The 92,640-nt window shown below is 66.7% G+C and carries 73 protein-coding genes (1 of these 73 only partly in view); 39 read left to right on the top strand and 34 right to left on the bottom strand.

Annotated elements, in window-relative coordinates; genetic code table 11:
* On the top strand, positions 1–46 hold the 3' portion of the coding sequence (gene cueR / locus AC5P67_RS13260; protein ID WP_279938919.1) for a Cu(I)-responsive transcriptional regulator. It extends 410 nt beyond the left edge of the window; the window shows 46 of its 456 coding nt (coding positions 411–456); the start codon falls outside the window, past its left edge; it ends in the stop codon at positions 44–46.
* An 80-nt stretch (positions 47–126) separates the two neighbouring features.
* Here the strand turns inward: cueR and AC5P67_RS13265 are convergent, their stop codons facing one another.
* On the bottom strand, positions 127–321 hold the full coding sequence (locus AC5P67_RS13265) for a heavy-metal-associated domain-containing protein (RefSeq protein WP_005409441.1): 195 nt from the start codon (positions 319–321) through the stop codon (positions 127–129).
* A 203-nt stretch (positions 322–524) separates the two neighbouring features.
* On the bottom strand, positions 525–3,602 hold the full coding sequence (locus tag AC5P67_RS13270; RefSeq protein WP_099524015.1) for a TonB-dependent receptor: 3,078 nt from the start codon (positions 3,600–3,602) through the stop codon (positions 525–527).
* 1,116 nt (positions 3,603–4,718) lie between these two features.
* Here AC5P67_RS13270 and AC5P67_RS13275 point away from each other — a divergent pair.
* The 6 genes from AC5P67_RS13275 (at position 4,719) to AC5P67_RS13300 (ending at position 14,639) form a co-directional block, all read left to right on the top strand.
* Positions 4,719–7,184 (top strand): GH92 family glycosyl hydrolase, encoded by a 2,466-nt coding sequence (locus AC5P67_RS13275; RefSeq protein WP_049396130.1) that lies wholly within the window; start codon positions 4,719–4,721, stop codon positions 7,182–7,184.
* 96 nt (positions 7,185–7,280) lie between these two features.
* The gene (locus AC5P67_RS13280) at positions 7,281–8,330 is read left to right on the top strand and encodes a LacI family DNA-binding transcriptional regulator (RefSeq protein ID WP_005413180.1); all 1,050 of its coding nucleotides are present in this window, start codon (positions 7,281–7,283) and stop codon (positions 8,328–8,330) included.
* Positions 8,331–8,390: 60 nt separating this feature from the next.
* The gene (gene fucP, locus AC5P67_RS13285) at positions 8,391–9,704 is read left to right on the top strand and encodes an L-fucose:H+ symporter permease (protein ID WP_005409446.1); all 1,314 of its coding nucleotides are present in this window, start codon (positions 8,391–8,393) and stop codon (positions 9,702–9,704) included.
* 7 nt (positions 9,705–9,711) lie between these two features.
* On the top strand, positions 9,712–10,707 hold the full coding sequence (locus tag AC5P67_RS13290; RefSeq protein ID WP_005409447.1) for a carbohydrate kinase family protein: 996 nt from the start codon (positions 9,712–9,714) through the stop codon (positions 10,705–10,707).
* Positions 10,704–11,930 (top strand): AGE family epimerase/isomerase, encoded by a 1,227-nt coding sequence (locus AC5P67_RS13295; protein WP_099561859.1) that lies wholly within the window; start codon positions 10,704–10,706, stop codon positions 11,928–11,930. Before AC5P67_RS13290 ends, AC5P67_RS13295 begins: the two co-directional genes overlap by 4 nt.
* A gap of 90 nt (positions 11,931–12,020) precedes the next feature.
* Positions 12,021–14,639 (top strand): beta-mannosidase, encoded by a 2,619-nt coding sequence (locus AC5P67_RS13300; protein ID WP_495214769.1) that lies wholly within the window; start codon positions 12,021–12,023, stop codon positions 14,637–14,639.
* Positions 14,640–15,291: 652 nt separating this feature from the next.
* On the opposite strand, the gene mtnC is transcribed toward AC5P67_RS13300, so the two are convergent.
* The 3 genes from mtnC to AC5P67_RS13315 all read right to left on the bottom strand — a co-directional run bounded on the left by mtnC (position 15,292) and on the right by AC5P67_RS13315 (position 17,281).
* The gene (gene mtnC, locus AC5P67_RS13305; protein WP_115875235.1) at positions 15,292–15,987 is read right to left on the bottom strand and encodes an acireductone synthase; all 696 of its coding nucleotides are present in this window, start codon (positions 15,985–15,987) and stop codon (positions 15,292–15,294) included.
* A gap of 3 nt (positions 15,988–15,990) precedes the next feature.
* Positions 15,991–16,548, bottom strand: coding sequence for a 1,2-dihydroxy-3-keto-5-methylthiopentene dioxygenase (locus AC5P67_RS13310; protein ID WP_005409451.1), 558 nt, complete (start codon positions 16,546–16,548; stop codon positions 15,991–15,993).
* A 91-nt stretch (positions 16,549–16,639) separates the two neighbouring features.
* Complete coding sequence (locus tag AC5P67_RS13315; RefSeq protein ID WP_043035629.1) at positions 16,640–17,281, bottom strand: methylthioribulose 1-phosphate dehydratase; 642 nt, start codon at positions 17,279–17,281, stop codon at positions 16,640–16,642.
* A 252-nt stretch (positions 17,282–17,533) separates the two neighbouring features.
* On the opposite strand from AC5P67_RS13315, the gene AC5P67_RS13320 reads away from it, so the two are divergent.
* Both AC5P67_RS13320 and AC5P67_RS13325 read left to right on the top strand, forming a co-directional pair.
* Positions 17,534–17,908: a hypothetical protein gene (locus AC5P67_RS13320; protein WP_032957971.1), complete on the top strand. Its 375-nt coding sequence runs from the start codon at positions 17,534–17,536 to the stop codon at positions 17,906–17,908.
* 219 nt (positions 17,909–18,127) lie between these two features.
* Positions 18,128–18,487 carry a hypothetical protein gene (locus AC5P67_RS13325; RefSeq protein WP_495214770.1) on the top strand — a complete coding sequence of 120 codons (360 nt, stop codon included), beginning with the start codon at positions 18,128–18,130 and terminating at the stop codon, positions 18,485–18,487.
* Between the two features lie 267 nt (positions 18,488–18,754).
* Here AC5P67_RS13325 and AC5P67_RS13330 read toward each other — a convergent pair whose 3' ends face one another.
* Both AC5P67_RS13330 and AC5P67_RS13335 read right to left on the bottom strand, forming a co-directional pair.
* On the bottom strand, positions 18,755–20,182 hold the full coding sequence (locus AC5P67_RS13330) for an amino acid permease (protein ID WP_060380254.1): 1,428 nt from the start codon (positions 20,180–20,182) through the stop codon (positions 18,755–18,757).
* Between the two features lie 82 nt (positions 20,183–20,264).
* Positions 20,265–21,740, bottom strand: coding sequence for an amino acid permease (locus tag AC5P67_RS13335; protein WP_005409456.1), 1,476 nt, complete (start codon positions 21,738–21,740; stop codon positions 20,265–20,267).
* A 133-nt stretch (positions 21,741–21,873) separates the two neighbouring features.
* Here AC5P67_RS13335 and AC5P67_RS13340 point away from each other — a divergent pair, with 133 nt between their 5' ends.
* Positions 21,874–22,488, top strand: a complete 615-nt coding sequence (locus AC5P67_RS13340; RefSeq protein ID WP_012480055.1) for an NUDIX hydrolase — start codon at positions 21,874–21,876, stop codon at positions 22,486–22,488.
* Between the two features lie 79 nt (positions 22,489–22,567).
* Here the strand turns inward: AC5P67_RS13340 and serA are convergent, their stop codons facing one another.
* The gene (serA, locus tag AC5P67_RS13345; protein ID WP_005409458.1) at positions 22,568–23,809 is read right to left on the bottom strand and encodes a phosphoglycerate dehydrogenase; all 1,242 of its coding nucleotides are present in this window, start codon (positions 23,807–23,809) and stop codon (positions 22,568–22,570) included.
* Between the two features lie 169 nt (positions 23,810–23,978).
* Here serA and AC5P67_RS13350 point away from each other — a divergent pair, with 169 nt between their 5' ends.
* The 3 genes from AC5P67_RS13350 (at position 23,979) to AC5P67_RS13360 (ending at position 27,560) form a co-directional block, all read left to right on the top strand.
* Complete coding sequence (locus AC5P67_RS13350) at positions 23,979–25,367, top strand: FAD-binding oxidoreductase (RefSeq protein WP_024958330.1); 1,389 nt, start codon at positions 23,979–23,981, stop codon at positions 25,365–25,367.
* Between the two features lie 62 nt (positions 25,368–25,429).
* On the top strand, positions 25,430–25,729 hold the full coding sequence (locus tag AC5P67_RS13355; protein WP_005409460.1) for a DUF2388 domain-containing protein: 300 nt from the start codon (positions 25,430–25,432) through the stop codon (positions 25,727–25,729).
* Between the two features lie 34 nt (positions 25,730–25,763).
* Entirely contained in the window at positions 25,764–27,560 is a 1,797-nt protein-coding gene (locus tag AC5P67_RS13360) for a DUF4105 domain-containing protein (RefSeq protein ID WP_329754775.1), read from the top strand.
* Here AC5P67_RS13360 and AC5P67_RS13365 read toward each other — a convergent pair.
* Together AC5P67_RS13365 and AC5P67_RS13370 are read right to left on the bottom strand one after the other, a co-directional pair.
* Positions 27,538–28,614 (bottom strand): ATP-binding protein, encoded by a 1,077-nt coding sequence (locus tag AC5P67_RS13365; protein ID WP_005409462.1) that lies wholly within the window; start codon positions 28,612–28,614, stop codon positions 27,538–27,540. The genes AC5P67_RS13360 and AC5P67_RS13365 overlap by 23 nt on opposite strands.
* Complete coding sequence (locus tag AC5P67_RS13370) at positions 28,614–29,330, bottom strand: response regulator (RefSeq protein ID WP_005413196.1); 717 nt, start codon at positions 29,328–29,330, stop codon at positions 28,614–28,616. The genes AC5P67_RS13365 and AC5P67_RS13370 overlap by 1 nt, the downstream gene beginning before the upstream one ends.
* A gap of 129 nt (positions 29,331–29,459) precedes the next feature.
* On the opposite strand from AC5P67_RS13370, the gene AC5P67_RS13375 reads away from it, so the two are divergent.
* From AC5P67_RS13375 to AC5P67_RS13390, 4 genes are all read left to right on the top strand, one after another.
* Positions 29,460–30,608: an efflux RND transporter periplasmic adaptor subunit gene (locus AC5P67_RS13375; protein WP_099484308.1), complete on the top strand. Its 1,149-nt coding sequence runs from the start codon at positions 29,460–29,462 to the stop codon at positions 30,606–30,608.
* A gap of 36 nt (positions 30,609–30,644) precedes the next feature.
* Positions 30,645–33,794 (top strand): multidrug efflux RND transporter permease subunit, encoded by a 3,150-nt coding sequence (locus AC5P67_RS13380; RefSeq protein WP_088430883.1) that lies wholly within the window; start codon positions 30,645–30,647, stop codon positions 33,792–33,794.
* Entirely contained in the window at positions 33,775–34,167 is a 393-nt protein-coding gene (locus tag AC5P67_RS13385; protein ID WP_164225506.1) for a nuclear transport factor 2 family protein, read from the top strand. The genes AC5P67_RS13380 and AC5P67_RS13385 overlap by 20 nt, the downstream gene beginning before the upstream one ends.
* A gap of 83 nt (positions 34,168–34,250) precedes the next feature.
* Positions 34,251–34,943 carry a COG3650 family protein gene (locus tag AC5P67_RS13390; RefSeq protein ID WP_024958335.1) on the top strand — a complete coding sequence of 231 codons (693 nt, stop codon included), beginning with the start codon at positions 34,251–34,253 and terminating at the stop codon, positions 34,941–34,943.
* A gap of 154 nt (positions 34,944–35,097) precedes the next feature.
* Here the strand turns inward: AC5P67_RS13390 and yeiP are convergent, their stop codons facing one another.
* The 5 genes from yeiP to AC5P67_RS13415 form a co-directional block, all read right to left on the bottom strand.
* Entirely contained in the window at positions 35,098–35,664 is a 567-nt protein-coding gene (gene yeiP / locus AC5P67_RS13395) for an elongation factor P-like protein YeiP (RefSeq protein ID WP_005409468.1), read from the bottom strand.
* Between the two features lie 49 nt (positions 35,665–35,713).
* Positions 35,714–36,484: an SDR family oxidoreductase gene (locus tag AC5P67_RS13400; RefSeq protein ID WP_005409469.1), complete on the bottom strand. Its 771-nt coding sequence runs from the start codon at positions 36,482–36,484 to the stop codon at positions 35,714–35,716.
* A 100-nt stretch (positions 36,485–36,584) separates the two neighbouring features.
* A complete protein-coding gene (locus AC5P67_RS13405) occupies positions 36,585–37,481 on the bottom strand; it encodes a hydroxymethylglutaryl-CoA lyase (protein ID WP_088430885.1) in 897 nt (298 codons plus the stop codon).
* The gene (locus AC5P67_RS13410) at positions 37,478–37,879 is read right to left on the bottom strand and encodes a VOC family protein (protein WP_005409471.1); all 402 of its coding nucleotides are present in this window, start codon (positions 37,877–37,879) and stop codon (positions 37,478–37,480) included. The genes AC5P67_RS13405 and AC5P67_RS13410 overlap by 4 nt, the downstream gene beginning before the upstream one ends.
* A 2-nt stretch (positions 37,880–37,881) precedes the next feature.
* Entirely contained in the window at positions 37,882–38,670 is a 789-nt protein-coding gene (locus tag AC5P67_RS13415) for an enoyl-CoA hydratase/isomerase family protein (RefSeq protein WP_087803362.1), read from the bottom strand.
* Positions 38,671–38,789: 119 nt separating this feature from the next.
* Between AC5P67_RS13415 and AC5P67_RS13420 the strand changes: the two genes are divergently transcribed.
* Genes AC5P67_RS13420 through AC5P67_RS13430 form a run of 3 tightly spaced genes read left to right on the top strand, consistent with a single transcriptional unit; the run spans position 38,790 to position 41,160 of the window.
* Positions 38,790–39,044 (top strand): FeoA family protein, encoded by a 255-nt coding sequence (locus AC5P67_RS13420; protein WP_005409473.1) that lies wholly within the window; start codon positions 38,790–38,792, stop codon positions 39,042–39,044.
* Positions 39,041–40,906, top strand: a complete 1,866-nt coding sequence (gene feoB / locus AC5P67_RS13425) for a ferrous iron transport protein B (RefSeq protein WP_088430887.1) — start codon at positions 39,041–39,043, stop codon at positions 40,904–40,906. Before AC5P67_RS13420 ends, feoB begins: the two co-directional genes overlap by 4 nt.
* Positions 40,906–41,160: a DUF6587 family protein gene (locus AC5P67_RS13430; protein WP_005409475.1), complete on the top strand. Its 255-nt coding sequence runs from the start codon at positions 40,906–40,908 to the stop codon at positions 41,158–41,160. Before feoB ends, AC5P67_RS13430 begins: the two co-directional genes overlap by 1 nt.
* 54 nt (positions 41,161–41,214) lie before the next feature.
* Here AC5P67_RS13430 and AC5P67_RS13435 read toward each other — a convergent pair whose 3' ends face one another.
* From AC5P67_RS13435 to AC5P67_RS13450, 4 genes are all read right to left on the bottom strand, one after another.
* Positions 41,215–41,676 carry a DUF4304 domain-containing protein gene (locus AC5P67_RS13435; protein WP_012480065.1) on the bottom strand — a complete coding sequence of 154 codons (462 nt, stop codon included), beginning with the start codon at positions 41,674–41,676 and terminating at the stop codon, positions 41,215–41,217.
* Positions 41,677–41,823: 147 nt separating this feature from the next.
* The gene (locus tag AC5P67_RS13440) at positions 41,824–42,405 is read right to left on the bottom strand and encodes an NAD(P)H-dependent oxidoreductase (RefSeq protein WP_109337580.1); all 582 of its coding nucleotides are present in this window, start codon (positions 42,403–42,405) and stop codon (positions 41,824–41,826) included.
* Between the two features lie 55 nt (positions 42,406–42,460).
* On the bottom strand, positions 42,461–42,856 hold the full coding sequence (locus AC5P67_RS13445) for a MerR family transcriptional regulator (RefSeq protein WP_012480067.1): 396 nt from the start codon (positions 42,854–42,856) through the stop codon (positions 42,461–42,463).
* A 4-nt stretch (positions 42,857–42,860) separates the two neighbouring features.
* Entirely contained in the window at positions 42,861–43,622 is a 762-nt protein-coding gene (locus AC5P67_RS13450) for a 3-oxoacyl-ACP reductase (RefSeq protein WP_425524958.1), read from the bottom strand.
* Between the two features lie 90 nt (positions 43,623–43,712).
* On the opposite strand from AC5P67_RS13450, the gene dapB reads away from it, so the two are divergent.
* The 5 genes from dapB to AC5P67_RS13475 all read left to right on the top strand — a co-directional run bounded on the left by dapB (position 43,713) and on the right by AC5P67_RS13475 (position 50,656).
* Positions 43,713–44,432, top strand: a complete 720-nt coding sequence (gene dapB, locus AC5P67_RS13455; RefSeq protein WP_425524957.1) for a 4-hydroxy-tetrahydrodipicolinate reductase — start codon at positions 43,713–43,715, stop codon at positions 44,430–44,432.
* A 309-nt stretch (positions 44,433–44,741) separates the two neighbouring features.
* The gene (gene carA / locus AC5P67_RS13460; protein WP_329754774.1) at positions 44,742–45,869 is read left to right on the top strand and encodes a glutamine-hydrolyzing carbamoyl-phosphate synthase small subunit; all 1,128 of its coding nucleotides are present in this window, start codon (positions 44,742–44,744) and stop codon (positions 45,867–45,869) included.
* A 149-nt stretch (positions 45,870–46,018) separates the two neighbouring features.
* On the top strand, positions 46,019–49,261 hold the full coding sequence (gene carB, locus AC5P67_RS13465) for a carbamoyl-phosphate synthase large subunit (RefSeq protein WP_005409482.1): 3,243 nt from the start codon (positions 46,019–46,021) through the stop codon (positions 49,259–49,261).
* Positions 49,262–49,269: 8 nt separating this feature from the next.
* A complete protein-coding gene (greA, locus tag AC5P67_RS13470) occupies positions 49,270–49,734 on the top strand; it encodes a transcription elongation factor GreA (RefSeq protein ID WP_181453298.1) in 465 nt (154 codons plus the stop codon).
* A gap of 4 nt (positions 49,735–49,738) precedes the next feature.
* Positions 49,739–50,656 (top strand): phosphoglycerate mutase, encoded by a 918-nt coding sequence (locus AC5P67_RS13475; protein WP_197634397.1) that lies wholly within the window; start codon positions 49,739–49,741, stop codon positions 50,654–50,656.
* Between the two features lie 309 nt (positions 50,657–50,965).
* On the opposite strand, the gene AC5P67_RS13480 is transcribed toward AC5P67_RS13475, so the two are convergent.
* The gene (locus AC5P67_RS13480; RefSeq protein ID WP_329754773.1) at positions 50,966–52,006 is read right to left on the bottom strand and encodes a DUF1176 domain-containing protein; all 1,041 of its coding nucleotides are present in this window, start codon (positions 52,004–52,006) and stop codon (positions 50,966–50,968) included.
* A 144-nt stretch (positions 52,007–52,150) separates the two neighbouring features.
* On the opposite strand from AC5P67_RS13480, the gene recJ reads away from it, so the two are divergent.
* Positions 52,151–53,908 (top strand): single-stranded-DNA-specific exonuclease RecJ, encoded by a 1,758-nt coding sequence (gene recJ, locus AC5P67_RS13485; RefSeq protein WP_329754772.1) that lies wholly within the window; start codon positions 52,151–52,153, stop codon positions 53,906–53,908.
* A 144-nt stretch (positions 53,909–54,052) separates the two neighbouring features.
* Positions 54,053–56,965, top strand: coding sequence for a DUF2135 domain-containing protein (locus AC5P67_RS13490; protein ID WP_329754771.1), 2,913 nt, complete (start codon positions 54,053–54,055; stop codon positions 56,963–56,965).
* 102 nt (positions 56,966–57,067) lie between these two features.
* Here AC5P67_RS13490 and AC5P67_RS13495 read toward each other — a convergent pair whose 3' ends face one another.
* Positions 57,068–58,267 (bottom strand): acyltransferase family protein, encoded by a 1,200-nt coding sequence (locus tag AC5P67_RS13495; RefSeq protein WP_329754770.1) that lies wholly within the window; start codon positions 58,265–58,267, stop codon positions 57,068–57,070.
* Between the two features lie 175 nt (positions 58,268–58,442).
* Between AC5P67_RS13495 and AC5P67_RS13500 the strand changes: the two genes are divergently transcribed.
* From AC5P67_RS13500 to AC5P67_RS13535, 8 genes are all read left to right on the top strand, one after another.
* Entirely contained in the window at positions 58,443–59,363 is a 921-nt protein-coding gene (locus AC5P67_RS13500) for a LytTR family DNA-binding domain-containing protein (protein WP_024958345.1), read from the top strand.
* Between the two features lie 144 nt (positions 59,364–59,507).
* Positions 59,508–60,633 (top strand): peptide chain release factor 2 gene (gene prfB, locus AC5P67_RS13505; protein WP_014037064.1). Its coding sequence is split into 2 segments (ribosomal slippage): positions 59,508–59,582 and positions 59,584–60,633, totalling 1,125 coding nucleotides; the frame shifts between segments, so codons are not numbered across the junction.
* A 154-nt stretch (positions 60,634–60,787) separates the two neighbouring features.
* Positions 60,788–61,570 (top strand): helix-turn-helix transcriptional regulator, encoded by a 783-nt coding sequence (locus AC5P67_RS13510; protein WP_032966703.1) that lies wholly within the window; start codon positions 60,788–60,790, stop codon positions 61,568–61,570.
* A 701-nt stretch (positions 61,571–62,271) separates the two neighbouring features.
* Positions 62,272–63,657, top strand: coding sequence for an NAD-dependent succinate-semialdehyde dehydrogenase (locus AC5P67_RS13515; protein ID WP_279915597.1), 1,386 nt, complete (start codon positions 62,272–62,274; stop codon positions 63,655–63,657).
* 63 nt (positions 63,658–63,720) lie between these two features.
* Complete coding sequence (locus tag AC5P67_RS13520) at positions 63,721–65,361, top strand: acetolactate synthase large subunit (RefSeq protein ID WP_495214776.1); 1,641 nt, start codon at positions 63,721–63,723, stop codon at positions 65,359–65,361.
* A 218-nt stretch (positions 65,362–65,579) separates the two neighbouring features.
* On the top strand, positions 65,580–67,091 hold the full coding sequence (gene lysS, locus AC5P67_RS13525) for a lysine--tRNA ligase (protein WP_043035395.1): 1,512 nt from the start codon (positions 65,580–65,582) through the stop codon (positions 67,089–67,091).
* 205 nt (positions 67,092–67,296) lie between these two features.
* A complete protein-coding gene (gene rpfG / locus AC5P67_RS13530) occupies positions 67,297–68,436 on the top strand; it encodes a cyclic di-GMP phosphodiesterase response regulator RpfG (RefSeq protein WP_005409495.1) in 1,140 nt (379 codons plus the stop codon).
* Between the two features lies 1 nt (position 68,437).
* The gene (locus tag AC5P67_RS13535) at positions 68,438–71,161 is read left to right on the top strand and encodes a response regulator (protein WP_111198195.1); all 2,724 of its coding nucleotides are present in this window, start codon (positions 68,438–68,440) and stop codon (positions 71,159–71,161) included.
* Between the two features lie 12 nt (positions 71,162–71,173).
* Here AC5P67_RS13535 and rpfF read toward each other — a convergent pair whose 3' ends face one another.
* The 5 genes from rpfF to betI all read right to left on the bottom strand — a co-directional run bounded on the left by rpfF (position 71,174) and on the right by betI (position 78,028).
* A complete protein-coding gene (gene rpfF, locus AC5P67_RS13540) occupies positions 71,174–72,043 on the bottom strand; it encodes a diffusible signal factor synthase RpfF (RefSeq protein ID WP_012480080.1) in 870 nt (289 codons plus the stop codon).
* A 200-nt stretch (positions 72,044–72,243) separates the two neighbouring features.
* Positions 72,244–73,920: a long-chain fatty acid--CoA ligase gene (locus tag AC5P67_RS13545; protein WP_062605870.1), complete on the bottom strand. Its 1,677-nt coding sequence runs from the start codon at positions 73,918–73,920 to the stop codon at positions 72,244–72,246.
* 222 nt (positions 73,921–74,142) lie between these two features.
* On the bottom strand, positions 74,143–75,825 hold the full coding sequence (betA, locus tag AC5P67_RS13550; RefSeq protein ID WP_005409499.1) for a choline dehydrogenase: 1,683 nt from the start codon (positions 75,823–75,825) through the stop codon (positions 74,143–74,145).
* Between the two features lie 101 nt (positions 75,826–75,926).
* Positions 75,927–77,399 (bottom strand): betaine-aldehyde dehydrogenase, encoded by a 1,473-nt coding sequence (gene betB, locus AC5P67_RS13555; RefSeq protein WP_495214778.1) that lies wholly within the window; start codon positions 77,397–77,399, stop codon positions 75,927–75,929.
* A gap of 38 nt (positions 77,400–77,437) precedes the next feature.
* A complete protein-coding gene (gene betI, locus AC5P67_RS13560) occupies positions 77,438–78,028 on the bottom strand; it encodes a transcriptional regulator BetI (RefSeq protein WP_049395317.1) in 591 nt (196 codons plus the stop codon).
* A 170-nt stretch (positions 78,029–78,198) separates the two neighbouring features.
* On the opposite strand from betI, the gene AC5P67_RS13565 reads away from it, so the two are divergent.
* Positions 78,199–79,749 (top strand): BCCT family transporter, encoded by a 1,551-nt coding sequence (locus AC5P67_RS13565; protein WP_005409502.1) that lies wholly within the window; start codon positions 78,199–78,201, stop codon positions 79,747–79,749.
* Between the two features lie 151 nt (positions 79,750–79,900).
* On the opposite strand, the gene acnA is transcribed toward AC5P67_RS13565, so the two are convergent.
* Complete coding sequence (gene acnA, locus AC5P67_RS13570) at positions 79,901–82,654, bottom strand: aconitate hydratase AcnA (protein WP_043035398.1); 2,754 nt, start codon at positions 82,652–82,654, stop codon at positions 79,901–79,903.
* A gap of 260 nt (positions 82,655–82,914) precedes the next feature.
* Positions 82,915–83,286 (bottom strand): outer membrane protein assembly factor BamE domain-containing protein, encoded by a 372-nt coding sequence (gene bamE / locus AC5P67_RS13575; RefSeq protein WP_005409504.1) that lies wholly within the window; start codon positions 83,284–83,286, stop codon positions 82,915–82,917.
* Between the two features lie 190 nt (positions 83,287–83,476).
* Here bamE and AC5P67_RS13580 point away from each other — a divergent pair, with 190 nt between their 5' ends.
* Genes AC5P67_RS13580 through acnB form a run of 3 tightly spaced genes read left to right on the top strand, consistent with a single transcriptional unit; the run spans position 83,477 to position 86,741 of the window.
* Positions 83,477–83,701 carry an AbrB/MazE/SpoVT family DNA-binding domain-containing protein gene (locus tag AC5P67_RS13580; RefSeq protein ID WP_005409505.1) on the top strand — a complete coding sequence of 75 codons (225 nt, stop codon included), beginning with the start codon at positions 83,477–83,479 and terminating at the stop codon, positions 83,699–83,701.
* Positions 83,702–83,707: 6 nt separating this feature from the next.
* Positions 83,708–84,106, top strand: coding sequence for a type II toxin-antitoxin system VapC family toxin (locus AC5P67_RS13585; RefSeq protein ID WP_005409506.1), 399 nt, complete (start codon positions 83,708–83,710; stop codon positions 84,104–84,106).
* 43 nt (positions 84,107–84,149) lie between these two features.
* The gene (acnB, locus tag AC5P67_RS13590; RefSeq protein ID WP_005409507.1) at positions 84,150–86,741 is read left to right on the top strand and encodes a bifunctional aconitate hydratase 2/2-methylisocitrate dehydratase; all 2,592 of its coding nucleotides are present in this window, start codon (positions 84,150–84,152) and stop codon (positions 86,739–86,741) included.
* A 91-nt stretch (positions 86,742–86,832) separates the two neighbouring features.
* Here the strand turns inward: acnB and AC5P67_RS13595 are convergent, their stop codons facing one another.
* The 6 genes from AC5P67_RS13595 to AC5P67_RS13620 form a co-directional block, all read right to left on the bottom strand.
* Positions 86,833–87,474: a hypothetical protein gene (locus AC5P67_RS13595; protein ID WP_312463433.1), complete on the bottom strand. Its 642-nt coding sequence runs from the start codon at positions 87,472–87,474 to the stop codon at positions 86,833–86,835.
* Positions 87,371–89,242 carry a hypothetical protein gene (locus AC5P67_RS13600; protein ID WP_495214780.1) on the bottom strand — a complete coding sequence of 624 codons (1,872 nt, stop codon included), beginning with the start codon at positions 89,240–89,242 and terminating at the stop codon, positions 87,371–87,373. Before AC5P67_RS13600 ends, AC5P67_RS13595 begins: the two co-directional genes overlap by 104 nt.
* 302 nt (positions 89,243–89,544) lie before the next feature.
* Positions 89,545–90,618: a protein-glutamate methylesterase/protein-glutamine glutaminase gene (locus tag AC5P67_RS13605; protein WP_005409510.1), complete on the bottom strand. Its 1,074-nt coding sequence runs from the start codon at positions 90,616–90,618 to the stop codon at positions 89,545–89,547.
* Positions 90,615–91,211: a chemoreceptor glutamine deamidase CheD gene (gene cheD / locus AC5P67_RS13610; RefSeq protein ID WP_005409511.1), complete on the bottom strand. Its 597-nt coding sequence runs from the start codon at positions 91,209–91,211 to the stop codon at positions 90,615–90,617. The genes AC5P67_RS13605 and cheD overlap by 4 nt, the downstream gene beginning before the upstream one ends.
* On the bottom strand, positions 91,208–92,077 hold the full coding sequence (locus AC5P67_RS13615) for a CheR family methyltransferase (protein ID WP_012480090.1): 870 nt from the start codon (positions 92,075–92,077) through the stop codon (positions 91,208–91,210). Before AC5P67_RS13615 ends, cheD begins: the two co-directional genes overlap by 4 nt.
* 37 nt (positions 92,078–92,114) lie before the next feature.
* On the bottom strand, positions 92,115–92,640 hold a 526-nt coding region (locus tag AC5P67_RS13620), incomplete at its 5' end, for a methyl-accepting chemotaxis protein (protein WP_495204722.1).

Raw genomic sequence — 92,640 nt, forward strand, 5'->3', positions numbered from 1 at the left:
TACCGCCAAGACCGGTGCGGTGCGGCGCCGTACGCACAAGCATTGACTCGATATCGCATGCATGAAAAAGCCCGCCGGGTGCAGCGGCACCGGGCGGGCTTTCCTGTGTGAGACGGGGGCAGGGGATCAGGCAGTACGCGGCGGGAAGCCTGCGTCGTTCACTGCGGCGAAGACGTCTTCCTGCGATGCGGTGGTCTGCACCTTGACCAGGCCGGTCGGCGGGTCGGCGACCACGCTGGCGTTGGGATCGATCTGCTGGATCGCACGGGTCACGCTGCGCGCGCAGCCGCCGCAGGTCATGCCATCGACATGGAATTCCATCTGTAGCTCCTTCGGTGCTCTTGGGGTGGAGTCAGTGTGCACCTTCCAACGATGTCAGGGTCAAGCGCCGGGCTGAACGAAAGGCAAGGCGCCGACAAAAAAAACGGCAGCCACCTGTACCAGCGCGGCTGCCGTGGAGGAACGTCCCCGCCAGGGCGGGGCGTGGGTTGCACCGGGGCGCGCCCGGGCAACCCGGTGTTGCCTTAGAACTTCCAGGTAGCGCCGAAGTACAGCTGGCGGCCTGCATAGGTATTGGAGACCAGGCGTGCCTTGGTGTCGCTTCCCAGGTGCACGCGCTGCTCGGACTTGGTGGCATTGATCACCGAGGCGGTCAGGGTCCAGTCCGGAGTCAGGTTGTAGGCCACGTTCAGGTCCAGCTGGTCATACGGCTCGGTGTAGACGGTGAGGCCATTGTTGAGCCCACCGACCACCTGGCCGCGACGGTTGAACGAGGCGCGCGCGAGGAACTTCTCGTTCTCGTAGAAGACCGTCACGTTGGCCTGGTTCTTGGCGCTGCCGACCAGCGGCGAGGAGCCGATTTCCTGCCCGTCCAGAACAATGGAAGCCAGGTTGGTGTCGTTGTAGGTGTAGTTGGCCTGCACGCCGAAGCCGAAATCGAAGGTGTACTGGCCATACAGCTCGACGCCCTGCGACACACCATCGCGGCCATTGGCCTGGGTCTCGTAGCGCTGCACGTTCACCGCTTCACCGTTGATGACCATGGGCGTGTCGCGCACCACCGGCAGGGTGAAGTTGTCCACGTTCTTGCGGAACAGGCTGACGCCGGCGACCGCGCCAGGCTGGAAGTACCACTCCAGGCCCAGGTCGAACTGGGTGGCCTTGAACGGCTCCAGCTGCTTGTTGCTGCCCTGGCCGACCCAGCCTGCGGTCGATGCGCCACCGGCAACGCGGCGATCATTGACGTACTCCTCGCTGTAGTAGCTCAGCGCGCCCGGTGCTGCGATGTCGGTGTAGCCAGGGCGGGCGATCACCTTCGATGCGGCACCACGCAGCACCAGCGTGTCGGTGATGTCCCATGCAATGTTGAAACTCGGCAGCACGTCGGTGTAGGTGCGGTCCACGCCGATCAGGCTGTAGGTCTTGCTCTGCGCCAGGTCATGCGGCAGGCGCACGAAGCCGCTCTCACAGCTGTAGGTCGGGTAGGCCGCAGCGGCGGGGTCGGTGCACGCCATCGGCGCGCCGGACGCGTTGTCCAGGAAGTAGTCGTTGAACTTCTCGATCGAGTCGGAAGACTGCGCGAACTGCTTGGTGCGCACCACACGCACGCCGACATTGCCGCGCAGGCGCTCGGTGCGGAAGTTGGCCTGGAAGTAGCCGGAGTAGATCTTCTCGTTGACGTTGTAGACGAAGTCTTCCTCGGTACGGTTGTGCGAACCACCGTAGGTCTTGTTCAGATAGTCGATGTACGCCGGGTAGTTGATGCCCGGGAACACGTTGGCATTGAAGCCACCGGCAATGTTGCTGATCGGGTTCGACAGGAAGAAGTCGGGCTGCGCATCGCCGGCAGTCGGATCGCAGCCACTCTGGTAGCGGCTGTTGTCATAGTCGGCCGGGTCACGGCCCGGGCATACCCAGTAGGTGTTGCCGGTGTTGCGGTGGACCTTGCCATCACGGTACTTGGCACCGAACTGGATCGAATCCAGCCAACCGGACTCGAACAGCTTGGTCACGTCGGCCTGGAAGTAGTTCTGCTTGACCTCGGTGCGCTTCCACGACGAATCGGTCGAGCCGGTGTCGACTTCGGCGATGCCGTTCATCAGCTGCTGCTGCAGGTCGGGCGAGAAGGTGGCAGACGGCGTGCCGGTCAGGTCCCATGCGCTGTACTGGTTACCGGACAGGTAGTCGTTGCCGACCTTGCGGCGCGGCTTGGCCGACATGCGGAAGTTCATCGACGGACCACCTTCAGACCAGGTGCGGCCACCGGTGAACGAGGCCTTCCACAGCGGGCTGATGTCCCAGTCGATGGTCAGGTCGGCGGTCTGCGACAGCGCCTTTTCCTTGCTGTAGCCACCGGTCAGCTGCGGTGTCGGAATCGTGCAGTCGTCCGGGCCCCAGCCGCCGGGCTTGAGGCCGGCGGCCTTGGCCTGGTCTTCGCTGCAGTAGTAGGCCTTTCCGGCCAGCTTTTCGAACTGGGCACCGGTGACGGTGTTGCCGCTGGGGTCGAAATCCAGGCCGTTGAGCAGGCGGCCGCCGGCCCAGTTTCCATCGCCGTTGAAGCGGGCCATGCTCCATTCCGGAATCTTCAGCATGTTCTGGGTGTAGTCACCCTGCAGCTCGAAGCGGAAGTAGTTGGCGGTCATCGTGACGTTGTCGACCGGCTTGAACTGGAAGGTCAGCTGGCCGCCCTTGCGCTCGCGCTTTTCTTCCTTCACGGCGAAGTTGACCGAGGTCGGCATGAAGAAGTCGCTGTAGTTGCCGCCGGTCTGGTTGTTGAAGCCGGACTTGCCCCACCAGTAGTGGATGCCGTCCTGCTGCTGCACGTTGCCATAGGCGTCGCGTGCCTTGCCGGCGCCGTACCACTGGTAGTCCTCGGTGCTGGCTTCCATGGTACGGGTCGTGCGCTTCTGCTGCGTCACGCCGACCAGCACGCCGAAACGCTCATCCTTGCTGTGCCACGAATACAGGGCCGAGGCCTGCGGGTCGATATCGTGGTGGGTATCGGAGGAGGTGCCCTCGAGCGTGACGAAGCCCGAGTTGGACTCCATGTCCAGCGGACGGCGGGTGTGCAGGATGACCGTGCCGCCGATGCCGCCTTCGTCGATGCGTGCTTCCGGCGACTTGAACAGCTCGGCGCTGGACAGCATGTTCGACGGCAGCAGGGTGTAGTTGAACGAACGGGTGGCTTCGTCGTTGGTTTCCGACGTGGCCACGTAGTTGCCATTCAACTGGGTCAGGGTCAGGTCCGGCGCAAGGCCGCGCACGCTGACACTCTTGCCTTCACCACCGCTGCGGGTGATGACCACGCCGGGCACGCGCTGCAGTGCGTCGGCCACGTTCTTGTCGGGGAACTTGCCGACGTCCTCGGCGGTGATCACTTCGACAACGGCGTTGGCGTCGCGCTTCTGCTCAAGGCTCTTTTCGATGGCGTAGCGGTAGCCGGTGACCTGGACGCTGTCCAGGTTGGTGGCTTCCTGCGAGCCGCTGGTGGTTGCCTGCTGCGCGGCGGCGCCGGCCGGAACGACGGCGGCGGCCAGGGCCAGCGCGATGGCCAGCGACAGTGCGTCCTGGCCATGCGTACGTGTTGAATGCTTCATTCCCATCTCTCCCTCTCTCCTGGATTGATCCGGTGACGTGGCACGGACAACTTGAATCGATCTAATTTGAAGTGACATTGTCGCTATCGCCATGCGGTGGCAGTTGCACCGTGCGCGTGGCCTGGTACGTCCTGTTGCCGCTCCCCCAACTCCCGGCCATCGCAATGTCGTCTTGGATCGATCTAAGCGATGGGCGGGCGTTTTTTAGCATGGGTCGCCCGTGGGCGCATGCTGCTCCGCAATATGGTACTGGCGTGGCGAAGGGATGACGGTTTGCTGAAAACAGTGAAATCGTTTTCGTGCGCAGGGGAGGGTGGGTCGGCAGGGCTGCGCCCTGCACCCGCGGTGTGCCGGCCGCTGGCCGGCAACAACCCAAAGCCAAAGCGGCTCTGGTTTTCTGCTGGTTTGGTGGGGCGGTGTGGGCTGGCAGGACACGCCGTAAACCCCCCTTCCGGGGTCCGGCCCAGCCGCTGGCGGCTGTGCGTTCGGGCGCTTGCGAAGCAGTGCTTCGCAAGCAAAGCGCCCTCACCCCTGGGGGCTCGATGGCGCCATCCATGGCGCCAACGGTCCTGCCAGCCCACATCGCCCCACCTTTGACAGTTTCCCGGTGACGGTTGGACTGATCCTGGAACTACATGGGGTCCTGGGGTCAGATCCGTTTTCCTTTGGAAAACGGATCTGACCCCAATCGATTTCGATATCCGACAGAGATTCATCCACGCATGGCGTGGATCTACAGATCGCGGAAATCTGTCGAAGGCGGGGTGGGTCCGGTTGCGGGGGTGTCCGCGGCATGGATGCCGCGGCCAAGCCCCAGGGACGGGTTTACGGCGTCCCCCGCAACCGGACCCACCCCGCCATCCCACGGATAGTCGGCTTTTGCTGTTGCTTCGGCTTCGGCAGGTGCAGGGCGCAGCCCTGCCGAACACCCCCTCTCATGCTGCGCCGCAGAATGCATTCGGCTGAATCCGCATGCTCTACTTGAATCGATCTAAATCCACGGTCTGGTGGGTCGGGCGTCATTCCAGGGGGAGCTCTCTGCAGGTCAGGGCAGGGCTCAGCGGAACGGTGCCGGACGGCCCCGGCCGTCTGCCTCCGCGTCATCGACTACAGGAACCCGACATGCGTCCAGTGCCGTCCGCTCCCGCCGTCCCATTGTCCTCCCGCCCGCTGGCGCGCCTGGCCTGTCTGCTGGCGCTTTCGGCCATGCCGATGCTGCTGCAAGCCGCACCGGCGGCGCTGGAGCGCGAGGTCAACACCTTCATCGGCAGCAAGGACGACGGCAATACCTTCCCCGGCGCATCGGCACCGTTCGGCCTGATCCAGGTCAGCCCGATCGGCAGCCACTATTCGGGCTGGCGCTACGACGACGAGAAGATCCGCGGTTTCGGCCACTCCTTCATCTCCGGCGCCGGTTGCTGGGAGCAGGGCGGGCAGGTGTCGATCCTGCCGGTCACCGGCAGCATCGGTCCGGGCGGCGATTTCGATACTGCTGATGCCAAGAACTTCAACCACAAGACCTATGCCGCTTCGTACACGCATGACGGCGAGATCGGCCAGGCCGGCTATTACAAGGTGCGCCTGACCAGCTACGGCGGCATCGATGCCGAGGCCACCGCGCGTACACGTGCCGCGGCCGAGCGCTACACCTTCAGCCAGCGCCAGGGCGAGGGCCACGTGCTGGTCAACGTCGGCCAGGCCAACGAACGCCACTCGGTGATCGGCAGCGTGGTCGATGTGGTCGGCGACCGCGTGGTCGAGGGCAAGCTGGTGACCAAGAGTTTCTGCGGCGGCCATCAGTACACCACCTGGTTCCGCATCGAGTTCGACCGCCCGTTCAAGGCGCATGGCACCTGGGGCGAGGGCGGCGGCCTGCCGGGTGCGCGCCACAGCATGGAAGGCGAACAGAAGCCGAATGGTGCCTGGCTCAGCTTCGACCTCGCCAAGGGCCAGTCGGTAACGGCGATCAGCGCGATATCGCATGTGGATGCCGAAGGCGCGCGCATCAACCTGCGCGCGGAAGGCATGCAGGGCGGCGCGCTGCTCGGTTTCGATCGGATGCGGGCGCTGTCCCAGCAGTCGTGGCGCGAGCAGCTGGGCCGGGTGCGCGTGCAGGGCGGCACCGCCGACGACCGCGCTGTGTTCTACAGCGCGGTCTACCACGCGCTGCTGCAGCCGATGACCGGCAACGACGCCGACGGCCGCTACCGCGGCTATGACGATGGCATCCACCGTGCCGATGGCTGGACCTACTACGAGTACTTCTCGCTGTGGGATACCTACCGCGCGCAGAACCAGTGGCTGGCACTGACCCGCCCGGACGTGGCGCGCGACATCGGCCGTACCCTGCTGGCGATCGACGAGCAGGGCGGCTGGCTGCCGCGCTGGGGCTATGCCAACTTCGAGACCAACATCATGACCGGCGATCCGGTCACCCCGTTCATGGTCGACCTGTGGCGCTTCGGTGCGCTCAAGGGCCGTGAATCGCAGGCCTGGGATGCGCTGCGCCGCAATGCCTTCGGCACGCCGCCGCTGAACTCACGCATGGCCGGCCGTTCCGGCAACCCGACCTACCTGGACAAGGGCTATGTGGTCTACGACCGCGCGTTCCCGTCCAAGGGCATGGACGTCGATCCGCACCACGGCGGTTCGGCTACCTTGGAATACGCACTGGCCGACTGTGCGCTTTCGCAGATGGCCGATGGCCTCGGCCATGCGCAGGACGCGGCGACGCTGCGTGAGCGCGGCCGCAACTGGCGCAAGGTGTGGGACCCGCAGGTGCGCGACGCCGAGACCGGCTTTACCGGTTTCCCGCGCCCGCGCACCGAGGACGGCCAGTGGTACACCCCGGCCGATGGCCACTACAGCCCGCGCTCGCACCACGGTTTCCATGAGGGCACGGCGTGGCAGTACCAGTGGCTGGCGCAGCAGGACGTGCCGGGGCTGGTCGAAGCGATGCAGGGCCGCGAACAGGCCGGCCGCCGCCTCGACGCGTTCTTCGCCATGGACGCGCTGCAGGCCGATCCGCTCAATGCCGCCCGCAAGGAGTGGGTGGTCGGGCCGTACAGCTACTACAACCAGTTCCGCTACAACCCGAACAACGAGCCTGACCTGCACTCGCCGTGGCTGTACACGCTGATCGGCCAGCCGTGGAAGACCGCGGCCGTGGTGCGTGCCGCGCAGCAGTTGTTCACCAATGCGCCCAATGGCGTGACCGGCAACGACGACCTCGGCACGATGTCGGCCTGGTATCTCTTCAGCGCCATCGGCGTGTATCCGGCGGTGCCGGGCAGCGGCCAGTTCCTGCTGCACACCCCGCGCTTCAGCAAGGTGGAACTGGACATGGGCAATGGCCGGACGCTGCGCATCGACGCGCCGGGTGCCGATGGCCGCCGCCTGCAGTACGTTCAGGGCGTGCAGGTCGATGGCCAGGCGCATGCGCCGGTCTGGCTGGACTGGAACCAGCTGCAGCAGGGCCCGCGCCTGCAGTTCGCGCTTGACGCGAAGGCCCCGGAGCAGGGCTGGGGTACGGCGGTGAAGGACCTGCCGGTGTCCTGGTGCGCGGCACCGGGTAGCCAGCTGCGCTGAGCCGGACTGTGCCGTTCGCGGTGACCCAGCGAACGGCACGGCACGACACGGCCCTGATCCATTAGGCTTGAGCCTCCAGCGGAGTCCGGGAAGACGATGAACGACAACGGCAGCAGTCCCAGCAAGCGCGCCGGCAAGGCAGTGACGGTGACCGACATCGCGCGTGCCATTGGCGTGTCACGGGCGACCGTGTCGCTGGTGTTGCGCGGCAGCCCGCTGGTCAACGTCGATACCCGTGCCAAGGTCGAGGCCGAGCTGCGCCGGCAGCGCTATGTCTACAACCGCGCTGCCGCCAACCTGCGCCGACGTACCTCGTCGAGCATCGCGCTGGTGATCAACGATCTTTCCAACCCGTTCTTCGCCGAATTCGCGTCCGGCGTGGACGAGGCGCTGGGCGGACGCGGTTACGTGACCCTGCTCGGCAGCACTGGCGAATCGCCGGAGCGCCAGCAGGCGGTGCTGTCCACGTTGATGGAGCACACCCCGGCCGGCCTGATCCTGTCGCCGGCCGAGGGCAGCGATACCGTGCAGTTGCGACAGGCACTGGGTGCCAATGCCAACGTGCTGCTGTTCAACCGCGAACTGGAAGGGGCCGACTGGGACTTCCTGACCCTGGACAACCAGCACGGCGCCTATCTGGCCACGCGTCACCTGATCGAGCGCGGCCATCGCCAGATCGCCTTCTTCGGCGGCCACGCCGCATCCAGTTCCTGCCACCAGCGCCGCGCCGGGTTCCAGCAGGCGCTGGCCGAGGCCGGGCTGTCGCTGCCGCCGGGTTGGATGATCGAGTCGGCGCCGAACCGCCTGGAAGCGGCAGCGCGCACCGATGAGCTGTTTGCCGATGGCCATCGGCCGAGTGCGGCGGTCTGCTACAACGACACCGTCGCGCTGGGCCTGATGCTGGGCTTGAATTCACGGGGCATCCGTCCGGGCGGTGACTTTGCCGTTACCGGCTTCGACGATATTTCCGAGGCTGCGGTGGCGGTGCCGCCGTTGACCACGCTCACCGCCGATCCGCGCGAGCGGGGCCGGCAAGCTGCGGCGCTGCTGCTGCAACGACTGGACGAACCGGACGCGCCGCCACGGCGCACGGTCGCGCCGGTGCAGTTGCGCATCCGCGAAAGCAGTGCCGCACGACCGAACTGATTTATTCCATACCCCCCTTCCACGCAACAACGACCTTCCGCGCATCGAGGCGCGTACCGCATGCCGATCTCCGCAACGCCCCGTCCAACGGGATCTTCGGGCAACGCACCTGCCGTCACCAACGGCAAGGCGCTGGCCGTGGTCACCACGATCTTCTTCATGTGGGGCTTCCTGACCTGCCTCAATGACATCCTGATCCCGCACCTGAAGGCGGTGTTCGAGCTGAACTACGCCAAGGCGATGCTGGTGCAGTTCACCTTCTTCGGCACCTATTTCCTGATGTCGCTGCCGGCGGGTCGGCTGGTGGCGGCGCTGGGCTACAAGAAGGGCATCGTGGCCGGCCTGGTGATTGCCGGTATCGGTGCGCTGGGCTTCTGGCCGGCGGCCGAGCTGCGCGTGTATGGCGCCTTCCTGGGCGCACTGTTCGTTCTGGCCACCGGCATCACCGTGCTTCAGGTTGCTGCGAATCCCTACGTCGCGCTGCTGGGCCCGGAGCAGACCAGCTCCAGTCGCCTGACCCTGGCGCAGGCACTGAACTCGCTGGGCACGGCCATCGCCCCGATCTTCGGCGGCATGCTGATCCTGTCCAACACGGTGAAGAGTGCCGATGACATCGCGGCACTGCCGGCCGCCGAACAGCTGGCCTACCGTGCCGCCGAGGCGCAGGCCGTGCAGGGCCCGTACGTGGGGCTGGCCGTTGCGCTGGTGCTGCTGGCGCTGTTCGTATACCTGTTCCGCCTGCCGGCACTGAGCGACGCCACCGAGCAGGCCGACCAGGGCCACCACCACAGCTACCTGGATGCGCTGCGCAAGCGCCACCTGCTGCTGGGTGTGCTGGGCATCTTCTTCTACGTCGGTGCCGAAGTTTCGATCGGCAGCTTCCTGGTCAACTACCTGTCGATGCCCAACATCGGCGGCTTCAGCGAGCAGGAAGCCACGCATTACGTGTCGGCCTACTGGACGATGGCGATGATCGGCCGCTTCGCCGGCTCGGCGCTGCTGGCGCGCTTCTCGCCCAGCCGCCTGCTGGCGATCTTCGCGCTGGTCAACGTGGGGCTGCTGGTCACGACCATGCTGACCTCCGGCAACATCGCGCTGTACTCGGTGGTGGCGATCGGCCTGTTCAATTCGATCATGTTCCCGACCATCTTCGCGCTGAGCATCGAGCGCCTGGGCCCGCTGACCAACAAGGGTTCCAGCCTGCTGATCATGGCCATCGTCGGCGGTGCGGTGGTGCCGTACCTGCAGGGCGTGCTGGCCGACCACATCGGTGTGCAGGCCAGCTTCATCCTGCCGCTGCTGTGCTACGGCTACATCATTTTCTACGGACTGGTCGGCGCACGTACGCCGGCTTCCGCAACGCAGGGAGGCTGAGTCCGGAATGGGTTCCATCGTTTGCTTCGGCGAAATTTTGATCGATCTACTAGCGCAGCCGCCGGCCTCGGCCGATACGCCGCGGGCGTTCCTGCAGTACGCCGGCGGGGCGCCGGCCAACGTTGCCGTGGCCGCTGCGCGGCTGGGTGCGAAGACCCAGTTCGTCGGCATGCTCGGCCGTGACATGTTCGGTGACTTCCTGGCCGACAGCCTGGTCGAGCACGGCGTGGGCACGGATTACATCGTGCGTACCGATGCGGCGAAGACTGCGCTGGCCTTCGTCGCCCTCGACGCCAGTGGCGAGCGCAGCTTCAGCTTCTACCGCCCGCCAGCGGCAGACCTGCTGTTCCGTGACAGCGATTTCCAGGCCGCCTGCCTCGACAGCGCGCAGTGCTTCCACGTCTGCTCCAACAGCCTGACCGAGCCGGGCATCGCCGAGGCGACCTTTGCCGGCATGGACCGTGCACGTGCGGCCGGCGCGGTGGTCAGCCTCGATCTGAACCTGCGTCCCGCGCTGTGGCCGGCGAACGAGGATCCGACGCCGCGCCTGTGGCAGGCGCTGGAACGCGCCGATCTGGTGAAGCTGTCGCGCGAGGAACTGGACTACCTGGCCGCGCCGCTGGGCAGTGACGGCGAGGCGACGGTGCTGCGGCGCCTGCTGGCCGCGCAGGCGCGCTGGGTCATCGTCACCGACGGTGCTGCCACGCTGCACTGGTACACCCGCGACAACCACGGCACGGTCACCAGTTTCCGCGTGGCCACGGTCGACACCACGGCTGCTGGCGATGCCTTCGTCGGCGGCGTGCTGGTCGGCCTGCTGGAGCGCGGTGGGGCGGGCGCTGGTTTCGCTGCGTTCTGCCAGGACCCGGAGGCGATCACCGCCACGCTGCGTTTCGGCGCCGCCGTGGGGGCGCTGGCTGTTACCCGCAAGGGCGCGTTCGCCGCAATGCCCTCGCTCGATGAAGTGCAGCAGCTGCTGCAGGCACAGGACATTACCGCATGAGCACCTCGCCCGATTTCCGTTCGCCCGCGTTCCTGCGCGCGCACATCGCCGATACCATGGCGTTCTACCATCCGCGCTGCATCGATCCGGACGGCGGCTTCTTTCACTACTTCCGGGATGACGGCAGCGTCTACGATGCCAGCCACCGCCACCTGGTGAGCAGCACGCGCTTCGTCTTCAACTACGCGATGGCCTACCGCGAATTCGGCAATGCCGAGTACCGCGAGGCGGTCGAGCACGGCGTGCGCTACCTGCGCGAGGTGCACCGCAACCCGGCCACCGGTGGCTACGCCTGGACCCTGCGTGATGGCAAGGTCGAGGACGACATGAACCACTGCTACGGCGTGGCGTTCGTGCTGCTGGCCTACAGTTGCGCGCTGAAGGCCGGTGTCGAGCAGGCCCGCGAGTGGATGGACGAAACCTGGCAGCTGCTGGAAGCGCGCTTCTGGGAGCCACAGCACGGCCTGTACAAGGACGAGGCCGATGGCCAGTGGAACTTCACCGGCTATCGCGGCCAGAACGCCAACATGCACATGTGCGAGGCGATGCTGGCGGCGTTCGAGGCCAGTGGTGAGCAGCGCTATGTCGAGCGTGCGCTGCAGCTGGCCGACAACATGACCCGCCGCCAGGCGGCCAAGGCCGGCGGGCTGGTCTGGGAGCACTACGATGAGAACTGGGAGATCGACTGGGACTACAACCTGGACGACCCCAAGCACCTGTTCCGCCCGTGGGGCTTCCAGCCCGGCCACCAGACCGAATGGGCCAAGCTGTTGCTGATCCTCGATCGCCACGTGCAGGCCGACTGGCTGGTGCCGACCGCGCAGCATCTGTTCGATGTGGCTGTGGCGCGCAGCTGGGACGAGGCGCGCGGTGGCTTGTACTACGGTTTCGCACCGGAAACGCGCCGACAGGCGGGCATGGACGGTGCCCCGATCGGCGGCGACAGCTTCGTCTGCGACGACGACAAGTATTTCTGGGTGCAGGCCGAAACGCTGGCCACCGCCGCACTGATGGCCAAGTGCACCGGTGATGACCGCTACTGGCAGTGGTACGAGCGCATCTGGGCGTACTCGTGGGAGCACTTCGTCGACCATCAGTACGGCGCCTGGTTCCGCATCCTCGATGCCGACAACCGCAAGTACAGCGACGAGAAGAGCCCGGCCGGCAAGGTGGATTACCACACCATGGGTGCGTGCTACGAAGTGTTGAACGTGGTGCGTTGAAGATCGTTTGAATGCAGTAGTGCCAGGCCATGCCTGGCAATCCGGAATCGGTAGCGCCGGGCGACGCCCGGCGGAAAACAGGAGCTCCGCGTGCATCGTCTTTCCCTCGTTGTCCGTCTGCTCCTGCTGCTGATCGCAGTCTCCGCCTTCCCGGCAACTGCAGCCCCGCTGCAGGCGCGATGGGAATTCCGCATGCTGCCCGGCGATGCGCAGGGCGCCGCCCACCCGGGCCTGCAGCAGTGGCGTGCGGCGAAGGTGCCGGGCAGCGTGCACACCGACCTGCTCGCCCACGCGCTGATCCGCGATCCGTACGTCGGTGCGCCTGAGGCAGAGCTGCAATGGATCGGGCTGGCTGCCTGGGAGTACCGCGCCCGCTTCGACGTGGATGCGGCGACACTGGCCAAGCCCAATGCCGAGCTGCGCTTCGATGGGCTGGATACCTATGCCGAAGTCAGCCTCAACGGCAGGCCGCTGCTGCGCGCGGACAATGCGCACCGCACCTGGCGTGCGCGCGTGGAAGGGCGCCTGCGCGCGAGCGGCAATGAACTGCAGATCGTGTTCCGCTCACCGATCCGCACGCTGTTGCCGGGTGTGCAGGCGATGCCGCACAAGATCGCTGGCAATTACCCGTCGCCGTATGGCGATGAGCCGAAGGAAGCGATGGTCGGCAACTTCGCGCGCAAGCCGGCCTACCATTTCGGCTGGGACTGGGGCCCGCGCTATGTCACCGCCGGCCTGTGGCGCGGGGTCGACCTGCAGGCCTGGGATGCGCACCGCCTGACCGATCTTGCCGTGCGTACCGATGCGTTGAGCGCGGAGCAGGCGAGGCTGGCGGTATTGCTGCAGGTGGAGCAGGGTAACGCTGCCGGTTCTGCGGTGGTCCATCTCGATGTGCGCGATCCGCAGGGTCGCAGCGTGGCCCAGGTGCAGCGCACGGTGCTGCTGAAGCCCGGCCAGAACGCTGTCGAAGTACCGGTCGAACTGGCCAAGCCGCAGCGCTGGTGGCCGGTCGGCCACGGTGCACAGGACCGCTACACCGTGCAGGCCCGCCTGGACGGTGGCGCCGATGCAGCGCTGGTGCGCGAGCAGCGTATCGGCCTGCGCACGGTTGAACTGCGCCGCGAGGAAGACGGTAAGGGCGGGCAGGGCTTCGCTTTCGTCATCAACGGCGTGGAGATCTTCGCAAAGGGCGCCAACGTCATTCCGTTCGATGCCTTCCCCGCACGCGTCGATGCCGCGCGCCTGCGCCAGGTGCTGACCGCCGCACGCGACGCCAACATGAACATGCTGCGCAACTGGGGTGGCGGCTACTACGAGGACGATGCCTTCTTCGACATCGCCGACGAACTGGGCCTGCTGGTCTGGCAGGACTTCATGTTCGGTGGTGGCATGCAGCCGGGCTACGATCCGGCCTTCCGTGCCAGCGTGGTGGCCGAGGCACGCGACAATGTGCGCCGGCTGCGCCATCACCCCAGCATCGTGCTGTGGTGTGGCAACAACGAGGAAGAAACCGCCTGGAAGGACTGGGGCCACGGCCGCGACCTGAAGGCGGCCGACCCGGCGTTTGCCGAGAAGGTCTGGCAGGGCTATGTCGACCTGTTCGGCAATGATCTGCGTCAGGTAGTGAGTGAGGAGGGCCTGGGCGTGCCGTACTGGTCCAGCTCGCCCAGCAACGACCTTGACGAAAAGGCGAACGACTCGACCCGTGGCGACAAGCACTACTGGCAGGTCTGGGGCAATCCGGCGCTGCCGGTGCAGGCTTACCTGCGCGAGACGCCGCGCTTCATGTCCGAGTACGGCCTGCAGGCATGGCCGCCGTTGGCCACCGTGGACCAGATCGCCACCCGCGCCGAGCAGCGCATCGACAGCCCGGTGATCCGCGCGCACCAGAAATTCATGGCCGGCGAGGGCAACAGCCGCCTGCTGCACTACATCGAACTGGGCTACGGCACGCCGAAGGACTTCGAGGACTTCGTCTACCTCAGCCAGGTGATGCAGGCCGATGGCATCGCGCTGGCCGCGTTGCACCATCGCGCTTCGCGGCCGTACACCATGGGCTCGCTGTACTGGCAGCTCAACGACGTCTGGCCGGGTGCTTCATGGTCCAGCGTGGACTACTTCGGTCGCTGGAAGGCATTGCATTTTGCCGCGCGGCGCTTCTTCGCGCCGGTCACGCTGGCGGCATTGCGTGATGAGGGTAGTACGCGGGTGCGCCTGATCAATGATGGCGCTGCCGCAGATGCACGCTGGCGGCTGCGGGTGATGGATGTGGATGGCAAGGTGCTGCGTCGTCGCGAGGACGCGGTGACGTTGACGGCGGCGGGCGTCACCTCGATTGGTGATTTCCGCGATGCCGAGCTGCTGGCCAGTGCCGATCCGAAGCGCACGGTGGCCGTGTTCGAGCTGCTGCAGAACGGGGCGGTCAGTGCCCGCCAGATCGTCGGATTCGTCGAAGCCAAGGACCAGGTGTTGCCGCGGCAGAAGCTGAAGGCCACCTTGTCCATCGAAGGCGATCACTACCGTCTGCGCCTGGAAAGCGCGACTTACGTGCGCGCGACGTGGATCGATTTCGGCGCGCTGGATGTGCAGATCGAAGACAACCTGCTGGACCTGCTGCCGGGCGAGACCCGGGACATTGCGGTGCGCGGCCCGGTGGACCTGACTGCCCTGCGCGAAGCAATGAAGCTGAAGACCCTCAACGATCGTTGAGGGCGGCGTATCCCGCATTGGCAGGTGCCAACCTTGGTTGGCACACCCCGAACATGCCAACCAAGGCTGGCATCTACCAGAAGCGGAGACGGGTAGGTGCGGACCGTTGGTCCGCCCACCTCGATCGTTGAGGGCGGCACATCCTGTTTTGGTAGGTGCCAACCTTGGTTGGCACACCCCGAACATGCCAACCAAAGTTGGCATCTACCAGAAGCGGAGACGGGTAGGTGCGGACCGTTGGTCCGCACACCTCGATCGTTGAGGGCGGCACATCCTGTTTTGGTAGGTGCCAACCTTGGTTGGCACACACCGAACATGCCAACCAAGGTTGGCATCTACCAGAAGCGGAGACGGGCAGCTGCGGACCGTTGGTCCGCACACCTTGATCGTTGAGGGCGGCACATCCTGTTTTGGTAGGTGCCAACCTTGGTTGGCACACCCCGAACATGCCAACCAAGGTTGGCATCTACCAGACGCGGAGACGGGTAGGTGCGGACCGTTGGTCCGCACACCTCGATCGTTGAGGGCGGCGTATCCCGCATTGGCAGGTGCCAACCTTGGTTGGCACACACCGAACATGCCAACCAAGGTTGGCATCCACCAGACGCGGAGACGGGTAGGTGCGGACCGTTGGTCCGCACACATCTCTTCTTTACAGCTGGATCTGCTGGAAGTTCTCGACCCGCTCGTGGCCGTTGGCGGCCTGGCCGATGCGCGGCATCGGGTAATCATCCAGGCGATCGATCAGGCGGGTCTGCAGGCCGGCTTCGCGGGCGGCGTCCAATTCCTCCACCACATCGGACAGGAACAGGATCTCGCCGGCCGGCACGCCGATCGCCTGCACGATGCGGCGGTAGCTGTCGGCCTCGCGCTTGCCACCGATCTCGGTATCGAACCAGCCCGACACCAGCGGGCTGAGGTCACCGGCATCGCTGAAACCGAAGAACAGCTTCTGCGCCGGCACCGAGCCGGAGGAGTACACGTACAGCGGTAGGCCGGCGGCATGCCAGCCTTTCAGCACCGGCGCCACTTCCGGGTAGAAGTGCGCGGTGTAGTCGCCGCGGCGGTAGCCTTCATCCCAGATCAGGCCCTGCAGCGCCTTCAGTGCGGTGTGTTTGCGGTCCTGGTCGATCCAGCCCTGCAGGGTCTCGGCCACCAGGCTGTCCTGGCAGGCGCTGCCGATCTCGGTAGCCACCGCGTCCAGCCAGCGGCGGACCTCCGGCTGCTGGCCATGTTCGGCGACGAACGCCGGCAAGGCCTTGCGGGCATAGGGGAACAGCACGTTCTTGACGAACGAGATGCTGCTGGTGGTGCCTTCGATGTCGGTCAGGATGACGCGGGGCTGCATGGATCAGGACGCCTGGGTAGGTACGTAGCGGGGAAACTTCTGCGCGATGTCGGTGCCGGTGAAGTGGCCGACCCAGCCGTCCGGCTCGGTGAAGAAGCGGATCGCCACGAAGCTCGGTTCATCGCCCATGTCGAACCAGTGGGTGGTGCCATCGGGCACGGCGATCAGGTCGTCCTTCACGCACTCGATCTCATAGACCTTGTCACCCACGTGCAGGGTGAACAGGCCGGAGCCTGCGACGAAGAAGCGCACCTCGTCTTCCTTGTGGAAGTGCTCGTCGAGGAACTTCTTCCGCAGCTCGGCGCGGTTGGGGTTGTCCGGGGCGATCGAGGCGACGTCCACGCTCTTGAAGCCGCGCTCGGCGACCAGGCGGTCGATGTCCGCGCGGTAGGCGGCGAACACTTCCTCCTGGCTGGCGCCCGGCGCAACCGGTGCGGTGGCCTGCCAGCGCTCGAAGGTGACGCCGATCTTCTGCAGTTCGGCAGCGATGACCGCGCCGTCCTGGGTGTCCAGCAGCGGCGATTCGGGGCGGGTGTCGTCGTAGATGCGCAGTCGGCTCATGGCGGCAGCTTGAACGTCTCGGGGGGAAGACAGGGTATCAGGGTGGGGCGAGGTGCAGATTCCGGATCGGCATCTGCACCTGCGCGCGGGTTCAGCCGCGCAGCCTGCGCAGTTCCAGTTCGCAGTGGAACAGGAATTCGAAGGCTTCCAGATGACGGCGCGCCTCGGCCATGTCACGGCCCCAGGCGTACAGGCCGTGGCCGTCGATCAGGTAGCCCCACAGGTTCTGGCGGTCGAGCAGATCATCGACCTGCTTCGAAAGCACGTTCATGTCCTGGGTGTTGGCGAACACCGGTACGTCGATGGCCATCTCGTGGGTGCTGTTGCCGGCGAAGGCCTTCAGCAGTTCGTAGCCTTCCAGGTGCACATGACCCTGCGGCGCGTACAGGCGCGAGGCAATGGTCTGCACCGGCGAATGGGTGTGCAGTACGCAGCCGATTTCCGGGAAGCGGCGGTACAGCTGGGTGTGCAGCAGGGTTTCGGCGGAGGGGCGCAGCGGGCGGCCGACGGCCTTGCCATCGAAGTCCACCACCATGATGTCGTCCTCGATCAGGCGGCCCTTGTCCTTGCCCGAGACGGTGATCGCGGCGTGGCGGTCATCCAGGCGGTGGGAGAAGTTGCTGCTGGTGGCCGGGGTCCAGCCGGCCTGGGCCAGTTCGCGGACGTTGTCGATCAGCAGCTGGGCCAGTTCGCCCAGGCGGGCGGTGTCGTAGGGGAAGGTGGTGGTGTCCATGGACGGCATTTTACGTGATCCGGCCCGATGCTGGGCCCGCGCGGCGACCTCCTGCCTGTTGCGTGGGCAACGCGAAGCGGTGTGCTGGCAGGCGGCGCGCAGGGGTTGGATCGAGGCAAGCACAGCGCTGGCTGAATGGGGAGGGCAGCGCTCCCGCTGGAAGCGATTCCGGTCGTGGACAGCCCTCTTGCCGCGAAACATCATCGGATTGCCGCAGAAGTTCCGGCGGGCGCCAAGGAAAGGAGTACTTCGATGATCGCGCGCGCGATGGGGATGATGGGGGCGATTGGCATCATGCTTGCCAGCAGTGGCTGCACGATGGAATGGGTGAAGATGGATGCGGGTGCGCGGTCATTCGGCCCCGCCCATTCGAGTTGCAGGGCGCAGGCCGACGATCACTGGCCGGTCAGGAATGAAGTGGCCACGCGCACCGTCTACGAAGACCGCAAGGTGCCCTGCAGGCTTGATGAAGTCTGCGCCATTGACGGCAAGTACAACATGGTACCCATGCCGAAAGAGGAGAGTTACATCGTGGACGTCAACGCGTCCGACCGCAGCAGCGAGTTCAATGCCTGCATGGCCGGTGCCGGCTGGCAGCAGCAGCTCATCTGGTTCAATCGCCGCTAGGCGGGGCCGGCGCGGCGGACGACAGCGGCTCGATCGGTTGCTGCTCAACGGACTCGAGGCAGCAGTGGCCAGCGGAGAATGACGTGGCTCTGCGAACCGTTCAGGCGTTGAGGCTGGAGACGAGCAGGGGGCAGGACAAGAACACGTACGACGTGGACGGAAAGTACGAGCGCGTGCAGCGACCGGAAATCGAGAAGGATGATGGAGATGGCTACGTGTATGCGACTGGCCGTGGCTGCGGGGCTTGCGCTGTTGACCAGGGGTTGTGCGACCGAATGGGCCCGCTTCAGTGATCATGCTGATCCGCTGGAAGAGTCGCGGTGGCGCTGCAGGGCAGAGGCCAACGAGAAGTGGCCGGAGAAGATGGACGTTGTCGAGCGCACCGAGGAGACCGAGGTGCTGACGGTCTGCAAGGAAGGCGAGACATGCGACGTGGATGGCAAATACAAGAAGATGCTGATGCCAAAGACCGAGCGCCACACCGTGGACGTCAACGCCAGGGAGAATCACGAGCACTTCATGGGCTGCATGGGCGGCGCAGGCTGGATACAGAAGACCATCTGGTTTGGCCGCAGATGATCATCGTCGGGCGCCCTGGTCGCTGGGAATGACCATCATCCACGCATGGCGTGGATCCACCGGATGCGCCGGGAGAGTGTCGAAGGTGGGGAGGGGTGAGGTTGCGGGGGCGTGAGCCGCATGGATGCGGCGACCGAGCTTACAGGGATGTACTTGCAGCGCCCCCCGCAATCTCGCCCCTCCCCGCCAAACCCTCAGACCCGCTGTTGCCGTTGCCGTTGCTCCGGCTTCAAAGGCGGGTGCAGGGCCGCAGGCCCTGCAATCCCTTTATTTCGCGCGCAGGCGGCTGTGCCGGAACCCGTAGCAGAAATAGATCACGAAACCGACGAACGTCCACACCCCCATCAGCATCCAGTTGTGCATCGTCATCGCCGACAGCAGGGCAAGGCAACTCAGCACGCCCAGGCTGCAGATCAGCCACGCCATCGGCATGCGGAACGGGCGCGGCAGGTCCGGCTGGGTACGGCGCAGGATCAGCACGCCGGCGCAGACTGCGGCGAACGCGATCAGCGTGCCCATCGAGGTCAGCTCGCCCAGGATGTCCAGCGGGAACAGCGCCGCCAGCAGCGCGATGCCGATGCCGGTGATCACGGTGTTGATGTGCGGAGTGCGGTACTTCGGGTGGATCCTGGTGAACACCGGCGGCAGCAGGCCGTCGCGACCCATGATCATGAAGATGCGCGGCTGGCCGATGATCATCACCAGCACCACCGAGGACAGGCCGACCAGCGCGCCGACCTCGACCACCCAGCGCAGCCAGCCCAGCTGCGGATGCGCGGCCACGGCAGTCACCACCGGCTCGTCGGTGCCGAGCAGCTGGAACGGCACCAGGCCGGTCATCACCGCAGCCATCGCGATGTACAGCACGGTGCAGATCACCAGCGACAGCATCATGCCGAACGGCATGTCACGCTGCGGATTCTTCGATTCCTGCGCCGCCACCGACACCGCTTCGAAGCCGATGTAGGCGAAGAACACCATCGCCGCGCCACGCAGTACGCCTTCCATGCCGTACTTGCCAGGCCCTTCGTTGGCGGGAATGAACGGGGTCCAGTTGCTGGTGTCCACATACTTCCAGCCGACCACGATGACCAGCAGGATCAGGCCGGTCTTGAGCACGACCATCGCCATGTTCATCGCCGAGGACTTGCTGATGCCGACGTAGCACAGCCAGGTCAGCAGCAGTACCAGCGCAGCGGCCGGCAGGTTGGCGATCGCGCCGGTGGGGCGCAGCTGTGCATCGAGTGGGGCGCTGACCAGCGCCGCCGGTAGATGGATGTCGAACTGGCTGAGCAGGCTCAGGAAATAGCCGGTCCAGCTGACCGCGACCGCCGAGGCGGAGACGCCGTACTCGAGCACCAGCATCCAGCCGATGAACCAGGCCGAGAGCTCGCCGAAGGTGGCGTAGGTGTAGGTGTAGGCGCTGCCGGAGACCGGCACCATCGAGGCGAATTCGGCATAGGCCAGTGCGCAGAAGGCGCAACAGATGGCGGCCAGTACGAACGACAGCATGATGGCCGGGCCGGCGTGGTTGGCGGCGGCCTGGCCGGTGATGACGAAGATGCCGCCGCCGATCACCGCGCCGATACCGAGGGCAGTCAGGCCCCAGGGGCCGAGGTGGCGGCGCAGGCTCAGGCCGTTGGCCTCTTCATGGGCGGCATGCGGGTGCTTGGTGGCCCACAGTTGCTTGAACATGTGTGGTGGTCTTGTCGAAGCGCGCCACGGGCGGCGCGCGGGGAAAACGGACGGGCCGGCGCGAGGCCGGCCCGTAGGCGGATCAGGGCGACTTGGCAAGCTTGCTGTTGCGGATGCCGTAGCCCAGGTAGATCAGCAGGCCGAGCAGGGTCCAGCCAACGAACAGGTGCCAATGCACCACGAACGCCTGCCAGAACAGGAACAGGCAGGTGGCAGCGCCGAGCGGGCAGATGATCCAGACCATCGGCACGCGGAACGGGCGGTGCAGGTCCGGCTTGGTATAGCGCAGCACCAGCACGCCGACGCAGACGGTGGCGAAGGCCAGCAGGGTCCCCATCGAGACGAGTTCGCCGAGCACGTTCAGCGGCACCAGGCCGGCCAGCGCGGCAGCGATCACGCCGACCACGATGGTGGCGACGTACGGGGTGCGGAAGCGGGCGTGGACCTTGCCGAAGAACTTCGGCAGCAGGCCGTCGCGGGAGATGGTGTAGGCGATGCGGGTCTGGCCCATCATCATCACCAGCACCACCGAGGACAGGCCGGCGATGGCGCCGATTTCCACGAACGTCTTCAGCCAGGACAGGGTCGGGTAGGGCTCCAGCGCGGTGGCCACCGGCTTGTCGGTGCCCAGCAGGTGGTACGGCATCATGCCGGTCAGTACCGCGCAGACGATGATGTAGACGATCGTGCACACCGCCAGCGAGCCGAGCAGGCCGATCGGCATGTTGCGCTGTGGGTCCTTGGTTTCACCGGCGGCGGTGGAGACCGCGTCGAAGCCGATGTAGGCGAAGAACACGATGGTGGCGGCGCGGAAGATGCCGCTCCAGCCGAACTCACCCGGCACGCCGGTGTTTTCCGGGATGAACGGCTGCCAGTTGGCCGGGTCGATATGGGCCGCGCCGATGCCGATGAACAGGCAGATGACGGTGACCTTGATTGCCACGATGATGGCGTTGACGAAGGCCGACTGGGTCACGCCCACGTACAGCAGGCCGGACACCGCCGCCACGATCAGCACCGCCGGCAGGTTGAACAGCTTGCCGGAGGAGACGAACTCGCTGCCGGTCCAGGCGATGGGCGCGGCGCTGAGCAGGTCCGGGAACGGCATGTGCAAGGTGGTGGTGATGAAGCTGATCAGGTACGCCGACCAGCCCACCGCGACCGAGGCCGAGGCGAACAGGTACTCCAGCACCAGGCACCAGCCGATGAACCAGGCCATGCCTTCGCCCAGGGTGGCGTAGGAGTACGAGTAGGCACTGCCGGAGACCGGCATCATCGCCGCGAACTCGGCGTAGCACAGGCCCGCCAGGGCACAGGCGAAACCGGCCAGCACGAACGAAAGCATCACCGCCGGGCCGGCATGGTTGGCCGCGGCCTGGCCGGTCAGCACGAAGATACCAGCGCCGATCACCGCACCCACGCCAAGCAGGATGAGGTGTTTAGCCGTGAGGGTCCGTTTCAGCGTGGCTTCGCCGTCCAGGCTGCCTTCGATGGGTTCGCCGGCATCGACGTGCCCGGCCGGTTCAACCGGCTTGACCCTCAACAGAGCTTTCAGCATGCAGTACTTCCTAGTGATCGGATGGGGTGGGCCGCCGATACGTTGCCGGCAACCCTGGAATGGTGAAGGCCGCGCGAACGGCCCGCTGTACCTTAGCCAAAGCTGAAGCCAACGCACAAGCGCAATCGCAACAATGAACGGCGATAATGAGCAGTATTTTTCCAGACCGCCCCCATTCATGCGCCAGACCGCCGAAACCCTTGCCGTGCTTGACGATCGCTTGCGTGGCCTGCTGCGGGACTATGCCCGCCGTGAGCCTGCCCACGACGCACTGGCTGCCGAATTCGGCACATTGCTGGACGATCCGGAAGATCCGTTCCGCCGCGAGCGCCTGGCCGGCCACTTCACCGCCAGCTGCTGGCTGGTCAGTGCCGATGGCCAGCGCCTGCTGCTGACCCACCACCGCAAGCTGCAACGCTGGCTGCAGCTGGGCGGCCACGCCGACGGCGACCGTGACCTGGCCCAGGTGGCGCTGAAGGAGGCCGAAGAGGAGTCGGGCCTGAGCGGCCTGGTGCTGGAAGACCCGGCGATCTTCGATCTGGACAAGCACTGGATCCCGGAGCGCAAGGACGTGCCGGGGCACTGGCACTACGACGTGCGTTTCGTAATCCGCGCGCTGGGTGGCGAAGCCTTCGTGCTCAGCGAGGAGTCACTTGACCTGGCATGGCGGCCGGTGACCGAAGTCGTGTCCGATCCGGAATCGGACGAGTCCATGCAGCGCATGGCGCGCCGGTGGCTGGCACGTTGAGGTAAAAAGGGGACGGAGGGGATTAAGTCGTTTATAGCGCATGTGCCGCAAACGACTTAATCCCCTCCGTCCCCTTTTTTCAATACAGGATGCGCGTCCGCAGCGTGCCCGGAATCGCGGCCAGTTCGTCGCGCACGGCGGCGGCCTGTGCCTCGCTGGCGGTGATGTCGATCACCACGTAGCCCACCTTCGGGTCGGTGCGCAGGAACTGGCCGTCGATGTTGACGTTGTGTCGCGAGAAGATCTCGTTGACCTTGGACAGCACGCCCGGCACGTTCTGGTGGATGTGCAGCAGGCGCAGGCTGTCTTCGTGTTCGGGCAGGGTCACTTCCGGGAAGTTGACCGCCGACAGGGTGCTGCCGTTGTCGCTGTAGCGCACCAGCTTGGCCGCCACCTCCACGCCGATGTTGTCCTGCGCCTCCAGCGTGCTGCCGCCCACGTGCGGGGTCAGGATCACATTGTCGTGGCGGGTCAGCGGCGATTCGAAGATATCGCCATTGCCCTTCGGCTCGACCGGGAACACGTCCAGCGCGGCGCCACCGACGTGGCCGCTGGCCAGCGCCGCGTCCAGCGCATCGATGTCGACCACGGTGCCGCGCGCGGCGTTGATCAGGTGCGCGCCCTTGCGCATCTTCGCCAGCTCGGTGCTGCCGATCATCCACTGCGTGGCCGGGGTCTCCGGCACATGCAGGGTGACGATGTCGGCGCGGGCCAGCAGGTCGTCCAGGCTGGCCGCAGCACGCGCATTGCCCAGCGCCAGCTTGGTTTCCACGTCGTGGAAGATCACCTGCATGCCCAGCGATTCGGCCAGCACGCCGACCTGGGTGCCGATGTGGCCATAGCCGATGATGCCCAGGGTCTTGCCACGCACCTCATGGCTGCCGCTGGCCGACTTCGACCAGCCGCCGCGATGGCACTCGGCATTCTTCTGCGGAATGCCACGGGTCAGCATGATCGCCTCGGCAATGACCAGCTCGGCCACGCTGCGGGTGTTGGAATAGGGCGCGTTGAACACCGGGATGCCGGCCAGCTCGGCCGCGTCCAGGTCGACCTGGTTGGTGCCGATGCAGAAGCAGCCCACCGCGATCAGGCGCTTGGCCTCGGCCAGCACCTCGGCGCTGAGCTGGGTGCGCGAGCGGATGCCGACGATGTGCGCCTCGGCGATGCGCGCCTTCAGTTCGTCCTCGGGCAGCGCCTTGGTGTGCGCCTCGATCTGGCTGTAGCCGGCGGCGCTGAACACCTCCACGGCGGTCTGGCTGACCCCCTCCAGCAACAGCACGCGGATATCCTGCTTGGGGAACGAGGTCTTCTTCGGCGACATGGGGCGACACGGCCAGTGGGACAGGGGCTGACCACTATGCCAGATCGAAGCGCCCATGGTGCAGTGCGCAATTGGTTGCATCCGTAGCTATCTGCAGCGCGGCGGGGCTGGACGCTGGCGCGTGCCGCTGGCACGCTTGCCCGTTCTTCACGCCCCGCGCTGGACCGTCATGACCGATTCCCGCATTGCCTCGCTGCAGCAGGCCTGTCCCGGCCTGAAGCTGAAGACCGACCCGGCCGACCTGGAGCACTACGGGCGCGACTGGACCCGGCGCTGGACGCCGGCGCCGCTGGCGATCGCACTGCCGGCCACGGTCGAGGAAGTGCAGGCGGTGATGCGCTGGAGTGCAGGCGAGGGCGTGGCCGTGGTGCCGTCCGGCGGCCGTACCGGCCTCTCCGGTGGCGCGGTGGCTGCCAACGGCGAGCTGGTGCTCAGCCTGGAACGGATGAACAAGGCGCTGGCCTACGACGCGGTCGATCGCACCCTGGTGGTGCAGGCCGGCATGCCGCTGGAGGCCGTGCACAACGCCGCGCTGGACCACGGCCTGATCTACCCGGTGGATTTCGCCGCGCGTGGTTCCTGCACGATCGGCGGCAACATCGCTACCAATGCCGGTGGCATCCGCGTGATCCGTTACGGCAACACCCGCGAGTGGATCGCCGGGCTGAAGGTGGTCACCGCCAGTGGCGAGTTGCTGGAGCTCAACAAGGGCCTGATCAAGAACTCCAGCGGCTATGACTTCCGCCAGCTGCTGATCGGTTCGGAAGGCACGCTGGGCGTGATCGTCGAAGCGACGGTGAAGCTGACCGATCCGCCGCCGGCCAGCAACGTGATGCTGCTGGCGCTGCCCAGCTTCGAAGTGCTGATGCAGGTATTCGCCGCGTTCCGCGCACGGCTGCAGCTGCAGGCCTTCGAATTCTTCACTGATCGCGCGCTGGAGCACGTGCTGGCGCATGGTGCGCAGGCACCGTTCGACGAGGTGCACCCGTATTACGTGGTCACCGAGTTCGCCGCCAACGACGAAGCGCAGGAAGCGGCGGCGATGGCGGCCTTCGAGGACTGCATGGGCAACGGCTGGGTCAGCGACGGCGTGATCAGTGCCAGCGATGCCCAGGCCGCCCAGTTGTGGCGCCTGCGCGAAGGCATCACCGAATCGCTGGCGCGCTACAAGCCCTACAAGAACGACGTCTCGGTGCGGATCTCGGCGATGCCGGCGTTCCTGGCCGAGACCCAGGCATTGATCGGGCAGGCCTACCCGCACTTCGATGTGGTGTGGTTCGGTCATATCGGTGACGGCAACCTGCACATCAACGTGCTCAAGCCCGATGACACCAGCGACGCCGATTTCGTGGCGCAGTGCGAGCATGTGACCAAGCTGCTGGCGCAGGTGCTGGCCCGGTTCGATGGCAGCATCTCGGCTGAACACGGCATCGGCCTGGTCAAGAAGGGCTACCTGGACAGCACCCGCGGCCCGGCCGAGATCGCCCTGATGAAGGCGGTCAAACGTGCGTTCGATCCCCAAGCGCGGCTGAATCCCGGCAAGCTGTTCGACGTTTGAGCCGGGCAAATCCTTCACGCACCCGTTACGCTCCACGCATCCTCACAACCGGCTTCGAACCGATGACCCGTCCGCTTCTGCTGCTCGCCCTGCTGTCCCTGCCGCTGGCCGGCTTCGCTTCCAGCTTCGCCGGCACCTCGGCCGGTTCCGCCACCGGTGCATCGTCGGGCTCTTCGGCCAGCAGCTCGGGCGACGACAAGGTGGTGCAGGCCGCACGCGACGATGCCGCCGCGTTCATCGCCAGCGACGGCCAGATCCGTGGCGCCCGCCTGCAGGCCGCGCTGGTCCACCTGCGTGAGCAGAGCGCTGCCGCGCAGCAGCAGAGCGACCTGGAACTGGCCCGCGCGCTGCTGGCGCGTTGATCCCGGGTAGTGCCGGCCGCTGGCTGGCAACGCCATGACATCTGCACGGAACGCAGCCAGGCATGGCCTGGCTCTACTGCTGGCCGTTCCGGCCGCACATGCCAGCAGCGACCTGCGCCTGGATCCGGAAGGGCTGAGCCCTGCACAGCAGCAGGTGGCGATGCAGACCCTGGCCGACGTGCAGTCCCTGCTGCCAGATGGCCTGCTGCGCTCACTGCCAGCACACGTGCAGGTGCGCTGGAGCGACCACCTGCCGGCCGATGTGCACGGTCGCGCTTTCGCCGGCCGCATCGACCTGCGTCGCGAGCTGCTGGATGATGCCGTGCCCGGCGCACGCCGTGCACAACGCAGCGCGCTGGTGCATGAACTGACCCATGTTGCAGACCGTAGCGGCGCGAACTGGTCGCGCAGTGCGCGCTGGCGCGACCTGGCCGGATGGCAGCGCAAGCCCTGGCATCTTGGCCGTGGTGGCAACGACTTCCGTGACCGTAGTCCGGATGCCTATGAGCTGAAGGACCCGGCCGAGTACCTGGCAGTGAACGCCGAGCATTTCGTGCTCGACAGCGAGTTTGCCTGCCGGCGCCCGGCGCTGGCGCAGTGGTACCAGGCCCATTTCGGAACCCCGCCATCGCTGCCGCAGTCGCACTGCGCGGCCACGTTGCCATTGCTGCAGGCCGAATCGGAAGAGGGTGCGGCATCGCTGCTGCAGCTCGATCCTTCGCGCGTCTACGCCGTGGACTACCTATTCGCCGAAGGCAGTGCGCAGCCGATGAGCCGCTGGGGGCACAGCATGCTGCGGCTGGTGATCTGCCGGCCGGGCCGTGCGCCGGGGCCAGACTGCCGCCTGGACCTGGAGTACCACCGCGTGCTGTCGTTCCGCGCATTCGTAGGTGATGTGCAGATTTCCAACTGGCGTGGCCTGACCGGCGGCTATCCCTCGCGCCTGTTCGTGCTGCCGCTGCAGCAGGTGGTGGACGAGTACACCAAGGTGGAACTGCGTGGGTTGCAGTCGCTGCCGTTGCAGTTGTCGCCCGGCGAGATCGCCGGCCTGCTCGAGCGCACTGCACAGGTGCACTGGAGCTATGACGGGCGCTATTACTTCGTCAGCAACAACTGCGCGGTGGAAACTGCAAAGCTGCTGCAGGCGGGTGTGCCGCGCCTGGGGGCGGCCGGGCTGGCCCAGCTGAGTCCGCGCGGGTTGAAGCGTCGGCTGTCCCGGCTGCATGTGCTGGACGAGCAGGTGCTGACGGACCGCAATGCAGCGCAGGCGCAGGGCTACTACTTTGCCTCGGCGCGCGATCACTATCAGCAGTTGTTCGCGGTGGCGAGCTCACAGCTGGGGCTGCCGGTGCGCGATGTGCGCGCCTGGCTGAAGCTGCCCGCACAGCAGCGTGCGCCCTGGCTGCTGCAGGGTGACCTGCGTGCCAGCGCCGGGCTGCTGCTGCTGGAACAGGCTGCGCAACGCCGCGCTGAACTGCGCGCGCGCGATGTGCTGAAACGGCGCCTGCTGGCGGCACCGGACAGTGCCGAGACGCGCGGCCTGCGCCAGCTGCTGGAGCAGGGTGGGCAATGGCTGCGCCCGGGTACGCTGCTGGTCGACGATGGCTACGGATTGCCGCTTGCCGATGAGCAGGCGGTGCTGGCCGAAGCGGTTGCCACTGCCAGCGCAGAGGCGGTGCCGGCCTGGCAGGCGCTGCGCGTGCAGCTGCGCCAGCAGTTGCCGGCGGGCCAGCGCAACGAGATGGATGCGATCGATGCCAACCTCGCCGCGCTCGGCGCACGCCTGCGGGAACAGGCAGCCACGCCCGCTACTGGCGCGGAAGCTCGATGACGAAGCGGCTGCCGCCGGCGCTGCCGGGCGTGCAGTAGACGCGGCCGCCATGTGCATCGGCGATGGCCTTGACCACCGCCAGGCCCAGCCCGCTGCCGCCGCCCTGGCGGGAGCGCGAGCCGTCGGCGCGCATGAACGGAGTGAAGATGTCGGTGTGAAGTTCCGGGTCGATGCCCGGGCCTTCGTCCTCGATCGCCACCTGCACGTGTCCGGGCGTGTCGTGCACGGCAATCCGCACCTTGCCCGGGCTGGCGTAGCGGCGCGCATTCTCCAGCAGTGCCAGCAGGGCCTGGCGCAAGCGTGTCGGGTCACAGTGCGCGTTGTGTTCCTCGCGGCTGGTTTCCAGCTCCAGCACGAAGCCGGCGGCGCGGAACTGCGGGTCGACCAGGGTCATCACCGAATGCACTTCGGCCACCACGTCGGTGCGCGCGCGGCGTACGTCCAACCGCGCGTTGTCGGACAGGCTCAACACGCGCAGATCCTCGATCAGGCGTGAGAGGCCTTCGACCTGTGCCAGCAGGCTGCGGAACTGGGATTCGTCTGGCTGGAACACACCCTCGGCCAGCCCCTGCAGGCGACCACGCAGGATCGTCACCGGAGTCCGCAGTTCATGGGCAATGGCCGCATGCCACATCGCGCGCTCGCTCTCCATGTGCTGCAGGCGGCGCGCCATCGCATTGAAATCCTCGACCAGGGTGGCCACTTCGCCGGGTGAGTTTTCCTGGGCGCTGGCGCGCGCACCGAGGTCGCCACCGGCAAGCGCGCGCACGCTGTCAACCAGTGAATTCAACGGCGACAGGATGCGATGGGCAAGACGGAACGAGGCGGCGATGGCCAGTGCCAGGCCGGTCAGGATCACCCCGACCATCCATGCCAGCTCCGGCCCGGTCGGCAGCCAGCTTTCCGGCTCTTCGGCACTGCCGGGGAAGAACTCGACCAGCACCGCGTACAGCAGCCACGACGACAGGATCATCATCACGATGACGCCGATCACCATCAGCGACATCGAGACGATGATGTGGCGGCTGAGCCCGGAGCGGCGCAGGCGGGCCATCAGCGGTCGGCCATCAACCGGTAGCCGACACCGCGCACGCTGGCCGGAACATTGACCATGCCCACTTCATCCAGCTTGCGGCGCAGCTTGCTGACATGGCTGTCGACCGTGCGCTCCAACGCCTCGCTTTCCGGCAGGCATTCGTGCATCAGTTCGCTGCGGCTGAAGATGCGGGTCGGCGCCAGCGCCATGCAGTGCAGCAGCTTGAACTCGGTGAGGGTGAGCAGCACTTCGTGGCTGTAGCCGTCGCCTTCCACATGCACGGCATGGGTGGCCGAGTCGATCAGCAACGGGCCCGCGCGCAGTGCGGTCGGTGCGTCCACGCGCGAGCCACGCAGCGTACGCCGCAGCACGGCGCGCACGCGCGCTGCCACTTCGGCTGGATTGAACGGCTTGACCACGTAGTCGTCGGCGCCCATGCGCAGCGCAGTCAGCTTGTCCAGGTCCTGGTCCAGCGCGGTCAGCATGATCACCGGCGTTTCGCCGCGCTGGCGTAGCTGGGTCAGTACGCTCCAGCCATCCAGCCGCGGCAGTTGTACGTCGAGCAGGACCAGGTCGGGGCGGGCGCTGCGGTGCAGGTCCAGTGCACTGTGGCCATCGGCGGCACGCAGGGTGCGTAGTCCTTCGCGTTCCAGGTAGGCGGTAAGAATATCGGCGATCTCGGCCTCATCCTCGACGATCAGGACTAGGGCGGCGAGGGCAGGGGAGGCATGCATGCAGGGGCGGGGCCTTAAGGTGCTTGCCTCCATCGTATCTCCACAGTTCCTCCATCGAAACCCCATCATCGCCCCGCAGACTGCACGCTTCAGAACCTATCAGCCGCCCGCGCGGCATTGTGCACAGCAATGAGAACCTTCAGGACTCCGGTCGCGTTGATCGCGGCCCTCGCCCTGGCCATGACGGCCTGCTCCGCCCCCGAAGCCACGCCCGAAGCGGCACCGCGCGTCAGCGTGGTTACTGTCGGCCCGCAGGTCGTGCAGCGCGATGACGAACTGCCTGGCCGCGTGGCCGCCGTACGCACCGCACAGATCCGTGCCCAGGTGGGCGGCATCGTGCAGCGCCGGCTGTTTGAGCAGGGTGCGGAAGTGCGCGCCGGCCAGGCCCTGTTCCAGATCGATCCGGCGGCGTTCCGTGCCGATGTCGACTCGGCACTGGCCGCGCTGCAGCGCAGTGAGGCCGCCTTGGGCCGCAGCCGCGTGCAGTCGCAGCGCCTGCATGCGCTGGCGGCCGCGCAGGCGGTCAGCCAGCAGCACCGCGACGATGCCAGTGCCGAGTACGAACAGGCCCGTGCCGCGGTGAACGAGGCGCGCGCGATCCTGGCGCGTCGCCAGCTCGATCTGCGCTATGCCACGGTCAGCGCGCCGATTGCCGGCCGCATCGACCAGGCGCTGGTGACCGAAGGTGCACTGGTCGGCGTGGCCGATGCCGAGCCGATGGCGGTGGTGCAGCAGATCGACCAGGTCTACGTCGATGTGCGCCAGCCGGCCGCGCAGCTGGAGTCGCTGCAGCGCAGCGCTGCCGGCGGCGGCGAGCTGCCGGTAACGATCATCGGTGCGGCCGGCAAGCCGCTGTCCGAGCGTGGCCAGATGCTGTTCTCCGGTATCAATGTCGATGCGCGCACCGGTGATGTGATCCTGCGCATCCTGGTCGACAACCCGCAGCGCCAGCTGCTGCCCGGCATGTACGTGCGCGCGAAGGTGCCGCGGGGTGCGCCGGCCAGCGCACTGACCGTGCCACAGCAGGCCGTGCTGCGCAGTGCCGGTGGCCAGGCCTATGCCTGGGTGATCGGTGGCGATGGCAAGGCGGTGATCCGCACGCTGGAAGTGGACGGTAGTGTCGATCGCCAATGGCTGGTGCGCACCGGCCTGAAGGCGGGCGAAAAGGTGGTGGTCGAAGGCCAGGAACGCCTGCAGGAAGGCGTGGTGGTCGATGCGCGCGATTGGCAGATGCCGGTCGCCAGCGCCGGCGCGGTGCAGGCCGGCAGCAAGGGCTGAGCCTCTACCGGGCCGGTCCCTCCAGGAAAATCCAACATGGCACGTTTCTTCATCGATCGCCCGGTGTTCGCCTGGGTGCTGGCGATCTTCATCATCCTGGCCGGTGTGCTGGCGATCCCGCGGCTGGCGGTGGAGCGCTATCCGGCGGTTGCCCCGCCCAGCGTCAGCATCTATGCCAGTTACCCGGGTGCGAGCCCGCAGACGCTGAATGACGCGGTGGTCGGCCTGATCGAGCGCGAGCTGTCCAGCGTCAAGCACCTGCTGTACTTCGAGTCGTCGGTGGACACGTCCGGCGAAGCCTCGATCACCGCCACCTTCAAGCCGGGCACCAACCCGGAGCTGGCGCAGGTGGACGTGCAGAACCGGATCAAGGCGATCGAGCCGCGCCTGCCGCGCAGCGTGCGCCAGAACGGCCTGTTCGTGGAGGCCGCCGATTCCGGCTTCCTGATGCTGGTCGGCCTGCGTTCGCCGGATGCCAGCGTCAGCGAGGCCGCACTGGGCGACTTCATGGCGCGCAACATCATCGAGGAGCTGCGCCGCATCGATGGCGTCGGCCGCGTGCAGCTGTTCGGTGCCGAGCAGGCGATGCGCGTGTGGCTGGACCCGACCCGGCTGACCGGCTATGGGCTGACCATGGGTGACGTGGCCGCTGCCATCGAGCAGCAGAACCTGGAGATCTCGCCGGGGCGCATCGGCGATTCTCCGGGTGTTCCGGGCCAGCGCATCACCGTGCCGCTGAGTGCCGATGGCCAGCTGTCCACGCCGGAGCAGTTCGCTGCCATCGTGCTGCGCGCCGGGGCCGACGGCTCGCGGGTGGTGCTGGGCGATGTCGCCCGCGTTGAACTGGGCGCGCAGAGCTATGCCTGGGGCACCCGCGAGGATGGTCATCCGGCCACCGCCGCCGGCGTGCAGCTGCGTCCTGGCGCGAACGCGGTTCGCACCGCGTCGGCGGTGCGCGAGCGCATGGCCGAGCTGGCGCCGCTGTTGCCGCGCGGCGTGGAGGCGAGCATTCCGTTCGACACCGCACCGTTCGTCAAGATCTCGATCCAGAAGGTGGTGCAGACGCTGCTGGAGGCGATGCTGCTGGTGTTTGCAGTGATGTACCTGTTTCTGCAGAACTGGCGCTACACGCTGATTCCGGCACTGGTCGCACCGATCGCGTTGCTGGGCACCTTCGCGGTGATGCTGGCGCTGGGCTTCTCGATCAACGTGCTGACCATGTTCGGCATGGTGCTGGCGATCGGCATCATCGTCGACGACGCCATCGTGGTTGTCGAGGGCGTGGAACGGATCATGGCCGAGGAAGGCCTGCCGCCGCGCGAGGCCACCATCAAGGCGATGCGCGAACTGACCGGTGCGGTGATCGGCATCACCCTGGTGCTGACCGCGGTGTTCATTCCGATGGCGCTGGCCAGCGGCTCGGTGGGTGCGATCTACCGCCAGTTCACCGTGGCGATGGCGGTGTCGATCCTGTTCTCGGCGCTGCTGGCATTGAGCCTGACGCCGGCGCTGTGCGCGACCCTGCTGCGCCCGAACACCCATGGCCACCATGGTCGGGGCGGTCTGTTCGGCGCCTTCAATCGTGGCTTCGAACGGATGACCGGGCGTTACCAGCGTGGTGTGGCGTCGGTGCTGCAGCGTAGCGGGCGGGTGATGGGCGTGTTCGCGGCTCTGGTGGCGGCGCTGCTGCTGGGCCTGCACTGGCTGCCGGGCGCCTTCCTGCCGGAAGAGGACCAGGGCTACTTCATGACCTCGATCCAGCTGCCGGCCGAAGCCACCGCCGAACGCACGCTGGCCGTGGTCGAAGCCTACGAACGGCACGTGGCGTCACGCCCGGGCATCGGCTCCAACCAGTCGATTCTCGGCTACAGCTTCTCCGGTTCCGGCCCGAGCGCGGCGCTGACCTACACCATGCTGAAGGATTGGGGCGAGCGTGCAGGGGCTACCGCGGCCGGCGAAGTGGAGGCCGCGCAGAAGGCGATGGCGACGATTGCCGAGGGCGAGGTGATGAGCGTGATGCCGCCGGCCATCGACAGCCTGGGCCGTTCGTCCGGCTTCTCGCTGGCCCTGCAGGCGCGTACCGGGCAGAGCCAGGCCGAACTGCGTGCGGCCCTGCAGCAGCTGCTGAAGCTGGCCGAAGCCAGCCCGCTGCTGTCGGAGGTGCATGCCGATGGCCTGCCGGCAGGTACCAGCGTGCGGCTGGACATCGACCGCGCCAAGGCCGAGGCGATGGGCGTGGGGTTCGAGCAGATCAGCAGCACGCTGTCGGCGGCGATGGGCTCGCAGTACGTCAACGACTTCCCCAACAAGGGGCGGCTGCAGCAGGTGATCCTGCAGGCCGATGCACCCCACCGGATGGAGCTGGAGGATGTGCTGAGGCTGTACGTGCGCAACAGCGAAGGCGGCATGGTGGCATTGTCGGAACTGGTGACGCCGCACTGGACCGAGGCGCCGCTGCAGCTGCAGCGCTATCTCGGCTTCCCGGCGCTGAACCTGTCCGGCGCACCGGCCTCCGGCGTGTCGACCGGCCAGGCCATGGCGGAGATGGAGCGGTTGGCGGAGAAGCTGCCGTCCGGTTTTGCCCTGCAGTGGACCAGCCAGTCGCTGCAGGAGCGGGAGTCCGGTGCGCAGGCGCCGTGGTTGCTGCTGTTGTCGATGCTGGTGGTGTTCCTGGTGCTGGCGGCACTGTACGAGAGCTGGTCGATCCCGCTGGCGGTGATGCTGGTGGTGCCGCTGGGCCTGCTCGGTGCGGTTGCTGCGGTGCTGTTGCGGGGCATGCCCAACGACGTGTTCTTCAAGGTCGGCATGATCACCGTGATCGGGCTGTCGGCGAAGAACGCGATCCTCATCGTCGAGTTCGCGCGCCAGCTGCAGCAGCAGGGTCGCGGCCTGGTTGAAGCGGCGCTGGAGGCGGCGCGACTGCGCCTGCGGCCGATCGTGATGACCTCGTTGGCGTTCGCGCTGGGCGTGGTGCCGCTGATGCTGGCGCAGGGCGCGTCGAAGGAAACCCAGCAGGCGATTGGAACCGGTGTGTTCGGCGGCATGGTCAGTGCGACGGTGCTGGCGGTGTTCTTCGTGCCGGTCTTCTATGTAGTGGTGCAGGGCACGCGGCAGTGGATCGCGCAACGCCTGCGCAGGCGCCGGCCGATGCCGGAAGGATCCGTGGATGGAACGGGACATCGTTGAAGACCTGCATGAGCGGCAGTTGGCAGCGCTGGAACAGCGCATGCGGCAGGCATTGCTGGATGACGACCACGATGCGCTGACCGCGCTGGTATCGCCGGCATTGTTCATGATGGACGGGCAGGGCGGGCGCTTGCTCGACCTGCCGTGGCTGGGCGACTGGCTGGCCGGAAACCTGCACGTGCGCAGCCTGCAGTCGTACGCGGTGGAAACGCTGCTGTGCGGACGCCTGGCATTGTTGTCCAGCGACGTGCGCTTGTCGGTGCGCGGGCAGGGCCAGGAGCGCGAGCTGAAACTGCGCCTGCTGCGGGTGTGGACCTGCAGTTCCGGCGAAAGCGGCGCGCAGCTGTTGTCGATGGCGGTACTGGCCGCATGAGTGCGGTCAGGCCGCTTTCAGGCCCCGCTCACCGACAGGTGGTAGGGTCGAGCCTCTCTGTAGTGTCGACAAGGAGTCGAGCCATGCGTGTAGTTCCCAGTCTGTTGGCAGCCTCCCTCGGGTTGGTGCTGGCCGCGTGCCAGCCGGCCCAGCCGCCCGCTGCGAGCGGCAATGATGCCGCGCCTGCCGCGCCGCAGCCGAGCGCCAGCACCGAAGGTGGCAGCGAGACCACCTACCAGTGTGGTGATCTGAGCGTGCGCGCGACCTTCAATGGCGAGGATGCGGCCACGGTGGTGATCGGCGAACGCACCTTCGCCATGAGCTCCGAGCGTGCGGCGTCGGGTGCCAAGTACGGCGATGGCAAGGGCAACAGCTTCTGGACCAAGGGCAGCGATGACGGCCTGTTGAGCCTGAAGGGCGAAGCCGATCGCGAGTGCCATGCAGTCGAAGCCACTGAAGGCGATGGCAGCGCCGGCAATGCCGCGTTCCGTGCCACCGGCAATGAGCCGGGCTGGCTGGCGGTTGTCGACGGCGACACGCCGGGCCTGCAGGTGGAAGTGGATTACGGTGAGCGTCGTTTCGATGTCGCCAAGCCCACCGCAGGTGCTGACGGCTGGAGTGGCAAGGCGTCTGATGGCACCGACGTCAAGCTCAGCTTCCAGCGCACGATCTGCCAGGACGACATGAGTGGCGAGGCGTTCGAGGCCAAGGTGAACCTGACCATCGGCACCCGCCAGTACCACGGCTGCGGCAATTTCGGCGCGAAGCAGCCGTAAGCTACCTGTAGAGCCGAGCCACGCTCGGCTGCAGTCCCTGTCCAACGCACAGCAGCCGTGCGTGGGCTCGTTGCTACACGACTGCTACATCCGATGGCCTGCCTGCGGGGAATACGCCGCAGGCAGGGACAGGCAGCCGATCAGCGCGAGGCGCTTAGTCGGCACGGCCCGCGAATTCGCCGGTGGCGGTGTTCACCAGCACGCGTTCGCCGTTCACGATGTACTCCGGCACCATGATCTCGATGCCGGTGTTGAGCTTGGCCGGCTTCGGGCGCTTGGTGGCGGTGCCACCCTTCAGTTCCGGCGGCGTCTCGATCACTTCCAGCACCACCGAGGCCGGCAGCTGGATCGCCACCGGCTGCTCGTCGATGACCTGCACGTAGATGCCGGTCAGGCCGTCGGTGATGTAGCCGGCGTCGTCGCCGATCACGTCCGCATCCAGGGTGTAGGGGGTGTAGTCCTCGTCATCGAGGAACACGAAGGCGTCGCCGTCCTTGTACGAATAGGTGGACTGGCGGCGCAGCAGTTCGACCTCGACCAGGTTGTCGTCGGCATCGAAGCTGGCGTCGAGCTTGTTGCCGCCCGGCACGCTGTACATGATGAAGCGGAAGCGGACGTTGCCGCCGCGACCCTGCGGCGAGCTGCGCTCGATGTCGCGGATCTGGTACACGCCGTTGTTGTACTCGACGACGTTGCCCTTCTTGATGTCGTTGGCTTTCATGGTGATCTAGGTCGTTGGGGGAGGGCGCCGTCCCGGCGCCCGTGGGGAATCACTTCGGAGCGAGGCGGGTAGCGCCGTCCAGGCGGATGGTCTCGCCGTTGAGGTAGGTGTTGCCGAGGATGAAGCCGACCAGGCTGGCGAAGTCTTCCGGCTTGCCCAGGCGTGACGGGAACGGAATCGAGGCGGCCAGCGACTGCTGCACGGCTTCGGGCATGCCGTCGACCATCGGCGTCCAGAACACGCCGGGAGCAATCGTATTGACGCGGATGCCGAAGCGCGACAGTTCGCGCGCCATGGGCAGCGTCATCGAGACCACGCCGCCCTTGCTGGCGGCATACGCGGCCTGGCCGATCTGGCCTTCATAGGCGGCGATGCTGGCGGTGTTGATGATCACGCCGCGCTCGCCGTCGGTGCCGGCCTCGTTGTGCTGCATGCGGTTGGCAGCGGCCTTTGCAACGTTGAAGCTGCCGACCAGGTTCACCATCACCGTGCCCTGGAAGCCGGCCAGCGGCATCGGGCCTTCCTTGCCCAGCACGCGGCCGGCGCCGAGGATGCCGGCGCAGTTCATCGCCACGTTCAGGCCGCCGAGGAAATCGTGGGCCTGGTCGATGGCCGCGGTCACCGCCGCCTCATCGCTGACGTTGACGTTGAAATAGCGGGCCTTGTCGGCACCCAGCCCGGCAATGGCGGCAGCGCCCTTGTCGTCGTTGAGGTCGAACAGGGCCACCTTGCCGCCCTGGGCGACGAGGTGCTGGGCCACGGCCAGGCCGAGGCCGGAGACGCCGCCAGTGATCACGGCACGTACGGAAGACAGCTGCATTGAACGGTCCTGCAGGTTCGAGAACCGCCGATTCTAACGGAAGCCGCGACCGCCGCTGTTGTGCACTGCGCCGCCTTTGCGGGGCGGCGCAGCGCGGCGGTCAACCGGCGGCGGCCAGCGCCTGCCCGGTGCGGCTGGCGGTGGCGCGGCCGAGCAGGCCGGCCAGCCAGCGGCCGGTCTCGGCCAGTGCCGGCAGGTCCACGCCGCTGTCCAGGCCGAGGCCCTGCAGCAGGTAGACCACGTCTTCGCTGGCCACATTGCCGCTGGCGCCCTTGGCATACGGGCAGCCACCGGCACCCGACACCGCACTGTCGACCACGCGCACGCCTGCTTCCAGGCAGGTGGCGATGTTGGCGATGGCCTGGCCGTAGGTGTCGTGGAAGTGCACGGCCAGTGCTTCCATCGGAATCTCGGCAGCGACCGCCTGCAGCATCGCCCGTGCCTTGCGTGGGGTGCCGACGCCGATGGTGTCGCCCAGCGAAATTTCGTAACAGCCCATCTGGTGCAGGGCGCGTGCAACGCGCACCACATCAGCCAGCGGTACTTCGCCCTGGTAGGGGCAGCCGAGCACGGTGGAGACGTAGCCGCGCACGCGCACGCCATCGGCGGCGGCACGGCGCAGGATCGGCTCAAAGCGGGCCAGCGACTCGTCGATGCCGGCATTGGTGTTGGTGCGGTTGAACGCCTCGGACGCGGCGGTGAACACCGCTACTTCCTCGACGCCCACCGCACGGGCGCGGTCGTAGCCCTGTTCGTTCGGCACCAGTACCGGGTAGTGGATGCCGGGCCGGCGCTGGATGCCGGCGTAGACCTCGGCGGCATCGGCCAGCTGCGGGATCCACTTCGGGCTGACGAAGCTGGTCGCCTCGATGCTGCGCAGGCCGGTGGTCGACAGGCGGTTGATCAGTTCGATCTTGTCGCCGGTGGAGACCGACTGCTTTTCGTTCTGCAGGCCGTCACGCGGCCCGACCTCGACGATGCGGACGTAGTCGCTCATGCGGTTGCCCCATTTGCAGGGCGGTGGCAGACCGCCTCGATGTTGTTGCCATCCGGGTCCAGCACGAAGGCGCCGTAGTAGTCCGGGTGATACCACGGGCGCAGGCCCGGGGCGCCGTTGTCGCGGCCACCGGCGGCGAGGGCGGCGGCATGGAAGGCGTCCACCTGGTCGCGGCTGGCGCAGGCGAAGGCCACATGCACGCCATGGCTGGCGGTGCCACCATTGCCAAGCCAGAAGAACGGCTTGCCGTCGCTGCCGAAGCCGATGTGGTCGTGCGCGCCGGTCTGTTCGGCGGTCACTTCCATCACCACGCCGATCTGCAGTGGCGCCAGTGCCTGCAGGAAGAAGGCCTTGCTGCGCGCCAGGTCGGCGCTGGTCAAACCAAGATGATCGAGCATGTTCAGGCTTCCGTGACCCAGTGGGGCGCGCGCTTGTCGAGGAAGGCGCCGAGGCCTTCCTGGCCCTCGGCGGACACCCGCAGGCGCGCGATCAGGGCGGCATTATCGCGATCCAGGGTGTCGCGGTCATGGCTGTCGCGGACCTGGCGGACCAGTTGCTTGGCGGTGGACGAGGCGATCGGGCCGGCCTTGTCGAGCAGGGCCAGCTGGCGTTGCACGGCCTCGTCCAGGCGTTCGGGCTCGACCAGCTGGTGGACCAGGCCGATGCGCAGCGCAGTGTCGGCGTCGAAATGCTCGCCGGTGGCGAACCAGCGGCGGGCCTGGCGCGGGCCGATGGCTTCGATCACATAGGGCGAGATCACCGCCGGCAGCAGGCCGAGGCGGCTTTCGGTCAAGCCGAAGCGGGCCGAGGTGCTGGCGATGGCGATGTCGCAGCAGGCGACCAGGCCGACGCCGCCGCCGAAGGCCGCGCCATGGACCCGGGCCAGGGTCGGCTTGGGCAGCTCGTCCAGGGTGCGCATCAGCCGGGCCAGGGCCAGCGAGTCCTCGCGGTTATCGGCTTCGCTGGCCGCCGCCATGCCGCGCATCCACTGCATGTCGGCACCGGCCGAGAAGGAGGCGCCGTGGCCGGCCAGCACCACCGCGCGCACCGAAGCATCGTGGCCGGCGGCCTCCAGTCCGGCGGTCAGCCGGGCGATCAGCCCGGCGTCAAAGGCGTTGTGCAGCTCCGGCCGGTTCAGCCAGAGAGTGAGGACGGCGCCGCTGCGCTCGATCTGCAAAGCATCGTTCATGGGATTCCAGGGTCACTCCATACCTGTATGGATCATAGCGGGCCATTGGTCATGGGCCATGACGCGACGCGGGAATGTTAGAATCGAGAACCATTTACATCCAGCAGAGAACACGCTAGATGACGCTGTCCGAACTGCCGCTGCACACCTCGGCCGTGGTCGAGTCCGTGCAGGACCTGCATGCCAACGATGCCATCGCCCGTCGCCTGCGCGAGCTGGGTTTCGTGAAGGGCGAGGAAGTGCGCCTGGTGGCCAAGGGTCCGGTGGGGGGAGAGCCGCTGCTGGTGCAGGTCGGGTTCACCCGTTTCGCGCTGCGGATCAGTGAAGCCAAGCGGGTCGTGGTCGACGCCGCCAGCCAGGAACGACGCGCATGACTGCTACTGCCACTACCGCCCCCCTGCGCGTTGCGCTGGTTGGTAACCCCAACAGCGGCAAGACCGCACTGTTCAACCAGCTGACCGGCAGCCGGCAGAAGGTTGCCAACTACACTGGCGTCACCGTCGAGCGCAAGGAAGGCCGTCTGCGTGCGCCGTCCGGCCGCGAGTTCGCGGTACTCGACCTTCCGGGCGCCTACAGCCTGCATCCGGCCAGCCTGGACGAGGCGATCACCCGTGACCTGTGCCGGGGCTTCTACCCGGGCGAAGCCGCGCCGGATGTGCTGCTGTGCGTGATCGACGCCACCAACCTGCGCCTGCACCTGCGCTTCGCGCTGGAACTGCGCGAGCTGGGCAAGCCGATGGTGGTGGCGCTGAACATGGTTGATGCGGCCCAGCGCCGTGGCATCCAGGTGGACGTGGCCGCGCTGGAGCGCGAGCTGGGCGTGCCGGTAGTGGAGACCGTGGCGGTGCGCAAGCAGGGCGCCAAGGCCCTGGTCGAACGCCTGGATGCGATGGTCCCGCACCTGGATGCACCGGTGCCGGGCCCGGAAGGTGGCATCGATTACCACGCCAAGGTGCGCGAGATCCTGTCGGTGGCCGTGCGCATGCCGGCGCGGACCGCGAAGATCGACGACGCGCTGGACCGCTGGCTGCTGCACCCGGTGTTCGGCCTGATCAGCCTGGCGGTGGTGATGTTCCTGATCTTCCAGGCCGTGTACGCCTGGGCGACGCCGCTGATGGACGCCATCGAGGCCGGTTTCGCCTGGCTCGGCGCCTTCGTCGGCAGCGTGCTGCCGGAAGGCCCGCTGGCCAGCCTGCTGACCGACGGCATCATCGCCGGTGTCGGTGGCGTGGTGGTGTTCCTGCCGCAGATCCTGATCCTGTTCTTCTTCATCCTGGTGCTGGAGGAATCCGGCTACCTGCCGCGTGCGGCGTTCCTGCTCGACCGCATGATGGCCGCTGCCGGCCTGTCCGGCCGCTCGTTCATCCCGCTGCTGTCCAGCTTCGCCTGCGCAGTGCCGGGCATCATGTCCACGCGCAGCATCCAGGACCCGCGTGACCGCCTGGCCACGATCCTGGTGGCGCCGCTGATGACCTGTTCCGCACGCCTGCCGGTGTACGCGCTGCTGATCGGTGCGTTCATTCCGCAGAAGACGGTATGGGGCGTGTTCAACCAGCAGGGCCTGGTGCTGTTCGGCCTGTACGCGGCCGGCATCCTCAGCGCGCTGGCGATGTCGTGGATCATGAAGAAGTGGCGCCGCGACAAGAGCGAGCATCCGCTGATGCTGGAACTGCCGTCGTACCGCCTGCCGCACGTGCGTGACCTGGCGGTCGGCCTGTACGAGCGCGGCATGATCTTCCTCAAGCGCGTTGGCGGCATCATCCTGGCGCTGACCATCCTGCTGTGGGTGCTGCTGTCGTTCCCGGCAGCGCCGGCGGGGGCCACCATGCCCGCGATCGATTACAGCTACGCCGGCCAGATCGGCCATGCAATGGCTGTGTTCTTCGCGCCGCTGGGCTTCAACTGGCAGATCTGCATCGCGCTGATCCCGGGCCTGGCCGCGCGTGAGGTGGCGGTGTCTTCGCTGGCCACCGTGTATGCGTTGTCGGCAGCCGATGACGATGCCGCCAGCCAGGCACTGACCCCGCTGATCAGCGATGGCTGGTCGCTGGCCACCGCACTGTCGCTGCTGGTCTGGTACATCTACGCCCCGATGTGCATCTCGACGCTGGCCACCATCAAGCGCGAGACCAACTCGTGGAAGCAGATGGGCTTCGCTGCGTTCTACCTGTTCGCGGCGGCCTACGTGGCCGCGCTGATCACCTACCAGGTGACCAGGGCGCTGGGAGGCGGCTGATGGATGCCGGCCTGCTGATCCAGTACCTGATCATCGCGGTGGCCGTGCTGGTCAGTGCCTGGGTGGTGCTGAAGAAGCAGTTCCCCGGTACCGTGCGCAAGCTGCGCGGTGCGTTGGCGCTGGCCCTGCTGAAGCCGGGCCGTGCTGCCTGGCTGCAGGCGCTGGGGCGGAAGGTCGCGCCGCCGGCGAGCGGGAGTGGTGGCGCCTGTGGCGGTTGCGACAGCTGCGGGCCGACTCCGCCGAAGCGGCACTGACGCTGCTTCTCCTGCGCTGGTGGGTGCGAACCTTGGTTCGCACGCTTCCGGGGTTCAGACCTCTCTGCGGATGATCGCCCGGAAGCGTCCATCCCGATTCAATCGCCGCACCGATTCCCGGTTCCCATGGGTTGCCGCGAAGCCGGCCACGTCGGCAAGGGCATCGAGCAGCAGGCCTTTCAGTCCGTCGCGGTTACCAGCCTGCAGCAGGTCTTCAAGATCCTGCTGGATGAAGGCCCGGCGCAGGCCTGGTGTCTCTTCGATCCGCCAGTCGACGTGGGGCGTGGGAATGCTGGAGCGGTACCTGAAAGCCGTTTCAAGATCGTCAGGTGCGAGGGGATGCTCGAGCAGCTCTGGAAAGTAGAGTCCAGCATTCACATAGAAACCCCGGCTTTCGCTGGCACGCTGGTGATTCACGACAAGCAGGGCGTCATCCAGCAGGCGGTAGCGAGTGGTCGTGGTCCCGGCAAAGCCGGTCTTCCTGGCGCACTTGCTGAAGACAGTCGAGGATTTCATGGGCTTTGCCCGGGCCGGAACAGGGGGCCACAGCCTTGAGGCGCGGTGCCTGGCGGTCAATTGGCAAACGCGACACCCGCAACGAGCGCCCCAGGTGCGTGCGAACGCCCCGGGTGGGTGCGAACCTTGGTTCGCACGCTCTTCTGGCTAGTTGGCGCGTGAGCCCAGCTCCGCTGCCAGCGCCAGCCACCGGTTGCGTTGCTCCGGCGAGCTGTTGCGCACCGCGCCCACGCGGCTGACACGCACCGGGCGGATGCCGCAGAACTGCAGGATGGTGGCGCGGATCTGGGCGACGCCCGGGTCGCGGTAGATCCAGCGGTAGTACCAGGGCGGCGTATCCAGCGTGGTGATCACCCGCGCGCTGCGCCCGGCCAGCAGCCGGTCCCACCACACCGAATCGCGCCGGTAGCGGAAGGCGTACCCCGGCAGCAGCACGCGATCGAAGAAGCCCTTCAGCAGTGCCGGCATCGCGCCCCACCAGGTGGGGTAGACCAGCACCAGGTGATCGCAGGCCTCGATCGCTTCCGCGGCGTCCTGCAGGTCGGCTTCCAGCGGCTGGATCTGACGGTAGCCGTGGCGCAGTACCGGATCGAATTCAAGGTCGCCCAGTGCGATCAGGCGTACCTGGTGACCGGCGTTCTCGGCGGCGGTGGCGTAGCGCTGGGCGAGGGCGCCGCACAGGCTGTCGCGGTCGGGATGGCCGAGCAGGATCAGGATGGAACGGGACACGGCAACCTCGGGCAATGGAAAGTGCGCGAGGTTGGGGTCTGCCCCAGGGGCAGAGTCAAACCGGGGTGGTGCAGCCGCTGGGTTCCAGGATGCAGTCGCCGCTGCCGGAGTGCAGCCACTGCTGCAGTTCGTCGCTGACCAGCTGCAGGTCGCGCTCGACCTGTGCCAGCCGCATCCGCTCGTCGGCGATGCGGCCGCGCTGCTGCTCCAGCAAGGCCAGTACCGCTGGCCAGTCGAGCCGTCCATCGCGGCCCTGCAGGCGTGAGATCGCGGCCAGGGTGATGCCCAGCCCCAGCGCCTGGCGGATCAGCTGCACCCAGGCCACGTCCTGTTCGCTGTAGTCGCGATAGCGGTTCAGGCGTGGCACCGGCGGCAGCAGTCCGCGCGCCTCGTACAGGCGGATGGCCTTGGCACTGGCGCCGGTCAGGCGGCTGACTTCGGAGATGCGCATCGACTCAGTCCCGCACCAGGCCGCCATCGACCACCAGGTTCTGACCGGTCACCGCGCGCGACCAGGGGCTGGCGAAGAACAGCGCGGCATCGGCGAACTCGGCCGGCGTGGTGACGCTGCGCAACCGAGTGTTGGCGGCGATGTAGTCGAACACTGCTTCCGGCGTGGCGGCGCTGGCATCGGTGGTGCGCAGCAGGCCGCCCGACAACATGTTCACGGTGATGCCATGCGGGCCGAGGTCGCCGGCCAGGGTGCGGGTCAGCGACAGCAGTGCGGCCTTGGCGGCGGTGTAGTCGTGATAGGGCACCACCGGATTCTGGAACAGGTTGGTGCCGATGTTGATCACCCGACCGAAGCGACGGGCCTGCATGCCGGGCAGGGCGGCCTGCACGGTGTTCAGCGCGCCGCGCACGCTGCCCTCGAACTGCGCCTGGAACGCCGGCCAGCCGATGTCGGCGGCGCCGTCGCGGGCATCACCATTGAACGAGAACGCTGCCAGTGCGTTGTTGACTACGGTGGTGACGCCCTGGCCGAAGTGGGCCAGGGCGTGCTGCAGCATTGCATCGACCTCGGCGCGCTCAGTGACATCGGCCGGCAGCGCGATCGCCTGTCCGCCCAGCTCGGCAGCCAGAGCACGTGCGGCGCCTTCGCTGCGGTGGTAGTTGATGATGACGCGCGCGCCCTGGGCGGCGAAGGCGCGGGCGATGTGCTGGCCAAGGCCGCGGCCGGCACCGGTGACCAGCACCAGCTGTTCGCTGATCTGCATGAGGGAGCTGCCATCCATTGCATGAAAGGGCATGCAGCGTAGCAGCGATGGCGCTTGCCGGAGCGGGCGTGCTGCCGCTAGCCTGCAGGCATGAACCAGACTCCCCTGCGATTGCTCATCCACGGTGCCTCCGGGCGCATGGGCCAGGCCCTGCTGCGGCTGGCCGCCGAACATCCCGAAACCCTGCAGATCGCCGCTGCGGTGACGGGTCGTGCGCCGGCCCAGCGCGTGGTCGATGGCGTACCGTTCTTCGCGGCCAGCGAGCTGCCCGGTGCGCCGGCATTCGACGTGGCGATCGACTTCAGCCTGCCGGAGGGTTTCGACCCGATGCTGGCACTGTGCGTGGAACGTGGTGCGGGGCTGGTCTCGGGCACTACCGGCATCTCCAGCACGCAGCGGCAGGCGCTGGAGGCGGCGGCGGCGAGGATCCCGCTGGTCTGGGCCTCGAACTTCAGTCTGGGCGTGGCGGTGCTGGACGAGCTGGTCGAGCGCGCGGCGCAGGCGCTGGCCTGCTGGGACTGTGACATCGTCGAGTCTCACCACACCCAGAAGAAGGACGCGCCGTCGGGCACTGCACTGACCCTGGGTGCGGCCGCGCAGCGGGGCGGGGCGGAGCCGCACTATGCCAGCCTGCGCGCTGGTGACATCGTCGGCGAGCATCTGGTCCAGTTCACCGCGCTGGGCGAGCGCATCGAGCTGGTGCATCGGGCCACCAACCGCGACATCTTCGCCCGCGGCGCCCTGTTCGCCGCCCGCCAGCTGCAGGGCCGCGCCCCGGGCTGCTACCGGGTACGGGACCTGCTGCAGTAGGGCGGTAGTGCCGGTCGCTGGCCGGCAACCTTGGGTTACGGGGCGCCAATGGGATTGCCGGCCAGCGGCCGGCACTACCCGGTAGCGGGTGCCGCATACGCCGCCGGATTGAGATGAATGCGCAATCGCCCGTTCATGAAGCGCGATAACCGCTGGCGCGAGCGCCCCGGCAGCGCTACAATTCGCACTCGCCGAATCACGAAAGCCGGACCGGTCCCAGACCGCACGTCCGCGCTTTTTTGCAACCGGATTTCCGTGAAGCGCAGGCGTGACTTCGGCAGCCCCCTCGGTAGCCAAAGTGAGATTCCCGTGACCCAAGCCGCAATCCTCGTCCTCGAAGACGGCACCGTATTCGAGGGCGAATCCGTAGGCGCGCCCGGCCTGTCCGTCGGTGAGGTGGTGTTCAACACCGCCATGACCGGCTACCAGGAAGTACTGACCGACCCGTCCTACGCCCGGCAGATGGTCACGCTGACCTATCCGCATATCGGCAACACCGGCATGACCGACCAGGACAATGAAGCGTCCAAGGTGTGGTCGGCCGGCCTGATCGTGCGCGACGTTCCGCGTCGCCCCAGCAACTGGCGCAGCCAGGTGTCGCTGCAGGACTGGCTGATCCAGCGTGGCGTGGTTGCCATCGCCGGCATCGACACCCGCAAGCTGACCCGCATCCTGCGCGAGAAGGGCGCGCAGAACGGTGCCCTGATGGCCGGCGACATCGACGTGGAAAAGGCACTGGAAGCCGCCCGCAAGTTCCCGGGGCTGAAGGGCATGGATCTGGCCAAGGTCGTCACTACCGAGAAGACCTACACCTGGACCGAGGGCCAGCTGGACCTGGATGCCAATGCCTTCGTCAGCGTGCCGGCCAAGTACAAGGTCGTGGCCTACGATTTCGGCGTGAAGACCAACATCCTGCGCATGCTGGCCGAGCGCGGCTGCGAAGTGACCGTGGTGCCGGCGCAGACCCCGGCCGCCGAAGTGCTGGCGCTGAAGCCGGATGGCGTGTTCCTGTCCAACGGCCCGGGCGACCCGGAACCGTGCGACTACGCCATCGAAGCGATCAAGACCTTCATCGACGTGAAGATCCCGACCTTAGGCATCTGCCTGGGCCACCAGCTGCTGGGCCTGGCCTCGGGCGCGCAGACCATGAAGATGGGCCATGGCCACCACGGTGCCAACCACCCGGTGCAGGACCTGGACAGCGGCCGGGTGATGATCACCTCGCAGAACCACGGCTTCGCGATCGATGAAGCGACCCTGCCGCCGACCCTGCGCGTGACCCACCGCTCGCTGTTCGATGGCACCAACCAGGGCGTGGCCCGCACCGACGTGCCGGCGTTCTCGTTCCAGGGCCATCCGGAAGCGTCGCCGGGCCCGACCGATGTCGGCCCGCTGTTCGACCGCTTCGTGGTGCTGATGGAGCAGGCCAAGGCGTGATCAGTACGCCGCCGCCCCCCCGGTGGCGTCGCGATGGACCGTAAACCCCGCATCGCTGCTGCCCCTGGCGCGGCGCTGCGGTTCAAGATTCCTGATCGACAGCGTGCGATCACTCCCCCTTGTCACGCTGTACTGACTTAGAGAAGAAAATGCCCAAGCGCACTGACCTCAAGACCATCCTCATCATCGGTGCTGGCCCGATCGTCATCGGCCAGGCCTGCGAGTTCGACTACTCCGGCGCCCAGGCCTGCAAGGCCCTGCGTGACGAGGGTTACCGCGTGGTGTTGGTCAACAGCAACCCGGCCACGATCATGACCGACCCGGAGATGGCCGATGCCGTCTACATCGAGCCGATCAACTGGCAGACGGTCGAGAAGATCATCGCCAAGGAAAAGCCCGATGCGCTGCTGCCGACCATGGGTGGCCAGACCGCGCTGAACTGCGCGCTGGACCTGGCCGACAATGGCGTGCTGGAGAAGTACAACGTCGAACTGATCGGCGCCAAGCGCGAAGCGATCCGCATGGCCGAAGACCGCGAGCTGTTCCGCGTGGCCATGGGTGAGATCGGCCTGGAATGCCCGACCGCCGCCGTCGCCCACACCCTGGACGAAGCGCTGGAGATCCAGACCCGCGTTGGCTACCCGACCATCATCCGCCCCAGCTTCACCCTGGGCGGTAGCGGTGGCGGCATCGCCTACAACCGCGAAGAGCTGGTCGAGATCGTCAGCCGTGGCCTGGAACTGTCGCCGACCACCGAAGTGCTGGTGGAAGAGTCGGTGCTGGGCTGGAAGGAGTTCGAGATGGAAGTGGTCCGCGATACCGCGGACAACTGCATCATCGTCTGCTCGATCGAAAACCTCGACCCGATGGGCGTGCACACCGGTGACTCGATCACCGTGGCCCCGGCGCAGACCCTGACCGACAAGGAATACCAGCGCCTGCGCGATGCCTCCATCGCCGTGCTGCGCAAGATCGGCGTCGATACCGGTGGCTCGAACGTGCAGTTCGGCATCAACCCGAAGACCGGCCGCGTGGTCGTCATCGAGATGAACCCGCGCGTGTCGCGTTCCTCGGCGCTGGCGTCCAAGGCCACCGGCTTCCCGATCGCCAAGGTCGCCGCCAAGCTGGCCGTGGGCTACACCCTGGACGAACTGAAGAACGAGATCACCGGCGGCCTGACCCCGGCCTCGTTCGAGCCGTCCATCGACTACGTCGTCACCAAGATCCCGCGCTTCGCCTTCGAGAAGTTCCCGGCTGCCGACGCCCGCCTGACCACCCAGATGAAGTCGGTGGGCGAGGTGATGGCGATGGGCCGCACCTTCCAGGAGTCGGTGCAGAAGGCCCTGCGTGGCCTGGAAACCGGCAAGGTCGGCTTCGACCCGACCGGCCTGGACCTGGGCAACGAAGACGACCTGCAGACCCTGCGCCGCGAACTGAAGGCGCCGGGCCCGGAGCGCCTGTTCTTCGTCGCCGATGCGTTCCGCGCCGGCATGAGCGTGGACGAGATCTACGCGCTGTCGTTCATCGACCACTGGTTCCTGGACCAGATCGAGGAAATCATTGCTGCCGAAGCTGACGTCGCCGCCGGTGGCATCGACGCACTGGACGCTGCACGCCTGCGCAAGCTGAAGCGCGCTGGCTTCTCCGACGCACGCCTGGCGCAGCTGACCGGCACCAACGAAGCCGCCATCCGCGCGCTGCGTCGTGCGCACAAGGTGCGCCCGGTCTACAAGCGCGTGGACTCCTGTGCCGGCGAGTTCTCCACCGGTACCGCCTACCTCTACTCGACCTACGAGGACGAGTGCGAGGCCGCGCCGAGCAACCGCGACAAGATCATGATCCTGGGCGGTGGCCCGAACCGCATCGGTCAGGGCATCGAGTTCGACTACTGCTGCGTGCATGCGGCACTGGCGCTGCGCGAGGATGGCTATGAAACCATCATGGTCAACTGCAACCCGGAAACCGTGTCGACCGACTACGACACCTCCGACCGCCTGTACTTCGAACCGCTGACCCTGGAAGACGTGCTGGAAATCGTCGAACTGGAACAGCCGAAGGGCGTGATCGTGCAGTACGGCGGCCAGACCCCGCTGAAGCTGGCGCGCGCGCTGGAAGCCAACGGCGTGCCGGTGATCGGTACCAGCCCGGATTCGATCGACCTGGCCGAGGACCGCGAGCGCTTCCAGCAGCTGGTCGACAAGCTGGGCCTGAAGCAGCCGCCGAACCGCATCGCCCGCAACGACCAGGAAGCGCTGCTGCTGGCCCGCGAGATCGGCTACCCGCTGGTGGTGCGCCCGAGCTACGTGCTGGGCGGCCGTGCGATGGAAATCGTCTACGGCGAAGCCGACCTGGCCCGCTACGTGCGCGACGCGGTGAAGGTGTCCAACGATTCGCCGGTGCTGCTGGACCGCTTCCTCGACAACGCCGTCGAGTGCGACGTCGACATCATCGCCGACAAGGAGGGCAACGTCCTGATCGGTGGCGTGATGGAGCACATCGAAGAAGCCGGCGTGCACTCGGGCGATTCCTCGTGCTCGCTGCCGCCGTACTCGCTGTCGGCTGAAACCCAGGCCGAGCTGCGCCGCCAGGTGGTGGAGCTGGCCAAGGCCCTGAACGTGGTCGGCCTGATGAACACCCAGTTCGCAATCCAGACCAGCGACGAAGGTGCCGACACCATCTACCTGCTGGAAGTGAACCCGCGTGCCTCGCGCACCGTGCCGTTCGTGTCCAAGGCCACCGGCATGCCGCTGGCCAAGATCGCCGCGCGCTGCATGGCCGGCAAGAGCCTGGCCGAGCAGGGCGCGACCAAGGAAATCGTGCCGGACTACTACTCGGTGAAGGAAGCGATCTTCCCGTTCGCCAAGTTCCAGGGCGTCGACCCGATCCTCGGGCCGGAGATGCGCTCCACCGGTGAGGTGATGGGCGTGGGCCGCAGCTTCAACGCCGCCTTCGCGCGTGCGCAGGAAGCCGGTGGCATCAAGGCACCGCCGGTCGGCAAGGCCTTCGTTTCGGTCCGCGATCCGGACAAGAAGCGCGTGCTGCCGGTGGCCAAGGCGCTGCTGGCGCGTGGCTACAGCCTGGTCGCGACCCGTGGCACCGCCGCGTGGCTGCAGCAGCACGGCATGGACTGCGAGATCATCAACAAGGTGGTCGAAGGCCGTCCGCACATCGTCGACTCGATCAAGAACGGCGAGATCGTCTACATCGTCAACACGACCGAAGGTCGTTCGGCGATCAACGACTCGTTCTCGATTCGTCGCGAGGCGCTGCAGCATCGCGTCACCTACTCGACCACCATTGCCGGCGCCAAGGCGCTGGTGGATTCACTGGAATTCCGCGGCACCGGCCCCGTCTGGTCGCTGCAGGAGCTGCACAAGGAGTTGAATGCATGAGAGCCCCCATCACGATGAAGGGCGCGCAGAAGCTGCGCGACGAACTGGATCACCTGAAGTCGGTCAAGCGCCCGAAGGTGATCGCGGCCATCGCCGAAGCGCGTGAGCATGGCGACCTGAAGGAGAATGCCGAGTACCACGCCGCGCGCGAGGAACAGGGCTTCATCGAAGGCCGCATCAAGCAGCTGGAAGGCGAGCTGTCGCACGCCGAGATCATCGACGTGAGCAAGCTCAATGCCGGCTCCAAGGTGGTGTTCGGCGCCAGCGTGACGCTGGCCGACGTGGAAACCGACGAAGAGAAGAAGTACCAGATCGTCGGTGACCTGGAGGCGGACATCAAGCAGGGCCTGATCGCGATTTCCTCGCCGGTGGCGCGCGCGATGATCGGCAAGCTGGAAGGTGATTCGATCGTGATCGACGCCCCGGCCGGCCAGCGCGAGTACGAGATCGTCAGCGTCAGCTACGTGGACTGACCCGGTGGCAACGGCGACCCTGCTGTTGCCGGCACGCAGCCGCTTTGCCGCGGCTGCGTTGCCGGACGATGTGGCGCGCGCGCTTGGCCGCGCCACGACGGTGCAGGTCGCACCGGGTGAACGCGCGCAGCTGACGCGCCATTTCACGGTCGCCGCGCCGGAGTGGCCGGTGGCCGCGTTGACCCGCCAGCGCGACGTCGGCGATGCCGCTGGCGCCAGCTGGCTGCGTGCCGATCCGGCCTGCATGGTGCCGGACATGCACGGCGCGCGGATGATGGCCTACGGCGAAACGCTGCGACCGACCTTGGCCGACTGCCTGGCCCTGCTGCCGGTGCTGCAGCCGTTGTTCGCCGATGCCGGATTCGTGCTCGACGCACCGGACCCTTCGCGCTGGTACCTGCGCCTGCCGATCGACCTGGCCCTGCCGGACTTCGACAGTCCGGACGAGGTGCTGGGCGATGACCTGTTCTCGCACCTGCCGGAAGGCGAGGGCGGCCGCCGTTGGCGGGCGCTGATGACCGAAGCGCAGGTACTGCTGCACAACCATTCCTGGAACCAGCAGCGCGCCGCACAGGGACAACAGCCGATCAATTCGCTGTGGTTCTGGGGTGGTGGCGTGATGCCGGTATCGGTCAGCACGCCGCATGCGCAGGTGCGCAGCCGCGATGCGCTGCTGCAAGGCCTGGCTCTTGCGGCTGGCGTAGCCGTGGATGGCGAGCAGGCGGTCGATGCACTGGTTGATCTGCGCCAGCTGCGCTCGCTGCAGCAGCTCGGCAACGATGCGATCCGTCCGCTGCTGGCCGCGCTGAAGCGCGGCGAGCTGCAGCGGCTGGTGCTGGATTTCGAGGACGGCCTGCAGTTCCAGCTGGATCGCGGACAGCGCTGGCAGTTCTGGAAGAAGCCGCGCCAGCTTCACGACTGATCGGGGCTCGGCCGAGCGGGGTCGGATCCGTTTTCCTAGGGAAAACGGCTCTGACCCCATTTTGTCTATCGATATCTGAAAGATGTGTCGACCAAGGTCGACACCTACCAGCAGCGGCGTGAACCTGTCGAAGGTGGGGCGGTGTCAGATTGCGGGGTGTCAGCCGCATGGATGCGGCTGCCAAGCCTACAGGGACGTACTTGCGGCGTCCCCGCAATCCGACACCGCCCCGCCAACCCACGGACTCCCCGCTGTTGCTGTTGCTTCGGATGTTGCTTCGGCAGGTGCAGGGCGCAGCCCTGCAAACAATCACCTCACCGTGCTGACCACGGTCGGCAGCTGCCAATGCCCACCCGCCACGCCGCGGCACTGCCCGGTGGTGAACTCGCCGCTCTTCACGAATCGCGCGCCATCCCAGGCCCAGTCGTGGCCGGAGAAGCAGTCACCGATGCCGCGTCCACGGAAGCGCCCGCGCAGCGTCGCGTCATCGCGATCAAAGTCCTCCGCGTTGGAGGTCACGAACTTCGCCTGGTACGGCGCCTTGTCCTGCACTACCCAGTAGCCGCTGCTGAAGTTGTAGGCACCCATGAAGCAGCTGGTGCTTGCCAGTACATGCTGGGCGTCCAGTCGCTGGATCTCGATCTCGTCTGTCCCACCCTCGCTCAGGCGGCCGCACTCATCCGGTTTCGGCAGGCTGGCGATCAGTGCCTTGCGCAGGCCCGGTGCGTTCGCCAGTGCCGCGTCCGAGGCGCGCGGTGCCACCAGCGTGCCGCGCATGATCACTGGCACCGGCAACGCCGCAGGCACGCTCGCTTCAGCCTTGTCGCCACGCCGCACCAGCGCACCGGGCGTGCCCAGCCGGCCCTGGGCCTCGTCCATCTTCAGCAGTACGGCCGCTGCACCGCTGTCGGAGATCGGCCACGCCTTGCCCTTGCCGTCGATGATGTCGATGCGTGCGTGGCGCGGCAGCGCGGCGACCAGCGCATCGGTCTGTCCCTGCTGCAGCAGTACTTGATCTCCGTCGCCGGTGTCGCGCACCGGGCCCAGGTCCTTGCCGTTCAGGCGCAGGCGCAGTGCCCCGGTCGGCGTCGCGCTTTCGCCATCCTCGCCATTGCGCAGCCGCGCGAGCACCTTCGTACCCGGGCCGCCCGCGCGTTCCAGCATCAGGCTGAGCAGATTGCCGGGTTGTTCCGGACTGTAGCCGGCGGCGCGGCAGGTGCCGGTGTTGTCACAGGCCAGCGACCAGTCGTTGTGTTGGAACTGCACGCCGGCCTTCGGTTCGGGCGTGGCGGCGTGGGTGGCCGGGGCCATGGCGAGGCCCAGCAGCGCGGGAAGGAGCGTGCGATGCATGCGTTGAAGTCCATTTCCGGGCCGACAAGCATGGAAGATAGGCTGGCAGATTCCAAATGCTATCGATCGGGGGGGGCCTCCTGCGGGCAGAGAGATCCGACCCCGCGCTATCATGGGGATGTCTTCCGCAACCCGGCGATGCCGATGTCCCTTGCCGCCGATGCTGCGCAGCCGTCCTCTGATACGCCGATGATCCGCCGCCGCGATGCGGTCGTACCGGGCAGCTGGCCAGACGGCACGCTGCCACTGCTGGCGCGACTCTATGCCAGCCGCGGCGCCGGTACGCCAGAGCTGGCACTGCCGAAGCTGGGCAGCCTCCACGCGCCGGAGCTGTTGACCGGTATCGATGATGCGGTGGGTCTGCTGATCGAGGCCATCGCCAACGACAAGCGCATCCTGGTGGTCGGCGATTTCGATTGCGATGGCGCCACCGCCTGTGCGGTCGGCGTGCGGGGCCTGCGCATGCTCGGCGCGCAACACGTCTTCCACGCGGTGCCGAACCGCATGGTGCACGGCTACGGCCTGTCACCTTCTCTGGTGGAGGAGCTGGCCGCGCTGCAGCCGGACCTGCTGGTTACGGTCGACCACGGCATCGCCTGCCATGCGGGCGTGATCGCGGCGAAAGCGCGGGGCTGGCAGGTGCTGGTCACCGACCATCACCTTCCCGGGCCGCAGCTGCCGCCGGCCGATGTCATCGTCGATCCCAATCTCGACGGTGATGCGTTCCCCAGCAAGTCGCTGGCCGGTGTCGGTGTGATCTTCTACGTGCTGATGGCCCTGCGCCGGCACATGCGCGAGGCCGGTGTCTTTGCCGATCGCAAGGGGCCGGACCTGACCACGCTGCTGGACCTGGTGGCGGTCGGCACCGTCGCCGACCTGGTGGCGCTGGATCCGAACAACCGGGCACTGGTCAGCGCGGGCCTGCGCCGTCTGCGCGCGGGGCAGGGCTGCGTCGGTCTGCGAGCGCTGATCGAAGCCAGCGGCCGTGATGCGGCGCGGCTGACCGCCACCGACATCGGCTTCGCGCTCGGCCCGCGCCTGAATGCCGCGGGCCGGCTGGAAGACATGGCGCTGGGTATCGCGCTGTTGCTGACCGAAGACCCGCGCCAGGCGCGGGAGATCGCGCAGACGCTGGAGCAGATCAACTCGGAACGCCGCGCGGTGCAGCAGGCGATGACCGATGACGCCGAGCAAGCGTTGACCCGCGTGGTGCTGGACATGGCCGGGCAGCGACCGGTGGCGGCCTGCCTGTTCGATGCCGACTGGCATCCAGGCGTGGTCGGCCTGGTCGCATCGAAAATGAAGGATCGCCTGCACCGTCCGGTGATCGCCTTCGCCCCGGCCGAACCCGGCGCCGACACCCTGCGCGGCTCGGCGCGCTCCATTCCCGGCCTGCACATCCGTGACGCGCTGGCGTTGGTCGATGCGCGCCATCCGGGCCTGATCGAGCGCTTCGGTGGGCATGCCATGGCGGCCGGGCTGAGCATGCGGCTGGATCACGTCGATGACTTCAAGGCCGCCTTCGTCGCCGTGGTGCTGGAGATGCTCGATCCGGCCGCATTGCAGCAGCAGGTGCTCAGTGACGGCGAACTGGCGGCGGATGAGCTGGACCATCGCCACGCCGATGCGCTGCGCCTGGCCGGGCCGTGGGGGCAGGGTTTCCCCGAGCCACTGTTCGACGGCCACTTCGAAGTGGCCAACTGGCGAGTACTGAAGGAACGCCACCTCAAGCTGGAACTGCGCCTGCCGGGCGTACCCGGCACGATCAACGCCATTCATTTCGGCGGCTGGCACGGCAACGCGCCATCACGTCACGTCCACCTGGCCTACCGACTGGCCTGCGACGACTACCGTGGCGGCAGCGCCATCCAGCTGATCATCGAACACTGCCTGCCCGCCTAGAAAAAGGGGACGGAGGGGATTAAGCCGCTTTTGCCTTGTTTGCCAACTGCGACTTAATCCCCTCCGTCCCCTTTTTGGGGTCCCGCCAACCCCGTTACGGTTGCTGGTGCGTTCAACGATCCACGATCCCACTGGAGTCCGGTCATGGTCTTCGCCCGTTGCTGCACCGTGTTGTTGCTGGCCCTTGCGGCCTGGCCCGCTGGCGCGCAGTCGCCGCCGATCTCCCGGCCGCAGGCTGCCACGCCGCTGCTGATCGCGCCGGCGGCTGAGCAGCCGGTTCAATTACGACACGCCCGCATCGAAGGCGAGGTCCAGGCCGGCGTTGCCCAGACCCGGATCACCTTGGAATTCCACAACCCGAACCGTCGTGTGCTGGAGGGTGAGCTGCAGTTCCCGCTGGCTGATGGCCAGCAGATCACCGGCTTCGCGCTGGATATCAACGGCGAGATGCGTGACGCGGTGCCGGTGGCCAAGGACCGCGGCCGCCAGGTGTTCGAGGAAATCGCCCGCCGTGGTGTCGATCCGGGCCTGCTGGAACAGACCGCCGGCAACCAGTTCCGCCTGCGCGTCTACCCGCTGCCGCCCGGTGGCAGTCGGCGTGTGCAGCTGGTGATCCGCGAACCGCTGGCCTTCGCCGGCCAAAGCTGGCAGTGGACGCTGCCGCTGCAGTTCGCCGCCGGTGCAGCCTCGGTTGAACTGAAGGTGCATGCTCCCGACGCGGCCACCGCAGGTACTGCGCCATTCCGCATCAGCGCGGGCCAGCTGCAGTGGCAGGGCAAGGGTGCGCAGCTGCCGAAGCAACTCCAGTGGAACCTGCCGGCAGCCCGCCACGCACAGGTGCAGGTGGCGCCCTGGCAGGATGGGCACTACCTGTTGGCACAGCTGCCGGTGGCGGCCAGCAGTACACCCCGCACGTTGCCCAGCGAGATCGGCCTGCTTTGGGACGGCTCCGGTTCGGCGGGGCAGCGCGATCGCACGCGTGAGTTCGCCCTGCTGGATCGCTATTTCGCAGCGCTGGGTGACGGCACCGTGGCCTTGACCGTGCTGCGTGATCGCGCTGAACCGGTGCGTCGCTTCCGCATCCGCGCCGGTAACTGGAACGAGCTGCGCGCAGCACTGCAGGCGGTGCGCCCGGACGGTGCCAGCGCGCTGGCGCAGTGGCAGTCGCAGCCGGGCGTGAAGGAGTACCTGCTGGTCAGCGATGGGCTGTTGACCTACGGGCCGGAACAGCTGCCGGCGATGGCGCCGGATCAACGCCTGTTTGCGGTCAGCAGCGCCGGTGCGCGCACCGATGCCGTGCGACTGCGTGGTTGGACCGAAGCGCGTGGCGGCCGCTTCGTTGCGCTGGGCGAGGATGTTGATGCGGCGGCGCGCGAGCTGCTGTCGTCGCCGCTGGATGTGCAGGTCGATGCAGGGCGCGGCGTGCAGGACGTGGTGATCGATCGTCGCAGTGAAGCCCAGGGCTGGTTGTGGCTGCATGCACGACTGGCGGCCGACAGTGTGCCGATGCGGGTGCGCGTGGGTGGCGGCGAATGGCAGGCGCTGCCCGCCACGCAGAAGAGCAACGACGGAGAACTGCTGGCGGGCTTGTGGGCGCAGGCGCGCCTGCAGCAGCTGGCCGCCGACCGCCGTGGCAACCGCGAGGCGATGCAGCGGCTGTCGCAGCAGTTTGGCCTGGTCGGCCCGGACACCTCGCTGATCGTGCTGGAGACGTTGGAGGACTACCTGCGCTATGCGATCCGCCCTTCGGGCACGCTGCGCGCCGGGTACGACGCCAGGTTTGCAGTGCAGGTAAGAGATCGCGCCGCTGCTGATCGCCAGCGCCTGGATGAGGTGGCGGCACGCTGGAAGGAGCGCCAGCAGTGGTGGAGCCGCAGCTGGCCGAAGGGTGTGCCACCGCAGGCGAAGGGCGGGGCACTGGAAGTGGCCTCGGCGGACCATGCGATGGAATCGGCGCCGGTGGCAATGCTCGCCGCGCCGGCCCCTGCGGCACCGCCCGCCCCGGCACCGATGGCCGCCGCCGCCGAGCAGCGCATGGAAGCCAGCAGCGCGCGTGCACGTCGCTCTGCGTCTGCATCGAACAAGGCCCTGGATTCAATTACGGTCACTGGTGGCCGTGTCGCTGCGCCCGCTGCCGCCAACGAGGGCGAGCTCGGTATCCAGCTGGCGGCCTGGCAGCCGGACTCGGCCATCGCCCGGCGCCTGCGCCAGGGCCCGGCGTCGCAACTGTATGACCGCTACCTGGCCGAGCGCGATGCGCATGCCGACAGCAGCGCGTTCTTCCTCGACGTGGCTGACCTGTTGCTGGAGCAGGGTCAGCGCGACCTGGCACTGCGTGTGCTGTCGAACCTGGCCGAGATGGACCTGGACGACCGCCACCTGCTGCGCGTGCTCGGTTACCGGCTGATGCAGGCTGATGCCCCCGCACTGGCGGTGCCGGTGTTCGAGCAGGTGCTGGCGATGGGCCAGGAAGAGCCGCAGAGCTTCCGCGACCTGGGCCTGGCACTGGCAGCGGCCGGCAAGCCGCAGCAGGCGCTGGCGCCGCTGTACCAGGTGGTTGTGCGGCCATGGGACAGGCGTTTCGATGGCATCGCCCTGATCGCATTGGATGAACTGACCAACCTGGTGGCCCGCAGCACGCCCCGGCTGGATACCACCAGCATCGACCCGCGCCTGCTGCAGGCAATGCCGCTGGACCTGCGCGTGGTGCTGTCGTGGGATGCCGACAACAGCGACATGGATCTGTGGGTGACCGACCCGAACGGCGAGCGCGCCTACTACGGCAACCGCCTGACCTACCAGGGTGGGCAGATGTCGGAGGACTTCACCGGTGGCTATGGCCCCGAGCAGTTCTCTCTGCGCAACGCCAAGCCAGGCAAGTACAAGGTGGAAGCGAACTACTTCGGGAGCCGCCAGCAGCTGGTGACCGGCGCGACGACCCTGATGCTGCGCTTGACCACCCATTGGGGCACGGCCAGGCAGAAGGACCAGATGGTGACGATGCGCCTGAAGGATCGCGCCGAAACCGTGCTGGTGGGCGAGTTTGAGGTGCGTTGACCGCTCGGACGTCCGCGTAGCGTCGAGCTTGCTTGACTGCTTTGATGTAGAGCCGGGGCCATGCCCGGCTCACGGCACAGGCAGCCGAGCCTCGGCGCGGCTCTACAACGCCACGGTGCGCGCCTTTGACGCCGCTGGCGGATCGGCACGCAGGCCGAACAGGGGCCGCAGCCAGCGGCAGCGACGGATCAGCAGCTCGTGGATCAGCAGGCAGCCGCCGACGGTGCCGCCCAGCAGCAGTGCCGGTTCCAGCCATGGGCCCAGCTGCAGCGGTCTGAACCAGAACAACAGCACGATGATCAGGCTCTGGTGCAGCATGTACCAGGGATAGATCGCCTCGGTGCAGTACGGCAGCCAGCGGAACGGGCGGTCGAGGAAGACCTTTCCCCAGCCGAGGATGCTCAGCAGCGCGGTCCAGACGTAAAGCGACTGGCTGGCCCGGCCCTGCAGGTCCCAGAACGGTTCGGGCCATTGCCGCAGCGGGGAGTCGGCGGGCAGCACCTGGCCGAGGATGCGCAACCCCAGATACCAGCCAACGGCAGCAAGCGCCAGCCACAGCGTGGTGCGGCGCAGGGCGACCACGCGCTGCCAGAACACCGGCTCACGGCCCAGCAGGTAGCCGGCCAGGAATACCGTTGCGTACTTCGCGTGCTGGTACCAGTCGCTGAGCAGGGCATTGGTGGACGGGTAGATCGGCTCCAGCCAGATCACCCAGGCCAGCAGCAGGGCGGACGGAAGGCCGATCAGCAGCATCGGCGATGCTGCGCAGAACGCCACCGCGCGGCGCACCACCGCCGTTCCCAGCAACGGCATCAACAGGGCCAGGGCCAGCGTGTAGTTCCAGAGATACGCCAGGTACCACAGATGGTTCCAGGTGATGCCGTACTGCCAACCGGCGAAACTCCCTTCCGGCCATGGCCGCACCTGCCAATAGCGCAGCAGGAAGTGGCCGAAGCCGGGTGCCACGTGGCCGTTGGCTACGCCTTCGCAGTAGGGCTGGATCGGCACGATCACGAACATGCCGAACAGCAGCGGCAGCAGCAGCCGCCAGGTGCGCAGGCCGGCGAAGCGCAGCAACCTGCCTTCCGGCCGCATCAGCGCGATGGCGATACCCGAGATCAGGAACAGCAGCGACATCCGCCAGCGGTTGACGAACAGCATCGGCCACTGCAGCCATTCGGCGGTATGCACGCTCTTGAGGTGAAAGCCCCAGTCGTCCACGTAGGCCATGGCGGTGTGGTAGAGGATCAGCAGAGCGAAGGCGAACACGCGCAGGGCGTCGATGTCGTGGCGTCGGGTCATGGTGGTGTTGTGCCGGAAGGTCGAGCCAACGTGACGCCGCCCGGCGCGTGCAGCCACTGCCTAGGGGCCACCGGAACCCGCGCAGTGACCAATGGCGGGGGTGGTGGGACCAATGGAGCCGCTAACCTTGGTCCCTTGAGGCAGGCTGGAGCACCGCAACGACATGGATGCAGCAATGACCCAGGGCCGACCATCGCGCTGGCGTACTTCAACCCGCCTGCTGGTGTGGGCGGCGATCCTGTCGGCCTCGGCAGTGACCAATGCGCTGGTGGAAGTGATGGACGCCAGTCGCCGCGGCGCCGATCTCGGGCTGTGGGAGCCGATGATCTGGGAGTTCAGCAGCCTCGCCCTGATCCTGTTGACCCTGCCGTTGCTGTGGTGGGGCTGCGAGCGCTGGCCGCTGCATGCCGATACCTGGAGGCGGCGGTTGCCGCTGTATCTGCTGGCCAGCGTCGGCTGGTCGCTGCTGCACGTGGTGGGGATGATGCTGCTGCGGCATCTGGCCTACGCGTCGCTGGGCTACCGCTACCAGGACGATGCCGGTTTGTTGGAGCGTTTTGCCTACGAGTACCTGAAGGATGTGCGCACGTTCGCGATGTTCGTGGCCCTCGAGCACTTTGCCAGCTGGTTCGGCAGGCGCAGGCAGGGCGAAGCGAGCCTGCTGGCCGAGCCCGACGTCGGCCCGCCGGTTGAGCCGGTCGAGCGCCCCCAGCACTTCCTGGTGCGCAAGCTGGGCAAGGAATTCCTGGTTGCCACCGCAGATGTGGAGTACGCGCAGGCCGCGGGGAACTACGTGAACCTGCGGGTACGCGGCCACGACTACCCGCTGCGCATCACCATGGCGGTGCTGGAGCAGCGGCTGGACCCGGGCGAGTTCCTGCGCCCGCATCGCAGCTGGCTGATCAATCGCGGCCAGTTGCGCTCGATCGAGCCGCTAGACGGAGGCGAGGCCCTGCTGCACATGGCCGATGGAGCCAAAGTGCCCTGCAGCCGGCGCCAGCTGCCGGTCCTGCGGCAGGCGCTGGGCGGCGCGGGCGCGGGTAGAGTCGACTGTTGGTCGACTATCGCGCGCAGCGCGGGCTCCACCGCAACCTGAATGAAAAGCAGTCGACTGACAGTCGACTCTACAGAGGCGGGTCTACCAGTGGTTGGCTCCCAGCGGCAGGCCTGGTCCCTCATTCCGGGCGCCCCCGGCCTGCGGTATCATTGGCAGTCATCTTTTGAATGCATAACCGCCGACATGATCGAACTGAATCCTGTCCGCCAGCGCATCACCGATCTGACCGATCGCGTGCTGTCGCTTCGGGGGTATCTTTGACTACGACGCCAAGAAAGAGCGTCTTGAAGAAGTAACGCGGGAGCTGGAAAGCCCCGACGTCTGGAACAACGCCGAGTACGCCCAGAACCTGGGCCGCGAACGTTCCAGCCTGGAAAAGACCGTGGGCGGCATCGCCTCGGTGCTGGATGGCCTGAACGACGCCACCGAACTGCTCGAGCTGGCCGAGTCCGAGCAGGACGAGGACACCGCACTGGCGGTGGTCGCCGACCTGGACAAGCACCAGGCGCACGTGGAAAAGCTGGAGTTCCAGCGCATGTTCTCCGGCGAGATGGACAATGCCGCTGCGTTCGTCGACATCCAGGCCGGTGCCGGTGGCACCGAAGCCCAGGACTGGGCCGAGATCCTGCTGCGCATGTACCTGCGCTGGTGTGAATCGCGCGGCTGGAAGACCGAGCTGATGGAAGTCTCCGGCGGCGACGTCGCCGGCATCAAGTCGGCCACGCTGCGCGTGGAAGGCGACTATGCCTATGGCTGGCTGAAGACCGAGACCGGCGTGCACCGCCTGGTGCGCAAGTCGCCGTTCGACTCGGACAATCGCCGCCACACCAGCTTCACCTCGGTGTTCGTGTCGCCGGAAATCGATGACAACATCGACATCACCATCAATCCGGCCGACCTGCGTACCGACGTGTACCGTTCGTCGGGTGCCGGTGGCCAGCACGTCAACAAGACCGAGTCGGCGGTGCGCATCACCCACATCCCGACCAACATCGTGGTGGCCTGCCAGACCGGCCGCAGCCAGCACCAGAACCGCGACAACGCGATGAAGATGCTGGCCGCCAAGCTGTACGAGCTGGAGATCCAGAAGCGCAACGCCGAAAAGGACGCCGTGGAAGCGACCAAGTCCGACATCGGCTGGGGCAGCCAGATCCGCAATTACGTGCTCGACCAGAGCCGCATCAAGGACCTGCGCACCGGCATCGAGCGTTCGGATACGCAGAAGGTGCTGGACGGCGACCTGGACGAGTTCGTCGAGGCCAGCCTGAAGGCCGGCCTGGCCGTGGGCTCCAAGCGCGTCGATGCCTGATCGGCGCGCCTGCGCGGATGTCGTCACCCTCGTGCGCAACGCCGAGGGTGGCTGATCACGCTTCCGGTAGAGCCGAGCCCATGCTCGGCTGCTGTTGGCGCAGTAGCAGATGCGTCGAGCATGGCTCGACGCTACAACGGGTACGGCGGTAGCGATGATGCGCAGCGAAAGTGAACGCAAGGAACTCGGCGGCTTCCTCAAGGCCTGCCGCGCCCGTGTCGACCCCGCCACGCTCGGCCTGCCGGCCGGGCGGCGGCGCACCCCGGGCCTGAAGCGCGAGGAAGTGGCGCTGGCGATCGGGGTCAGCGTGAGCTGGTACACCTGGATCGAGCAGGGCCGCGAAGTGCGTGCCTCGCCCGAGGTGCTCGAGCGCCTGGCACAGGTGCTGCGCATGAGCGACGACGAACGCGCCTATGCCTTCGCACTGTCCGGCTACGGCGTGCCGCTGGAATCACCGGACGAGAGTGTGACCGACGGCCTGCGCCAGCTGGTGGAGGCGATGCAGCCGATCCCGGCGTACGTGCGCAACACCCGCTTCGACATCCTGGCCTGGAATCCGGCCATCGCCGAGCTGTTCGTGGACTACAGCCAGCTGGCGCCGCACGAGCGCAATACGCTGCGGCTGATGTTCCTGTACCCGCCGTACCGCACGCTGATCCTCAACTGGGAAGAAATGACCCGCGGCCTGCTGGCAGGCTTCCGCGCGGCGATGGCGCAGGCGCCGGACAAGGCTCCGTTCCTGGCGCTGGTCGAGGACATCTCGGCGCACAGCGAGGAGTTCCGCCAGTGGTGGCCGGAGCACGATGTGCGCCGGTTCGATGAAGGGGCGAAGAAGTTGAACCATCCCACGCGCGGGTTGCTGGACCTGCAGTACGTGGCGCTGGTGCCGGAGAGCCGGCATGACCTTTCCCTGGTGACCTACCTGCCGCGGAAGTAGGTTGTTCGGCAGGGCTGCGCCCTGCACCCGCAGAGGCCGAAGCGACAGCAACGGCAACAGCAACAGCGGACTATCCGAGGGATGGCGGGGTGGTGTGGGTTGACAGGACACGCCGTAAACCCGTCCATGGGGGCTCGATGGCGCCATCCATGGCGCCAACGGTCCTGCCAACCCACACCACCCCACCTCAGACAGATTTCGCGCGGTTGTTGGCAACTGCGGCTTTGTTCCGCGCGGCTGTTGGTAGGTGTCGACCTTGGTCGACACGATTTTTCTCTCAGATATCGAATGAGTCATCCACGCATGGCGTGGGTCTACTGTGTCGACCAAGGTCGACACCCACCAACAGCAACGCAGAGCGCCGTCCCGACAGGTCGCAGAACTCTGTCGAAGGCGGGATGGGTCCGGTTGCGGGAGTGTCCGCGGCATGGATGCCGCGGCCAAGCCCCCATGGAAGGGTTTATAGCGTCTCCCGCAACCGGACCCACCCCGCCATCCCTCAGGAAACCAGCTTCTGCTGTTGCTGTTGCTGTTGCTCTGGATCGTAGCGGGTGCAGGGCGCAGCCCTGCCGAAAACCCCATTCAGGCAGGTAAGTGCAGGTCACAGGATAAGCAGACGCCTTGTTGCCTCCGCCATTCGGGTCCACATTCCTGTGCAGGAGACGGGCCACCGCCCGTTGTCGAGACAACAGGAGCCCTGCATGTCCGCTGCCCCCACCACCGCCATTTCCCGCGATCCGGCCACTGGCCAGCAGATCGCCAGCCATCCCTTCGCCACCGACGCCGAGCTGGAAACAATCCTGGATCGCGGCCAGCTCGGCTTTGCGGCCTGGAGCGTCAAGAGCCTCGAACAGCGCGCAGACGTACTGCGTGCGATGGCCGCGGTGCTACGCCGTGACCGTGAAAAGCTGGCCGCGCTGGCTACCGCCGAAATGGGCAAGGTCCAGGCCGAAGCGCTGGCCGAAATCGAAAAGTGTGCTGTGCTGTGCGACTGGTACGCCGACAACGGTGCGCAGTTCCTGCGCGACGAACCGACCCAGGTGCCCGACGACAAGGCTTACGTGTCATACCTGCCGCTGGGCGTGGTGCTGGGCATCATGCCGTGGAACTTCCCGTACTGGCAGGTGATGCGCGCGGCGGTGCCGATCCTGATGGGCGGCAACGGCTTCCTGCTGAAGCCGGCCGAGAACATCGTCGGTACCGCGCAGCTGCTCGACGCCGCATGGCGCGATGCCGGCTTGCCGGAGGGCACCTTCATCGCGGCCAACATCAGCCGCGAGGGCACCAGCCGCGCGATCGCCGATGACCGCATCGCGGCGGTGACCCTGACCGGAAGTGTGGCCGCCGGCCGCAGCATTGCTGCCCAGGCCGGGCAGGCGCTGAAGAAGGTGGTGCTGGAACTGGGCGGTTCCGATCCGTTCATCGTCCTGGCCGATGCCGATCTTGATGCGGCCGTCGATGCGGCGGTGGCCTCGCGCTTCCAGAACACCGGGCAGGTCTGCATCGCCGGCAAGCGCATCATCGTCGAAGACGCGGTCTACGATCGTTTCGTGGCGCAGTTCTGCCAGAAGGTGCAGGCACTGACCATTGGCGACGGCCGTGACCCGGCAAACCGCATCGGCCCGATGGCGCGCCAGGATCTGCTGGAGCAGCTCGACGCGCAGGTACGCGCTTCGGTCGACGCCGGTGCGCAGCTGCTGGTCGGCGGGCACCAGCTGGATCGTCCGGGTGCGTTCTATGCACCCACCGTGCTGGCCGGGGTTGAGCCGGGCATGCAGGCCTTCGATACCGAAACGTTCGGGCCGGTGGCCTCGATCAGCCGCGCCCGCGACGCCGACCATGCGGTGGAACTGGCCAACCAGAGCGAGTTCGGCCTCAGCGGCAACCTGTGGAGCGGCGACCGCGCCCGTGCGATGCAGCTGGCGCGCCGGCTGCAGACCGGCGGTGTATTCGTCAACGGCTTCTCCGCGTCCGATCCGCGCGTGCCGATCGGCGGCGTGAAGAAGAGCGGCTTCGGCCGTGAGCTCTCGCACTTCGGCATCCGCGAATTCGTCAACGCGCAGACGGTGTGGTTCGACAAGCGTTGACGCGCAGCTTCCATCCTCCCTGCAACGATCCACCATCAGTCCAGCGAAAAGGACGACATTCCAATGTCCAAGGGTTCAGATCTGCTTGTCGCCGCACTTGAGAACGAAGGCGTCGAGCGCATTTTCGGCATTCCCGGCGAAGAAAATCTCGACGTGGTCGAGTCGCTGCGCCATTCCAGCATCGAGCTGGTCATCACCCGCCACGAGCAGGCGGCCGTGTTCATGGCGGCCACCTATGGCCGCCTGACCGGCAAGCCGGGCGTGTGCCTGGCCACGCTCGGCCCCGGCGCGCTGAATTTCACCACCGGCGCCGCGTATGCGCTGCTTGGCGCATGGCCGGTCATCATGATCACCGGGCAGAAGGGCATCGTCGCCAGCAAGCAGGCGCGCTTCCAGATCGTCGACATCGTCAGCACGATGAAGCCGCTGACCAAGCTGGCGCGTCAGATCGTCTCGGCGCGCACCATCCCGACCATCGTCCGCCAGGCGTTCCGTGTCGCCCAGGAAGAGCGCCCGGGCCCGGTGCTGCTGGAGCTGCCCGAAGATATCGCCGCCGATGAGGTCGAGGGCGTGGCGCTGATTCCGCCGCACGCGGTGGATCGTCCCATTGCCAGTCCGGAGGCGCTGGATCGGGCGGCGGAGATCATCCGCAACGCCAAGCGCCCCCTGCTGATGATCGCCTCGGCGGCGTCGCGGCCGCAGTCCAGCGAAGCGCTGTCGGCGTTCGTGTTGCGCGCCGGCATTCCGTTCTTCACCACGCAGATGGGCAAGGGCGCGGTGGCCGGTGGTTCGGGCCTGTACATGGGCACCGCGGCGCTGACAGAGCGCGATTACGTGCACATGGCGATCGACCAGGCCGACGTGATCGTGACCATCGGCCACGAGGTCACCGAGAAGCCGCCGTTCGTGATGCGCCCGGGTGGGCCGACCGTGATCCATATCGGCTACTCGCAGGCGGCCGTGGAGCAGGTGTACTTCCCGCAGGTGGAAGTGATCGGTGACATCGGTCGTTCGCTGACCCAGTTGGCCGATCGTATCGAAGGCGCGGTGCCGAACGCTGACGCGCTGCTGCCGCTGCGCGCGACCATTCTGGAACACCTGGCTGACCGAGCCGAGGAGGCTGGATTCACGCCTCAGCGGCTGGTGCACGACGTGCGCCAGGTGATGCCGCCGGACGGCATCGTGGCGCTGGACAACGGCATGTACAAGATCTGGTTCGCGCGCAATTACCGCACCCAGGTGGCCAATACGCTGCTGCTGGACAATGCGTTGGCGACCATGGGCGCGGGCCTGCCGTCGGTGATCATGGCTTCGATCCTGTACCCGCAGCGGCGGGTGCTGGCGGTGTGCGGCGATGGCGGGTTCATGATGAACAGCCAGGAGCTGGAGACCGCGCGTCGGCTGGGCCTGAACCTGGTGGTGCTGATCCTCAACGACGGCGCCTACGGCATGATCCGCTGGAAGCAGGCGGTAGATGGCTTCACCGACTACGGCATGACCTTCAGCAACCCGGATTTCGTGAAGTACGCGGAAGCCTACGGCTGCAAGGGCCACGAGGTGACCGCCATCGAGCAGTTCATCCCGACGCTGGAGGCGGCCTTCAACGAGGGCGGGGTGCACCTGGTGTCGGTGCCGGTGGACTATTCGGAGAACCAGCGGGTGCTGGTGGACGAGTTGCGGCAGGCGTTCCCTGGGAACGGTTGACGCCGGGACGAGCGCCAACCAAGGTTGGCGACTACCGGGGCATCGGTTCCCCGGAATCCGGTAGGTGTCGACCTTGGTCGACACACGGACCGCCAACCAAGGTTGGCGGCCATCTGGGCGGGCCCGGCCCAAGGCCGGGGCAGGGCGGTTTTGGTATGCTGGGCAACCGGCTGTGCCGGGTGCAACATCCCCCCTCACTACACGATTCCCGCAGATCCATGAGCGAAGCTACCGATACCCCCCCCGTTGACGAAAACAAGTTGATCGCCGAGCGCCGCGAGAAACTCAAAACGCTGCGTGGGCAGGGCATCGCGTACCCGAACGACTTCCGTCGCGAGGACTTCGCCGGCCGCCTGCAGGAAGAATTCGCCGATGCCGAGGCCTGGACCGCCGAGGCGCTGGAAGGCAACGGCCGCCAGGTGAAGATGGCCGGCCGCCTGATGGCCAAGCGCATCATGGGCAAGGCCAGCTTCGCGCAGATCCAGGACGAGTCCGGCCGCATCCAGCTGTTCCTGCAGGGCGCGGTGCTGGGCGATGCCTACACGGCCTTCAAGGGCTGGGACGTGGGCGACATCATCGCCGTCGAAGGCGGCCTGACCCGTACCAAGACCGGCGAACTGTCGGTCAAGGCCGAGTCGATCCGCCTGCTGACCAAGTCGCTGCGCCCGCTGCCGGACAAGTGGCACGGCCTGGCCGACGTCGAGCAGCGTTACCGCCAGCGTTACGTCGACCTGATCGTGACCCCGGAATCGCGCGCAGTGTTCATCAAGCGCTCGAAGATCATCCGCGCCATGCGCGCGTGGCTGGACAACCGCGACTTCCTGGAAGTCGAGACGCCGATGATGCATTACATCCCCGGCGGCGCGGCGGCCAAGCCGTTCACCACCCATCACAACGCGCTGGACCTGGACCTGTACCTGCGCGTGGCGCCGGAGCTGTACCTCAAGCGCCTGACCGTGGGTGGCCTGGAGCGTGTGTACGAGATCAACCGCAACTTCCGCAATGAAGGCGTCAGCACCCGCCACAATCCGGAATTCACCATGATGGAACTGTACGAGGCCTATGCCACGTACAACGAAATCATGGACCTGACCGAGGGTGTGATCCGTGATGTGGCCAAGGCCGTGAACGGTGGCACCGAAGTGGAATGGGACGGCGCGAAGATCGACCTGGGCCCGGCGTTCCGCCGCTGGCGCATGGATGAGGCAGTGCGCCACCACAACCCGGAAATCTCGGCCGCTGATTGCACTGACCGCGATGCGCTGCTGCGCCATTGCGAGCGCTTGAACATCCGCGTCAAGCCGTCCTACGGCTGGGGCAAGCTGTTGCTGGAGATCTTCGAGGCCACGGTCGAGCACACCCTGATCCAGCCGACCTTCATCACCGACCATCCGGTCGAGGTCTCGCCGCTGGCCCGTGCCAATGACAACGACCCGGGCTACACGGATCGCTTCGAGCTGTTCGTCAACGGCAAGGAGCTGGCCAACGGCTTCTCCGAACTGAACGACCCGGAAGACCAGGCCCAGCGTTTCCAGGCCCAGGTGGCCGCGAAGGAAGGCGGCGACGACGAGGCGATGCATTACGACGCCGACTACATCCGTGCGCTGGAGTACGGCATGGCCCCGACCGGCGGCCTCGGCATCGGCGTTGATCGCCTGGTGATGCTGCTGACCGGCAGCAGCTCGATCCGTGACGTGCTGCTGTTCCCGTACATGCGTCCGGAGCAGTAAGTCGTCTTTTTGACTCCCGTTTGTGCGCGCCGTCGCGAAATGAGACGGCGCGATTGACGCCTCCCGCGCTCGGCGTATCGTTAATGCACTACCTTGACGTCTGTTATGGCTTGATCGGCGCCAGGGGGAGTGCGCATTGTGGAGAGTCCGCTTCACAATGTGATGACGATCATGAACCGGGACGCATGACACGGGAGTCGGGCCGATGCAGGGTGCGAGCGTTCGCAGCAGCAGGGTATCCTCGCCTGCTGATGATCCAGCATGGTCGAGAAACCAGGCGGAGTACGCGTTGAACATCGTCATTGTTGACGACCAGACGTCCGCGCGGACGATGCTGCGTCACGTCATCGAAGACATTGCGCCGGAACTGAGCGTGTATGACTTCGGTGATCCGCTGACCGCATTGGCCTGGTGCGAGGCGCACCCGGTCGACCTGTTGCTGCTCGATTACCGCATGCCGGAGATGGACGGGCTGGAGTTCGCCCGTCGATTCCGGCGCCTGCCCAAGCACCGCGATATCCCGGTGATCCTGATCACCGTGGTCGGCGACGAGCCGATCCGCCAGGCGGCGCTGGAAGCAGGGGTCATCGACTTCCTGGTCAAGCCGATCCGTCCGCGCGAACTGCGCGCGCGCTGCTACAACCTGCTGCAGCTGCGCCAGCAGACCGAGAACGTGAAGCAACGTGCGTTGTCGCTGGAGCAGCGCCTGCTGGCCAGCATGCACGAGGTCGAGGAACGCGAACGCGAGACACTGTCGCGATTGGCGCGGGCGATCGAGTTCCGTGATGCCGGCACCAGCGCCTATCTCGAACGCATGGCGCGCGTTGCGGGGCTGATCGCCGAGCAGCTTGGCCTGCCCGAAGACGACGTGCGCCTGATCGAGATGGCGGCGCCGCTGCATGACATGGGCAAGATCGCCATTCCCGACGCGGTGCTGCTCAAGCAGGGCAAGCTCAATGACGAGGAGCTGGCGATCATGCGCCGGCACCCACGCATCGGCCACGAGCTGCTCAGTGGCAGCCAGAACCGTTTCATCCAGGTGGGCGCGCTCATCGCGCTGCGCCATCACGAGCGCTATGACGGCAGCGGCTATCCCGACGGCCTGGTCGGCGAAGCGATTCCGCTGGAAGCGCGGATCGTTGCTGTCGCCGACGTCTTCGATGCGCTGATCTCGCCCCGTCCGTACAAGGAAGCATGGACCATGGAAGCCACTCTGGCTTATCTGTACGCCCAGCGTGGGCGACTGTTCGATCCGCGTTGCGTGGATGCGCTGATGCGCGGCCACCAGCAGTTGATGGATATCTGCGCCCAGCACTCGACGGCATCGACGCGACCGGGTGGGTGACATGCAGGACCTGTTCGCACGCGTGAGGCGTCGGCTGGCGCAGCGTCCGGATTCGGAACATGGCCAGGCGATCGTGCGGGTGGTGCTGATCTCGCTGATCCTGGTCTATGTTCTGTTGTCCGGCGCCCGCCTGCACCGGCTGGATCAGTACCAGGGCGCGCTGGCAACGGCGTTGACCGGGCTGGGCCTGTCGCTGCTGTTGTTCGGCTGGCTGCTGTGGAAGCCGCAGCGCTCGGACCTGCGGCGGGTGGCCGGGATGCTGGCCGATTACGGCCTGATCGCGATCGGCATGATCCAGATGGGTGAGCCGCTGGCGTGGGTGTATGCGGTGGTGATGTGGGTCACGGTGGGCAACGGCCTGCGCTTCGGGCCGCGTTACCTGACCGCTGCCATTGTGCTGGCGATGGTCAGTTTCGGCACTACCGTGCTGTTGACTCCCTATTGGCAGGCCAACCTGGGGCTGGCCATTTCCCTGTGGTTGGGGTTGCTGGCAGTACCGTTGTGCTGCTCCTCCCTGCTGCGCCGAAGGATGCGACATCCGACCATGGATACGACGCCCGCCGCTGGATCCGACAAGCGCTCGCTGTTGGCCCGCTTCAAGCAGCGCCTGTCCGGGCGCGAGGACAGCGAGCACGCGCAGAACCTGATCCGCATCATCATCACGGCACTGTTCATCAGCTATCTCGGCTGGCGCTCGCTGAGCGGCGGCGGTGAGGCGCTGACGGCGACGTGGCTGATCCTCGCCTTCGAGCTGACCATTTCCGCCGGCCTGCTGACCGCGATCCTGGTCAATCCGGGCGTGTCGCATGTGCGCCGCGTGATCGGCATGCTGACCGATTACACCTGCATGGCCTGGATCATGACCATCCAGGGCGAGCCGGCCGCACCGCTGTATGCGGTGATGCTGTGGGTGACGATCGGCAACGGCATGCGCTACGGCAGCACCTACCTGCGCGTGGCCACGGCCATGGGCTGCCTGGCCTTCCTGTGCACGGTGATGCTGTCGCCGTACTGGCGCGGCCACGATTATCTGGGCTGGGGCCTGCTGCTGGGCCTGGGCGCGATTCCGCTGTACTTCGATTCGCTGCTGCATGCCTTGACCCGGGCGGTGGCCGAGGCGCGCCAGGCCAACGAAGCCAAGAGCCGCTTCCTGGCCAACATGAGCCATGAGTTCCGCACGCCGTTGAACGGGCTGGCCGGCATGACCGAAGTGCTGGCCACCACCCGCCTGGACGACGAACAGCGCGAGTGCCTGAACACCATCCAGGCCTCGACCCGCAGTCTGCTGGCGCTGGTGGAAGAGGTGCTGGACATCTCCGCGATCGAAGCCGGCAAGGTGCGCGTGGAGTGGCACGAGTTCGCGCTGGCCGACGTGCTGCAGGCGATCAACCTGATCCTGACCCCGCAGACCCGCTCCAAATCGCTGGATTATCGCGTGCAGGTGGACGACAACGTGCCGCCGCGCCTGCTCGGGGATGCCGGGCATCTGCAGCAGATCCTGCTGAACCTGATGGGCAACGCGGTCAAGTTCACCGACAGTGGCTACGTGCATCTGCGCGTGTCCAGCCCCGATGCGCTGGGCAGCGAGCGGATGCGCCTGCGGTTCGAGATCGTCGATACCGGCATCGGCGTGCCGGTGGCGTTGCGCGGACGCCTGTTCAATGCGTTCGAGCAGGGCGATGTCGGCCTGGCCCGGCGCCATGAAGGCACCGGTCTGGGCACCGCCATTGCCAAGGGCCTGGTCGAGTCGATGGGCGGGCAGGTCGGCTATGCGCCGAACAGCCCGCGCGGCAGCGTGTTCTGGGTCGAGATCACGCTGGACGTCGCAGACACCTCATCAGCCCCGGCGGTTCCGTCCGAGGTGGCTGAAGCCGGCAATGTCATCGCGTTTTCCAACCCCTTCCTGCGCCATCGTGCACGGGTGCGGAGCCTGCGGGTTCTGGTCGCCGACGACCACGAGGCCAACCGCATGGTGCTGCAGCGGCTGCTGGAGAAGGCCGGCCACAAGGTCACCTGCGTCAACGGCGGCGCCGAAGTGCTCGATGCGCTGGAGCAGGCCAGTTACGACGCAGCGATCGTCGACCTGCACATGCCCGGCATGAGCGGACTGGATCTGCTCAAGCAGTTGCGGGTCATGCAGGCCAGCGGCATGCCTTACGTTCCGGTCATGGTGCTGAGCGCAGACGTCACCCCCGAGTCCATCCTGCGTTGTGAGCAGGCCGGCGCCCGCGCCTTCCTTGCCAAGCCCGTGGTGGCCACCCGCCTGCTGGAAGTGCTGGCCGATGTCGCCGCCAACACCCGCGCCGAGCCCGGCATCCAGTCGGTGCCTGCATTGCCGGTCGGCGATGGCGTGCTCGATACCGCGGTCCTGGACGAGCTGGCGTCGCTGGGCATGGGCGATGGCTTCGAACGCAAGTTCATCGACCAGTGCCTGGCGGACGTTGACGCGAGCATGGGCCAGCTGCAGGGCTGCGGCGAGCGCCAGGCATGGGAGGATTTCCGCGAGCACGCCCACGCGCTGCGTGGCGTGGCGAGCAACCTGGGGCTTGTCCAGGTTGCCGCCTCCAGTGGCGAAATCATGCGCATGGCGGACTGGCAGCTGAAGGGTGAATGGAGCTCCCGCCTCGGCAACCTGGCGACCGCTCTGCGCAACGGCAGGAATGCGTTGGCTGCCCGTAGTGCGGGGGCACCGCACCGCGACGACAGCGAGCGCAGCCCGTCCTGACCCGCCAGACGATCAGGCCGGGTCGCCATTGCGCCGGGCCTGCGCCCGTACCAGCCGATCCATGGTGCGCAGGGACTTCTCGCCGAGCTGCATCGCAGTGTCTACCCAGATCTCGGTGATCCGCATCATTTCATGCAGCGGCACCATGGTGGCGATCTCGTTGACCTCACGCATCGCCGCCCAGGCGTGTGGGATGCGTCGGCTTTCCTTGATCACCTGTTCGACTGCGGCAACACCTTCGCCCACCGGCACCACGATGTCGACCAGGCCCATTTCCTTCAGCTGGCTGGCGGTGTAGAGGTTGCCTTCCAGCATGATCTTCTCCGCCAGCCGCGGACTGATCCGCTGGCACAGGAAGGAGTAGGCGCCCATGCCGGGGAACAGGTCGAACAGCACCTCCGGCAGGCCCATCAACACGCCTTCCTCGGCGACGATGGTGTGGCAGCTCAGTGCGGCCTCGAAGCCGCCCCCCAGTGCATTGCCCTGGACCAGGGCGATGCTGTGGGCACGGGTGCCCAGGCCGGCATGGAAGGCATGCACGCCGCGCACGCAGCGCTGGGCATAGTCGAGCAGGCGGGCGCGGTCGCCCTCGCGGATCAGGCGGCAGAACAGTTCGAGATCGCCGCCCAGGTTGAACACGTCGCTGTCAGAGGCAAGTACGACATGGGGTGACAGAGCGTGCGAGGCGCTGAGGCGATCGCCCAGTTCGCGCTGGTAGTCGACGATGTCATCGACCAGGCGCGAGGCGAAGCACGGCCGGCCTGGCTGGTTGACCAGGTTGGCGTGCATATGGATCCAGTAAACATCCCGCTCGGGTTCTTCGGTGATACGCAGGGTAGGGTGCTGCGAGGGACGGGTAATGATGGGGCGTACTGCAGACATGGGAGTTCTCCGTGTGACCGTCCGGCCAACCGCAGAGCGGACGGAGAGGAGTGAGGGGGCGAGCTGAACATGCGGCGGCGACTGATTCTATGCACCCGTCGTGAACCGCCCGCAAGCGCCGGGCCGGCCATGTTCCGGCAATAAAAAGACCCCGCCGTCTCCGGCGGGGTCCCCTGTACTGTCGTGTTGCCCGGAAACCCTTACTGGGCGGGCGTATCACGCAGCTCGCGACGGAGAATCTTGCCGACGTTGGTCTTCGGCAGCTCCTTTCGGAATTCTACGATTCTGGGGTGCTTGTAACCGGTCAGGTTGGCCCGGGCATGTTCCTTGACCATTTCCGCGGTCAGGTTCGGGTCCTTCTTCACGATCACGACCTTCACGACCTCGCCGGACTTCTCGTCCGGGACACCGACCGCAGCCACTTCCAACACGCCGGGCATCATCGCGATGACGTCCTCGACCTCGTTCGGGTACACATTGAAGCCGGACACCAGGATCATGTCCTTCTTGCGGTCGACGATGTAGAAGAAGCCCTGTTCGTCCATCTTCGCCATGTCGCCGGTGTGCAGCCAGCCGTCGGCGTCGATGGCGGTGGCGGTTTCCTCCGGGCGCTGCCAGTAGCCCTTCATCACCTGCGGGCCCTTGATGCACAGCTCGCCCACTTCGCCCAGCGCCAGGATGTTGCCGTTGTCGTCCTTGATGCAGGCATCGGTGGACGGGATCGGCAGCCCGATGGCGCCGTTGTACTCGGGCAGGGTGAGCGGGTTGATGCAGGCTGCCGGCGAGGTCTCGGTCAGGCCATAGGCTTCGACCAGGGTCACCCCGGTGACCTTCTTCCAGCGTTCGGCCACGGCACGTTGTACCGCCATGCCGCCGCCGAGGGTGAACTTGACCGAAGAGAAGTCGATCTCGTCGAAGCCGGGCGTGTTGAGCAGGCCGTTGAACAGCGTGTTGACGCCGGTGATGGCGGTGAAGCGGGTGCCCTTGAGCTCCTTGACGAAGCCCTTCATGTCGCGCGGGTTGGTGATCAGGTGGTTGCAGCCACCGAACTTCATGAAGACCAGGCCGTTCGCGGTCAACGCGAAGATGTGGTACAGCGGCAGGGCAGTGATGATCACTTCCTTGCCCGGCTCGATGCCCGAGGTGGACAGCCACGCCGAGGCCTGCTGCATGTTGGCGATCAGGTTGCGGTTGGTCAGCATCGCGCCCTTGGCCACGCCGGTGGTACCGCCGGTGTACTGCAGGAAGGCGATGTCGTCGTGGTCGATCTCGACAGGCGGAAGCGCGTGCCGGCTGCCCAGCTTGAGCGCCTGCCTGAAGCGGACGGCGCCCTTGATGTGGTAGTTGGGCACCATCTTCTTGACGTACTTCAGTACGAAGTTGACGATCGCGCCCTTGGCGCCGAGCAGGTCGCCCAGGCCGGTGGTGACCACGTGCTTGACCGGCGTATCGGCGATGACCTGTTCGACGGTGTCGCCGAAGTTGTCGACCACCACCAGCGCACTGACGCCCGCGTCGATCAGCTGGTGCTTGAGCTCGCGCGCGGTGTACAGCGGGTTGACGTTGACCACGGTCAGTCCGGCGCGCAGCACGCCGAAGGTGGCCACCGGGTACTGCAGGCAGTTGGGCATCATCAGGGCGACGCGGTCACCCTTCTTGAGCTTGAGCTCACCCAGCAGGTAGGCGGCGAACTGGGTGACCAGCGCATCGGTCTCACCGTAGGTGAGCACTTTGCCGAAGCTGGAGTAGGCCGGACGGTCGCGGAATTTCGCGACGGAAGCGTCGAAGACCGAAGCTACCGAATGGAACTCGTTGACGTCGATTTCGGCGGGAACGCCTTTCGGATAGCTCTGCAGCCAGGGACGATCCAGACTCATATTCCCCCTCCAGGAATCGTGATGTATTAGGTTCCGGCCCTGAGCGTAGCGACAATGGCCGTTCATTGCAGCATACCCCGCCGTAGGGAAAACGCGAAGAGGCCCCGAAGGGCCTCTTTGCTTGGTCGTGCCGGCCGCTGGCCGGCGTCTGCGCTCGATCGGGATTCCGGTGGATGCCGGCCAGCGGCCGGCACGACCGTGTCGCCAAGCGGGGCGCTTGCGTCAGTCCTGCTTGCGCACCGGTGCACCGTTGGCCTTGTAGTACGGCGCGGTGCTGCGGGCCAGCGGGGTGCGGCCGCGGATCACGTCGGCCAGCTTCTCGGCCATCATGATGGTCGGCGCGTTGAGGTTGCCGGTCACCACCTGCGGCATGATCGAGGCATCGACGATGCGCAGGCCTTCCAGCCCGTGCACGCGGCCCTGGCCGTCGACCACCGCCATCGGGTCATCGGCGTGGCCCATCTTGTTCGAGCACGACGGGTGGTAGGCGGTCTCGGCATGTTCGCGGACGAACGCATCGATCTGCGCATCGGTCTGCAGCGCGCTGCCCGGGGAAATCTCGCGGCCGCTGTACGGTGCCAGCGCCGGCTGCGCGAAGATCTCGCGGGTGATGCGGATCGCCGCGCGGAACTCGCGCCAGTCCTGCTCATGCGACATGTAGTTGAAGAGGATGCTCGGATGTTCGCGCGGATCCTTCGAACGCACGTGGATGCGGCCGCGGCTGGGCGAGCGCATCGAACCGACGTGCATCTGGAAGCTGTGCGCCTTGATCGGGTTGGAGCCGTTGTAATTGATCGCCACCGGCAGGAAGTGGTACTGCAGGTTCGGCCAGTCGAATTCGGCGTCGCTGCGGATGAAGCCGCCGGCCTCGAACTGGTTGCTGGCGCCGATGCCGGTGCCCAGGAACAGCCACTCGGCGCCGATGGCCGGCTGGTTGTACAGCTTCAGTGCCGGTGCCAGCGAGACCGGCTTCTTGCACTCGTACTGCAGGTACATCTCCAGGTGGTCCTGCAGGTTGGCGCCGACGCCCGGCAGGTGGTGCACCAGGTCGATGTCCAGGCTGCGCAGCAGGTCGGCCGGGCCGACGCCCGAACGCTGCAGGATCTGCGGCGAGGCGATGGCGCCGCCACACAGCAGCACTTCGCGGCGCGCGGTGGCACGCTGCGGCTGGTCGTTGTGCAGCCACTGCACGCCCACCGCACGCTTGCCCGAGAACAGGATGCGGTCGGTAAGCGCGTGGGTGACGATGGTCAGGTTCGGGCGCGGCTTGGCGAGGTCCAGGTAACCACGGGCGGTGCTGGAGCGACGGCCCTTCGGGGTCACCGTGCGGTCCATCGGGCCGAAGCCTTCCTGCTGGTAGCCGTTGAGGTCGTCGGTGCGCGGGTAGCCGGCCTGCACGCCGGCTTCGACCATCGCAGCGAACAGCTCGTTGTTACCGGCCTTCGGCGTGGTCACGCGCAGCGGGCCGTCGCCACCGTGGTAGTCATTGGGGCCGATGTCGCGGGTTTCCGCCTTGCGGAAGTACGGCAGGCAGTCCAGGTAGGTCCAGTCTTCCAGGCCCGGCATGCTGGCCCAGTTGTCGTAATCCATCGCGTTGCCGCGGATGTAGCACATGCCGTTGATCAGCGACGAGCCGCCCAGCCCCTTGCCGCGGCCGCAGTCCATGCGGCGGTTGTTCATGAAGGGCTCGGGATCGGTCTTGTACGCCCAGTTGTAGCGCTTGCCCTGCAGCGGGAAGGCCAGTGCCGCCGGCATCTGGGTACGGAAGTCGAGCCGGTAGTCCGGGCCACCGGCTTCCAGCAGCAGCACGCTGACATCGGCATCTTCGGTGAGGCGGGTAGCCAACACGTTGCCGGCCGAACCAGCGCCGATGATGATGTAGTCGTACTCGTTGTGGGTGCTCATGGGTGTCTCCTGCAGGCCGGGGCGCGCTGCATGCAGGCGTCCCGGCGGAATGTCGGATCGGCGCGGTGGCCGGACGAGGGTGCGCGCTCGGGGCGCGCCGGTCAGAACACGCTGGCGTAGTCGCCCAGTTCCACCTGCACCGACTTGATGCGGGTGTAGTGGCCGAGGGTGGAGATGCCGTTCTCGCGGCCGACGCCGGATTCCTTGTAGCCACCGACCGGCATTTCGGCCGGAGACTCACCCCACGTATTGATCCAGCAGATGCCGGCTTCCAGGCGGTGGATGATGCGGTGGGCGCGGCTGATGTCCTTGCTGACCACGCCGGCGGCCAGACCGAAGGTGGTGTCGTTGGCGCGACGCACCACTTCGTCTTCGTCGTCGTAGGCGAGGATGCTCATCACCGGCCCGAAGATCTCTTCCCGGACAATCGTCATGTCATCGCGGCAGTCGGAGAACACGGTCGGAAGAACGTAGGCGCCATTGGCCAGCGCGCCTTCGGTGGCACGGCCACCGCCGGTCAGCAGGCGGGCGCCTTCGGCCTTGCCGCTTTCGATGTAGCGCAGCACGTTTTCCATGTGCGGGAAGCTGGTCAGCGGGCCGAAGTTGGTTTCGGCGGCCATCGGGTCGCCGATGCGGATGCGCTTGACGCGCTCGACAACGGCGGCCTCGAACGCGGCGAGCATGCTGCGCGGCACGAACACGCGGGTGCCGTTGGTGCAGACCTGGCCGGAGCTGAAGAAGTTGGCCATCACCGCGATGTCGGCGGCGCGGTCCAGGTCGGCGTCATCGCAGATCACCAGCGGCGACTTGCCGCCCAGCTCCATGGTCACTTCCTTCAGCGAGGAGGACGCGGCGCTGGCCATGACCTTCTTGCCGGTGGCGACGCCGCCGGTGAAGGAAATCTTCTCGATCACCGGGTGCTCGGTCAGCCACTGGCCGATCTCGCGGCCCGGGCCCTGCACGACGTTGAACACGCCGGCCGGCACGCCGGCTTCGGTGTAGATCTCGGCCAGCCGGATCGCGGTCAGCGGGGTCACTTCCGAAGGCTTGAACACCATCGCGTTGCCGGCGGCCAGGGCCGGGGCCGACTTCCACATGGCGATCTGGATCGGGTAGTTCCAGGCGCCGATGCCGGCGACCACGCCCAGCGGCTCGCGGCGGGTGTAGAAGAAGCTCGATTCGCGCAGCGGCAGCTGGATGCCTTCGATGGCGGTGGCCAGGCCGGCGTAGTACTCGACCACGTCGGCGCCGGTGACGATGTCCACGGTGGTGGTTTCGGCCAGCGCCTTGCCGGTGTCCAGGGTTTCCAGGTGGGCCAGTTCGTCGTTGCGCTCACGCAGGATCTCGACGGCGCGGCGCAGGATGCGCGAGCGTTCCATGGCGGTCATCGCGGCCCACACCTTCTGGCCTTCGGACGCGCTCTGCACGGCACGCTCGACGTCGGCCTGGCTGGCAACCTGCACTTCGGCGATCACCTCAGCGGTGGCCGGGTTGACGGTCTTGAAGGTCTTGCCGCTGGTGGCATCGACGCGCTGGCCGTGGATGTAGAGCTGTTGGACGGGCAGGGTGGTCATGGGGCGTACTCCTTGGAAGGGGGCGGGTGCTGAAGCGCTTATAGCGCGGCAGCCTGCAACTGGAAGTCGATGTAGCCGTAAGCGATGCGCCGGGACTTCTCGGCGTTGAACTGGCCGCCGACCAGGCTGCCGCGCAGCCACAGGCCATCGATCATCGCGGCCAGCCCGCGGGCGGCCAGGCGGGCCTGCGGGTGGGGCAGCAGGCGGTTGAACTGGTGGCACAGGTTGGAGAACAGGCGCTGGTCGTTGGCGCGCTGCAGCCGGGCCAGTTCCGGCTGGTGCATGCTCGCGGCCCAGAAGGTGAGCCAGACGCGCATCGCGGTGCCGTTGATCTGGCTGTCGTCGAAGTTGCCGTCGACGATGGCGCGCAGCTGCTCGCGCGGGTCGTCGCTGGCGTCGGCGCGGTAGCGGGCGACTGCGTCCTTCAGCTCGCGCAGGATCTGCCGCATTGCAGCATTGAGCAGGCCGTCCTTGTCGCCGAAGTAGTGGGCGACGATGCCGCTGGACAGCCCTGCCTTCTTCGCGATGGTGGCGACGGTCGCATCGGCCATGCCGATCTCGTCGATGGTCTGGAAAGTGGCCCGGATCAGCTGTTCGCGCCGTACCGGTTCCACGCCTTTCTTCGGCATTGTCTCTCCACGGATTGCGACCCGAAGGATCGGGCTGCCCGCTATTATGCTTTTTATTGATTGAACGTTCAATCAATAAACCCTAGGATGCGCTCGCGCCCCACGCCATGGGCCCGGTTTACCGGTCCGGCCCCGCCCATGTGCTCCCTCGGACTTGATGAGACGACCCCATGTCTTCCCTGGCTCATCCCAAGCGTTCGCCCCTGCGCTTGAACCGTTTTGTCTTCTTCAGCTCCTCGGTGTCGATCGGCATCCTCGGGCTGCTCACCGTTCTCTATCCCGAAGGCAGCGAGCACTGGCTGCAATGGGCGCAGGCCGAGGTGTCGGCCGCGTTCGGCTGGTGGTACATGCTGCTGATCGTGCTGTGCCTGGGCTTCGTGCTGTGGCTGGCGTTCTCGCCGTATGGCCGCATCCGCCTGGGCCACAACGAGGAATCGCCGGCCTTCGGCTACGTCGCCTGGGTCTCGATGCTGTTCTCGGCCGGCATCGGCATCGCGCTGCTGTACTACGGCGCCTACGAGCCGCTGGACCACTTTCTGCATCCGCCCGGGCAACCCGGCGGCACCGTGGCCGCCGGCCGCGAGGCGATGGTGCTCACCTTCCTGCACTGGGGCCTGCACGGCTGGGCGCTGTATGCGCTGGTCGGCGTGGCACTGGGCTATTTCGCCTACCGCCGTGACCTGCCGCTGGCGCTGCGCTCGGCGCTGTACCCGATCTTCGGTGAGCGCATCCATGGCCGCATCGGCGACATGGTCGATGGCTTCGGCATCCTCGCCACGCTGATCTCGATGGTCACCAACCTCGGCATCGGCGCGCTGGTGGTGCAGTCCGGCCTGGTCTACCTGTTCCACATCCCGGATACGCCGCAGGTGCTGGTGGCGATCGTGCTGGTGATGATGGTGGTGGCCACCATCGGCGTGGTCGCCGGTGTGGAGAAGGGCATTGCCTGGTTGTCCAACCTCAACGTGCGCCTGCTGTGCGGCCTGCTGCTGTTCGTGCTGGTCACCGGCCCGACCCTGCACCTGTTCGATGGCCTGATCCAGAACACCGGCGATTACCTCGGTGCGTTCGTGCGCAAGAGTTTCGACATGTACCTCAACGACCCGAAGGGTCGTGAGTGGATGGGCTCGTGGACGCTGTTCTACTGGGCCTGGTGGATCGCCTGGGCGCCGTTCGTCGGCCTTTTCGTGGCGCGCATCTCGCGGGGCCGCACCATCCGCGAAGTGATCATGGGCGTGCTGCTGATCCCGCTCGGCTTCACCCTGGCGTGGCTGTCGATCTTCGGCAACACCGCCATCGACCTGGTGCTCAACCATGGCCAGGCGATCTTGGGTGACGTGGCCCAGCACGATGCGGCGATGACGCTGTTCAAGCTGCTGGAATACCTGCCCGCCGCGCCGTACGTGGCCGGTGCCGCGGTGGTGATCGGCTTCGTGCTGTTCCTGACCCCGGTCGATTCGGGCACGCTGATGATCGCCAACCTGTGTACCCGTCGCGTTGACGATGGCGTGGAAGATGGCCATGACGCGCCGATCTGGCTGCGCGTGTTCTGGGCCGTCGGCATCACCGTAGCCAGCGTCGGGCTGCTGCTGGCCGGCAATTTCAGCGCAATGCAGACGGCGGTGGTGCTGTGCGGCCTGCCGTTCTCGTTCACCCTGGCGTTCTACATGTGGGGCCTGCTGAAGGCGCTGCGCACCGACCCGGACGCGCCGCGCCGGTGATCGCGCACCTGGCGCCCATCCCGGTGCCGCCGGAGATGCGGTAGAGCCAGGCCATGCCTGGCTGCAGAGAAACAGGAAGGGCCGGATCCGCGAGGATCCGGCCCTTTTGTTGGGTAGTCGACCAGCAGTCGACTCTACCGAGAGCGGAACGCTACTTGCTGGCCAACTGGCGCAGCACGTACTGCAGCAGGCCACCATGACGGAAGTACTCGACTTCCTTCGGGGTCAGCAGCATCACCGACACCTCGAAGGTCTTCTTCGTGCCGTCGGCCTTGGTCGCGGTGACCGTGGCGCGCTTGCTGGCACCGTCCTGCAGGCCGGTGATGTCGATCACTTCCGAGCCGTCCAGGCCCAGGCTCTGCGCGTTCTCGCCGTTGCGGAACTGCAGCGGCAGCACGCCCATGCCGACCAGGTTGGAGCGGTGGATGCGCTCGAAGCTTTCGGCGATGACCGCCTTCACCCCCAGCAGCAGGGTGCCCTTGGCAGCCCAGTCACGCGACGAACCGGTGCCGTATTCCTTGCCGGCCAGCACCACCAGCGGCACCTTGTCGGCCTTGTACTTCATGGCCGCATCGTAGATCGCCAGCTTTTCCGGCTGGCCGCCCCCGGCCGGGTAGTACAGGGTGTTGCCGCCTTCCTCGCCACCGAACATCAGGTTCTTGATGCGGATGTTGGCGAAGGTGCCGCGGACCATCACGTCATCGTTGCCGCGGCGGCTGCCGTAGCTGTTGAAGTCGGCCGGCTGCACGCCGCGCTCCTGCAGGAAGCGGCCTGCCGGCGAGTCCTTCTTGATGTTGCCGGCCGGGGAGATGTGGTCGGTGGTGATCGAATCGCCGAACAGGCCCATCACGCGTGCGCCGTGCACGTCGTCGATGCTGCCGGTCTGCATGGTCATGCCATCGAAGTACGGCGGGTTCTTGATGTAGGTGGACGCATCGCTCCACGCGTACAGGTTGCCGTCCGGCGAGGCGATGGTGTTCCAGCGGGTATCACCCTTGAACACGTCGGCGTAGTTCTGCTTGAACATCTCCGGGCCGATGGTGGCGGCGATGACGTCGCCGATTTCCTTGTTGCTCGGCCAGATGTCGCGCAGGAACACCGGCTGGCCATCGCTGCCGGTACCCAGCGGCTGGGTGGTCAGGTCGATGTCGGTGGTGCCGGCGATGGCGTAGGCCACCACCAGCGGCGGGCTGGCCAGGTAGTTCATCTTCACTTCGGGGTGCACGCGGCCCTCGAAGTTGCGATTGCCCGACAGCACCGAGGTGACCACCAGGTCGCCGGTGGCGATGCCGGCGCTGACTTCGGTCGGCAGCGGGCCGGAGTTGCCGATGCAGGTGGTGCAGCCGTAGCCGACCACGTAGAAACCGATCTTTTCCAGCTCCTTCAGTACGCCGGCCTTTTCCAGGTAATCGGTGACCACGCGCGAGCCCGGCCCGAGCGAAGTCTTCACCCACGGCTGGCGGTTCAGGCCCTTGGCGGCCGCGTTGCGGGCCAGCAGGCCGGCGCCGATCATCACCGCGGGGTTGGAGGTGTTGGTGCACGAAGTGATGGCAGCGATGACCACCGCGCCGTCCTTCAGGCGGACCTTGCGGCCTTCGATCTCGATGTCGGCGAAGCCCTTGGCCAGCTGCTCGTTGCCGACCGCGGCGCCGCCGCCTTCGTTGACGAACGAGGAGACGTCGTCGCTGCGCTTGTCACGGTTGGCGGTCATGCCGACCAGGGCTTCACGGTAGTTCTTCTGCACGTCTTCCAGAAGCACGCGGTCCTGCGGGCGCTTCGGGCCGGCCAGCGACGGCTTCACCGTGCCCATGTCCAGTTCCAGCGTGGTGCTGTACTGGGCGTGCGGGCTGCCCGGCTCGTGCCACAGGCCCTGCGCCTTGGCGTAGGCCTCGACCAGGTTGATCTGCTCTTCGCTGCGGCCGGACAGGCGCAGGTAGTTCAGCGACTCGGCGTCGATCGGGAAGATGCCACAGGTGGCGCCGTATTCCGGGGCCATGTTGCCGATGGTGGCGCGGTCGGCCAGCGGCAGGTGCTGCAGGCCGTCACCGTAGAACTCGACGAACTTGCCGACGACGCCCAGCTTGCGCAGCATCTGGGTGACGGTAAGCACCAGGTCGGTGGCGGTGGCACCCTCGGGCAGCTTGCCGGTCAGCTTGAAGCCGACCACCTGCGGGATCAGCATCGACGATGGCTGGCCGAGCATGGCGGCCTCCGCTTCGATGCCGCCAACGCCCCAGCCCAGCACGCCGATGCCGTTGATCATCGTGGTGTGGCTGTCGGTACCGAACACGGTATCGGGGTAGGCCACGGCCTTGCCATCCTTGTCCGCGGTCATCACCACGCGGGCGAGGTTCTCCAGGTTCACCTGGTGGACGATGCCGGTGTTCGGCGGCACCACCTTGAAGTTGTCGAAGGCCTTCTGGCCCCAGCGCAGGAAGCCGTAGCGTTCCTGGTTGCGCTGGAATTCGATCTTGCCGTTGAGGTCCAGTGCGTCCGGCTTGCCGAACACATCGACCTGCACCGAGTGGTCGATGACCAGCTCGGAAGGAATCTGCGGGTTGATCTGCTCCGGCGAGCCGCCGAGCTTGACCACCGCATCGCGCATCGCGGCCAGGTCGACCACGCAGGGCACGCCGGTGAAGTCCTGCAGGACCACGCGCGCCGGCATGAAGGCGATCTCGGTATCCGGTTCGGCCGCCGGATTCCAGCGGGCCACGGCTTCGATGTGGTCCTTGCCGACGGTGATGCCGCCGTCCTCGTGCCGGAGCAGGTTCTCCAGCAGGATCTTCATCGAGTAGGGCAGGTGGGAGATATCGAAGCGCTGGCCCAGCGTGGGCAGGCTGAAGTAGTCGTAGGTCTTGCCGCCGACGTTCAGCTGGCTGCGGGTGGAGAACGAATCGCTCATGCGGGGTAACTCCTTCTTGCGGATGGCTTGCTCTGGCCCGTGCGTGCAGGGGCCTGCTTGCGGTCGCCGGTGGCATTCCGGCCCCGGATCCTGCCCAGTATCGGCGATCCAGCGCCCGGCAATGACCCGGCTGGCTTGGAACGCAAGGTTACAGCGGTGTGTGTAGCCTTCGTGTCAGCGCGTCCGGTCGTCGCCCGCTGGCCAGAACGCAGACGGGACGCCCATGGGCGCCCCGTCCGGAAGTGCGTGTCGAGCAGGACTTACTTGCCGTTGGCGGCATCCAGCAGCGGATTGCCGGTCTTGCCAACAGCGTTGCTCTTGGACTTGGCCGTCAGCACACCCTGCTTGTTGAATTCCAGGACGGTCGCTTCCTGGATGTTCTTGCCGAAGGTCTTGATCTTCACGTAGTCGTAGTACCAGACCTGCGTGTCGCCCAGCTGTTCGCGGCGGCCGGGTGCGCCGAACTTCTCACGGACCTGGTCCTGGCTGGTCTTGCCGACTTCCAGGGTGTCCATCTGCTGTTGGGTGATCTCGACGCCGGTGGTGTAGGCGCCGAACGGATTGGCGTGGGCTGCCGTCGTCGAAAGGGCCAGCGGGGCAGCCAGCATCAGGGCAAGGGTCAAGGCGCGCATGGAACATCCTTTTATGGCGGGTAGGTGCGGGCGGCACGCGGTGCGTCCGCCCAGGGCCGCAGCAGGTCGCTGCGGAGCCAGTCTAACCCCCGGATGCGACCAGCGCAGGATCGCGGTCACGGATTGGCCGGGTTTGTTCCAGATACTGCGAGTATGTATAATTCATGCATACTTTTTGAGGCGTACCCCCATGGAAGCCACCGTTGCTGAACGCGGACAGATCACCCTGCCCAAGGCGGTGCGTGATGCCCTCGGCCTGACCAAGGGCACGCTGCTGAAGGTCGAGCTGGACGGCAGCCGCATCATCCTGCGCAAGAGTGTTGACGATGCCATTTCACGGGCGCGCGGCAAGTTCGCGCTGGACGGCTTCGAATCGTCCGACGCGGCGGTGCGCGCGGTGCGTGACGAGGAGTAAGCCGTGATGATTGCCGTCGATTCACCGGTGCTGGTCGAGCTGCTCAGCAATGGTCCGCAGGCCGATGCCGTGGAAGCCATCCTGCGGCAGAGCCTGGTCGGCGGCCGCGTGGTGGTCTGTGGCGCGACGTTGGCCGAAGTCTGCGCTTCGCTGCGCGGCGGTGCCGAAGTGCTCGAAGCGCTGGAAGAGATGGGCGTGCATTTCAACCCGATGGAAGCCAAGTCGGCACTGCGCGCCGGCGAGATGCACCGCCGTCATCGCCAGCGCGGCGGCAGCCGCCGCAGCCTGGACGAATTCATGGTCGGCGCCCACGCACTGCTGCAGTGCGACGGCCTGATCACCTGGAACGACACGTTTTACCGCGACTACTTCAAGGGCCTGAAGCTGATCGTGCCGCAAGCCTGAGCCCACTTTGTTATTTCAACCTACGCATTACCCGGGAGTTGTCATGTTGGAAGCCTACCGCCACCACGTCGCCGAGCGCGCTGCGCTTGGCATCCCGCCGCTGCCGCTGAGCGCGCAGCAGACGGCCGATGTCATCGAACTGCTGAAGAACCCGCCGCAGGGCGAGGCCGAGTTCCTGCTCGACCTGCTGACCCACCGCGTGCCGGCCGGCGTCGATGACGCAGCCAAGGTCAAGGCCTCGTACCTGGCCGCGATCGCGCTGGGCAGCGAGCAGAACCCGCTGATCAGCCGCGAGCGCGCCACCGAACTGCTGGGCACCATGCTCGGCGGTTACAACGTTGCGCCGCTGGTGCAGCTGCTTGACGACACCAGCGTCGGCACCATTGCCGCCAACGGCCTGAAGAAGACCCTGCTGGTGTTCGACGCGTTCCACGACGTGCAGGAAAAGGCCAAGGCCGGCAACGCCAACGCCCAGGCCGTGCTGCAGAGCTGGGCCGATGCCGAGTGGTTCACCAGCAACCCGGAAGTGCCGCAGAGCCTGACCGTCACCGTGTTCAAGGTGCCTGGCGAGACCAACACCGACGACCTGTCGCCGGCACCGGATGCGACCACCCGCCCGGACATCCCGATGCACGCCCTGGCGATGCTGAAGAACAAGCGCGACGACGCGCCGTTCACCCCGGAAGAAGACGGCAAGCGCGGCCCGATCCAGCAGATCCTCGACCTGAAGGACAAGGGCCACCTGGTTGCCTATGTCGGCGACGTGGTCGGTACCGGCTCCTCGCGCAAGTCGGCCACCAACAGCGTGCTGTGGTGGACCGGTGATGACATTCCGTTCATCCCGAACAAGCGCGCCGGTGGCGTCTGCCTGGGTTCGAAGATCGCCCCGATCTTCTACAACACCATGGAGGATGCCGGCGCACTGCCGATCGAGCTGGACGTGTCGAAGATGGAGCACGGCGATGTGGTCGAGCTGCGTCCGTACGAAGGCAAGGCGCTGAAGAACGGTGAAGTGATCGCCGAGTTCCAGGTCAAGTCCGAAGTGCTGTTCGACGAAGTGCGTGCCGGTGGCCGCATTCCGCTGATCATCGGCCGTGGCCTGACCGGCAAGGCGCGCGAAGCGCTGGGCCTGGCCCCGACCAACCTGTTCCGCCTGCCGGTGCAGCCGGCCGACACCGGCAAGGGCTTCTCGCTGGCACAGAAGATGGTCGGCCGCGCCTGTGGCCTGCCGGAAGGCCAGGGCATGCGCCCGGGCACCTACTGCGAACCGAAGATGACCTCGGTCGGCTCGCAGGACACCACCGGCCCGATGACCCGTGACGAGCTGAAGGACCTGGCCTGCCTGGGCTTCTCGGCCGATCTGGTGATGCAGTCGTTCTGCCACACCGCCGCCTACCCGAAGCCGGTGGACGTGAAGACCCACCACACCCTGCCGGAGTTCATCTCCACCCGTGGCGGCGTTTCGCTGCGCCCGGGCGACGGCGTGATCCACAGCTGGCTCAACCGCATGCTGCTGCCGGACACCGTGGGTACCGGTGGTGACTCGCACACCCGCTTCCCGGTGGGCATTTCGTTCCCGGCCGGTTCGGGCCTGGTCGCCTTCGCTGCGGCCACCGGCGTGATGCCGCTGGACATGCCGGAGTCGGTGCTGGTGCGCTTCAAGGGCAAGATGCAGCCGGGCGTGACCCTGCGTGACCTGGTCAACGCGATCCCGCTGTACGCGATCAAGTCGGGCCTGCTGACCGTGGCCAAGGCTGGCAAGAAGAACATCTTCTCCGGCCGCATCCTGGAAATCGAAGGCCTGCCGGAGTTGAAGGTCGAACAGGCGTTCGAACTGTCCGACGCCTCGGCCGAGCGTTCGGCGGCCGGTTGCTCGGTGCGCCTGAACAAGGAACCGATCATCGAGTACCTGACCAGCAACATCACGCTGCTGAAGTGGATGATTGCCGAGGGCTACCAGGATCCGCGTTCGCTGCAGCGTCGCATCGAGAAGATGGAGGCGTGGCTGGCCAACCCGCAGCTGCTGGAGCCGGATGCCGACGCCGAGTACGCCGCCGTCATCGAGATCGACCTGGCCGACATCCACGAGCCGATCGTGGCCTGCCCGAACGATCCGGACGACGTGAAGACCCTGTCCGAAGTCGCTGGCGCCAAGATCGACGAAGTGTTCATCGGTTCGTGCATGACCAACATCGGTCACTTCCGTGCCGCTGCCAAGCTGCTGGAAGGCAAGCGTGACCTGCCGACCCGCCTGTGGGTGGCCCCGCCGACCAAGATGGATGCTTCGGAGCTGACCAAGGAAGGCGTGTACGGCACCTTCGGCGCCACCGGCGCCCGCATGGAAATGCCGGGCTGCTCGCTGTGCATGGGCAACCAGGCGCAGATCCGCGAAGGCTCCACCGCGATGTCGACCTCGACCCGCAACTTCCCGAACCGCCTGGGCCGCAACACCAACGTGTACCTGGGTTCGGCCGAACTGGCCGCGATCTGCTCGCGTCTGGGCCGCATCCCGACCAAGGAGGAGTACATGGCGGACATCGGCGTAATCAACGCCAATGGTGCGGAGATCTACCGCTACATGAACTTCGACCAGATCGAGGAATACCAGGACGTGGCCAACACGGTCGCTGCCTGATGCGGTAGTGCCGGCCGCTGGCCGGCACGCCGTTGAAACGAAGAACCCCCGGTGAGAGCCGGGGGTTCTTCGTTTGGGGGCGTACCCAGGTTCAGGCCTGGGTAACGGCCGCCGCTTCCTCGGTCACGGCCGGCGTTTCCGCCGGAAGCTCGGCTTCCACCGCAGGCTGCGGCAGAGCGCCATGGTCGGGGAACAGGCGGGGCAGCTCAGCCACGAAACGCGCGATGCAGGCCTCGGCGAACTCACGCGACGCCGCCTTGGCCTTCGCATAGTCGTCTGCCTGCCATTCCTGCAGCGGGGCAACCCGTGCTTCGTCCCGGCAGTGCACGCCCTGGCCGCCACTGGCGCTGCGGAACAGCTTGCGCACCACCGGGAAGCCGATGGTTACATCGTGGCGCAGCTCGTAGGGGGTCTCTGCATCGCTGAGCTTCTGGTACACCAGCGACCACTGGCCGGCGCTGGCTTCCACGGTGCGCTCGTCGCTGGGAATGGCGCCGGGATGGGCCGCGAAATAGAGTGCCAGCTGCTCGCGGATCATGCCGGGCAATGCGCCGAAGGCCGGGCTGGGCACAGAGTTGATGTCCTCGCCACGGACGTTGTTCTTGCTGAAGCTGTTGCTGGTGCCGATGTCACCCACGCCAGTGACGAACGCCAGAGCAGACAGGCCGACCTTGGCCGCGGTGACGGCAGCGGTGTCGGCACGCATCACCAGGCGCAGCACGTGATCGCCCACGCGATTGCCGTTGGGGCCTGCACCCAGTCCGGAGGTGACCTTGATGTGCTGCAGGCTGCTGTAGTCGACAGGAGGTGCCACGGCGGCTGTGACATTCCCGATGGCCGGATCGGCCGCGGTGGGGGCGTGCGCCGCGTCTGGCGCGGTCGCCGCATCCGTTGCTGGATCGAGCGTTGATCCGCTGGTGATCGCGGAATCCACGGCAGGCGTGGGTGTGGGTGCTTCGTCGTTGGCGTAGGCCGACGGCGCCAGCAGCAGGGTGGCCGCGATCGCGGCGGTGAGGCAGGTTGGGCGTAATGCCACGGTAGTACTCCTTGGGGAAACGAAAATGAGGCGCTGTGCGCGCTCTGGTGGTTGATGCCCGGCGAAGGCCGAAGGTAGGGGAGCGATTGCTCAGCGCGGCGCGAACTCCCTGATCGGGAACGCATTGCAATGGGCGATCGCAGCGGCGATGTCGACCGGAGCATCGGCGGCGGCACTGCGGCGACTGTTCACCGTGGCCGCCTCTTCCCACAGGCTGGGCAATACCTGCGGTGCGTCCAGTACGCGTTCGCGCACGGCATCGTGAAGGGCGCTGCTGTAATCGGTAGCCGGTACCACCACGCACAGGCGTGCCGGGATTGCTGCTGGCCTGCTGCAGCATCTTCCGCAGTGCCTCGGTGCTGCCCGCGTCGTCGGTCAACCGTTCCGGTGCGCTGCCCTGACGGGCATCCTGGATCTGCAGCTGGCCTGGGCTGAACAGCAGGACCTGCATGTCCTGCCGCGGTTCAATGCGCACCGGCGCACGCGTGCCCTCACAGGTGCTGGGGGTCTTGCGTGCGACCTGTGGCGTCGTGCTGCCATCGGCGTGTACCTGGCGCAGATGCAGGCGGCACATCTTGTCGGCCACTTCCATTTCCACTTCGTAGTCCTGTCCGGGCCTGGCCACGAACTGACCCGACAACTGCCCGTCGCAGTACATGCGGCTTGATGCGTCGAAGCGCGCTTCGACGATCAGCGGCTTGCCGCCGGCGACTTCGTACTCCTGGTAGCTGAGCATGGAGAACCGCTCGTTCTCCTTGCTGCGCAGGGTTTCCGTGGCGGGGATGCCGAGCACGCCCTTGTCACCGGCGTTGTTGTACTTGACGTCGATCCTGTCGCGGTAGTCCTCGCGGCAGGCGGCGTCGGTGTACAGGGTGGTGGTCCGCCCCAGGCTGGCATAGATGCGCACCCGTGCCGGCGGCACGGCACCGCCTGCGTAGGCCGTGAGATCTTCAGCAGCAAGCGGGCGAGGGTACATCGCCGGAATTCGCTTGATGAGCTGCTCGGTGCACTTCATCGTGATCACCTGGGCGGCAATCTTGAGCCTGGCGTAGTCATTGGCCTGCCACTCGCCCAGGGTCGCCCGGTCGTCGCTGTCACTGCATCTGATGATTTCAGCCAGGGTGCCATCGGCACGGCGTTGCTCGATGGTGCTGACGTGGTTGAGGCGGTAAAGGGGATCCTTCCGCGTGTTGCCCTGGTGCACCAGCGCCCAGGTGTCTGCACTGAAACGCAGGGTGCTGCTCTGGTTGGGCAGCGCGTCAGGCGCATAGCTGAAGTAGCCACCCACCAGCGCCCTGGCTACGTTGGGCATCAGCGTGGTGGCGGGGCTGGCCTGGCTCTCGACGATGCTGCCGGGCAGGGTGTTGCGCCGGAAGTAGTCCGGCTCATTGCCGCTGAAGAGCAGTGCGAGGCCCTTTGGCGTGAGCGACTCGCTGTCATCGGGGGTGACGATGCGCAACGCCACGTCGGGTGCGTGGAGGCGCTTCGATGCGGTATCCGGACCACTCTGGATGTGGACGCGATCGGTCCAGGCGGTGCCCTTCGCGACGGGGGCGGGGGGAAGGCCCGGGGTGGCCTGCGGCGGTGCCGGCACGCCGGCAGCGGTAGCTGCCAGCGGAGCCAGCAGAGCGGCCGCCAGCAGTGACGGTTGGTAACGGAAGAGACGCAGGGCCATGGTCAAACTCCTTGGAAAACACGACAGCCGTGCCGGCCCTTCCGGGGCCGGCATCTGAAAGAGGAAATCAGGCGGTGCGATGCCGCGGACGATCAGCCGCGGGCGAGCGCCAAGAGTCGTTCGGCGATCCGTTCCAATGGCACCTGTTCTTCGGCCGCTCCCAGTTTAAAGGCAGCACCGGGCATGCCCCAGACCACGCTGGTGGCTTCATCCTGGACCAGCGTCGGCGCGCCGGCCTGGCGCATTTCCAGCAGGCCGCGCGCGCCATCGTCACCCATGCCGGTGAGGATGGCGCCGATGGCGTTGCCGCCCGCGCTCTGCGCGACCGAACGGAACAGCACGTCCACCGCGGGCTTGTGACGGTTCACCGCAGGGCCATCATCGACGCGGCAGCGCCAGCGCGCACCGTCGCGGATGATCCGCAGGTGCTTGCCGCCCGGTGGCAGGTAGGCATGGCCAGGCAGCACTGCCTCGCCATCGCTGGCCTCACGCACGGCCATCGCGGAATGCCGGTCCAGGCGTTCGGCGAAGGCGCTGCTGAAGCTGGCAGGCAGGTGCTGGGTCATCACCACGGCAGGCGCATCGGCCGGCATGCCTTCCAGCACCACGCGCAGCGCCTCGGTGCCGCCGGCCGAAGAACCAATCGCGATCAGGCGGTCGGTGGTGCGGAACTGCGGTGCAGCCGGGCGCATTGCAGGAGCTGCTTCCAGCAGGAGTTTCGGAGCGGCAGCACGCACCAGCGGGCGCACCCGCGAGCGCGCCGCCATCTTCACCTTGGCGATGATCTCGTCGGCGTAGCCCTGCAGGCCGCGTGCGACGTCCAGCTTGGGCTTGGAGACGAAGTCCACGGCGCCCAGTGCCAGTGCCTGCAGCGTGGTATCGGCGCCGCGCTCGGTCAACGAGGAGATCATCACCACAGGCAGTGGGTGCAGCCGCATCAGGTTTTCCAGGAAGGCGAGGCCGTCCATGCGTGGCATTTCCACGTCCAGCGTGATCACGTCCGGGGCCAGGCGCTTGATCTTCTCGCGCGCCAGCAGCGGGTCGGCAGCGGTGCCGACCACGTCGATGGCCGGATCGCTGGACAGGATTTCCGTGAGCATCTGGCGCACGACGGCGGAGTCGTCGACGATCAGGACCCGGCAGGGGGCGTTGCCGGTCAGGGTCATTCGAACAACTCCACGCCACCGGTGACCGGGGCCTTGGACAGGCGCGCACGCACTGCCGATTCGGTGGCAGCCACTTCGGCTTCGTGGGCATGCGGCAGGCGCTGCACCACCACGCGGCCGGTGTCGGCGAAGAACCAGATCTTGCGCGGATGGATGCCGCACAGGTCCTCGGCGATGATCGGAATATGCTCGGCCTGCAGGTACTGGCGCACGAACTCGGCGTTACGGGTACCGACCGGATTGCTGGTGAAGCCCTTCAGTACGTTGGCGCCGCCGAACACCTTGGCCTCGATGCGCTTGCGGTGCGCGCCGCGCTTGAGCATGTCGTTGATCAGCAGCTCCATCGCATAGCTGCCGTAGCGTGCGGGTGCGCCGTCGCCAGCGTTGCCCTCCGGCAGCAGGAAGTGGTTCATGCCGCCGATCTTCAGCACCGGGTCGCGCAGGCAGGCGGCCACGCACGAACCCAGGGTGGTGGTCAGTGCGGTGGTGTCATCGACCACCAGGTACTGGGTGGGCAGCAGCTTGGCGGCAAGGGTCTGGAAGCGTGCATCCTGGTAGCGCATCACGTCGTCGGTACGCAGTGAGGCGTTCATGCGCCGGCCTTTGCCGCGCGGCGGTACAGGGTGCGCCCGCAGGGCTGGATCAGGTCGGCGGCGTGCAGGTAGTTCTCCGAGTGTCCGGTGTAGAGCAGGCCATCGTCGGCCAGGTGCTGCACCAGGCGGCCGAGGATGGCGCGCTGGGTCGGCTTGTCGAAGTAGATCATCACATTGCGGCAGAACAGCGCGTCGAACGGGCCGCCGACGTCGTAGCGCGGGGCGAGCAGGTTCAGTGGACGGAACTCGATCAGCTCGCGCAGCGCCGGCAGCACGCGGCACTGGCCCTCGTTGGGACCGCTGCCACGCTGGAAGTAGCGGCGGCGCAGGTCCGGGTCGAGATTGGCGACACGGTCGATGTTGTAGACGCCGCGGCCGGCGGTGGCCAGTACCTGGGTATCGACGTCGGTAGCGATGATGCGCACCGGCGGCTTCAGCGTACCGAAGGCCTCGCAGGCGGTGATCGCCATCGAATAGGGTTCCTCACCGGTGGACGCCGCGCACGACCACAGCAGCAGCGGCGAACGGCTGGAACGCTGCTGCAGTTCTTCGCGCAGCTTGTCGAAGTGGTGCGGCTCGCGGAAGAACGAGGTCAGGTTGGTGGTCAGTGCGTTGGTGAACGACTGCCACTCGTCACCGTCTTCCTGCTCAAGATGGTCCAGGTACTGCTGGAAGCTGCGCATGCCCAGCGTGCGCAGGCGGCGCGACAGGCGGCCATAGACCATGTCGCGCTTGGCCGGTGCGAGGGCGATGCCCACGCGCTGGTAGATCAGGTCGCAGACGCGGCGGAAATCACGGTCGGCGAACTCGAACTCGCGCGGGCCGGTGACGATGGGAGTAGGACTTTGCACGGGGGACGTGTCCATCGGCAGAGGCGGCGGCCGAAGCCGCCGCGGGTGGGTCTCAGAATTCCTGCCAGTCGCTGTCGCTGGCGGCGAAGGTGCTGGCGTTGCTGCTGCGACGTACCGGCGTGGGCGTGCTGGTCGGCTGCGGACGTGCCACGGGGGTGATGCGCGCCGGTTCCACGCGTTCGGCGACAGCCTTCACCGCGGCCGAGACCTGGTTGTCGAGGCGGAAGATCGCCACGGCGTCGGCCAGCTGCGCGGCCTGGTCTTCCATCGCACGTGCGGCGGCGGTGGCTTCTTCCACCAGCGCGGCGTTCTGCTGGGTGGTCTCGTCCATCTGCACCACGGTCTGGTTGACCTGCTCGATGCCGGCCGACTGTTCCTGCGAAGCGGCGGAGATCTCGGCCATGATGTCGGTCACGCGCTGCACCGAGGCGACGATTTCGCCCATGGTGCTGCCGGCCTGGTGGACCAGGCTGGAGCCTTCGGCGACCTTGCCGACCGAATCATCGATCAGGCCCTTGATCTCCTTGGCCGCCGCAGCCGAACGCTGGGCGAGGGTACGCACTTCGCTGGCGACCACG

The sequence above is a fragment of the Stenotrophomonas sp. YJH_SMC_21 genome (assembly GCF_059369555.1).

What these genes read in the sequence shown, in the direction of transcription:
- AC5P67_RS13290 (WP_005409447.1), top strand. Translation starts at nt 9,712, where the DNA reads ATGGGTTCCATCGTTTGCTTCGGCGAAATTTTGATCGATCTACTAGCG.
- AC5P67_RS13315 (WP_043035629.1), bottom strand. Translation starts at nt 17,281, where the DNA reads ATGGACACCACCACCTTCCCCTACGACACCGCCCGCCTGGGCGAACTG.
- rpfG (WP_005409495.1), top strand. Translation starts at nt 67,297, where the DNA reads ATGCAGGGTGCGAGCGTTCGCAGCAGCAGGGTATCCTCGCCTGCTGAT.
- AC5P67_RS13615 (WP_012480090.1), bottom strand. Translation starts at nt 92,077, where the DNA reads ATGGACACGTCCCCCGTGCAAAGTCCTACTCCCATCGTCACCGGCCCG.
- betI (WP_049395317.1), bottom strand. Translation starts at nt 78,028, where the DNA reads ATGCCGAAGAAAGGCGTGGAACCGGTACGGCGCGAACAGCTGATCCGG.
- betA (WP_005409499.1), bottom strand. Translation starts at nt 75,825, where the DNA reads ATGAGCACCCACAACGAGTACGACTACATCATCATCGGCGCTGGTTCG.
- AC5P67_RS13445 (WP_012480067.1), bottom strand. Translation starts at nt 42,856, where the DNA reads ATGCGCATCTCCGAAGTCAGCCGCCTGACCGGCGCCAGTGCCAAGGCC.
- AC5P67_RS13275 (WP_049396130.1), top strand. Translation starts at nt 4,719, where the DNA reads ATGCGTCCAGTGCCGTCCGCTCCCGCCGTCCCATTGTCCTCCCGCCCG.
- bamE (WP_005409504.1), bottom strand. Translation starts at nt 83,286, where the DNA reads ATGCGCGCCTTGACCCTTGCCCTGATGCTGGCTGCCCCGCTGGCCCTT.
- betB (WP_495214778.1), bottom strand. Translation starts at nt 77,399, where the DNA reads ATGACCACCCTGCCCGTCCAACAGCTCTACATCCACGGCCAGCGCGTC.
- AC5P67_RS13535 (WP_111198195.1), top strand. Translation starts at nt 68,438, where the DNA reads ATGCAGGACCTGTTCGCACGCGTGAGGCGTCGGCTGGCGCAGCGTCCG.
- AC5P67_RS13545 (WP_062605870.1), bottom strand. Translation starts at nt 73,920, where the DNA reads ATGAGTCTGGATCGTCCCTGGCTGCAGAGCTATCCGAAAGGCGTTCCC.
- carB (WP_005409482.1), top strand. Translation starts at nt 46,019, where the DNA reads ATGCCCAAGCGCACTGACCTCAAGACCATCCTCATCATCGGTGCTGGC.
- recJ (WP_329754772.1), top strand. Translation starts at nt 52,151, where the DNA reads ATGTCCCTTGCCGCCGATGCTGCGCAGCCGTCCTCTGATACGCCGATG.
- AC5P67_RS13565 (WP_005409502.1), top strand. Translation starts at nt 78,199, where the DNA reads ATGTCTTCCCTGGCTCATCCCAAGCGTTCGCCCCTGCGCTTGAACCGT.
- AC5P67_RS13280 (WP_005413180.1), top strand. Translation starts at nt 7,281, where the DNA reads ATGAACGACAACGGCAGCAGTCCCAGCAAGCGCGCCGGCAAGGCAGTG.
- AC5P67_RS13310 (WP_005409451.1), bottom strand. Translation starts at nt 16,548, where the DNA reads ATGAGCCGACTGCGCATCTACGACGACACCCGCCCCGAATCGCCGCTG.
- dapB (WP_425524957.1), top strand. Translation starts at nt 43,713, where the DNA reads ATGAACCAGACTCCCCTGCGATTGCTCATCCACGGTGCCTCCGGGCGC.
- rpfF (WP_012480080.1), bottom strand. Translation starts at nt 72,043, where the DNA reads ATGTCTGCAGTACGCCCCATCATTACCCGTCCCTCGCAGCACCCTACC.
- AC5P67_RS13325 (WP_495214770.1), top strand. Translation starts at nt 18,128, where the DNA reads ATGCGACTGGCCGTGGCTGCGGGGCTTGCGCTGTTGACCAGGGGTTGT.
- cheD (WP_005409511.1), bottom strand. Translation starts at nt 91,211, where the DNA reads ATGAACGCCTCACTGCGTACCGACGACGTGATGCGCTACCAGGATGCA.
- fucP (WP_005409446.1), top strand. Translation starts at nt 8,391, where the DNA reads ATGCCGATCTCCGCAACGCCCCGTCCAACGGGATCTTCGGGCAACGCA.
- AC5P67_RS13430 (WP_005409475.1), top strand. Translation starts at nt 40,906, where the DNA reads ATGGATGCCGGCCTGCTGATCCAGTACCTGATCATCGCGGTGGCCGTG.
- AC5P67_RS13390 (WP_024958335.1), top strand. Translation starts at nt 34,251, where the DNA reads ATGCGTGTAGTTCCCAGTCTGTTGGCAGCCTCCCTCGGGTTGGTGCTG.
- AC5P67_RS13360 (WP_329754775.1), top strand. Translation starts at nt 25,764, where the DNA reads ATGACATCTGCACGGAACGCAGCCAGGCATGGCCTGGCTCTACTGCTG.
- AC5P67_RS13340 (WP_012480055.1), top strand. Translation starts at nt 21,874, where the DNA reads ATGAACGGCGATAATGAGCAGTATTTTTCCAGACCGCCCCCATTCATG.
- AC5P67_RS13510 (WP_032966703.1), top strand. Translation starts at nt 60,788, where the DNA reads ATGATGCGCAGCGAAAGTGAACGCAAGGAACTCGGCGGCTTCCTCAAG.
- AC5P67_RS13370 (WP_005413196.1), bottom strand. Translation starts at nt 29,330, where the DNA reads ATGCATGCCTCCCCTGCCCTCGCCGCCCTAGTCCTGATCGTCGAGGAT.
- AC5P67_RS13410 (WP_005409471.1), bottom strand. Translation starts at nt 37,879, where the DNA reads ATGCTCGATCATCTTGGTTTGACCAGCGCCGACCTGGCGCGCAGCAAG.
- acnA (WP_043035398.1), bottom strand. Translation starts at nt 82,654, where the DNA reads ATGAGCGATTCGTTCTCCACCCGCAGCCAGCTGAACGTCGGCGGCAAG.
- AC5P67_RS13400 (WP_005409469.1), bottom strand. Translation starts at nt 36,484, where the DNA reads ATGCAGCTGTCTTCCGTACGTGCCGTGATCACTGGCGGCGTCTCCGGC.
- AC5P67_RS13495 (WP_329754770.1), bottom strand. Translation starts at nt 58,267, where the DNA reads ATGACCCGACGCCACGACATCGACGCCCTGCGCGTGTTCGCCTTCGCT.
- AC5P67_RS13295 (WP_099561859.1), top strand. Translation starts at nt 10,704, where the DNA reads ATGAGCACCTCGCCCGATTTCCGTTCGCCCGCGTTCCTGCGCGCGCAC.
- AC5P67_RS13520 (WP_495214776.1), top strand. Translation starts at nt 63,721, where the DNA reads ATGTCCAAGGGTTCAGATCTGCTTGTCGCCGCACTTGAGAACGAAGGC.
- AC5P67_RS13420 (WP_005409473.1), top strand. Translation starts at nt 38,790, where the DNA reads ATGACGCTGTCCGAACTGCCGCTGCACACCTCGGCCGTGGTCGAGTCC.
- AC5P67_RS13270 (WP_099524015.1), bottom strand. Translation starts at nt 3,602, where the DNA reads ATGGGAATGAAGCATTCAACACGTACGCATGGCCAGGACGCACTGTCG.
- AC5P67_RS13580 (WP_005409505.1), top strand. Translation starts at nt 83,477, where the DNA reads ATGGAAGCCACCGTTGCTGAACGCGGACAGATCACCCTGCCCAAGGCG.
- mtnC (WP_115875235.1), bottom strand. Translation starts at nt 15,987, where the DNA reads ATGCAGCCCCGCGTCATCCTGACCGACATCGAAGGCACCACCAGCAGC.
- AC5P67_RS13490 (WP_329754771.1), top strand. Translation starts at nt 54,053, where the DNA reads ATGGTCTTCGCCCGTTGCTGCACCGTGTTGTTGCTGGCCCTTGCGGCC.
- AC5P67_RS13265 (WP_005409441.1), bottom strand. Translation starts at nt 321, where the DNA reads ATGGAATTCCATGTCGATGGCATGACCTGCGGCGGCTGCGCGCGCAGC.
- yeiP (WP_005409468.1), bottom strand. Translation starts at nt 35,664, where the DNA reads ATGAAAGCCAACGACATCAAGAAGGGCAACGTCGTCGAGTACAACAAC.
- lysS (WP_043035395.1), top strand. Translation starts at nt 65,580, where the DNA reads ATGAGCGAAGCTACCGATACCCCCCCCGTTGACGAAAACAAGTTGATC.
- AC5P67_RS13375 (WP_099484308.1), top strand. Translation starts at nt 29,460, where the DNA reads ATGAGAACCTTCAGGACTCCGGTCGCGTTGATCGCGGCCCTCGCCCTG.
- AC5P67_RS13500 (WP_024958345.1), top strand. Translation starts at nt 58,443, where the DNA reads ATGACCCAGGGCCGACCATCGCGCTGGCGTACTTCAACCCGCCTGCTG.
- serA (WP_005409458.1), bottom strand. Translation starts at nt 23,809, where the DNA reads ATGTCGCCGAAGAAGACCTCGTTCCCCAAGCAGGATATCCGCGTGCTG.
- AC5P67_RS13450 (WP_425524958.1), bottom strand. Translation starts at nt 43,622, where the DNA reads ATGCAGATCAGCGAACAGCTGGTGCTGGTCACCGGTGCCGGCCGCGGC.
- AC5P67_RS13585 (WP_005409506.1), top strand. Translation starts at nt 83,708, where the DNA reads ATGATTGCCGTCGATTCACCGGTGCTGGTCGAGCTGCTCAGCAATGGT.
- AC5P67_RS13330 (WP_060380254.1), bottom strand. Translation starts at nt 20,182, where the DNA reads ATGTTCAAGCAACTGTGGGCCACCAAGCACCCGCATGCCGCCCATGAA.
- AC5P67_RS13405 (WP_088430885.1), bottom strand. Translation starts at nt 37,481, where the DNA reads ATGAGCGACTACGTCCGCATCGTCGAGGTCGGGCCGCGTGACGGCCTG.
- AC5P67_RS13515 (WP_279915597.1), top strand. Translation starts at nt 62,272, where the DNA reads ATGTCCGCTGCCCCCACCACCGCCATTTCCCGCGATCCGGCCACTGGC.
- AC5P67_RS13480 (WP_329754773.1), bottom strand. Translation starts at nt 52,006, where the DNA reads ATGCATCGCACGCTCCTTCCCGCGCTGCTGGGCCTCGCCATGGCCCCG.
- AC5P67_RS13385 (WP_164225506.1), top strand. Translation starts at nt 33,775, where the DNA reads ATGGAACGGGACATCGTTGAAGACCTGCATGAGCGGCAGTTGGCAGCG.
- feoB (WP_088430887.1), top strand. Translation starts at nt 39,041, where the DNA reads ATGACTGCTACTGCCACTACCGCCCCCCTGCGCGTTGCGCTGGTTGGT.
- AC5P67_RS13320 (WP_032957971.1), top strand. Translation starts at nt 17,534, where the DNA reads ATGATCGCGCGCGCGATGGGGATGATGGGGGCGATTGGCATCATGCTT.
- AC5P67_RS13435 (WP_012480065.1), bottom strand. Translation starts at nt 41,676, where the DNA reads ATGAAATCCTCGACTGTCTTCAGCAAGTGCGCCAGGAAGACCGGCTTT.
- AC5P67_RS13380 (WP_088430883.1), top strand. Translation starts at nt 30,645, where the DNA reads ATGGCACGTTTCTTCATCGATCGCCCGGTGTTCGCCTGGGTGCTGGCG.
- AC5P67_RS13415 (WP_087803362.1), bottom strand. Translation starts at nt 38,670, where the DNA reads ATGAACGATGCTTTGCAGATCGAGCGCAGCGGCGCCGTCCTCACTCTC.
- AC5P67_RS13335 (WP_005409456.1), bottom strand. Translation starts at nt 21,740, where the DNA reads ATGCTGAAAGCTCTGTTGAGGGTCAAGCCGGTTGAACCGGCCGGGCAC.
- acnB (WP_005409507.1), top strand. Translation starts at nt 84,150, where the DNA reads ATGTTGGAAGCCTACCGCCACCACGTCGCCGAGCGCGCTGCGCTTGGC.
- AC5P67_RS13355 (WP_005409460.1), top strand. Translation starts at nt 25,430, where the DNA reads ATGACCCGTCCGCTTCTGCTGCTCGCCCTGCTGTCCCTGCCGCTGGCC.
- AC5P67_RS13350 (WP_024958330.1), top strand. Translation starts at nt 23,979, where the DNA reads ATGACCGATTCCCGCATTGCCTCGCTGCAGCAGGCCTGTCCCGGCCTG.
- AC5P67_RS13605 (WP_005409510.1), bottom strand. Translation starts at nt 90,618, where the DNA reads ATGACCCTGACCGGCAACGCCCCCTGCCGGGTCCTGATCGTCGACGAC.
- AC5P67_RS13365 (WP_005409462.1), bottom strand. Translation starts at nt 28,614, where the DNA reads ATGGCCCGCCTGCGCCGCTCCGGGCTCAGCCGCCACATCATCGTCTCG.